Genomic DNA, 115,343 nt, shown 5'->3' on the forward strand with positions numbered 1-115,343 from the left:
AGGTTCACAGTGCCCGTGGATGAAGAAAAAAAGACAAAAGGGTCACTCTGAAAGGTTCACAGTGCCCGTGGACGAAGAAAAAATGCAAAAAGATCACTCTGGAATGTTCACAACCATCGTTTAATGAGTTAAGGATAAATGGATCCACATTAGAAAATGTGTTTGGTATGCAGATTTTCTAGATACTTCTCATTAGAATGTGGCATGGTTCTTGAAGGAAGAGACTAATCAGACTAGCTGCTTCAACGCCTGTCAGTAGGCTAAAGAAGTAAGTGAAATGAATACTACTGACTACACTCGTAGATGTATAAGTGCCAATATCTTTGCACACGGGTTCAACTCCCGTCATTTCCACTAAAACCAAAAAACATAGCTGGCACTTGAGTTTTTTGCAATAGCAAAATAACTTACCATTTTTCCGCAGTAGCTCAGTGGTAGAGTTATCGGCTGTTAACCGATCGGTCGTAGGTTCGAGTCCTACCAACGGAGTTATAGTCCAACAAGGACACTAGGAATCTGGTCAGGGCGGGAACGCAGCAGCCATAACTAGTGAAATTGTGTAGGCTATTACATAGGACAAAAAAAACGATAAACTCTTTCAAAATACCTTTCGCCATTTATTATCTAACACACTAGACACCATCCATAATTGTGAATGGTGTCTTCATTTTATACCACGAAAGAATGCATGAATCTTCTTCGTTCTAAGCGGTAACCCATCTGAAGTAGACGTATATAAATATCAAAAAAGCATGATAAAATAAATATAAAAAAACTGAGGAATTAGCCAGCCTCTGTTTTTTGTGCTAAATATCGTTCTAATTTTGGTAGGAATTATAATATTAATTCACTTGTTAATTAACATTGTTAACTTGCAATTAAGTAAAATTAATATTTCTATTAAATTTTCAAACTAAGGTTGGGTATAAATATTACTTAGCCCCAAGTCCGCCATCAATTCCCAATATATTTCCATTACAATAATCAGAAGATGCCGAAGCAAAGTAAATGACAGCTCCAGCTATATCATTATCTCCGCCTAATCTCCTTGAAGGAGTCTTAGTACCTTCCCCGCCCAATTTATTTGCAAGTGTACCTTCTACTTGCGGATCATTCATTCCAGTAGTCATGATTCCAGGTGCGATAGCATTCACAGTCAGTCCATGACGAGCCCACTTGACTGCAAGATCCTTCGTTAACGTGTTAACGGCACCTTTACTTGCTGCATATCCTACGGAGTCTACTACTTCTGGGTCCGTACCTCTAGTTGCAACTGTTGAAGAAACATTAATGATTTTTCCGTATTTGTTTTCAATCATATGTCTTCCAACAGCCTGACACATTAAGAATGTACCAGTCAAATTTGTATCGATCATAACTTGCCATTCTTTAATAGGCATCTCCGTCGCAGGGATTTCATAAGCTACTCCGCTAGCGTTGACTAAAATTTCGATCTTGCCAAATTGAGAAATCACTTTCTCTACAGCTTGTCCAACAGATTCAGGATCTGTTACATCCAATGCCAGGGCAAATGCTTGTCCGCCTAACGTTTCAATTTCTTTTACAACGTTCTCGCAAACTTCTAAACGACGTGAACCTACTACAACGTTAGCACCAGCTTCTGCAAGTGCAATTGCCATTTGACGGCCTAACCCGCTGCCGCCTCCAGTAACGATTGCTGTCTTTCCACTTAAATCAAAAAATTGGTTCAATGACATGCTGTTTTCCCCCTGTATTGGAAATATTCTAAGATTTTGAAATCTTGATAATATTCATTATACTCATGAATTATAATGAAATAAAATTAACGATTTTAATGTGTAAGTAAGTATTACTAATATTAAAAAAAGGGGTATCACCATACTCGACGCTAATTGGGTAGAACCAGAAGCTCCCCCATCTATGGTCCAAACCTACGTGTATTGATATAAACAGTCGATTAAGTAGGTCGGAGAAGGTTCGATGGTACATATGGTGGGGCAAGTTTTTCTTGTTAAAAGGTAAACTTCATCAACAGAACATCATTATAAAAGAGAGTGCGGATGCACTCTCTTTTATTTATAGGAAGAGTAAATGAATTATCCGGCACAGCAGTATTTAAAAAAGATAAGCTGCGTGGTTTTCTAGATGGGAACGATACTAAATATTTTCTTTTTGCTTTAAACCAAAGTAAGGGGAGGATTGCTCATTCAAAAAGAAAAATTAGAAGGCTCTGATGTTAAAGCATCTTTAGAGATATTTTCAGATATGACCTCTACCAAAATTAAACCTGTTTATTCCAACGGAAAGTTGACAATGTCCCTTAATTGTAATCTACATTCAGAGTAAAGCAGCATTCATAGACAGTTAGTTCTATTAATCACGAATGGTGTTTTTGGTACAAATGTCCTAGTTAAACTTCTATTCCTCGATACGAGTCCCTAGTACTATCTATCGATTTGATTCTATTAAAATCGTAAGAATTGATAGAATGGTTTTAATTTTCAGTCTTTTCCCCAAGGTTAAAATGTATTGCATTCATAACTTGATAATTTATTACAAAATTTCACCCATCCACCTTTGAAAATATGCTATTTTCCACAGGTTTTCGTGCTTTATTGACACGTACTTAAAATATTTTTTAGTTGAATGGGTCAATGGAATCACATGGAAATCCCCCAATTTACACTGTTCTAAGGAGTAGGTATAATGCGAATTGTAATAATTTTCAGACAGAAGGGAAGGGGATGTGATTTAGAAGAAATAATATTCTCGGGCAAGATGGCTCTAATGCCAAATTGAAAAATGTAGGAGCATTTTGTTGAAATCAAAATTGTTAAAGCGCACATTCTCAGTTCTATCGCTTTTTACGCTTATGCTTCAATAATTTCGTTACGATCTTTACAAATTCTTAGCAAGAAAGAGGGAGCCTATGAAAGAGAGAAAATATCGTTGGTATTGCAAAACATCGAAAACTTCAACTGCCATTGCTTTATCATTGGGTTTACTTTTCACCTCCGTCCAGTTTGGGATCAGACCTGTTTCGGGTGCAACTGGTAAATCAGCAGAACAAATCTTAGCATCGCTCACCCCAGAACAACAAGCGGCCTTAAACCAACTCGAGATGACAGAAAACTATGGCTTACAGGGATTTTCAGATGAAGATCTGAAATCAGACAAAGACATTTCTGTTATCGTACAATTTAAGTCTAAGCCAGGAAAAGTAGCTGTATTAGAGGCCGCTCTGAAAGGCAAAAAAGTAACCAAACAAGAAGCCAACGAACAGGTAGATCAAGAACATTCCACATTCCAAAGTGATCTGGAAAAAATCTTACCTGCTGCCACTTCTTCTTCAGAAGTCAAAAGTGCAGAACCTTCTTATAAAATCACCCGTTCCTACAAAACTTCTTATAACGGGGTGGCTCTTACCCTTGCTGCGAACCAAGTAGAGACGTTGATGAAATCGGAAGTGGTCCAATCCGTACACAAAAATATCACCTTTACGGTAGAGCCCCCTTCCATCGCACAGGAAGAATCTAATAACGCTTCGACGCAAGCGGCTAGTGTTCCCCTTGTAGGAGTAGACAAGCTTCATGCGGAAGGAATCACAGGGAAAGGCGTAAAAGTAGGGGTCATCGATACAGGGGTCGACTACAATCATCCTGATCTAAAAGATGCCTTCAAAGGTGGCTATGACTTTGTCGATAATGACAACGATCCGATGGAAACCACATACGCAGATTGGAAAAAGTCAGGTAGCTCGGAATTCAATAGCGGAATCTCCTACTACACGGAGCATGGGACTCACGTATCTGGAATCATCGTCGGTCAAGCTAAAAACGATAGTGAAGTCTCTGTCAAAGGAGTCGCTCCAGATGCTGACCTCTATGTGTACCGTGTCCTTGGACCATATGGTAGCGGTACTTCGGAAGCCGTAATGGCGGGGATCGACCGAGCCGTTGCCGATGGCATGGATGTCATTAACATGTCCTTGGGATCAGGAATTAACGATCCATACGAACCAACGAGTACAGCCGTGAACTATGCGGTATTAAGTGGTGTCACTGCCGTGGTGGCTGCGGGTAACACAGGACCTAACTCTTACACTCTCGGCTCTCCTGGAGCTGCTGCACTCGCTCTCACCGTTGGAGCCAGTGATGTATCCATTTCTCAATCGTCCATGAAAGGGGCGATCGGAACACTCAGTGGGCTGGAACTGCGTAACATGGCAAAATCCTTCACTGATAACCTATCTACTCTAGAAGGGAAAAGTTTAGATCTAGTAAACGTAGGTCTTGGTGGTGACGCGAATTACACGGGCAAAGATGTGAATGGCAAAATCGCTTTCGTTGCTCGAGGTACATATGCATTTGCAGATAAAGTGAAGTTTGCGAAACAACATGGCGCGGCGGCTGTCTTAATGTATAACAACGAACCTGGCCATATTCCTGCTTACTTGGGAGAAGATCAAAACTTTATTCCTACTTTCTCTCTTACTCAAGAGGATGGACTCAAGGTGAAGGAGCAACTAACTGCAGGAAATAAATCCTTCACATTTAGTAATTTAACTGTAACCAAAACACAAGGGGACACCCTAGCTGACTTCAGTTCTCGTGGACCAGCCAAAAGAACCTATGACATCAAGCCAGAAGTCACCGCTCCTGGAGTCAGTGTGTTGTCTTCTGTACCCGCTTACATCGGGAACCATGACGCACCAACCGATTACAAATATGCGTATGCTCGTCTCTCAGGTACTTCCATGGCAACGCCAAATGCGGCTGGTGTTGCAGCACTCTTATTACAAGTCAATCCAACGTTACAGCCTGAAGATGTAAAAACAATCATGATGAACACCGCTGATCCACTGAATGGTTCCTACAGTGTATTTGAAGTGGGAGCAGGACGCGTGGATCCTTATCAAGCCGTACATACGGGGATGAAGATTCAAGTACAGGATACGACCCTAGTTCCTAACGCTGATGTAATCACTACTATCAAAGAAAAAACAGGTGGCATTGCGTTTGGCACTCATTATGCAGGTGAAGATCTTAGCGTTACCAAAAAGTTGAAATTTCAAAACCTAACTGATAAAGTAAAGAATTTCAATTTGAACGTTCAGTTCCAAGCGGTGAAAGGTAGCCTAGATGCCGTAGCCAACCAGGTACAAGTGAAATTCCACCCAACCTTAACAGTGGATCCAGCTTCTACCGAAAGTCTACATGTTACCATCGAAGTACCTAAAGCTGCTGCTGAAGGAATTTACGAAGGTTACCTCTTAGTGACCAACCAAGAGGATCAAACCGAGCAATATCGGATTCCATTTAGTGTTCGTACAGCGGAAGACAACTTCAAAACACTGGATATCGGAGGTAGTAATATATTTAGACCAGCCTACTATCGCTATGATCACTATGGCGAATTTAATAGAAATTCTTTGGTATCTGCGCAAATGAACTTGAAAACACCGATGAAAACCATGGACATGATCTTAGTAGACCGGAAATCGGGGCAAGAGCTTGGTTTCGTTGGACGACACAATCTGGTTGGAAAAAACGTCGATACAAACTATTATCTAGTTATGTTTAATGGAAACTACTATCCGTTTACAGCCGATGGAATCTCTACAGAAACAGCACAAGCAAAACCGGGGCAATACCAACTGAAAACGATTACGACTACTGAGGCTGACAAAGTTCTTACCAAATCCTTCGATCTAATAGTAGATATTGATCTACCTACTTTTACAAGCTCATTGGATCAAGAGTCTCCGATCCTTGAGTACAATCCAGGTCAAACTACTTATCCATTTGAAGTGCAAATCTATGACAAAGAAATTGAAGCGGCAAAACAAGCAGGGATGGCAGTCGACCAATCCAAAAACTGGCTCAGGTGGTACTTCAACAGTCCAGTACCTAGATCTGTCCGTATGGACACAGCGGGAAAATGGAAAGAAGAAATACCGATGGATGAAAAAACTCCGGTCCTAAGCTTTAAGATGGATGGATTTGATGGAGCTGGGAACATAGGTGGAAGGAAAGCCTACTACTTTGTTAAAGAAGGTACTCCATTTGCTTATGGAACCAGTAAACAAAAATCGATCGCATTAGGGGAAACGATTACCACTACCCTCACACTGGACAATGTACAAAAATTAAAGTCAGCCACTTGGAATTTGTTAGACTATGACTATTATGGTCCTAAATTTGGCACTCAACTAGAAGTGGTTGAGGCAAAACCCAATGCAGCATTAAGTGAGTTTGGTGAAGGAACAGTAACCGTTACCTATACGAATGGAAAACCATCGATCAAACTAGATGTAGCGTCTACGAAAGAAGTTTCTGGCAAAATCCCTGCTGTAGACGTAACTATTAAGGTGAAAGATACTGCTTACACTACATTCGCAGGATTTAATGCAAAGGTTTCTTATGTGAATGAAGCGGGCACATCAACCAATCTCTTCTTTGCACCATTTTCTTGGAACGTCACCCCTACGTTCTCTGAAGCATTTGGCTACCTTACAGCAGAAGGTTTTAGAAAGTATGCATCTGGTCAAGTTATTGTCTGGAATAAAAAAGATTGGGTTCAAGCTGGGGCTAAAGTAATCTTTTCCGATGCTATGGGTAAAGTCTACGATGCAACTATAAATAGCAGATACGACCCAGAGTTCCTTGTGACTAAGCTTCCGTTAACCGATCAACTATTTACCAAAGAAGTACACCTACCCGGGCACTTTATTACGATACAAAAAAATCAAAAAGTTGGCTTCTTACGCAACGGTGTGTGGTATGGGCAATATATGTACATTGACAACAAAGAAGCAGTAGCAGGTGATGTAAACCAAGACCAAGTAATCGACATTTACGATGCACTGGCGATTCAAGAAGCTTGGGGCACAAATAAACGCGAAGCAGATATTAACTTTGATGGTATTGTTAATGCAACAGACATCGGATTTGTCAAAACCAACTACTTAAAAGTAAATCCAGATGTAGAAAACACGCCAAAACCTGCAGATAATGTGAAGAGTAAAAGATTAGATGATATTTTAAGAGAACTTGGAGTTACACCTTAATTCAAATTGCTTTGGGAGTCCTGATCAGATCAGGACTCTTTTTTTTATCATTTTAGCTCTTATTTGGACTGATAGCATGGTCCACAATAAATTCTGCCATAGGCTTCAAACGTTTCATTAGACTCTAAACGTTGACCGCAATCTGAACAAATCTCCCTATACACATTTGGGTCATATGTATAGGCAGAAATATAACGCATGAGCATTTCTTCTAATCCACGCTCCATACTGTTATGTCTGGCAATCATAAACGGAGTCGTATCTCCATTTTGTCGTTGGCGATCCATCCACCATCTTACTTGCTCATGAATGAATTGTGGCTCTGCACCTACATCCGACATCACTATATAGTCATATTTTTCAATATTCCCCCGGAAGTGGTCCTCAAGTAAATGAGAGTTCTAACGCGAACCATTTATTGGTACAGCTGCTTTCGACCCTTCATGATGCAAACGGAAAAGTAAATGTGGACCATTTTTATGATGATGTTGTGGAACTATCAGAATTTGAAAAGGAACAAATTAAAGCGTTAGGATTTGACGAAAAAAAATTGAAAAAATCATTAGGGTTAACCGATTTAACCGGAGGGGAAAACAACAATTTTCCTTATCCTGAGAGAATCAGTTCACGCCCAACCTTAGAAATAAACGGATTATGGGGCGGATTTCAGGGAGAAGGGACAAAAACGGTCATCCCGAACGAGGCACATGCCAAAATCACTTGCCGTCTCGTCCACAATCAAAACCCTAAAAAGATTCAGCAATTAATCAAAAAACATCTAGAAGAACAAGCGCCAAAAGGCTGTACCGTAAAAGTGTCTCTTCAAGATACGGGGAATCCATTCTTAACGCCGATCGACAGTCCGATGATACAAAAAGCGGCCGAGGCGTATGAAATCGTTTATGGGAAATCGCCTGTTTACAAAAGAGAAGGCGGTTCGATTCCGATTGTATCGGATTTCAACCAATCCCTACATGCTCCTGTTGTCTTAATGGGATTCGGTTTGCCAGATGAAAATCTTCATGCTCCAAACGAACACTTTAACTTGGAAAACTTTGATAAAGGGATCTTAACCATTTGTTCCTTTTTAGAACTTCTTAAGAAGTAAAGAAGTGCCTGACACCACCTTCAGCTACCTTATGCAGGTGGTGACAGGCACTTTTATTAGATTCAGGTGTTTGAATTTAAAGCTGAGTGTGTAGTATCGTATACACGAGGAGTGATAGAATGAACGCAACCATTCAATTATTAAGAAATCATCGCTCAGTTAGGGAATTCGACAGTGAAAAAGATGTGAGCGAAGCCCAGATACAAACGATTATTGAGGCGGCTTTGGCAGGCCCGAATTAGATTAATGGTCAGCAAGTGAGCGTGATCGAAGTCAGGGAGCCTGAAAGGAAATCCGCATTGGCGAAAGCGGCAGGCAACCAAAGGTGGATTGAGGAGGCTCCAGTATTTCTAGTGTTTTGCATGGATTTTTATCGGGCGAAACTGGCTGCTGAAAAAAATGGTACGGAGTTTAAAATTGTTGAGGACTTAGAAGCAATTATTATCGGTTCAACCGATGTAGGGATCGCTCTGGGAAGCGCAGTTATAGTGGCTGAATCGATGGGACTCGGAATCGTTCCAATCGGAGGAATACGGAGAAATCCCCAAACCTTTGTTGATCAATTGAATCTTCCGGAATATGTTTTCCCAATCTCAGGTCTGGTCGTCGGATATCCACGATCCGTTCCCGCTCAAAAACCAAGGCTGCCAATTAAGGCAACCCTTCTAAAAGAACATTATGATGCGAAAATTCAAAAGGAAATCATTGACCAATATGATCAAACGATATCATCCTATATGTCTGAACGGACGAACGGAAAAGATACCAGTAACTGGTCGAGTAAAGTGGCTCAATTTTATGATAACGGATTTGAACATTACGGAAAAAATTCCAGTCCTACAGTAAAAAGTCAGAAGTTCCGATATAAGTGAAAAAATGGATCTTATATATCTTAAATGCAATTTACTTTTATGGTGGATGCCTGACCCCCAGTGGAGTAAATCGTTCCTTCAATGGGGGTCAGGCACTTTTTTTGAATTCATAGAGCCAATCTTGACAGCCCATATTTTATTTACGAAATTTATCACAAAGTAGCTTAATTACCGTATGGCTGGTACTCGACTTCAACCTTATCTTTTTCTTGATAAGGGGCTAGCATAAAAGCTGCTTTAAAGACTGTATCACCCTTATTTATTAAATAGTGGACTTTCTTTGGTTCAACGTGAACAAAATCCCCTTGTTTACATTGGAAAATCTCATTGTCAATATGAATTTCTAGGTCGCCCTCTAAAATAAAGAAGTTTTCTTCCATAACGTTATGGTAATGGGCTGTAAAATCTTGACCCGGTTGTAACATAACGATACCAAAGTTCATTCTAGGTCCTTTCAAAAGATACTTAGGACCACTATCACCAAACCGGTAGTCTCTCTCATTCTCGTTAATAACAGTCATTTTGTTTGCCTCCTCTGTATATTTTATAAGCCTGGTGCGATCCACATATGGTCTGTCACTCCGAGATCGGCTAAATCTAATTGTACTTTGTATATGGCTACCCACTTTTTATATAATTCTTCATAAATGAAGTGATTTGATACGTTTGGTTCGAAGGTTTTTTCAAATTTCACCACTTGATTAATGGCTTCATTAAAACTATCATAAACGCCAGCTCCTACACCTGCACAAATAGCAGCACCAAGCGCTGTCGATTCCTTAACAACTGGAATTTTTACCTTCATATTCAGAACGTCAGCGACAATTTGGCACCATAAGTCACTTTTTGATGCTCCTCCTCCAAAAACAATGGATTCTGGCGACGTGTTAGTAATGTTGGAAACAGCTTCAATATTCCCCTTTGTTACATAAGCGGCATTTTCCATAATAGCTCGATAAAAGGTTGCTTTATTAAACGAACTAGTAAATTTAAAATCTACGAAACTTGGTGCCGCATGTTTCCATGAAAAGTAATTCATTTTATCGGAAAAAGTGCAGATCATTCCATTGCTGCCAGCCGGTACACTTTGGGCTCTTTGCTCCATTTGGGCATAAATGCTTTCTCCACTTTCTTTTTGAAGGAAGGCTTCCAGCTCACAAAACGTATCTCTGAACCATCTCATGATTAATCCAGGAAAGAAGGCGATCGCTTCATATTGCCAAGTATTTGGGAGTGCATGGCAATTCACTCTTACTTTACAATGATCATTGATTTCGACCTGGTTGGTTGTAAATTCATATTGCCAAAAACTACCGCCTAATACAGCCGCATCTCCTTCATTGATGACCCCCATACCAATGCAGCCTAATTGAGCATCGCCACCCCCTGCAACAACTAAAGTTTGCGTGCTTAATCCAGTAAGTGCAGAGAACTCATCGGTAACATGGCCAATTATGGATCCGCTTTCATTTACAATCGGAAGAATATCATTCCTCAGACCAACCTTCTCTGGAATACTTGAATCCCAAACTCTTTTCTTAATATCGAAAAGACCAGTCGTACAGCCATTAGAAGGTTCGACAGAAATCACATCAGTCATGCGATATGTAATCCAGTCGTTCAGCATCGTCACATATTTGACTTGGTTGTATGTTTCGGGGATATTATTTTTCACCCAAAGGATTCTAGGAATAGCCCCTAATGAAAAGGTCTGTCCTGAAACATGATGAATATCTGTTTCAATCTTATCGCTTATTTTGTAAAGGTTCGCGACTTCATCGTTTGATCTTGAATCCACGTTGGCACAGGCCCATAACTCCTTCCCGTTTTCATCGTATAGGACAATGGCTTCACGCATACTGGTGGTTGAAATAGATACAATGTTTTCTGGGTTAACCTTGCTCTTTGCAAGGATTTCTATAATTAGATTGATAATAATTTCAATGTTTTTATTGATATCAAAGTCCATGGAACCTGGATATCTTTTATCTTCATTATGGGTCCATTCTGATTGTGTAACATAGTGTTCATTGCCTAATGTGTCAAACAAAATGACTCTGACGCTGCCCGTTCCGGCATCAATCGCCATTAAGTACTTTTCCATGCTATCAATCTTCCTTTCTAGCATTATTAGGGATTAATGATCAGGTGCATTTCATTCAATTAGACTTTTTGCAACGACTTCATCTGTAATTAATACATCGATATATCCCCCTTTTAATGCACCGATAATAGCCTCTCTTTTTTCATTCCCTCCAGCCACTGCAACAACATGGTTAAGTGATTTTAATAAATGGATATCGGTACTAACCAGTTGTCTATGCAATGGAAGATCTAAGACATTGCCATCTCTATCATAAAATTGGCTTAATAAATCCCCCGCAGCCCCCATTGATTTGAAGATTTCCATTTCACTCGTGTTCAAATATCCTTCCTTCACGATGGTGGCCTGTTCATTTACTGCTCCAATGCCAATGATCGTGATCGTAGAGTAAGGGATCATTTCAAAGATTTTCTTGATTGGTCTTTCTTGAATCAATAATTTGGCGAGATGTTCTGTGGATGCTAATAAAGGGGCCGGCATAATGTAATGGTTGTAATTGGGATTTGTGTAATAATCGGATGACGAATCGATAACTGTCGGAATGTAGAATTTTACCCCGCCGGATAAAGAGACGAATGTGACTTTATACTTAGTTGAGATCGTTAAATGTCCTAAGGTTCTTGAAACGGCTTGCCCATAACCAACATTAATCATGGTGTCACTAGTAATTCTGTCTTCAATATATTGGGCGGCGGCTTTTGTAAGACTATCTAACGGATTTTCGATAGAGGCAGGAACAATATAAATATCTTGTAAATGATATTGCTGCTTGATTTTATTTTGCAGATCGATGTCAACAAATTTATCTAGGTTGATTTTAAATTGAATAATGTTGTTTGCTTTCGCAATATCTAGGTATTTAATCACTTTCATTCTGGATAGGTTTAAAGACTCTGCTATTTCATTTTGAGTCATTCCTTCAATGTAATATTTCCAGGCGATTTTTATGATAAGGCTATTTTCATATGTCATCTTCTTCACTCTCTACAGTTTATTTTTAATACAAAAATTTTATGTTAAAACAATTGTGTTACGTTTGCTTTGCCGTAAAACATAAGTAACAATAAATTTCTCTTTGATTGTCATTCCATAACCCTTATACATTGTAATAAGACTGTAATGAAAATTATGCCTAGTTCATATAATCTACGAGGGAATAACTAATAAGGTGTTTTGGGTTATTTTCACATTTGTAATCATTTAAAAAAAATATATAGTTTAGTAGCTAATAAAATGTTTGTTTGTAAATAAAAAGTATGAATCAGTAATAGACTGATAAAAAAGTAAGCGGTTGCATGGAAAGGTGCCCAGGTAGGGGGGATTATGGAAATGCCAAAGAACTTAGTGAAATTGGAAAATATCCGAAAGTCCTTTAACCGAAACACAGTTTTGGAAGGGATCTCATTAGAACTTAATGAGTCGGAGGTTATCTCTATTATTGGCGGTAATGGAGCAGGGAAGAGTACCTTAATGAAAATCCTCACTGGAATTTACAAAGCGGATGAAGGGATTATTGAAATAAATGGTGAAAAAGCAAATCATTTGAATCCTTTTGCAGCTCATGAAAGAGGCATTTATTTAGTGCCGCAGGAGCCGCTGTTATTTCCGAATATGACGGTTGAACAAAACCTAACGATTGGATTTAGTAAGGATAAAAGTGAAGTGAGGGAAGAGTCAGTCAAGCTCATTAATGAATTGGGCTGGACTATTGATTTGAATCGGTTCGCTGCTACATTAAGTATCGCTGAACAACAACAACTTGAGATTATTAAAGGACTCTTAAGAAAATCCAAAGTGTTAATTCTGGATGAACCAACATCTACATTAACGTTTTCAGAAACAAAGTCTTTATTCAAAGTGATTGAGCAGTTAAAGAATTCCGGAGTTGGTATCTTCTATATTACCCACCGTCTTGATGAAGTCTTTCAGATTTCCACGCATGCAGTCATCCTGCGGGACGGAAAAGTAACGCTAAAAGGCAAAATAAATGAGTTTACGAAAGAAATTTTGATTCAAGGGCTGCTCCCAGCAGGAAACGAAAATCATTACGAAGCTACGTTTGAAAGACGAAGATCCAATCATGAGGGAGAAGAACCAATCCTAAAAGTAGAAAAAATCGTTGGTGATGGATTTAAGCATATTAGTTTTGACGTTTATAAGGGGGAAGTTGTGGGACTTGCCGGACTTGTCGGGGCTGGCAGAACAGAGATCGCCGAGGCGATTTACGGAATAAATCCTATCCAGAGCGGAAAAGTCTATCTTGATGGAAAAGACATTACAAAGTTGTCCATCAATGAAACGGTGGACAGCGGGCTGGCTTATATACCTGAAGATCGATTTTTGAACGGTATTTTTTCTATCAGTTCGGTAAGAAATAATATCACCTCACAAATGATTAAACGGCACGGTTTTTTTACAAAGAAGAAGATAGAAGAACAAGTGGCCAATGAATATATCGATCGATTAAGAATTAAGGTAAATTCCCAGGAGGATGAAATCAAATCACTATCAGGCGGGAATCAACAGAAGGCAGTTATTGCAAGGGCTCTATCCATGAACCCTAAATTGATTATTATGGATGAACCAACAAGGGGAATTGATGCCGCAGCAAGGGGAGACATCTATTCCATCATCACAGAACTAAAAAACCAAGGATTTTCTATTCTGCTCATTTCCTCTGACCTAGAGGAAATCGAAAGAATCAGCGACCGGATCTATGCTGTCTATCAGGGCACGTGCAATGTTTGCCTAACGTTAGACGAAATTAATGCAGTCAATGTGATGAGGGCAGCTTTTGGAACATTTGAAGGAAGTGATAAAGTACATGGCTAGGGTTTCAAAAATAATCAAACAAGGGGAATTTAGAACTTTTCTATTTTTAATCCTTCTTTTTGTGGTTGTAGGTTTCATAAACACTGACTATTTATCTTTACAGAATATTGATAAATCCCTAAAAAGCAGCTTGGTTTATATTGTTCTTGCGGTAGGGATGACCTTTGTTCTATTGACGGGGAATTTAGATATTTCAGTAGGCGGAACGCTGGGCTTAAGTGCCGCTGTGTGCGGAACCATTCTAAGAGACGGGGGAAATATTTTTCTAGCTGTAATCGTTGCCATATTAATAGGAGCATGCATTGGAGTCATTAATGGTTTTGGAGTGATAAAATTAAAAATTTCTTCGTTTATTATGACGTTAGCCTTACTCTCCATTACGAGAGTAGTCCAAGTTATTTATACTGACGGAAAATGGGTAGAAAATATCCCTGCAAATGTTAAAGAACTTTCGAAAATAGACATCTTCGGAATTAATTTATTGTCTTTCATCGTTATTGTAGTGGTCATATTCGTTCAGGTGTATCTATCTAAGAGCAGCAAGGGAAGATATTACACCGCTATTGGTGACAATGTAGACGGAGCCATTTCATTAGGGATTCCTGTGAATAGATATATTGCTTATTCATTTGTCATTTCTGGTATCTGTGCTTCTTTAGCAGGCTTAATCTTTGTGAGTCAAATTGGCTTTGTCTCCACAAATGCAGGAGCAGGAATTGAGTTAACTGTCATCGCAGCATGCGTTCTAGGAGGGGTGTCATTGATAGGCGGAATCGGAACGGTTGTTGGGGCAGCTTTAGGAGCCATTATTTTAACGTCGATCAATTCTGCTCTTGTCTTTATGAAAGTACCAGCCTTTTGGAATGATACGATATCGGGTTCTCTCTTAATCATCATTGTCGTTATCGATGCCCTGCTTGCGTTTAATGCTAATAAAAAGGCAAAGAAAGTAAGATTAAATGCAAGAGTTCTACAAAAGGAGGCTTAGAAATGACATGTTAACTAAAATCCCGAAATGGAACCTTACTTTATTCCTCTTAATTGTTACTGAAATTATCGTGTTTGGGATGATAAATCCGAGATTCTGGAATGTCACCATTTTGTTAAATAGTTTTAACGATTTTATTCCCATTGCTATTATTGGCTTTTTTGTCACATTGGTCGTTATTACAGGGGGAATCGATATTTCTGGAGTGTCGATTATCGGGTTAACCTCTGTTGTTACGGGCCTTTTATCACAAGTGGTTGGTATAAATATCTGGGTTTCCATCATTTGTGCAGTTTTAATTGGTGGATTATGCGGCCTTCTCAATGGAGTCCTTATTGCTTATGGAAGAGTTCAAGCGATGGTTATTACCCTTGGCGGCATGCTTTTATACAGTGGGATTGCCATTGTGTTGGTGGGATTGTCTGATGTTAGTACTTATGAAGGGATTTCCGGATTTTCTGAAGGATTTAGCCAAATTGCCAATGGGAAGGTCATGGGAATCCCAAATGCTGTTATCTTATTTATTATTATGTTTTTAATCGCATATATCCTTCTGCACCGCACGAGGTATGGCAGATATATATACCTAACAGGAATTAATCAAAACACAGCCGAGTACTCAGGGATTAATACTAAAAAAATCATTGCGAGTACATACGTCCTGTCAGGGTTAAGTGCTGGTATTGCAGGGGTGGTATTAACTTCCTATTTAGGTAGTGCAAGATCTGATTATGGTGCTGAATATCTTATGCCCATTCTAACTGTCGTTGTATTGGGAGGTACAATCATTACAGGAGGTAAAGGGGGTGTCGTAGGGACAGCATTAGCCAGCATTATATTAGGATTTTTGCAGATAGGCTTGCAAATGGCTGGAGTTTCGACCCAGTATATCGGATTGGCTACGGGGGTTTTGCTTATTGTGTCTGTCGCATTCCTGGGAATAAATCCAGAGTTCAGATTTAACCTGAAAGGAATCTTAACACAAAAACAAAATATTGGAGGTTAACTTTCAATGAGTAAAATAAAGTCTATGAAACTATTGATTGTTGTGGCCATTGTGATGTTATTTGTTGCTGCGTGCGGATCCAATAATGGTGATTCTGGTGACGGGGGCAAAAAGAAAGATGATAAAGATATTCAGGTTGTTTTCATTCCAAAAATGACTGGGAATGCCTTCTTTGAATCTGGTAATGATGGTGCGCAGGAAATGGCCAAGAAAGTTGGCTTTAAAGTAAAATACGATGGTGCTCCAGAAGGTACGGTTGCTAATCAAGTGCAAATTATTAATAGTGCGGTAAATAGCGGTGCTGATGCGATTGCCATCTCTTCTGTCTCTTCAGACGGTTTAAATCAGGCATTGAAAAAGGCATTAGATGCTGGCGTTAAAGTTGTTACATGGGATTCGGATGTTGATCCTAAATATCGTTCTGTTTATGTAAACCAAGGCACACCAGAAATCTTAGGTAAAATGCTTGTCGATATGGCTGCACAGCAAATGGATAACCCCAATGATGCTAAAAAAGTTGGCTGGTTCTATTCAAGCCCAACCGTTCCAGACCAAAACTCATGGGTTAATTATGCAAACAAATACATTAAAGAAAAATATCCAAAATGGGAAGTTGTCACGACTCAATTTGGAGATGCAAATGAACAAAAATCATTACAAGTTGGCGGAAGTATTTTAGATTCTTATCCTAATATTGATGCCGTTCTTTGCCCAGACTCAACTGCTCTTCCAGCAATGGCCCAAGCAGCTGAAAATAAAGGGTTAAAAGCAGATGATGTCATTATTACAGGATTTGCTTCTCCAAATTCAATGAGACAATTTATTGAAAACGGTACCATTAACAACCATGGTTTATGGGATGTAAAAGATCAAGGCGCCCTTGCCGTATATGTCGCTTATTGGTTAGCGCAAGGAAAGGAACTAAAAGTGGGGGACTTTTTGGATGTTCCTGATATGGGTTCCGTTAAAGTAGAGCCGAACACCATCCAAGGCTACGATTATACAGCAGATAATTCAGGAATTATTGTGTTGCCTGAACGGATTGTATTTACGAAAGACAATACGAAAGACTACGATTTTTAAGAGTTTATCGTTTATTTCGTGGTTGTTAATTTAGGAATTAAGGAGAGAGATAGAGATGGCAGATATTATTGGTAACAAAAATGCAAAAGATTTTTCTGAAAGTGTTCCTTTCGCGAACAATGGGAATTACCATGTTAAAGGTGCGAACAATTATGATTGGGGGATGAAAGACCGCTTATCCAGAATCTTTAACCCTAACTCTGGTAAAACTGTCATGTTAGCGTTTGACCATGGTTATTTCATGGGTCCTACTTCGGGATTAGAAAGATTAGATTTGCTTATTCCTAGATTGGCAAATTATGCGGATTGTTTAATGGGGACTAGAGGGGCCATTCGAAGCAGTGTTCCGCCAACCTATAATAAGGCTATTGCATTAAGAGCTTCATCTGGATCGAGTGTTCTCCAAGATGACCTAAGCCATGAATCGATGGTGGTTGACATTGAAGATGCTATAAAGATGAATGCGAGTGCTATCGCGATTCAAACATTTATTGGGGCAGATGGACAAAAAGAAACAATTGAAGAGTTAAACCGAGCGGTTAACGTTGGCTCAAGGTACTCAATTCCAACAATGGGTGTAGTAGCTGTAGGTAAAAAAATGGAGCGAACCCATCAATTCTTCTTGTTAGCCACAAGAATGCTAGCTGAATTTGGTGCTCAAATTGTTAAAACCTATTACTGTGAGAATTTTGAAAAGGTTGCTGCAGCATGCCCAGTCCCATTAGTAGTGGCAGGAGGTAAGAAATTACCAGAAAAAAATGCCCTAACTCTAGCCTACAACTCTATTCAAGGAGGAGCAGCTGGTGTAGATATGGGAAGGAATATTTTCCAATCCCAAAACCCTGAAGAAATGATTCAAGCCGTGGGTAAGGTGGTACATGAAGGGTATACGGATATAGAGGCTTATGAGTTTTTCCAACATCTCACAAACTAATTTTATTACACAAATGTGTTCATAGTAAGCTTCTACTTTAGGGGGAATCGGGGTCAGACCCCCAACGTGCTTGACTCCATTTTCCTCGTTTTCACCAATTTTCTTGGTATTCATGTTTAGGCATAACATGCATATGAAGGTGGTGTAGTGTATCACCGTTAGCCTCATAAATTGATTTTATTCGGTTCAAAGGCATTGTCTAATGCTTTTACCCCTCCGTTTTATATCATTGAGCCTAGGAGCTAAGATTAGTAATAAGCGAGTTATTTCGCATCCAGTGCTACATACAAAATTTAATTGTCTTCCGGACAGCAGAAAGCATGAACAAACAATGTTCATGCTTTTTTATTAACATAAAAATGCTGGGAACATAAAATAAACAAAAGATTGCGAACTTTTTTCTCCAGTTTTATTCTCTAAAGTTGACTAGTTTTTTAAGTTTTTTCATACTTCATGCTTATTTACCGAAATATCCATGATATGTAACTTATAGGGGGGATTGAGATGAGTATTAAGGATAGCATTTTCGAAAAGGAAGGGCGGAAGTTTCCTGGGGCGACCTATTCAGAGGTAGTATTGGCACCTGCTTATGAGCATGCCAAGCAATCTTTACTAGAGCCGATGCTGGCAATCCATAAAGCTCACTTGATCATGCTGGTGGAACAAGGTTTGTTACAGGAGAGTGCGGCTTCCAAAATTCTGGCAGGTATTTGCGCGATTGACAAAGAGACAATTCTTCAATCCACATATGATGGGCAGTATGAGGACCTCTTTTTTCTTGTAGAAAGTCAAATTATGAATGTTGCCGGCGAAACGGGTGGGAGTTTGCACCTTGCTCGTAGCCGAAACGATATGGGTGTTGCCATTTACAGAATGGTTCTTCGGGAAAAGATTCTACTCGCCATCGAGGCGCTGCTTACCTTTCAAGAAACACTTTTGAAGGTGATTGACACCTATAAGGAAACCATTTTCCTTGGGCATACTCATACGCAGCAGGCCCAGCCTATGACGTTTTCTCATTATCTCTTAGGAATGTATGATGTCGTTGACCGTGACTTAAAAAGATTGAAGGCTGCCTATGATACATGCAATGCCAGTCCCCTCGGAGCGGCGGCCCTAACTACAACCGGTTTTCCGATTGACCGTAATAGAGTCGCAGAGCTATTAGGATTCCCGAAAATCATCAAGAGTGCCTATGATTCTATTGGCGGTGCCGATTATTTAGGGGAAATTGCAACAGCGATCCAATTAACCTTTATTAATCTCGGCCGGTTTTCACAAGATCTTCTTTTATGGTCAAGCCAGGAATTTTCAGCGATTCGTGTGGCAGACCCCTATGTTCAAACGAGTTCCATTATGCCGCAAAAAAGAAATCCTGTATCACTAGAGCATATTCGTGCATTAAGCTCAAGCGGTATTGGAAATGCCCAAACCGTACTTCAAATGTTACATAATACACCATACGGTGATATTAACGATACCGAGGATGACCTACAGCCGTATTTATGGAAGGGCTTACATCTTATTGATCAAGTCTTTCGGTTAACAAAAGTGGTGGTGGGAACAATTGAAGTAAATGAAGCACTGTTAAAAAGAAGGGCCCAAGAAAGTTTTGCGACGATAACGGAATTAGCAGACACACTGTTTAGGGAAGCAAACATCCCGTTCCGAACCTCTCATTCCATAGCCAGCCAGGTGGTGAAAATTGCCTTGGTAAGAGGATTGAATGCTACCCATGTCACATCTGTACTCGTTGATGAAGCGGCAAATGCAGTTATTGGATATCCATTGAATTTACCTGAGGAGATCATTCGCACATCAATGGACCCAGAACACTTTGTTAAAATTTGATCGCTTCCTGGCGGACCAGCACCGGAGGAAATGAAGCGGGCGATTGTGGAAAGAGAAGCAAGTCTACACCAACATATTTCTTTACTCCATACTGAGGGTAATCGAATTAAGGTTTGTATGGAAAAACTAGATCAACATACAAGCCATTGGGACAAAACGGATGAAGACACGATCAATACTGGACATTAACAGAAGCGATAATTAATGGCTAGAGACACTATGTGATGATTGGGCAGGATTAATAGTAATTGCGGATTTAAGGACGATTCTATTGGCTTTTCCCTAATATGAGATAGTAACAGGGCCTCTTGCATCATTTGCAAGAGGCCCTCATATTCAAACAGTTATTTTCCTTAGCGCTTTCACTCTACCTCATTAAATATATATTGATTCAAATAGGTATTGCGAAATTTGCCATTCGGATCATACTTCCTAAGCAGTTGCTGAAAGGCAGGCATCTTTTCATAAAGTGACTGTATTTTTGCAGGGGAAGTAGTAAACAATTTGCCCCAATGTGGCTTTGCTTGAAAAGGTTCAAGCTGAGCTTCGATGAGTGGCAGCACCTTCTGAACTTCCGCCCATCTATCTTGCCAAGTAAAGTGAATAGCAACGGAATCCTGCTTATAGGATGGACTTAACCAAAGCTCGTCCTGTGCAATGGTCCGTACTTCGCATATCAATAGATGTGGTGCGATTTGTTCACGGATTTCACTAATCGCATAAAGAGCGTCATAGGCATGCTTGCGGACCATAATATATTCACTTTGCAGCTCTTGACCTTTACTTGGAGTGAAATCCATTCGGAAGTGTGGCATCCGATCAAGCCAATCCCCTGGTACCCCTAGCTGTGCCGTACAATTCTCTGCTCCAACCCCCGGTACAGGATGGAGATTTTCTTTGGCCGCTTTTGCTCCATAAAATTCCTCTCCTAATGAGACAGTCTGATCATCCGTCAGTTTGCTCTTCAGCCATACCTGGTTAAACCTTTCATCCTGCCAATCGGTAAACAAACTAACGCTATAGGCACTAGAAAAAATGGGTTCAAAATGTTGATCTAATTGTGCTAACGGAAGGTTCTCGTAAACATCCTGCCTCATTTGATGACTTGGATGGACATCTAGTGTTAGCTTTGTGACTACACCTAATCCGCCTAACCCAACAACCGCGCCATGGAATTCATCTTCCGATTTTTCTTTTGAAAAAGTAACAATACTTCCATCCCAAGTAACAACTTCCATCGCACGTACCGCTGCAGCTAAATTTTGATTACCATTCCCTGAACCATGTGTTGCCGTTGCACAAGCCCCAGCAACCGAAATGTGCGGCAGGGAAGCAAGGTTATGTAAGGCATAGCCATGTTGCTGAAGCACAGAACAAAGGTCCCCAAACTTGATTCCTGCTTCCACGGTTACAGTTTCCTTTTCTCGATCAATCGATAATACCTTGTTAAGCTTCTTTAATGAAACCATATTCTCATTAGAATCTGCGATACTATTAAATGAGTGACGCGTTCCGATCACACGCAGCTTTTTTAACCTTGAAACCAATTGTTGAACTTCTTCAACAGAATCAGGTTCATGCCAATTACTCGTACTATATTGAAAATTACCTGCCCAATTTCTTTTCCTATCCATGAGTCCAACTCCATTTTTACTGTTTTACTTTTCTTAACTATATACATAAAAAGAGAGAATTTTCAAATATTTTAGCAAGACGGAGTACTTTCTCAAGGATACCGTGATTCAACCTGAACAGCTGGAAGGTACACCGCATAGAGAAAAATGAGAAAGGAGTGTTTGCTTCAACAGCTTACTTACTATTTAAATTAAGTTTTTATCTATTGGGGCTAGTGGGTTTAAAGCAATTAAAATATCCAACAGTAATTGACAAAAGTATATAATGCCCTTACAATTGAAAACGATTATCAATATCAATTGGAGGAAGTTAAATGTCTTACGTAATTAATGGTCGGAATATTTTATTAACATCGATTTTTATTTTTTTATTATCATCAGTATTACTTGGTTGTACAAATGCTAGTGATAAGGATACAACGTCAGAGAACGTAAATGATAATATGCTTACGATCGCTTGGGCGAGGGATGTGGGCGAAATGAATCCCCATGTGTATAATCCTTCACAATTATTTGCTCAGTCAATGGTATATGAACCGTTAGTAAGTTACGGAGCTGGGGGAGAGCTAAAACCGCATCTTGCAGAGTCATGGGAAATTTCTGAGGACGGAAAAATATATACATTTCATCTGCGAAAAGATGTGAAATTCTCAGATGGTACTAGCTTTAATGCAGAAATTGTGAAAAAGAATTTTGATACAATTCTGAACCACATGGAATTACATAGTTGGTTGGGTTTCCTTTCGAAAATTGAAAATATGGAAGTGATCGACGAAAATACGTTTAAAATGACATTAACCGAACCATATTATCCAACGATTCAGGAGCTAGCTGTTGTTCGTCCTGTTCGTTTCTTAGGTGAAGCTGGATTCCCTGATAATGGTGATACCTCAAAAGGAATTGTGAAACCAGTTGGTACAGGTCCATGGATTTTGGAAGAGTATAAAGCGGATGAATATGCGATTTTCAAACGGAACGAAAACTATTGGGGTGAGCTTCCAAAAGTAGAAAAAATTCAAGTGAAAGTCATTCCTGATGCAGAAACGAGAGTACTAGCGTTTGAAAAAGGTGAGTTAGATTTAATTTACGGAGAAGGTGTGATCAGTTTAGACGCTTTCAAACAATTAGAATCAACTGATAAATATGAAACTAGCATTTCTCAGCCGGTAGCGACAAGACAGCTTGTTATGAATACTAATAAAGAACAGCTTTCCGATCAACGTGTTCGCCAAGCGTTACATTATGGGTTTAATAAAGAGGCAATGGTGAAAGGAATCACTTCAGGACTAGAAGAAGCAGCAGATTTTATTTTACCGACAAACTTGCCTTATACTTCCGAAATTGATGTTACGAAGATTGGATATGATGTTGAGAAAGCAGAAGCGTTATTAGACGAAGCAGGATGGAAACTTCCTAAGGGGAAAACGGTTCGGGAAAAAAATGGACAGCCACTTGAAATGGAAATGATGTACGATTCAGCAGAATCTATTCAAAAAGCAATGGCAGAAACGCTGCAATCAGAATGGGCTGCCATTGGGGTGAAATTAAATATTGTTGGGGTAGAGCTTGCGGATCAAGTTCAAAGATTTAAAGATAATAAGTTTGATATTAATTTCTTTAGTAACTACGGTGCTCCTTATGATCCGCATACATTTATTAACATTGTGGCAAAAGAAGGATTTGGATTTAATGAAGCCATTTCAGCCTATCCAAACAAAGCGGAATTACTCCAACAAATCGCCCGGGTTCCTCAGACAACTGACGAGAATGAACGACAACAGCTGTACACATCTATATTAACATCACTGCAGGATCAAGGGGCAATTCTTCCTATCTCTTATATTAAGAAAACAGCGATCTATCAAAAAGATGTTACTAACTTCAATTTCTCTGCGAATCGTGACGAAAATCCATTCACAGGAATTACCATCAAGTAGTTAGCAGTAGGAGGCTATTATGGGCAATTATATTATTAAACGAATAATGTCCATTATCCCAGTATTCCTTTTGGCCGCACTTCTAACAACTGGAATGATTCACTTTTCACCGGTGGATCCGGCCGAGGCTTATTTAACAGCAGCACATATCGAACCGACCGATGAGATTTTGGCCCAGAAAAGACATGAGTTTGGTTTAGATCAACCATTCTATATTCAATATGTAAACTCTATTATGAAGATATGCCAACTTGATTTTGGCATATCTTATGTTTCGAATAAGCCCGTTTGGGACGAGGTAATCTACCGAATTCCAGCAACCCTCCAGCTTGCGCTCGGGAGTTTATTCATCGCGGTGCTTGTCAGTGTCCCTCTTGGCTTTCTGGCAGGAGTAAAGAAAAACAGGTTAATTGATCATTTCAGTCGCATGCTCTCCTTTTTCGGGGCTTCCATTCCTTCTTTTTGGCTGGGTTATCTATTGATTTTTTTCTTTTCTGTAAAACTTGATCTTTTCCCCGTTGAGGGTTTTGGAACATGGCAACATCTTGTATTGCCTTCGATTACGCTGGCACTTCCTTTAATTGCAATGTACACAAGATTGCTGCGTGCTAGCATTCTTGAAAATTTACAAGAGCCCTATGTGCTATTCGCAAGGACAAGGGGAATAAAAGAAAAAACCATTATGGCCAAGCATGTCTTAAGGATTGCCATTTCTCCGATGATTACTGGTCTGGGGATGAATCTTGGGAAATTGCTGACTGGAACAATTATCGTGGAAACCGTTTTTTCTTGGCCTGGGTTTGGCCGTTATTTTATAGAAGCAATTTTTAATCGTGACATCCCTATCATTCAATGCTATGTACTTATAGCGGCTAGTTTATTTATCTTTAGCAACCTATTGGTGGATTTGATTCAAATGTTTATTGACCCGCGCATATCCAGGAAAGAAGGGCAACAACGATGATAACCAGTGTACGCAGTATATTTTTAAATCAAAAAGTGATTCCGATATGTACCATTGTATTAGGGATTCTTTTTATCATCACGTTATTGGCTCCCTGGATTGCACCAAATGATCCGATTGCGGTCAATTTAGCTTATAAACTACAGCCTCCATCCTGGGAATTCCCATTTGGAACGGATCATTTAGGAAGATGTAACTTATCGCGCCTTTTATATGGGGGACGAATATCTTTAGGCTTTGCCATGCTCATTTTCATTTCATCTTTAACGATTGGTTTATTGATTGGAACCTTTTCTGGATATAAAGGCGGCTGGGTGGATCAGGTTTTAATGAGATTTTGTGATGGTGTGATGGCTTTTCCTAGTCTTATCCTTATCCTTGGATTGGTTGGTATTTTCGGTCCCGGACTTCAGCAGGTCATTCTAGCGCTGATGCTTGTGCAATGGGTTTATTACGCGAGAATGTTCCGAGGAATGGTTCTAAGTCTGAAGGAACAAAACTTTATTGCAGCGGCGAAAATAAGCGGCTCATCGCAATGGAAAATCATAAAAAATCATATTGTCCCAAATGTGCTCCCGCCACTAGTGGTTATGGGTACATTAGAAATGGGTTGGGCGATCATGGATATATCCGCCATGTCATTTCTTGGTTTAGGAGTACAACCGCCTACACCTGAATGGGGAGCGATGATTCACGAAGGAAAGTCATATATTCGGTCGAATCCAGAATTAATGCTTTATCCAGGTTTGATGATTATGCTTGTGATTGTGACCTTCAATTTATTGGGCGAAGCGTTATCCGAACGTTACGGTGTCAAACGTCAATCATAAAAAGGAATGAGAATGTTGGGTACAGAACAGTCGAATGTGCTACAAGTGAGAGATTTACATGTACAGGTCAAAACAAAAACTGGTACTGCAACGCTTGTTGAGGATATCAATTTTGAACTGAAGCGTGGGGAGGTACTGGGTCTTGTTGGGGAAAGTGGCTGCGGTAAAACCGTTACGAGTATGTCCATTCTTCAGCTTCTCAATCAGAAAACGACAACGATTGAAGGCAATATTGTATTACAAGGACGCGAATTGAACGGTTTAGGTGAGAAAGAAATGCGTGAGATCCGCGGCAAGGATATCGCCTTTATTATGCAAAATCCGATGAATGCTTTTACGCCTGTTTTTACGATTGGACATCAATTTATTGAAACCATTCGTTCGCATACACAATGGAATAAAAAACAAGCAACAGAGCTGGTCATTGAGGCGATGCAACATGTGAATTTACCAGATCCCGTTAAACTATTAAAACAGTATCCTTTTCAATTGAGTGGTGGTATGCTTCAACGGGTGATGATTGCTATTGCAGCATGTTTACATCCTGCAGTAATTATTGCCGACGAACCGACAACGGCACTTGATGTAAATAATCAAAAGAAAGTACTGTACCACTTAGATAAAATACGCTCTGATTATGGTTCAGCCATATTATTAATATCCCATGATCTTGGTGTCATTTCTGAAATGGCTGATGAAGTTGTAGTTATGCAGAATGGTCGAATAGTAGAAAAAGCGGGTGTATTCCAACTATTCGATGAGCCGCAGCATGAGTATACGAAAAAGCTTTTAAATGCACGCACAAGATTAAATTTAGATGAACCTGCCATCCATTTAGCTTGACTTAAGCCTATATAAGGGGTGAAAAAATGAGTTTATTACAATTAAATGAAGTAACCCATAGCTATGGATCTCGAACGTTTTTCAACTGGAAAGATCGTTCTAAAAAAATACTTTGCGGCATATCTCTATCTATTGAGGAAGGAACCTGTTTAGGTTTGCTTGGTACGAGCGGAGCTGGTAAAAGTACCTTAGGACGAGTGATTCTTGGTCTGGAACGACCGCAGTATGGACAGGTTCTCTTTCAAGGGCATGATATTTATACCCTAGATAAGCATAGTCGTCAAAAGATTCGTCGTGATCTTCAAGCTGTATTTCAGGACTCCTACTCATCGGTTAACCCTCGTATGACGGCCGAACGGATTATTGCAGAGCCGCTAGAAAATTATGAAAAGCTAACAATTGCTGAGCAAAAACGAACGGTTATTGAATTATTAGAAAGGGTAGGGCTAAGTGAAGAGGACTTAAAAAAATACCCTAATCAATTTAGCGGTGGGCAATTGCAAAGAATCAATATTGCAAGAGCCATCTCACTCAAGCCAAAGCTGATAGTCTTAGACGAGTCTGTCAGTAGTCTAGATATGGTGAATCAAACCCTTATTTTAGAATTACTAAAGGAGTTAAAAGCAGACTACGGGTTATCCTATCTCTTTATTACACATGATATTAAAGCTGCCTATACGATTAGTGATAGATTAGGTGTACTAGAAAAAGGAGAATTGGTTCAGCTTTATGATGAAAAAAAACAGTTTTTTACTTCAGAATATCCTGTAGTAACTGAGTTGAGAGATTCAATGCTGGCCGAACACCCACGTTTCCGTTCGGTTAGACGTGCTTAATTTAAACAGTATATACACTTTTCGAATGCCTCGATTTCATTTGCATAATCGGGGCTATTGTTCTATTTGAATGGATAGGAGGAGGAAATTCCTAATGAATCATCGTGCGTACCTCACTTTGGCGATTCCCCTAACGATCTCGACCATGACAACGCCCTTGTTAGGTGCTGTAGACACAGCCGTTGTGGGGCAGCTTCCTGATCCGGCCTATATTGGAGGAGTTGCAGTCGGGACGCTTATTTTTAATACTTTGTATTGGGTATTCGGTTTTTTACGGGTTAGCACATCTGCTTTTGCCGCACAAGCGAATGGGGCCAGCGATCAAGCACAAGGAATCCTTGCTTTATCGCGTCCATTTTTATTAGCTGTTGTGGTTGGGGTGTGTTTTATTCTCTTACAATGGCCGATTGAATATCTAGCTTTGATATTGTTTTCAAACGATTCTGATGTCAGTGGGTTTGCAGCTGAATATTTTCGAATTAGAATTTGGGGAGCACCGTTTACATTGCTGAACTATGTGATCCTAGGCTGGCTAATGGGGATGGCAAAGATTAAAGAATCTTTATGTTTACAGGTGTTAATGAATGTTTTGAATATGATCTTAGCCATTCTTTTTGTTCATGTCCTTTCTTTTGCGGTAAAAGGAGTCGCTGCTGCTGCATTGATTGCTGAAGTGACAGCTTTTATAGTAGGGCTGTTCATTGTGATGAAGGCATCACCGTTTGATTGGAGGTTACCATCGTTTCAAGAACTGATAGATACACAGTCTATGAAAAAGATGTTTAACGTTAACAAGGATTTGTTTATACGAACCATTTGTTTATTAGTCGTTTTTAATATGTTTACAGCAAAAGGTGATTCGTTTGGAACGGACTTTTTAGCAGCCAATGCTGTTCTATTTCAAATTCATTACATAATGGCTTATTTCTTCGAAGGGTTTGCCAATGCAACCAGTATTCTGGTCGGCAAAGCGGTAGGATCTAAGGACAAGGAATTATATAAACAAACACTTACTTTATCAAAGCAATGGTCGGTGATTACGGCTATTGTTATAGCTTGTATATATGGATTATTTCAAGAACAAATTATTGCGCTTTTTACCAATCTACCAAGTGTAATCGAACTTTCAACTACATATGGAAAATGGCTAATCCTTTACCCGTTTGCCGCGTGTTTTGGCCTTGTCATTTATGGAGTCTTCACAGGTGCAACTGAAATTGCTCCCGTTCGAAACTCTATGATTTACGCAATGATCTTATATATCGTTATACAAATTATGGCAACGCCTATCTGGCATAATCATGGCCTATGGCTGGCTTTCATTCTATACACGTTTGGGCGTTCTGGATTCTTGGTCATGTATACTCCTAAATTAAATAAGAGATTATTATCATAAAGAAAGGAATAAGAAAATTACAGCTTCTTCTGAAAAAAACTATAAAATCATGCGAAATTGCAAAAAAACGCCACCAAAAATCATTTTTGGTGGCGTTTTTTTACCGTTTCTCACTAAAAATGCCCTAAAAAATGAAAATTGGAAGTTCGCTTTACCTCGTAAATCTCGATATGGTAGAGGTGCTCAAAGACGGAGGCTTTTACATAAAGCCCTAGCTAAGGACAAGGTGATGAAAAGGTGTCATAAAAATTCACAACCTATTGAAATACATATGACCATTTCTTCATTTATTTCTATATCAAATATGAAGGGATTTTATTAGAAGAAAGGCAGTGGTTGAAGATGGCAAAGCATCGAATGATTCGTACAGATTTTTGGAAGAATCCAATGGTTTCAGAAGAGATGACCCCGGAGGATAAGTATTTTTACCTTTATCTGCTTACGAATCCAAATATGACTCAAATTGGTATCTATAAAATTACAAAAAAGCAAATGGGTTTTGATTTGGGCTATTCGATTGAGAGTGTGCATTCCTTAATGGAACGATTCATCCATCATCACAAAGAGATACGTTACAATCCTGTAACGAGAGAGCTGGCGATTAAAAACTGGGGGAAATACAACCTGCATAAAGGCGGGAAACCGGTCATGGATTGTATTTATTCTGAATTAAAAGATGTCGAGGATCTCTCGCTTATCCTTTATGTTTCGGAATCCATTGTTAAACAGGAAATTCTCAGCTTATTTGAATCCTTTTGTGGACAAGAAGAAAGGTTTAACAGCAATGATATGAGTGAAGAAGATGAAAATGATACATATATTGCTACTGAATGCGAAGAATTAAATGAACCGTTCATGCATCGTGATACGATTCGGGGGCAAAAAGAAAAAGAAAAAGAAAATAAAAAACAACAACAAGAAGCTCTCCAAACTAATCTAGATAAATATCCAGACATTGAGACCGCACTACAGATTAAACAAAAAGACATAAAAGAAATTGTTGAGTTTTGGGACAACAATGGATTTGGTTTTTCGAACGTGAATGCCAAGCAACAGTTATTATCCTGGTTAGATGATTCTAGCTTTTTACAGCCGAAAGATGTCATTTTAAAAGCGATGAATATTACGTGTGCCAATAACAAGCGAAGACTGAGCTATATGGTTGGGATTCTGAAAAACTGGGAAAATGAATCTTTACTAACCGTAGAAGAAATTGATTCGTATCATGAAAACCAAAAGTCCGTACCCAAGCATAGGCAATCAACCGAATCGTTTCCTACCGGAAGAGCTATTCCAAGTGGTTTTGAACTTGACCTTACGGCAGGTGAAGATTGATGAGTATTGCGGAAAAAGCGTTCATAGGAAGCTTGATGAAGGCGGAGTACTTACTCAAGGACACCGTGATCCAACCTGAACAGCTGGAGAGTACACGGCATAAAGAATTAATGCGCTCACTGAAACCCATATGCAAATTTTTGATGGGGCGGGACAAACCATTGCCGAAATGAGAGCGAAAACGCGAAAAATGATGAATCAATTTCCATACAAGAAACCGATCCTTTTTATCGATTACTTAACACTGATCCAATCAGGTCAATCTTACGGAGGGAATTCCCATTTACAAGTAACGGAAATATCCAAATCCCTTAAAGCGATGGCGAAGGAATTTGATTGCCCCGTCATTTGTTTGGCACAGTTAAATCGCTCGGTGGAATCAAGAGCCATTAAACGGCCGATGATGTCTGATATTCGGGAATCGGGCAGTGTTGAACAGGACGCCGATGTCATTTTGTTCTTATATCGTGAGTCGTATTATGACAAGGACATGGACAATCATTCCCTTGAAATCATTGTCTCGAAAAACCGAAATGGTCCCGTTGGAAGTATCGCTGTGAATTACAACAAGCATACAGGTAGGATTGAGGACCAGAAGGAATCGAGTCCTACCCTTGTATAACCTCTATTTAGCCGAAAAAAATCTTATTACGAGGTGTTATCACATGATTGTGAAAGATCTTTACATGGATTGTTTCTCTAGGATTCTTTGATTCCGGTGTATCTACTAATAAATAGCGGATTGTAATCATTGGAAGATAAAAGGGAGGAACGATAATGGCAGCATAATCAGATATTGGCAAAAGGTTTTTGGATTATTTATCGAGTTTCAAACGTAAAAACAACTATTTGCATGTTAGAACCACACAGCGGTTTATTGCTCGACTTGATGATATAAGTAGTAAATATATAAAACAAACGTTGGCAACCAAATAGCCTTGATCATATCCAAACAACATGGCAGAACGGCTAAAAGTAACTTAACCACTGCCAAAACCTGTTTATTATTCATAGTACAAAACCAATCGCATCAATATCAGTAGGAAAAGATATATTTAAAAAAGCAATTTGTTTATAATTTTGGGTAGTTTTACAAATGATATAAATGATATCCCTAGAGGATATCCGTTTCAAGTATCCTATGATGAGGTGATTTTGGATGAGCTACAAAGATCATTTAGATTCTCGCTCAGAGCGAATTTGCCACAATAACACGAGACCAAAGTTTGCCAGATCGCAGGTAAACGGAGAGACTCAATTGACGCAAAGTGCTATCATCTTAAGGAGCAATGCGAAGGCACACCGCTGGTAGGAGCCAGGCATTAGAAACGAATCGGAGCAGGAAATTTAGTGTACTGCACCACAATAAAGCCTTTTTTCGGTTTATGTAAATCGAGAAAAGGCTTTTCTTTTGTTACCTAATCAATTGTGTAAAAATGCAGTCTTTTTCCCATAGGCTGGAGTGGCTTTGTGTAGACGATGATTGCAACACGTGCATTAGAAGAAATTAAAAGGCTTTAGCATTATATTGATTTAGCACGATTCTATGAGTTTGACACGTTTAATCGCAAGGCTCTAACAATATTGGGTCGGGTGTCTTTAATTATGAACGTCGTTGTATCAAAGTGTTATAACTTAAGCGGTTTGGAATGATTTCTTCAACTAACGAAGCACGAAGTTGATACAAGTATTGAATTACCTTCTATATAAAAGATAAGAATCAGGTTTACCTTATTAAACTGACACAATTCTTACAATCCAGTCAGAAAACATTCACCAAATGGTAAGTGGTGACTATGTGCCTAGCTACAGCCGAGAAGGAGAACATATTTGCTTTCAAGGAACTTTGCGTATAGAGGATAGCGAGTATACAGATAAAACATTGCTGTATCCCCTTAGGAAAAGCGAAATGTTTGATTTACTGGAAACAGCGGGATTTTCAAATATTTTGGGATTTGGAAGTTTTAAAAATGACCTATTTATTGACAATGAATCACCCGCGTTGGTAATAACAGCACAAAAAGCATCTTACAATCAAAAAACAGAGAAAAGAAAAAATAACTTGGTTATTTGAGCTAGAACCTGTCCTGTTAAATTGATAGGGTAGAAGTCATTGATCCTTTTGTGAGTGGATATCCTTTAATGGTATCCACTTATTTTTTAAAATAGATCAAATGCTATACCCAATTCATACTGTAAATGTTAAACATAACCTTTGTTATTTAGCTTTTTGGGTAACTAAAACATGCATTAAAGGAAATATTTTATGAGTTCTTTGAATGGATATACTAATGGATGAAAAAACTATAGTCATTAAATTTAATCTGTGAAGTAGTAAAAGGAGACACACTGTATTATGCATAAATGGAAAAATCGGGAGGCTATCGAATGAGAAGGATAAATCCAGGCTCCATCATGTCTCACATTAAGTATGGGAATCTAAAAATACCAAAGAGTATTCAATGTGAGTGCCCGGGATGCAGAAATACAACTGAATTTATGCTTAATGCAAACTACCAGAGCAGTAAGAATGGCATGGTAATTGAGTGTAGTTGTCCATCATGTAAAAAATCAGCAGTTTTTATCATTATGACTAAGGAAGTTCTAGATGAACAAGGCGAATTTGCTGATACTTATATTTATGACCTTCAAGCTTCCAAACATCCGATTAATCAATTAGAAACTCTACCCAATATACCCAAGGACCTGATCAGGGCATACCGTTCAGCAATAAATGTTTATCAATCTAGAGAAAATTCAGCTACTGCCGTTATGTCAAAAAGAGTGATTGAAAGTATCCTAAAGCATTTTCTCGGTGAAAAAAGTAAGGCACAGCCATTGTCTCAACAGCTTGAAATCCTACCGAATCATGTTGAATTGGCAAAGCCTATTCAATCCCTTAGCAATTTATTGGTAACTGATAATTCCCTACATCGGATGCTTGAATTGGAAACTGAAATGGATTACGAGACGACCTCGTTATTAATGGACTTATTAGAAAGCTTAATTGAGTATCTTTTTGTCCTGCCGGGGAAAATCGAAGTCACCACTAATAAAATAGCAAAGAAATTCAATTAGCGGGCAATTTAATTCAAAAAATGGCATGCCAACCTGTTGTCAGTTTGCACGCCATTTTCTCTTCCCATTTATTTACTTTGCACCTCAAAATGGAACCCTATATTAAGCCATAGGCATGCTTTTAAATTTAGTAACATTCTTTACAAACTCTTCTTTACCGTCAATAAGCTTAAACACTCTAGCTTCATCAAAATGTACAATCTTACCCAACCGTAATTCACCATCTCTATAACTTTTAGCCAATGAATTAATTAAAGTCTTCTTAGTAGCTCCTTGGTGGTAGGACCTTCCAATAAACACACCTTTAAAATACTTGTAAACCATATAAGTATCAAACATTATTTCAGCCCCCAAATCTCAAAGTATTTACTCACTCTATATGAAGGGCTATTAAGCCCAGCCATTACATTTCATATTCAACAATTACAGGACCTGATTCTATTGATAAACATCTATAGCGGTAACACCAAAAGTATTTTCAACTGCGCTAAGATGAAATGGCCTTTGCCACATGAGGTATACTAACATGGTTTCTTGCAGGTGTCTGTGAATGTTTTGTGAACTTTTTTACAAGGATTCAAACAAACATTATCCTGCTCAATAAAACAACATGTTACTTTTAAAAATTAAAAAGTGAAGGAGTCAAACAAGAACAGATGGAGCAGGTTCATTCTCCAATCGGATTGGAAATGGGCGCAGTAACAACAGAAGAAATTGCCCCAGTATTATTGGGGAAATCATCAAAGTAAGCAAGGAAAAAAAGCCTATGAAAGTAAAACAAATAAATAAATAAATAAGCAGAATAGAAGAAGCTGGGAAACAGTTCCTTTTATATAACCTAAGAAGGATAAACGCATTCACACAAAAAAGGCTATAAAATCACCGAAATTGCAAAAAACACCTCCAAAAATCATTTTTGGTGGCGTTTTTTTATCGTTTCGCACTAATAATGCCCTCAAAAATGAAAATTGGAAGGTCGCTTCACCTCGTAAATCTCGATATGGTAGAGGTGCTGAAGACGTAGGCTTTTACATAAAGCCCTTGCTAAGGACAAGGTGATGAAAAGGTGTCATAAAAGATTCACATTTTATTGAAAAACATATGACCATTTGCATCATTTATTTCTATATCAAGTATGAAGGAATTCTATTAGGAGAAAGGCAGTGGTTGAAGATGGCAAAATATCGAATGGTACGTACTGATTTTTGGAAGAATCCGATTGTTTCAGAAGAGATGACCCCGGAGGATAAATATTTCTATCTTTATCTTCTTACGAATCCCCATACGACTCAAATTGGAATCTATAAGATTACCAAAAAACAAATGGCTTTTGATTTGGGCTATTCGATTGAGAGTGTTCATTCATTAATGGAAAGATTCATCGTGCATCACAAGGTGATTCGTTATAATCCTGAAACGAGAGAACTTGCGCTTAAAAACTGGGGGAAATATAACCTACATAAAGGCGGGAAACCGGTGATGGATTGTATTTTTTCCGAGTTAAAGGATGTAGAGGATCTCTCGCTGATTCAATATGTTTTGGAATCCATTCAAAAACAGGAAATTCGCAGCCTATTTGTATCTTTTTGTGAACGAGATGAGATGTTCAACTGTAATGATAATAGTGAAGAAGATGAAAATGATACATATATTGCTACTGAATGCGAAGAGTTAGACGATCCGTTCTTGCAACGTTATACGATACGGGGACAAAAAGAAAAAGAAAAGAAAAATAAAAAAGAAAATAAAAAACAACAACAAGAGGCTTTTAATCCAAATCTTGAGAAAAATCCAGACATAGTGAATCCATTACAGAGTAGTCAAAAAACAGATGATGTTAAAGAAATTGTTGAGTTTTGGGACAACAATGGATTTGGTTATACGAACGTGAATGCGAAAATGCAGCTTTTATCTTGGTTAGAGGATTCTAGCTTTTTACAGCAGAAAGATATGATTTTAAAAGCGATGAATATTGCGTGTGCCAATAACAAGCGAAGGCTAAGCTATGTGGTTGGGATTCTGAAAAACTGGGAAAATGAGTCTTTGCTCACTGTAGAAGAAATAGATTCCTATCATGAGAACCAAAAGCCTATACCAAAGCATAGGCCATCAACCGAATCGTTTCCTGCCGGAAGAGCTATTCCAGGTGGATTTAAACTCGACCTTACGGCAGGTGAAGATTGATGAGTATCGCTGAAAAAGCGTTTTTAGGAAGCTTGATGAAGGCGGAGTACTTACTCCAAGATACCGTCATTCAATCAGAACAGCTAGAAAGTACACGGCATAAAGAATTAATGCGAAGAATGGTGGAGTTAAACCGGGCGGGTAAGAATGTTGATTTGATCACATTAACCACCTTACCAGACCTCGATTCCTTAGGTGGAATGTCTTACCTATCGGAGCTGTTATCATACGCAGATCTGGAGAAATTCGACGGAATGGAGAAGCTCATTCTTGATCAATGGAAAGAACGGAAAAAGAGAAATATCTTGACGGTTGCAGCCCTGAATGATTGGGAGATTGCTAAAGTCATTGCCGAATTGGATAAAATTAACCAAATGAAAATGGAGGATCACACGTCCTTACAACAAGCATTGGTAGATATTTATGAGGCACCCTGGGAAGATCGAATAAGCCAGAAAAGTTCAACAACGGGAATCAAAAAGCTCGACGAAGTGACGGGAGGCTTTCAGGGAGGGGAAGTGACGATTTTAGCAGCAAGACCATCGATGGGAAAAACCGACGTGATGCTCCATTTTGCCAAAATGTCGGGTTGGGCAGGGTTTCTGCCACTCGTATTTTCCTTAGAAATGCCTGAAAAGCTGATAACTTCCCGATTAATGGCTTCGACTGGGGGTTTTAACCGTGCAAAAATGCGGGATCCAAAAAGAATGCTAACTGAAAATCAAAAGAATAAATGGTCGGATGTGATTGGTAATCTCACGGAAACCCATATGCAAATTTTTGATGGGGCGGGACAAACCATTGCCGAAATGAGAGCGAAAACGCGAAAAATGATCAATCAATTTCCATACAAGAAACCAATCCTTTTTATCGACTATTTAACATTGATCCATTCCAGTCAATTTTACGGAGGGAATTCCCATTTACAAGTAACGGAAATATCCAAATCCCTTAAAACGATGGCGAAGGATTTTGATTGCCCCGTCATTTGTTTGGCGCAGCTCAATCGATCGGTGGAATCAAGAGCCAATAAACGGCCGATGATGTCTGATATTCGGGAATCGGGCAGTGTGGAACAAGACGCCGATGTCATTTTGTTCTTATATCGTGAGTCGTATTATGACAAGGACACAGATAATCATTCCCTTGAAATCATCGTCTCGAAAAACAGAAATGGTCCAGTTGGAAGCATCGCTGTCAATTACAATGAGCACACAGGAAGGATTGAGGACCAGAAGGAATAGGGTCCTACCATTTTATAACCTATATTTAGCCGAAAAAAATATTATATCGAGGTGTGATCACATGATTGTGAAAGATCTTTACATGGATTGTTTCCGTTATGAAGAATCCTCATTGGCCCATTGCATCTACCATTTACTAGCAGAGCAGAAAATTTCTTTAGATGACGACATTTCTAAAATAGACTTAGAACAAGCAGACCATCATAAAGTAAAGGAATTGGTTCAAAATAATTTTTTAGGTTTTCATAAAGTTGGCATCTACTCACTGAAGATGAACCAGAAGGATTTTGTCTTTATCTTTGCAGCCAGCAAGCAAGAAGCAATCCAATTCTATACCAAAACATTTCATCAAAACCCATTGAACTGTCACGTTTATTCGCTAGATTACCAGCTCACTAGAGGAAATAATGTGATTTCGTTTCGGGACATGAGGAAGGAATTCATGAGTTTTCCAGCTATAGCGGGGTATTTTAAGAGGGGGAATGAAGATAAGAGAGTTGGAACAAACTCATATCTAGTTTAAACACTCCTTGGACTAAATTATCCTAGGGAAGGTGAATAAAGAAATGGTGTTACCCGACCATTAGTATCGGAAGAAAAATTTGAGTCCATTTTAGAGAAGTAAAATGCCTACGATTGGTTGTTAAATTAACATTTTTAGGCATATGGTTTTGTGTGAAGGTCATTAATAAACCTCAACGAAAAAACATAAGCCGACTAAAAACCAAGTATACATAAAAACAGCATGTGATCGAGCAAGAACTAGAGAATTCCTAAATATGTATAATTCTTGAATTTTGAACAATTAGTTAACAATAAAGGATATCTTTAAAAAATATAGATCTTATATTTAAACAATCAAATTATCTTAATAAAATTTAAATTTTATTAAAAAAACACTCGGAAAAAGTATTCAATATTCTCAGAGTTATATATTATACTTAAATAATTAAAGATTGTAAAGATTCTGCTAGAATTGAGAAATCCGTCAATAAATTGGGATAGAATTAAATTAATGGAACTCTAAAATAACAATTTACTTTTATGTGTCGAATTACCTATAATATTGTCGAGTGGGATTTTGTGGAACTTTCGAATAAAGGTTTTTAACATTAAATAGTGGAAACGGGGGTTACAAAATATGAACTCTATTTCAATTTGATGTTAAAAGACTAGTATAATAGGTGCGTAGAAAGGAGGTTTGGAAAATGTGAAACATAAGATAAAAACCCTCGGGCAGTAGTCCGGCAAGACAGTTCCCGAGGATTAATTCCGTTGGGTATACCAACTTTGTTAGTATACCCTTTTTCTGAAAAAAATCAATATTTAACCTTAGAAAGAGGGATTACATATGAAAATAAGAGAAGATTATTTGATTAATGAAAAGACAGTCTTGTTGACAGGAGAGTATGATTGTAATGGTAAACTTATAACTAGGGTGATAGATGGGGAAGAAACTTTTCTGGTAGATTTGACTCCATCGCAGGTAATTGATGCAAATTTATTACTAGTAGGCTCAAATCTACGTGGGTCATTACATAGTTCTAAAAATCTTCTGGGACAATTGTATATGTATCCACTTACCATTAATTCACCACTAGGTATTTATCTACTTCCAACAAAATCTATGAAAAAGAGAAATTGTGTCTGGTTTTCCCTTATACATATAAAAAATATACAATCTCTTGGAATTCGAAAAACAAAAGTGTTTACAAGCTACGGACATATAGTAGAGTTAGATATGAGGAAAAGTGCATTTATCAATAGGTTTCAAATAGCGAAGGATTTAAGAGAATTGATTATAAAGAACAGCAGTAGCCCTTTAATGTATTACTTTGAATCTAAAAAAGGGTTTTATATTAGTGAGGATTCTAGTACTAATAAATATACATTTATTAAATAAAATAATTTATTACCATTTGGAGGACTCATTTTGAAGTGTTATTTATTCAAACTGGAGAATCTGAGTAAAACGAATCAAGTTATTTTAGGATCAATATAACAAAGAAACCATTGTAAAATCGTTCCAGGAAGGTTGATTTTACAATGGTTTTACTAATTCACAGAGAGTAATACAATACCCCTGACCAATAGTTTAGGAAACTATCCGATATGTCATCGATATGTCAACGTATTGTCATTACGGGATTGAGGCGGTATTTATGACCGACAGTGTAACCGTACGTCCTACGGCTTTAAAAATATTAACCTACAATTACAATTTATCCGAATATTAGTAATGTTGTCAATAATTTTCTTAATAAGTATTAAATGGTAGACCATATTCGTTAAGTCACTTGGTGCGAAATTCTATATTCTTAACGTTGGTGATCAGATTATCCTGTATAGAAATTTGGGCCATTAGAATCACCAAAGCAAAAACTCTCCGCCTAATTAGGTATATAATTAAGGACCAATTACGTCACTTTAACGAGTGGCGTTTTTTTTATTGGCATAATTTCTTTGATCTCGGAATAGTATTTACGGAATGAAAAGACAACGAGAGGGGAACTTCATATGAGCGATTATAATACGGGGAATTCTGCTTCAGTTTACGATTACGATGGACGTGATTCATACGAATGTTACGACTGCCGTCAAAAACTAAGAGATGCCGAGACATATGAAGCAGGCGGTAGAATATATTGCGGTACTTGTTACCAAGGCAAATAATTTACGCCTAATCAGGCGTTTTTCTTTTGACTAACAAAGGAACATTTGTTTGTATTTTATATAGAGAGCAGGAGGAGTACCAGATGGCAATTCGAAAATCGCAATAAAATAGAGGAAAGCCAACATATTCATAGACAAACTTACGATCTAATCTAATTACTTAACTATCGGTGTGTTTCATTTAGTTTACGAAGAATACTTAGTCAGACATGTATAAATATAGTGTTTTGGTGCGTTCAAATTTCGAGCATTGATGTGCAGACTCAAATAGCTGATTTCCCGTTGAATTACTTATATAAATAGACGAGAAATTTACGTGGATACACAGGTTTTTTTTATTAAAATAGTTTTAATTTGTCGAAGGGATTTTATGGAAATGTTACTAGTGAATTGTTACTATTTAGGTAGGAAGAGGGTGGGACGCTCATGACACTAAAAAAGATAATTGGGCTACTATTGTTAAGTGGTTTGTTAATTTTATCGGTTACTCCAACTTATGCATCCGTTCACGTTAATGGCTATTTTAGAAAAGACGGAACGTATGTACAACCACATTATCGGAGCAATCCAGACGGGAATTTCAACAATAACTGGTCAACAAAAGGAAATATTAATCCTTATACCGGTCAGGAAGGAACAAAGACGGAACCAGATTATTCAAGTGGCAACAATTACGATGTGGAAGTTCCAGATTTTACAACAATCCCCGATACAAATAAGAAACTTGAAGAAGAATTAAGAAAACAAACGGAAGAGTTAAATAAACAACGGGAGGAATCTGACAAAGAGCTTGATAATCTATTAAAACAGCTTGATGACGTAGGTAAAGACTATACTCCTCCTAATTTTGAAACTAGTACAAATACAGATGCAGATACATACACAGATACAGACACTGACACACAAAATTTAACGAACAGTATTCAAACAGATAAGGAAGAGAAACTAGAAAATAAGAAAAATGTTTCTAAGGATCACAAAAAATCGTTCCATTCTAAACTATCATTGTGGGATAAGTTTATCAAATCTTTAAAAGGTCTATTTAGTTAACCCTGCTTATATAGAATAATTAAGTATAGAACGTCTAAGGTGAATAGGAGACGTTTTTCTTTTTGTTTACATATAGAACGTTTGTTCGTGTGTAATAAGAACGAAGTAGATGTTCGAAATGACGATAAGAGATCGCGGTAAAATTAAATGGAATGCAGCTTCCTTTATACCGCAAGTCTTCGAAATGCAGCGCGATATGTTTAAGGATCAAGAGCGCCAGCCAAAGACGTTACTTAGCGAATTCGATACTGAGGAGTTTGACATGCGCATAGCTTACGCGATGGAATATAACCTAGCGGTGAAGCTGACGGTTTGGACCGATGGATTTAAGGAGGAACTTAAGGGACGAGTACATAACGTTGACTCGATTACTCATCAACTACGAGTTGAAGTAAAGCCTGGCGAAATTGAGCGGATTGCATTCAATGATGTTATCGGAGTGTATGTAATAGATTAACTTAATAGGGTTGAGATTTGGGCTGCAAATACAAAAAAGAGCCTCAGTTGATTAGCCGAGGCAGTCTTAGTTAGAAGAAATTTGATAAAAAGGGTCCATATGACATATAAAAGTCAATAGTAATGTCACCATCTTCGGTTCTACCGTCAATTTTAAATATAAAATCGGACCGGAGTTGTTTTTTATATTGTTTATAATAACTAGAATTCAAAATGTCATCTTTGACGTTATGGAAATCGAAATCAACAAGAATATAAGGTCCTTCTTCATCGTTCATCAATTCGATGTACTTCGTTTCGTCTACTTTTTCTAAGCTTGATCGAAGTTTGTAACGTAAACTGAAGGTAGGTAAATAATCCTTTTTAACTGATGCTTTAATAGTAGTTTTAATATCTTGAGGTAGATAAACTGTGAAGAAACTCTTTATAACTTGATCTCTTATTAAGCTTCGCTTCCTGTTCCTTTCGTTTTCTTTTCTTAAGTAAAATTTTTCTATGTTTTTATAAACCATTTGGATCGCCTCCTATTAATTTTTATGCGATCCCCATCGTTTACATTCTAATAACTTCCTTCTAAAAGAGGTCATGATCGGTTAAGAACGAGATATCAAATTGAGGTAATCGTTAACTAGTTGAGGAAAAGCTTTCGATAGGAACGAATTTTAATTCTTCATTTTGCCTGGAAATAAAAACTGCAGCTTACGCTATGAGCTAAAACACCTATTCAATGTCAAATGTTCGAAACACACAAAAACACGAAAAACGAATTTAATACACCAAAACTTGCCAAATGGAAAAGCCAATTATATAATTCTCTTATAATTAAATAAGTTCTTTAAGTGCCGCGAGACAATAAATTAAAATAATCTACGGCTTAATAGGGAATTCGGTTAAAATCCGAATCTGTTTACGCAACTGTAAGTGCTGATGAATCTTTGCCACTGCGCAATCCATTGTATGGGAAGGTGTATGCCACTGTGCAAATCGCTGTGTGGGAAGGCTGGGGTAGGTAGACGCACAAGTCAGGAGACCTGCTTAAAACTTTGATTTTTAAAGTAAAAGCGAGGTGAGCGTAATATTTATGGGTTTTTTTACTAATTTTTTAGACGTTTCGTTCGTTAAAGGCGTAGGAACGATTATTGTTGCAAATATTATCTGGCATTTTATTACTCATTACAAACTAACAAAACGATAATGAATAAAGCCCTTAGCAAATTTGCTGGGGCTTTACGTATGTAGATCGCTAACCTTCACGTCATACTCATCGATATATTCTACAATTTTTAGCAATCGTTGGATTGCGTAATCCTTATCTGATAAATCGTCTGCAATCAGCTCGCCAGTAAGGTCGAGAAGCTGCACCTTAATACGTGCGATCGTTAATTTTGCCACTAATAGGTCGTTCACTTTACAGCCACCCCTAATTTCGTTTGATGTTAGTTCACCACACTTATAATTTACATTTTCGACAGTGAGTTTCGGACTATTAATCTATCCCCATTAATATTCTGAGCGTAATTTTTCGACTTATACCATCGAAAGCCATGGATTAAACCACATGCTTATCAGATATTTTCACTAAATACTAATGTAGGTCTTGTTCAATAATCATATATATATGTCGTTAATTTCAAATACGCAGCCATTGAGGTTGCGTATTTTTTTTCGTTATAAAAGTATTTGGAAAAACCAATTCACAGCTGCTCAGGGTTCAGATTATTCAACGGTTACAACTGTAATAAAAAAATTTTGTCTAAGTGCGTTACAAACCTCGAAATGGGCCGGACTGTCTATATGAGAACAGTTAAGGAGGTGATTTGAAAATGGTTACATCAGCAATAATAGATCAATGTGTTTACAGAGCGTGTTTCTAATTAACTTAGCAACCACTTTATAAACCTTTCCAGTCGCTTAAGAAATGTAGCAAATAACCAAATATATCTAATATGGAGGAATTACAAATGAACACATTTAACCAAGAAAAATTTACTAAAGAGGACTTAAAAGGATTAGAGAGTTTATGGTGTACGCTTGATTGTTACTGTGATCTAGAAGTGGAACGTGAAATGTATGAGAATTTAATTTGGAGTTTAGCTAGATGTAGTGATCTAGTAACTGCTCAAAACAAATTGGACCTTGTAAATTTCTTAATAGAATCATATGGAGAATTACATAATTATAAAAAAGAAATAATGATAGGTATTGATTTTATGGGGATTATAGAAGAGATCGACACTAAACTACTTGAGATAATAGTACCCATAATAAAAGAAAAATTACGTGGGCACCGTGACAGGAGCTAGAACTAGAGGGTAAAAAATCTAAATTTGGAATATAAGTTAACAAATGAATTTGCTAACGCAAAAATGGAGGAATTCAGTTGGAAGAACTTGATAGTATAATTCGGCGAATTGAGTCAATTAAGGATGAATTGAAAATAAACGAAACGGACGAGAAGAGTATTAATAACGCTATAGAAAATTGGGTAATTGAAAAGCTTCAAAATAAACTAAAGGAGAAAGGTTTAAGTCCAGATGAAAAATAAATATAAGCACAACGGAGATGGCACTACAACAATTTATGTTGAAAGTCTTGACCGATTACTAGAGGTTCGGATTAGTACAGAGGATATTAATATTCTAGAAAGTCGTGGTTATAACATTTGTGTTACATGGGACAAAACTAGCCGTACTTTTTATGTTAAGAGCAGAGGGAAGTATGTCCATCGTCTACTAATGGATCCACCTAAGGGAATGCAAGTCCACCATATAGATGGCAACGGATTAAATAATACCAGGCAAAATCTTGAGGTACTAACACTAAGTGAACATGCTCGTAAAAAACGCTCAAAAGAGCCAATTGTCGGTGATCCAAGCAAAGGTGTTCAAGTCCATATTTTGAGCAAAGCTGAGCCTAGTAAAAAACAGTCAGACAAACGACATTGGTTTCGACTAGAAGTTAATGGATTGCATTACGGTACATTTGATTGTGACATCAATTTAAGTTTACATGCGAATATTACAGATATGGTAGTAAATCGTAAGTTAAATGATGAACAGATTTATGCTCAGTTTTTAAGTAAGGGACATAATGAAGAACATGTTGGAGCCGTAATCAAGGAGGACGCAGATTTTTCCGCACGCCTGATCCTGGAAAACAAAAAGAACATAAAAAAATTATTAATCGTAGGGTTGTATCTTAGTAATCACAATAAATGAACAACGAACCGTCTTTTTTACCAAAATTACTAAAGTACAAGAATAGGAGAATTTAATATGGATAACATAGTGGGTCATACGAAATATAAAATGACAGAAAGCGGAATTGAATATTGGTTAAACAACGAAACAGGTGAAGTCAAGCAATTAGTTGATCCCAATAAATTCACAGTTACTTCCAACGAACAAAGAGAAGCGTATAAGAGAAAACTTAAACGTGATTATGCGATTATTAACGGGCGATCAAAAAATTGGGTTGCTTGTTACCATGATGCGATAAAATCATTATCTAGTAAATTGACGCTTGAAGAAATGGGAGCAGTATTTCTGCTGCTTCCGTATATGAACCTAAAACGAAAAGGTGAACTAACGATTCGAGGCTGCAGAATGAATGCTAATAGCATCTCGAAGGCTATTGGTAAAAGTGTTCCATAGACGAAAAGGTTACTACCCAAGCTAGTTGAAGCGGGCGTTCTGTACAAGGAAAGAGAAGGTAAGAGCTTCGTTTATGGCGTATCTTCCGAGTACCACACAATCGGTGTAGTAAACGATGGATATTTTACCAAGTTATATCAGCAGTTTACAACGAAACTCAAGGAGGAATATGATTTGACGATTCAGCTCGCAGGATTACTGTATGCAATTCTACCGTACTTTCATTATAAGACGTTCCTGCTGTGTACAAATCCAAATGAAGAGGACGACAAGGCTCTTGATCCAATGTCTGAAAGCGAACTAGCGGAATTACTAGGCATAGATCGATAAACCATCAATAGGTTGATGAATCAGTTATCTAAACGAGGTGTTGTTGCAAAAATCGGCTCTCATGGCGTTTCGATATACCGTGTTAATCCGGATTTAATGTACCGCATGAATAAAGAAACGGAATATACAGAAACGGTTCGGGCCGATTTCCAGGAAACCATGAAATTGTACCAAAAGGAAAAGGAATTACAAACACTAAAGGAAGCAAAATGAAAAAATGGCATTTGTGAAAATATGATACTCCAATGCCCAGTTTTTGTGCAAATATGATACATTAAAAAACACGGTAAATCCATTGAGACTGTGAGGCGCAGGGCTCTTTTTACGTGTGTTTAACTCTTATTCTTATAGATAACGTTTAACGTTTAGTATTCTAACAAATCAGGATAAGATTAAATAAAAGTAGTAACGTAATAACCTTCGCCTAACGGCTCGGTGATGCAACTAAAGCTTATAAGCTTCAGTAACATCTAAAAAATTATAAACGGTATATTTTATTAGAAGACTGCATAAGTAGGATTCAACTGAGCGTTAGTGAGGTTTATTACGTCATGACGATTAAACGATTATACGTTAACATAACCATACTAAAGTAAAAGTCGTTATTTTTACAAAATGAGGATAACCGATGAATACGCTAAAACAAAGGAGTTAACTGAGTTATTCGACGTTACCGTTAATGTAACTTTAAACGTCTATGTAACTGTCTAGGATATATGATTAACGTCTGAATAGCATTTAATTTCGTCAAATGGATTTATTATGTGGACGGATTAGATCCGTATTTCACTTGATGCAGCTTGACCGAAAATGGCGTTTCTTGAAACCTCGGGGTCTACGGATCAGCAGTTGCACAACCTAGATGTACCAAGCGTTTGGAAGGTATTTTTAATCGATTAGTAAAGTGAATTTGCTTGACAATATGACATTGAAGCCGTCACTTTTCGGAAAACTTCGAGGGGGATAATCATATATCCTTTGATACGTTAAATTGTTGTTACAAAGCCATTCAGCGTGCTAAAACGTTATTTTATTCCGAAATACGTGTGACATTCCAGTGTTAGGGAAATTAAAAAGACGATGTTCAACGTTATTCATCGCCCTAATCTACCGCTCAATTATTAGAAACGCTAGAATCATCTAAAGTTCTGAAAAGAAAAGAAGCAAATCCAAGTAATTCTAATGTCCGTTGGTAATCTTCATTCATCCCAGTGCTAAGTCTATGTGCCTTAGGATTACGAATTCCCATAACAGCTCCACTAAAAAGCCACATAAAACCCATTCTTTCGTCTGCGTCCTCACCAATTACAATCTTAGGATTTTTAGGTGAGAGTACCTGCTGTATTAGTTGGGTCCCATCTAAATCATAACGACCAGATTTTGCTTTAACTTGTTCAATCAATGCGATATAGGTATCCAGTAGTGCTTGACGATAATACCCATCTTTGAAAAGTTTTCCTGCAACATTTATTACCCGAGGATGTAATCCACTAAGAGCAAATTCACTTTCCGATTGACCATCATTATTAATTATACTTAATTTCGCTTTAATTTTTTGTGTCCGTTCTAGGATTTGAGTTCGAATAGCGGATAGAACCCCTATAACGGTAGTCGGTGTGAATAGAAACTGATGAACATTTACTTTTAAATGGTCTCTTAGTAATTTAAGAGCATGCTGGTCAACAATAGCTAGCGATTTGTCTTTATTAATCAAATTCTCAAGTTCAGGAAGGGGCTGTCTAAGTGGATACTGTGTAATAAAGTGTAAATCAGGATTATCAAATATAAGTGGACTACCATAAACGTCATAATACTGCCCTGCAATAAATCTGTATTTTGGAATTTCATCTTGTTCTTGGAAAACAGGATTAGAATCAAAATAGCCATTTAGTTCTAACTTAGCCCAACGTTCTGTGTCAAAATCTTCTGCTTCATGCGCAAGTAAAATTAATTGATTCATTAAATTTGTTACAGTATCAGATGAAATATTCAAGATAATATTTTTAATTAATGTTTGCGGATTACTATTCAAATACAGAACCCCATTTCTCTTATAATTTTTAATAATCATTATAAAGCTATTGTGGGTTTTTTGCTTTACAAACCAACTAAGACACAACTTCCAAGGATAAAAGCCGCCTATTACTATTTTATCTCTCTTACCTTATGTCCTTCTCATGCTTCTTTTTAGCACGGATCAACGTACTCTTTGATATACCGGTCATCGCTTCAACTTCTTTATAAGAATTTGTCTCAAGTAAATGTAAAGCGTGTTTTATCTGCTTTTTTTCGAACTTAGGTGGTCTACCTTCACGAAAGTCTTCACGTTGTTTAGCGATTGCCTTGCCTTCTTGCGTCCGTTCAACGATCATATCACGTTCAAACTCTACGAAACCGCTCATAATCGTTAGTATTAACCTTCCAGTAGGGGTGTCTTCGACTAATCCCATATTTAGGACATGTACTTTGACGCCTCTTTGGAATAGTGTTTTTACTGTATTGATTGCATCGACTGTAGAACGTGCGAAGCGATCTAATTTCGTTATTACAAGGGTGTCGCCTTGTGCTAGGCTCGCTAATACCTCTTTAAACTTCGGGCGGTCTGCCTTCGTACCTGTGAACTTTTCAGAATAGATAACTTCGCATCCTTCGTTCTTTAACGCATTGAGTTGTGCTTCCAGGTCCTGATTTATAGTACTTACCCTAGCATAGCCATATTTCATCGTTTTCCCTCCTTGGTTTATGAATCTAAGTTATGACACCGTTAGATACCTTGATAATACTGCCCCTGGAAATCGGTGTCAATACTTAAAAGTTATGACACTTCAAGGAGATATCGATGCATTAATACTGTCGTTTTAATAGTCTCTTTGGGTTAAGGGAGGAGGGCTATCCCATCACGAACAAAGGGGGCATTTCATATCGATGTTTGCCTGGTGTTATGCATACATAAACGCTTAATCTCGGAATCTAAGATGATCCGATCGCCCCCGTTTCTTTAAAAATAATGGTTCGGTATACAATTATTTTTTATTCTTTTTTCATCTGAAAGACATAACATTGTATGAGGTGTTAGCAGAACAGTAACTCGAGTTTTAAGTTACTAAAAAAGGAGGAAATCTTAATGTCCGTACTTTCCATCGTTCTTCAAAGTTTGCTGATCTTATACTATGTCTTTTCAGGATTCGCAAAGATCATAGGAGCCAAATATTGGGTCGGAATTTTCATGCATCTTAAACTACCTCAATGGTTTCGTGTCGTTACGGGCTTAGTCCAATTAGTCGGAGCTATAGCACTCATCATTGGCTACTGGTTTGTGGGGATGGTCGCATGGGCAGGCATCTGGCTAGGAATTACGATGCTACTGGCGTGCCTCGCGCATTTCAGGGTCAAAGATCCGATTAGCAAAACGGCACCGGCCTTCGTGTTTGCTGTGATAAACATTATTCTAATAATCATAAATGCAGGCGATATGCTACATCCCTTTTCATAAGAAAATATCATCTCGTTTGTGACGACCTTGCTGAATAAATACTTAAGAATCTAAATCGAAAGCAGTTGCTAACATTGAATAGACATGGAAAGATCGTTTCTTACTTATAGAGCGGTCTTTCTTTTTGGATAAAGGGGCTACCATATCACGAACAATGCCCTGATGCCATATCGAACTTTGCCTGTTGTAACGTACATATGGACATCAAATATCGAATCCTTGACGAGTTGGAAAGGAGAGGTGCGTTTTAATAAAATCAGTCGGCTGAATAGCCAAATCGATCAAAAAAATTTTTTTCGAAATCAGAAATATCGGGGGCTTTGTTAAACTCACGAAGCACGTTAGTGGAATAAGACATTATTTTTAAAACCACGAGCTATATGATATGAGTCTATATTTTTGAAGCTAAAAAGGACACAAGGATTTCCTCGTGCCTTTGCACTCCATTGTTTTTGAACTTCATTTCTATCTAGAGATATTCAGCCCTAGAATCGCGCAATCACTGTGGTGTGGTTTCTACTTTTTGTTTCTTTTTCTTCTTTCGATATAAAATGAAAGAAGGCACCGCACTCACTCCTACGGCAGTAGTGGCCCACCAATATTTTTGAAATGCAAGGTAGATGGTATAATCCAGCGGATTACCTGCACCGCCGTCCATATAGCCTGTATGGTATCCCTTTTTGTAATAGCCCAGCTGGCTGCTGTCGATTTTCTCTTCGTAATCATCGTAGGTGTAACCTTCCTGCGCCGCTTCGTATCCCTCGTCGTATCCCATTTCATAGATTAGTTTGTCCGAATACATATTCCAATCTTCTGTTTCACTCGTACTTGCTGGTTCAATCGCAACCGCTTCTTCTTCCTCTTCAGATGGAGCTTCCGCTCCGGCCCCGTCCCATCCTTCTTGATAGCCCTCTTCATAGGAGGCGGGGGCGTAATCCTCTGAGTTGCCGGAATCGAAGTCTACTCCATCCTGGTAATCAGCGTAGCCTTGATCATATCCTTCCTGTTTGCTCGTTTCATAGCAAACTTCCAACCCAGCGTCCTGCCCCTCTTTAATTCCTTTTTCAAATCCATCTCCGTAAGCCTGTGACCCCTCCCACCACCATTTGTAATCTTCCTTGCATTGAGACGTATAACTATACGCTACCTCGTAGCCCTTGGTGTAACCTTTAGTATAGTCGTCCGTTCCATTTGAATTTCCGTTGTGATAGTGATATTCTCCATACCTCAGCCCCCAGTCGTCGCAATTGGTCCGGCACGTATGACCGCCATTTGAGTCGGTATTCCCGGGATGCGCTAATACGAGATTAGTAGAATGTAGAAACAGAAAAATCATCAACACAAGCCAAACGCTTACCCTTTTCCCCATCTCATTTCCCTCCATCGAACCGACCGTTTTTTTCTCTCTGGCAGGTACATTATAGCACTATCTTCCTATTCATCGATGTTCCCCTAGTAATTTGTATATATAATAGCCACTCGTATGAATTGCTTTTTCGCATCTATAATTCTGGATATCTCCAAAATTCCGGAGACCCTAGTTATAGACTATGAATTTTCTCGATAAAGGAAGAAGGATTTTCTCTTACTGCTGTTTGAATCTTCTTTTTTGCCCTGCTACTGGGATGGTCAACACCAATAATTTTAGATCTTTACATAAGGGAATTAAGATTTTATAGGCGTCTGCAGACGCGGCCAACAAAACCCAATCATCAGATATCTCGTTTAATTGTTGTTTAAAATAATGACTGCTGAAGGCAATCGTCTGCATAGTAGGGGAATGCTTCGAACTTTTGTGGTTCAACAAACTCCATATCTGAAGTTAGAACCATATCTCGCAAATTACTTATCCTAGGTATCGGAATTACGTAAATATTGGTAAAATTAAACTAACAATAAAAGGATATTGCTATTTAATGCTAGGAAAGTAATAGCAGAAGGGGAAACAGTATGGGCTACTTTAAGGTTTATTTAACAAAACTCCTATTATTAAGACATAAGCCATTACTAAAAAAAGCACTAAAACGAATGCGCGGAATGGTCCGTGAAATAGAGAGGGAAATAAAGAGTATTCAAGAATCCATCACCTTAATACCGGATGCAAGAGGCGAAGAAATCAAAAAAAGATACAAGGACTCAATCCTAACAGCTCAACAAAAAAATATATTCGGTAATGCTGAGAAGGTGAAACAGAATGTATACCGATACCCGCTTGAATGGAGACCTAAGAGCATTGTTCAACTTGAATCGAAGTACCGTAAACGTTGTGCTGTATATTTAGAAAAGTTCGATTCGATTGAAGCTGAAATAATAGCTATCAATAAAAAGCTCGAGTTTTACTACAATGGAGTGGATGAATTCAATGCGTTGATGGAAAACCAAACTTATTACATATCTCATTCTTTGTTTAATCAAATCAAAGCGGAGAAATCCGTTATATATGCATTTTTTAGCTCCAACAATCCCAATATGGCCAATGTCGATTGGTTCTTAGAATACTTCTCTAAATTTGATCAAGAGTCGGTAAAGGAAATGAATAGAACCTTCGTCGATAAAGAGTTGAAGGAAATGAGTGAGTTTTTTGATGTTATTGATGGAAAATCCCTAGACGAGCAGCAGAGAAGAGCGGTCATTACCGACGAAGATGGAAATCTCATTGTGGCCGGTGCTGGTTCAGGGAAGACACTGACGATTTCCGGAAAGGTGAAATACCTCGTAGAAAAAAAGGGGGTAAAACCGGAACAAATTCTTCTTGTATCGTTTACAAGAAAAGCTGCAGAAGAGATGCGGGAAAGGATCAAGAACAGATTGAACATCGATGTGGATGTCAATACCTTTCACAGCTTAGGGATGAAAGTCATTGCAAAAGAAAAGAAAAAGATGCCCGGCGTGGAAGATAATGTTGCTCAAATCATAAAGGGTTATTTCAAAGATGAAATGTATGATGATCCAATGCAGTTAAAAAGAATGATTGAATACTTCGGCTATTATTTAAACATCCCGATTGATATTGAAGAGTTTGAGAATTTGGGGCAAGCCTTCCATTATCAGAAGAACTTGGATTTGCAAACCCTTCGAAGTAAATATGAAGAACAGGTGATGGCGGAAGAAATAGAAGGGAAATATGTACAAAACAAAGCCGAACAGTTAAAACACAAAAAGACCACATTAGCAGGGGAAACGGTAAAAAGTCTAGAAGAAGTGATGCTCGCGAACTTCTTATTCTTGAATGGCGTCGATTACGAGTATGAACAGGATTACCCGATCCAAACAGCTACCGAACAGTATCGGCAGTATAAACCGGATTTCTATTTGCCTGAATATGATATTTATATTGAACATTTTGGCGTGACGAAAGAGGGGACCCTTCCCTGGTTAAGTGAGTTCGAAGAAAGTAAGTACACGGATGGGATGGAGTGGAAAAGGCAAATCCACTCCGAAAATGGGACAGCGTTAATTGAAACCTATTCGTACTTAAATAAGGACGGTATGCTATTGGAAACCCTTCGGAAAAAGTTACTGGAAAAAGGCGTCATCTTCAAAGAGGTCGATTTCATTGATATCTTCAATCGAATCTACGATACCGAAAATTCCAATCACTTTGATGAATTTATCAAATTTATCTCATCTTTATTAAGTCTTTTTAAATCAAATGGGTACAAGTTTGAGATGTTTGACCAAATGATCAGACACTTGGATAGCAAGAACCTCTTTTTCTATAATCGCACAAAGATCTTCTTAGAAATTGCAAAGCCTGTGTACTTGTTTTACCAAGAACAGCTTTCAAAGAGAAATAAAATTGATTTCAATGATATGATCAACGAGGCCACCGATGCGATCAGAAGCGGAAAAGTCACGTTTCCATATAAGTACATCATTATAGATGAATACCAAGACGTTTCGGTCAGCCGCTTTAATCTCATAAAAGAAATCAGGGATATCACAGGGGCTAAGATATTGGCGGTAGGTGATGACTGGCAATCCATCTACCGTTTTGCAGGTTCCGATATCAACCTGTTTACCAACTTCCAAAGGTATTTTGAGCATAGTGAAATGTTAAAGATTGAAAATACCTATCGAAATTCTCAGGAACTGATTAATTATGCTGGGAACTTCATATTGAAGAACAACATACAAATAAAAAAGAATTTAAAGTCTGGTAAAAGGAATGAAGACCCGATAAAACTATACGGTTATGTTGGCCAAGAAGTGTACAGGACCTTAAAACACATCATTGATAAAATTATTAATAAATATGGGAAACAAGCTGAGATAATGCTACTAGGGCGAAATAACTTTGATATTAAGGTCATCGGGCAGGATCCTGACTTTAATATCGTTGAAACCAAGGATGGGGTGAATGTTAAATATAAGAAATACCCTAAATTAAATATGTTCTTTCTAACGGCCCATAAATCCAAAGGCCTTGAGGCGGAGAATGTCATTATAATTAACGCTTCAAACAGCAACACCGGATTTCCAAATCGAATGTCAGATGACCCAATTCTATCATTGGTTTTGACAGCTCCGGACGAATATTTATTTGCGGAAGAACGCCGCTTGTTCTATGTGGCGTTGACTAGAACGACAAACGATACTTACATTTTAGTTCCGGATATGAATATGTCGTCTTTCGTGAAAGAACTAAAAGATGATTTTGGGATTGATTATAAAATCCTAGAAGGCAATACCATCAAATCGAATAATCCAAGATGCCCTCGATGTGTGGAGGGGTATTTAATGTTACGGCCCAATAACAGCAATAAGGAACGATTTCTGGGATGCAGCAATTACCCGATGTGTAATCACACTATAAAAGATGTATCTGTGTTGGAGAACCCAATTAAATGCACTTCTTGTGGTGGTTATATGGTTCGAAGGAGGGGACCAAGAGGTGAGTTTTATGGTTGTTCGAATTTTAGAGATGGGTGTAGACATAAAAAAGATATAAATATAAGTGTGCCGACTTTTTAGGTTGGCGCGTTTTTATTTTTGCGAATTAAGATTGGAGATATTACAAAGGTCGATAATCGGAGGATAATAAAAGTAAAACCCTGACCCTATTTTTTATAAACCAGTGATTGACCCTGTCTTGTTTAAGTGATGGATGCATTGAAGAACCAGCAGCCTATCGATACAGCTTTTCTTTTTATGCTAACGGGCAACTTTAATTTAATTAATGATGATCGTCAAAAATGGCGGTCATTTTTTTATGATATATAGACAAAACGTTAGATTATGTAGTCAAACGTATAGTCGGAAGAGGAACGTATATGGATCAATAGTGTATTGGGGTTACCGTATCATGAACCAAGGGAGATATGTTGTAACGCTATGTGCTTGGTGATGGACGAAGATGGACGTGGAATCCGGAACCTTGACGAATTACAACCGCTGATTTTAATCGGTTCAGTTAGGGTATCACTATGACTAATAAAATCTAGCAAATTTATCGTGCTAAAAACCTTGAGAAAACCAGTTGTATCAAGGGTTCGAGGCGTATAGGTCTTAAGAGAAAGTATATAACGTAATAACCTTCGCCTAACGGCTCGGTGATGTAACCAAAGCTTATCAGCTTCAGTATCATCAAATAAATATAAACGTGTATATTATGTGAAGACTGCGCTAAGCAGGATTCAACTGAGCGTTAGCGAAGTTTATTACAACGTATATTGATGCAGAGCAAGTCAATTACGTATTATCTCTTTAGATTGATTGAACGTATATGTAAAGTCTCTGCGTCAAAATTAACGGTTTTGACCCAGAGTATAACAGAAATACACTACATTAATGAGCGTTAAGGCTCGAAACCTTGATAATTGCTATCTGTACAATGGAGATTTTTGCGCCTAGCTTTATTTCGGTATCAGTTAAATGATAACGAAAGAGGCAGCTACAAACCGCTACTAATACTGATTTTCGATAAGCGCAAAGACGTTACCGTAGAACTCTACTTTAATGGTAACTGACTATGTTGACACGGCACTATGCTAGGAACGTTTTTTTTTATTCCTCTTGCCGTATTTCTTTACAATCCGATGCTTCAGAAAGAGATGTATGTATAATAGATTATTAAAAGGAGGCTCATTATTGAATGCTCATTAATGGAAAGAAACGGTGGTGGCTACCCTATCATAAAAACAGGGCAGATTCATATAGTTATAATGCCTTGTGTAACGTTATTATGGACGTTAATTCTCGAAACTGTAAAGAGGAACCGGTGACTTTTATAGTACTCGGACACGTATGACCGTTTCTCCATATATTAAACACTAAAACCCATCTTGGTAGAAAATATTGTAAACTCTAATTGAATTACAATAGAAAATATGAGAAATTAAAAGTAACGATTAATTACAAAGTTCAGGAGGTAAATTCGTGAGGATCATTTCAAGAGTCACAGACCAAAGGATAAAAGCCGAAAACGTTTTTATTGAAACCACTGTTAAAGAATACTTAGAATTTGCACAAGAAATAATAAATAATAACCAATTGCAGAGAAAAAGAGTTAAGTCTTCTAACACCGTATATTCATTATTAAAAGAAGATTTAAGAGTTGGTTGTATTCTCCCTTCGATAGTTCTTGCTTTAGGTAATGGGATTAATACTGAAAGCCATTTTGTAGACATGACTGACAATGAGACATTAAAATATATAAACGACAATAAAACAAATTTTATTATTTTAGACGGTCTTCAACGTACATTTACAATGCTAGATGTTGAAAAGGAGATACAAAATGAAAACTACATAAATGAACAATTTTATAATAATAAAATAAGATTAGAAATATACCTGGGTATTAATAAATTTGGTATTCTCTACCGAATGCTAACACTAAATACGGGCCAAACACCAATGTCCATAAGGCATCAAATTGAGATGTTGTATAAAGAATATTTACCAGAACAGTTGGAAGGTATAGAACTCATAACAGAAGTAGATGATGAGGCGGTAAATAGGATAGGTGCATATAAATTTAAAGACGTGATAGAAGGTTTTAATTCATACCTTTCCAGAGACGAGCTTCCTATGGATAGATTCGATATATTAGATAATGTAAGAGGGTTAGAAAAGTTAGCCCAAGAAAATCAACAAGATGATATTTTTGTACAGTTTTTGGAAGTATATAATGAATTCATAAGAAAAGTAGATGAATTAACCGAAGGTCAAAGTATTGATGTTTTACAAGAGGACTTAGGATATGCCTTAGATATTGATGGGCAACCTTTTGGGAAATATGCATATAAGGTGTTTAATAAGTCGCAGGCTTTAACTGGTTTTGGTGCAGCAATAGGAAAATTAAAGGATTTTAAGATAATAAATAGTTTCAATGATATAAAGCATGAAATAGTAAGCATAACTTACAATGGAGAAAACGGAGAGTGGTTATTAGAGTTATTAGCAAAATTAGATTTAATAAGGAAAAATTCAAAAAAAATTGGTAATTCTCAGAGAGTTTATTTCCAATTTATTTTTAGAGAATTGTTTAATCGAGATAGTGATTCATTTTTGAACTTAACCTTAGCAGTTAATAACGGATATCATAAGTACAGAAGTCAAATGGAGTAAATCATGCTTACGGTAAAAAAAAATAATGAGCTATCTGTTAAATTTAATAAAGTTGAATTTGATGAAAGTAATTCCCAATATAAACTCTCTGGGGGTTCATCTGACAACCAAACTCAGATTAAGTTTGAGTACGTTTTACCAATACACAGAAGTGGTAATTCTTCTGCATATGAACTCTATATTTTCCATAAAAAGAATGCTGCTGAAAATGACATTTATCAAATTTATGAAAAAAGTATTGAAAAACGAATAGGATGGGTATTTCCAATACAAGCTTTAAATTCTATTGAACATAGCTATGCAGATAATCAATTTTTCTTAAACTACGCCTTTGTTGCATATGAAAAATTATTAAAAGGAGAATTTATAGGTGAAGCGGATATAAAGGAACCTCTTTTGGACCAATCTATAAGTTATTCACTCTATAATTTTTATGAAGATGACATAATATTATTTGTCATAAGTAAAGCTGCAATAGAAGAACTTGGTGGATTTAACTTTGCTGATTACATTCCTTGGTTATACAAATGTGGTTATTATTATTTACCAAAAATAGAAGAAAGATATGAAAAGTATGATGCAAGATTTAATGTAAAAAAAGTATCTAATGAAATTAAAGATGAAAAGTACATTCATTATCTATTTAAAGAAATATTAACGAAAGAACAACATCATATAGTAAAGTTCCATTTATTGTACCAAGTTATCGAGTTACTGATTGAAAAAATATTCCATAAAGAATTTAAGGAAATGATTCAAGGAGTTTCTTCAGGTGAAATGAGCTTTTTTAAATTGAAAGATGAAATTGGAACAATTGCAAAAGAAAAACAACGTATTCAAAAACTATTTGACAATTATATCAATGGCTCATTTCAAAGTAAAAACATTTTAGGTGACAAATGTAATGATCTTTTAAGGGTATTGAATAGAGAAGAAAGTTCAGCTTCTTACGAAGCATTGTATTCGGTAAGAAATATTTTGGTTCATGAAAATAGGAAAGTTATGAGTAAAGAATGTGTTGATATTATTTGTAGTATAAATGATAATTTCGAGGATGTAATCATTGATATACTGGTAGGTATAAATAATATTAATTAATTACTGCACTAACCGGTACCATGGTAAGAAAAAACGATCGTCAAAAAAGACGATCGTTTTCATTATCGTCACTAGCCTTAGTAAAATTAGGTAAATGTGAAACAAAGAGAGGCCACTGGATCACAAACGATGGGGGTATTTTATATCGAGACATGCCTAGTAGAACGCACAAATGGACGTCGAATCTCCGATTAAATTCAAGCAGAATTAACTACAATACTCCCTTAAAGTAATTTAGGTCAGTAATGATAAGCCGGTCTATTAGCCCCCGTTTTAATGAAATCAGTCGATTCCATAACCAAAATCGCTCCAATAATTATTTCAGTATCGGAATCCCAAGGGCTTAGCTTAAACGATTGAATGGTATACCTGTTTTCTTTTGATAAAATTCATAAAACTGTTCGGGCGTAAAATAGATTCGTCCGTATTATTGTGAAATTCTTCATGTATTTCTTTTGTCAAACATACACCGAGTCCAAAAGAGTTATGATATTCTAAAAAACTTTTTTCAATACCTAACAATTCTTCCAAAGTATATTTTCCAATCACTTTATGTACTACAATTCCTTGTTTTTCGACTATGTCTAACACCATACGATTAAAGGGATATACATGATGTACTTCAATATGTCCACCACGTTCTCCTGTAATAGTACAGGTGTAATTTGTGGCTTCTCTACTTTTTTGTCTCCATTCCTTCACACGGGAACGTAGGAAGTTTTTAAGCGGTGTTAATCCCGTCCATCCTGGATGATCTTCTCCTCGTCTTACTTGACATCCACATCGTTTGCCTTTCTGAAAGTTAGCTAAACTGATTTTACTTTTATTTCCGCAGGAACATTTGTATTCTAATGGCTCCATAGCGCCCTTATATTGAGTCGATAGCAACTCACAATTTTCTTATTCCATTATACAGGAATGGGGCAAGTCGGCCCTCAAAGTCTGGATTACAAACAGAATAGAACTCTTTATAATTCTAATCGTAATGGTATAGTCGTATATTTATTTGAAGTATTCAGGCGAAATAACTATATCTATCAAGGTGAGGTTTACCTGGCAGGAGAACCTTATCAAGAAACACAGCCTGATGTAAATGGTGATCCAAGACTTGTATGGGTCTTTCCTTTAAGAATGAAAGAGGGACAAAAAGAAGTTCTCATACCGTCAGAAGATATTAAATCAAAGGAATTAATACAAGAGAAAGAAGCAAATAAATTAGATGATGAAGAACTAAGGAGAAGGGCTTCGTTTGCACCCGGTAAGCCAGGAGTTAGGAATGTAACTTCTAATGGATATGATCGGAACGCTTATGTTTCTGAATACGCAAAAAGAAGAGCTAATGGCATCTGTCAGCTATGTGAACAACCGGCTCCTTTTTCAAGATAAAAAGGGGAAGCCATACTTGGAGACTCATCATATAGTTTGGTTATCTAAAGGTGGAGATGACACGATTGAGAATACAGTCGCGATTTGTCCTAATTGCCATCGGAAGATGCACGCGTTAAATCTTGCGGAAGATGTGAGGAAGCTTCAGGAAAAGAAGCTCGTTTAATATTTACACAAAGGAAGAGGATTGAGGTTATCGTTATTCATAGACGATCCTCTTTTTTTGTAATAAAAAACACCCCGAAGGATGCTTTTAAGTTGAAATTCTATAATTATGTCAGCAAGGTTTAGGCATTTAATATGCTTTTAATTTCATCAATAGATAAGTCATTATTATACCGTTCAGATACTTGCTGCCATACCGATAACATCCTTCTGTACTTTCCTATCCTAGGAGAATGCGTATTATAGTCAGGGTACTTTTCATCATTCCACAACTCTTTATACCTGTCCAAGTCATGTAATACAAACCTTGCATATACCATGTGATTTGTTTCATTATTACCATCAAAACCACGGAACTTTAAGCTGGTTTCATCTATATCCCCCTTATCTTCAAGATTACGATAGGAGAAATTTAGCGATCGGTACATTTGTAATATGTCCCATACCTCTTGACTTACTTCTTCAGAGACCTCATCATGTAGGCATTCAAATATTTCGCCGTAATTGTGCTTATAACCATTCACTAATATCTCTTTGTTTAATTCATAGGAGTGTTCTTCAGGATTTAACTTTTCAAGAATTGTAAACTGATTAATTAATATTAGTCTTTCAACTTTAGACAAATTCACTTGCTATCTCCCCTTTCACCTAACAATTCGACAAAAGGAGATATTTTCCTGCTATATCCAATAAAAAAAGCACCCAGGCGGATGCTTTAATATTTTTATTCCATTCCACGCTTAACTAGATGTTAACCTTTTGGTGGATACGGATCGTTGCCGTAGCTATCTTTAGCTCGAATCTTTCCATCACGGCCATGAATAACAACTTCACTACCTTGATTTTTTGCTATTGTTCTAGCTGCTTCCATTGCCTCTTTTTGAGTATCATGCCTAGATGTGGCTTTAGAATTACCAGCCCCTTGAACTTTCCAGCCACCATCATCATGCTTAGAAACGTGTTGATTTGCCAAATTTAATCCCTCCTCAAAGATAATTCATATCCATATATATAGTATCACGGAATGTTTGTTCCTACAATATATAGAATGGACAAGTTTGGAAATTTCTTAACTATTTTCATTAATCTTTGCAATTCTGATGTTCTAACCCATGTACCTAAAGTAATAGGATTTATTAGTAAACAAGGAGGGATATTATGAACCGCGCTTTTAGAGTAATTTTTGACAGTTCTTGTGATTTGGAATTTATCACTTTTAAAGAAAAAGATAGCGAGCAGTATTTAACGTTTTTTCAACCTATAAAACATTACGATCATTACTACTTACCTCCAACCACTTTAACAATCAAAGGAAAAGATTCGATTAAAAAGCTTTATAACGTTTTAATTTACTTAGATAGAAAATATGATTTTTCTCAAAGTTATGTACCAATAAAAGAAAGTGCTACAATGCCCATTACCCCTGATGGAGCAGATCATCCCATAGTCTACTTTACACACAGAAGGAGTACTTTTAAATTCGTCGAGAGTGACAATGTTATCAAAGGGGGAGGTTACAAACCTACAAAACAAATATCCGCCGATACAGATGTGATTAAGCGATTGTATAACCTCTTACAACATGTATATGGTATGCCCATTTCTATGAGGCCAAGAAATCGCGAAGATAATGTTGAAGAAGTCAAAAACGAAGAAGTTAAAAAATCAGGATGGGAAATCCTCAAATAATCCCCAAAAAAATATAACTCAAACTCCTCTAAAACGGGAGTTTTTTTATTTTATTCTATAACCACCCCTTACCTTAACACGGATACGTTTTACAGACAGTTATAAAGCAATGATTTGTCGAGCATTCGAGTAAATATATTCATAGCAGAACGTATTGATATGGCAGGAAGATGCCCGAGGTTTTTTGAAAATGGCCGAAAATGGAAGGTGACGTGTGCTGCACCGTTTTTCAGTTTTCGACCGTCTAGAATGTAAACACCGTCCCTACTTTCTGCATAGCCTTTTTCCTATAATGATTGTTATAAGAAATTAACTTATCGTTACAAGGCTCCATTTGTGGCTTCTATCTGGCAAGGCATCACTAATACAATTGCGTAGAATTATTGCGTGGAATTATAATTCTATGCTATATTATCATAAATAAAGTTGGAAAACGGTACATATTCACTTGATTATAGGCCGAAAAATATTGCGTAGAATTATATTAGGAGGAGTTAGGGTGATTGATAAGTTTATTTTGGAAGGGCTAAGAGGTAAGTCTGCCACAACTATTAAGACATATGCTCATTCATTAAAACAGTTTGAACAATGGTTAGACGGATCAGGAACCAACCTTAATGTGTATTCTAGGTCAGATGTCCAGCAGTACATTGACTATCTAATGAAGCGGAAGCAATCAACAGCAACAATCAATAAGGTTTGGAATGTAATAAAGAAGTTTAGTAAGTGGAACAACAAAGCAGATACGATTGAAGATGTAAGTGTTATCAAGCAGCAAGACATTAAGCATGCAGCACCAAATAGCCTTAGCCAGATAGAACGAAGGGGATTAACAAGGGAGGTAGACCGGACAGGAAACAAACGGGATATAGCAATCATCACTACCCTTCTTAATACCGGCCTTCGTGTTAGTGAACTTGTTAGCCTAGATGTATCTGACATTGAAATAAGCGCCCGTAAAGGCTTGTTAAAGGTAATTGGTAAAGGTAAAAAGGAACGATTTATTCCATTGAATACAGAGACTAGAAGAGCCTTGGAGAAGTACTTAGAAGAACGATCAAGCAATGATGAGGCAGCTTTGTTCATTAGCAACAGAGGCGAACGAATCAGTGTTAGAAGTGTGCAGCATTTAGTTAATAAGTTCGGCTTCAATGTGCATCAGTTAAGGCATACATTTATTACCGACCTAGTACGCTCAGGCAAGGACATCAGCCTTATTCAATCATTAAGCGGTCATAGTTCAGCAGATATGATACTAAGGTATTCGGCGCCTTCTGAAGACGATAAGCAAGCAGCAGTTGAAGACTTATATAAATAGTAGGAAATAGGAATCGGTCGAGCTGGCCGGTTCTTTTTTTGTACAGAAATATTCAATGCGAGCAAATTTGCGTACATTCAATACATCTTTCATTAGCGTATTCGATCTCCTTGAAAGTTAGGAGATTATATTTTGCTTTCCAATTTTGAGAAGCAAACTGGAAGTGGTTCGCGTAGGTCTTTAAGTTCCAAGTTGATCCGGAATTGAATGTTTCGTTTCTGGTAATTCCTCTTTTTATATTTTTTCCACATCGTTTTTTACCTATTAACAGACCGCGTCTAGTCGAGACCTCTCGATTCCTCCATTAACTTTCAATTATATATACCCTCTGCTTAGTCCTTACAAATTTTCTTTCTAGAAACGTAAAGAAGGCGCGCTTTTTATTACCTTTCTTTGTATTAATGTAATTGTGTGAAAGGCCACCAATCCCTTTCATACATGCTTGTTCTAGAGTCGATTTCCTTCTTAATACAGGCATTGAAGGGCCTATTTATCCTAAAAAATACTCTGGCTTCCTACACCTTCGATGTCTGTACTTTTTTTATCCCATTTTCTATATCAACAAATAGACGAATAATTCACTTCTGCATCTGTTTTTAGTCCTACTAGTATCAAACAAGAACAATGCTTTAAGCACGCTCCAATTTACTTCAAATTAACTCTATTTCGACTCGGAAATATTACTCGTTAACTCGGACGAGTAAATAACCAGCAAAAAGACATCAAATTACATCACTTCTTACATAATTACAAGTCAATTAAGACGATTAAAGAATCAGAAAGGAATGAATCAAATGAACAAACAAAAATACTACCTTCTTGATAAAAAATTGACATTCTCCACTTATGACTTATATGAAGCAGCCTCATTATTATTCATTCGTGAAGTTGAACTTGGACTTTTAAGTGTTGAGAAGAAAGACGGAGAGTATTTAGTCACGTATCGAGTTAACTTTCCTGAAGTAATGCAAACAAAAGTAGATCAGACGCGTGAAAAGTACAGCCAAAAGACTTTGATGGTCAATGTTCGTTATCTTCATTCAAAAATTACTTATTTGTTGCATTTACATCACAAGAAGATAAAAGAATTCAAATTGCACCAAGAAAGGGATGGAATGGAATGAAGAAGAAAAAGGACGTTCTAAAGGAAAGAGATCGGCCTGAAAGCCTTGTACCTCTTCAAGGAACGAAAGGCGTCGCTATGGATCTAGTTACCGGATACACTTACAGATACGAAAGCGAAATTGACATTGAACGGAAAAGGAAATTTGCAAGAATGGACAGTAACCGCAAGCAAAATAAATTCACAAATACGAACATGAAAGAGATCAATTACATTTGCCAGAGCTTAACGAACGCTCAATTAGGTTATCTAATGATTCTTCAATGTTATATCAATTACGATGGTAAGTTGGTCAAAAGTCAAAAGGATAATACTCCCTTTAAAACTTGTGATTTCTTGAGGGTATTAGGTTTGGTTGGAAAGGAATCAACATTCAAAGACTTCAGGAAAAAGGGTTTGGAAAAAGGAATTTTGATTTATGATGGCGAGGAAAAAACGTACTTCATTAATAAAAAGTACATTTTCAAAGGAGCGTTTAAAGGGATGAATGTTGTATCAATGGTAACAAAGGGAATTAAAGAGGGATTGGATGGGACTAAGCCTGAAGAGTTGGCGATGATATTCAAGTTACAACAATTTGTGAATTTTAAAACGATGGCATTAGTTAAGAATCCTAGCGAAGTTGATGTTGATGGGTTGGAATTTATGAAGGCTAAAGACTTATCAGAAGCTCTAGGAGTAACACCTTCTTACTTATCGCAAAAGATATATAGGTTGTCAGTTAATGAAGAGTATGTTGTTGCGAAAATCAAAGTAGGTAAAGAGCCGACTAGATTTATGCTAAATCCAAATATATTCTTTCGTGGTGATTATGCTCAAGTTCAGGAAGAAATCGCTGTTGATGTAGCTCCATTCTTTAAAATGAAGAAGAAAAAATAATCCGTTTAGTACATCATAGTCAAAAAAATGTTACTGACTCGTCCATTTAGGTATGAAAAGTATCACTTACACGTCCATTCCAAAAGTGGTCTCGTCCTTAGAGCTACAAGGAATTGAATGATTTTTAGAGTGGGGATTTATTCATATCATTATATAAGTACCAAAGGTAACACGTGTTAAAGGTTAATAAGTACCGGAAAGTTATTAATAATTTATTGAATGAATGGGAGACTCGCGATCTTCAAGTTGACCTACCCTCTGTAAGATTAACAGTAATTAAACTCTTATAAGACCTAGCGGCCAGCAACATAGCATCCCTAAGAACTTGGTCTGCATATATGAAGTAATTAAAGTTTTAAAAAATTGGAGGAATGAACAAATGACACATTTAAAAAAGAACGCTTATTATAACCGGAAAGACTTCACTAAACATATTTGTACAATTTGTCTTGGAAGATACTTTTATGACGGTAGCAAATCAATCTCGTTTTTAGAAATCGCCGAATACCTGAACGTTACTGCCGACAGTTTGAGAATGCGCAAAAAGGATGCAAAGGTTATGGCTATGTTAGAAGCTGAAGGGATCGCGGTTATAAAGGTTAAAGGTGTCAACCATTATCATTTAACAAATATTGAACTTTATACAGAGGTTGAAGAAGTGGAAGACGAGGAAGAAGTAAGCAACACTATTGTAATTTAACGTGTAAGCGCCTTTGCCAAAGATAATAAGGGTGAGCACTGTTGGAACAATTCAATCATTTCTTGCCCTTACCTTGGCTTATTCTTGGCTAAGGCTAAAAAGTGTTCATGAATATTGGGGTTTCCTAATACACCAAAGCACGTTAGACAAATTAAGAATTGATTTACCGCAATTAATTTAAAAGCTTGTAGAGGCGTTAAATAGCGAAAGGTTCGGTAGAAGTCTTACTTCCAAAACTATAGCATTTAGTTAAAACGAATCGGGAGGTTGATCGGAATGGATATGGAAATTTTCAAGGATATACTAGGATTCGAAGGTTATTATCAAATCAGTAATAAAGGAATTGTTAAAGGTATAGAAAGGACGACTATTAGATCAGATGGACATAAACAAACTTTTAAAGGGAAAATCTTAAAGCCTTCTGCGAATGAATTCGGATATGTTTGTATGTTTATCTAAAAACGGAAAGATAAAAATGATGAGAGTTCATCGCCTTGTCGCCTCCACTTTCATTCCTAACCCTGAAAATAAACCTGAAGTAAATCATAAAAACGGAGTGAAGTCAGATAACGAAGTATCAAATCTAGAATGGAACACTAGAATTGAGAACGTAAGACACTCCTACGAAACTGGCCTAAAAAAAGCATTAAAAGGTGAAGAAAATAATAATTCTAAACTAACTGAATCTGACGTTATGTATATTAGAAAGAATTATACACCTAGACATCCAAAATTTAATACAGTAGCTTTTTCAAAAAAATTCGGAGTTCATAATACTGTTATATCGTCCATAGTTACTTTCAAAACTTGGAGGCATGTACAAGGTCCAATCAAAATAAAACCAATGCAATTGAGTCTATTTGATTAGCATATTTATTTTCCATCAAACAAATGGATGTATCCTTATTAGATAATAAATGCCTTCCTAGCAATAAAGTTATTAATTAGCATCGTGATGACCATCAGAGGTATCAGTCGATGATTATATGTAATGCCGGCCATTAGTGGCTGGTGTTTTTTATATTAAGCCAAGTCTGTTCTCTGAGTATCTTGCCCCCATTCGCCCAATTTCTCGCTCCTTTGTTAAAGGAATCTTAATTCTAGCTTAAATATAAAAACACCTCAAACCCCTTGAGAATAAGGGAGCTATTAATATTTACTTATTTCGAAAATAATTTTTAGTTTTCCTTAATTTAGAGAGAAAAAATTACGAAGTTTTTGTATTAATGGAGTATGTAAGCACTAATAGATCGAAGGTGATAACGTGGCTGAAAGATTAGGTAAGAAAGAATTCATCGATCGAATAATAAGAAATGTTATCGGAGAATGGCATATCAATCAATCTTCTTTATCATTTAAAAAAATCGCCGATTTGATCCGATGCTCAGAGACAAATATATATGTACGTTCTCGTGATAGGGAAGTCATTGAGGCTTTAAATAGAAGCAATATTTACTTAAAAGAAATCAATAACCTCAAATCGTTTGTTTATAAAGCAGAAGATGATCGAGGATTCCAGGAGGAAAAAAATCATGCCTGAAAATTGGGATTGGTTAGACGGAGTCGAAGAATTAGAAAAAAATCATGTACTTGCAAGGAAAGAAGATGAAAACGAGGACTTAAACTGGCTAACAGCTGGAAATGAAACTAATCACAACTTCCTTGAAGGCATAGAAAAGTTAGAAACTGCAGAAGCAACTCCTTTAATGAAGAGCTTTGTTAGACAAGGTATTTTAGAAATCGTTAAGAAGAAGGCGGACGGTAAACAACTTTCGCAATCAGATTTAAGAATACTCAAAGATTTTCAAAAAACGTTCCCTGATATTAATATGAGCGAATTGGAGGAAGCTGCTAATGTCATTAAATAATTTTTTAGAAGTTGACTACACTCGATATGGTGACATATCAAGTTCAAGTAGTATTAGCAGTCAATTAACAGACAAGGTTATCGCAAAAGGAATGGTCAAATACTTACGTCGTTATTATCAATATGATGGAAGATGGACTGGCTGGAATGTTCGTACCCGACTAAATAACAGTGACTTTTTAAGAACAGCTGAATTATTGCCTAATCGTTTTTATGCAATATTTAAGGATACTCCGCGAACTGAACAATTCTTGAATTACTTTAATGAATTCAAGGTAAAAGCGAAATTAGAAGGCGGCTATTTGTCCCTTATTGATCTTGATCATCCAAAAAATAAAAAAAGATAATATTTTGTACTGAACTAACTCATGGTACTAAAATAAATAAGCTCTGACTGAGATATTAATCAGATTCATCTAAATTTGATATTATTTGCAAAGCTAGGATTATGCACTCTGCGATGAGTGCTTTTTTTATTTATTAATTACTAGATCACACTTGGAAAAAACTATAATGTAATATTTGTTTATAGTACAATTAGATTAGTTGAATTAAAAGGGGAATTATTAATGTCTACAACCGCAAACGTTGGATATGAAGAAAAGCTTTGGTTAATGGCTGATAAGTTAAGGGGAAGTATGGATTCCTCTGAATATAAGCATGTTGTACTAGGTCTATTGTTCTTGAAATATGTATCAGATGCATTCGAGGAAAAGCATAAGGAACTTTCCGAGGACGAATTGGCTGATCCTGAAGATAAAGATGAATATGAAGCAGAAAATATCTTCTGGGTTCCAAAGGAAGCTCGATGGAGTTACATAAAACAAAATGCAAAAAAGCCAGAAATTGGCCAAATTATTGATAATGCGATGATAACAATTGAAAAGGAAAACACTTCTTTGAGAGGTGTCTTACCTAAAGACTATGCTCGTCCATCGCTTGACAAAATACGACTTGGAGAAACAATCGATTTGTTCTCTTTTAAAGTAGGAGATAAAGAAAGTCGCTCTCAAGATGTATTAGGTCGTGTATATGAATATTTCTTAAGTAAGTTTGCAAGCGCAGAAGGTAAGAACGGTGGAGAGTTCTACACGCCATCTTCGGTTGTTAAATTGCTTGTAGAAATGATAGAACCGTACAAAGGAAGAATTTATGACCCTTGTTGTGGTTCAGGCGGTATGTTTGTTCAATCAGAAAAGTTCGTGGAAGAACATCAAGGAAATCTTGGTGATATTGCTGTTTATGGACAAGAATCAAATCCTACAACATGGAAATTGGCTAAGATGAATTTAGCTATTCGTGGTATTGATAGTGATCTTGGAAAGCATAATGGGGATACTTTCCACAATGATCTACATAAAGGGCTGAAAGCAGATTTTATATTAGCAAATCCTCCATTTAACGTAAGTGATTGGGGGGGCGACCGTTTAAAAGAAGATCCTCGATGGACCTATGGAATTCCACCTGTTGGAAATGCTAACTATGCATGGATTCAACACATGGTCTCGAAACTAGCACCAAGCGGAACAGCGGGCTTTGTATTGGCGAATGGATCAATGTCAACTAGTACTACAAGTGAATTAGAAATTAGGAAAAACCTTGTTGAAGTAGATATTGTTGAATGCATCGTTACTCTACCCGGTCAACTGTTTTATTCAACTCAAATACCGGTGTCGTTGTGGTTTGTGACTCGTAACAAAGCGGCAAAGGGACAAAGGAATAGACAGAATGAAATTCTATTTATAGATGCAAGAAAATTAGGGTTTATGGCAGACCGAACACATAAAGAATTAAGTGGTGAAGATATTAGGAATATTGCTGATACATTCCATGCTTGGCGTGGTACAAATGATAATTCCTATGATAATATATCCGGATTTTGTAAATCAGCCAAATTAGATGAAGTTAGAGAACACCAATACATATTAACCCCCGGTCGTTATGTAGGATTGGAAGAAGTTGAAGAAGATGATGAACCGTTTGAAGATAAAATGATACGTTTAACAGGAGAACTTGCGGAGCAATTCTCAAAGTCAAAAGTTTTGGAAGAGGAAATCCGTCAAATGATAAGGGGAATTGGTTATGAGTTTTAATAATTGGACTCAGACTACTTGGGGAGAAATAGCCGAATTAAAGTATGGAAAAGGTCTAAAAGGATATAAGGAAAATACTGAAGGGGTTCCAGTATATGGTACAAACGGTCACATAGGTTACACTAATAAACCCCTTGTAAATGGTCCAGGAATAATAATTGGCCGAAAAGGGGCATACAGAGGGGTACACTTCTCTAAGACAGATTTTTTTGTGATTGATACCGCGTACTATTTAAAACCTTTAAATGAAAACATAGACATAGAGTGGGCTTATTATGAATTACTTACAAAAGATATCAATTCATTGGATAGTGGGTCGGCCATTCCTTCAACTAAAAGAGAAGATTTTTATGCGTTGCCTGTAAAAGTACCTCCCTTATTGGTTCAAAAGAGAATAGCTAGAGTTTTAAGAACTTTAGATGATAAAAATAATTTAAATCAAAAAATCATAAAAAACCTAGAACAACTTATCCAAACAATATTCAAGCAGTGGTTTATAAATTTTGAATTTCCAAATGAGATCGGTGAGCCATATATATCTAATTGTGGAAAAATGATGGAAAGTGAATTAGGTTTGATTCCTTTGGGGTGGGAGGTTTTAGATTTAGATAAAATTACAGAGAATATTTCAAAAGGTACAACCCCAACCAGTAAGGATATAAAGGAAGCGAAAGATGTCAGTTCAATCAGATTCATTAAGGTAAAAGATATAGAGGATAGTGGATCTATAAAGTTAAATGGTTTAGAAATGATTCCTAATAGTATACATTTAAACAAATTAAAGCGGTCTATTCTAAGAGAAAATGATATTTTGTTTTCCATTGCTGGAACTATTGGCAGAGTAACTTATATAAATAAGCATCTTGATAATTCAAATATTAATCAAGCATTAGCGTTTATTAGATTACAGGAACCTGAAAAACATTTTAATTTGGTTTACTATTACTTGAAATCGGTATTAATACAACAAGATATAAAATCAAAAATTGTTCAAGGAGTACAAGCTAATGTTAGTTTGACAGTTATAAAAACGACTAAAATAGTAATGCCATCCCTGGAAATTTTGGAGAGGTTTAATAAGGTAGCATGTTCAATATTTAAAAAAATTGAAATCTTAAATGAACAAATTCACACATTAAGTAGTATAAGGGTTACATTGCTTCCAAAACTCCTTTCAGGAGAAATCGAGATCCCAATTGAAAGTGAGGAAGAGGTCCATGTTCAAATTTAATGAAGATGAGTTAGAAGAAGCGACTCTGGATTGGTTTCAGGAGTTAGGATATGAAGTTGCTTATGGACCTGATCTTTCTCCTGGTGGGGAATCTGTTGAACGTGAAGATTTTTCAACGGTAATCTTGGAGGGACGTCTTTCAGATGCCCTTTCCAGGATAAACAAAGGGGTTTCTTTCCAAGTTATTGAAGAAGCTGTTCGAAAAATAAAAATCCCTCAACATCCCAGTCTTTTTTTAAACAACAAGGCATTTCAGAGAATGTTGACGGATGGTGTAGATGTAGAGGTTCGAGAAAAAGATGGGCGAAATGCCACAAAGAAACTATGGTTATTTGATTTCAAAGAACCAGTAAAAAATGATTTTTTGGTAGTAAATCAATTTAGTATACAAGAAGGTTCAACTAACAAAAGACCGGATGTTGTCGTTTTCATTAATGGCCTCCCTTTAGTTGTATTTGAATTAAAAAGTTCAACTGATGAAAACGTAGGGATTTCACAGGCTTATAATCAATTACAAACATACAAAAATACAATTCCATCTCTATTCCAATACAATTCATTTATGGTAATAAGTGATGGCTTAAACGCGAGAGCAGGGACTTTAACTTCCGATGAAGAGCGGTTTATGATGTGGAGAACTGTTGATGGTAAATCAATTGCTTCAAACGCTATTCCACAATTAGAAGTCTTGATCAAGGGAATGTTCGAGCCTAAAATTCTAATTGATATTATCAGAAATTTCTTATTGTTCCAAGTTAACGGAGAGCGTGTCATTAAAATACTAGGTGCTTATCATCAATTCCATGCAGTTAATAAGGCCGTTGAAGAAGCCAAACGAGCATCTTCCGAAGATGGAGATCGTAAGATTGGGGTCATTTGGCATACTCAAGGATCAGGTAAGAGTTTATCAATGGTCTTCTATACAGGTAAGTTGGTTCAAGAATTGAATAACCCAACAATTGTTGTTCTAACGGACCGAAATGATTTAGATGAGCAATTACATACAACTTTTAGTCAGTCGAGTGATCTGTTACGCCAAACTCCAAGGCACGCGGAAGATAAAAAACATTTAAAAGAACTCTTATCTGTTGAATCAGGTGGAATCATTTTTACAACGATGCAAAAGTTCGGTCCAGATGATGGCGAAGAAACAATTGAAACACTTACCGATAGACGAAATGTAATTGTTATGGCAGATGAGGCTCATCGTTCACAATATGGATTTCAGGCACAAGTACAGAAGTCGAAAGATGAAGCTAATGTTAAATATGGTTATGCAAAATACTTACGTGATGCACTACCTAACGCTTCTTTCATTGGTTTTACTGGAACTCCTGTTGAAATGTCCGATAAGAATACTCCTGCAGTTTTTGGTAATTACATCGATATTTATGACATGACTCAAGCTGTTGAAGATGGTGCTACAGTAAAAATCTTCTATGAGAGTCGAATTATTAAATTGGATTTACCGGAAGATTTAAGCTTAGATGAGGAATATGAAGATATTACTGAAAATCAGGAGTTTGATGAACGCGAAAAATTAAAGTCGAAATGGTCCCGTTTAGAAGCACTTGCCGGTGCAAATGAACGAGTTCAACGACTTGCAAGGGATGTTGTAAATCATTTTGAAACCCGTCAGAATGCTCTATTTGGTAAAGGCTTGGTAGTAGTTATGTCCCGGCGGATTGCTATTGAGTTATATAAAGAAGTAATAAAGCTGCGACCTGAATGGCATAGTAACAACGACAAAGAGGGCGTTATAAAAATAGTTATGACTGGTTCCTCTAGTGATCCGGAAGATTGGCAACCGTTCATCGGAAATAAACGTAGACGTGAATTCTTGGCCAAACGTATGAAGGACAATAATGATCCACTTAAGCTTGTCATTGTTCGGGATATGTGGCTTACAGGGTTCGATGTCCCATCTATGCATACCATGTATGTAGATAAGCCGATGAAAAGCCATAATTTAATGCAAGCTATAGCGCGTGTAAATCGCGTTTTTAGGGACAAACCAGGCGGCCTAGTAGTTGACTATATTGGAATCGCAGATAGCCTAAAAGAGGCATTAAATCAATATACAGACAGTGATAAAGAGAATGCTGGTGTTGATACTTCTGTTGCCGTTGATATCTTGATTGAAAAGTATGAATTAATTCAAGAACTGCTATATGAACACGATTATAGTAAGTTTAAATCAGATAAGCCAACAGATCGAATGAAAGGTATTATCGAGACGGTTGATTTTATAATTGGTCTCGGAGAGGAACAAAAGAAACAATTCCTAAGACTTGTAACGGAATTAGGTAAAGCTTTCGCTTTATGTTCAACGGAAGCTGCTGCACAAGAGTTGAATGAAGAGGTAGGTTTCTTTAAAGCAGTGAAAGCTGGAATTATTAAGCTCCTTCCCGAAGAAAAGAAAAAGAAAACACTATCACAATTGGATGCTCAAATAAATCAACTAATATCCAAATCGATCATTTCAGAAGAGGTTGTAGATATATACGAATCGCTAGGTATTGAAAAACCTGATTTATCTATTCTGTCAGATAAATTCTTGGCTGAAGTTAAAGCATTACCTCAAAAAAACTTAGCGGTAGAATTATTGAATCGATTATTAAATGGTAAGGTAAAGCATATCCAACGAAGAAATCTCGTACAAGCGAAAAAGTTCTCTGACTTACTTGAAGGAGCTATCCAAAAGTATAATAAACGGACAATAGAGACTTCAAAAGTAATTGAGGAACTAATTGAACTTGCAAAAGAAGTTAATGAAGCTCATCAACGTGGAGAAGAAAGTGGTCTTTCACAAGATGAAATTGCTTTCTATGATGCATTATCATCCCATGAAACAGCTAAAGAAGTTATGGGTGATGATACACTTAAAGCAATTGCGCATGAGCTTACAAAGGCAATCAAGGCCAATATGAGTATTGACTGGAATCTTCGAACATCTGCAAGAGCCAAAATGAGGATTACGGTGAGGAGACTATTGAAGAAATATGGCTATCCACCTGATCTTCAAAAATTGGCGGTAGAAACAGTTGTAGAACAGGCTGAATTAATGGCGACTAATATAAGTTAATATAAATTACCATTATTTTGGGCCTGAAAATAAAATATATTTCACAAAAAAGGGGGTGCTTTTCTGGCACCCTTATATTTGACCTCATATATAATTTGGAATATCTTTCATTTCAGCCTTATATGAGAATATCCTTTTTGTGTATTTACATATCTGACAAACTGCCTTAAAAAAATCTTCCTTAAATCTTCTTCACCTTTTCCCACAAACTCATGAGTAAATTTTGTACGTTCCCACCTTGGCATTCAATACCCCTCCATTGATAAGATAATATGATTATGCCCTTTGAAGAGATAAATATTAAGGTTTTTATTAGCTTACCCTAACTTTAGCTTCCACTTGCGAAGCATCGCTCCTGCTAAAGTTTATGCTGATACTATTACAGATATGCGCAGGGCTATACTTAATAACCGTTCAGCGGATCAACAGAATACAAAAAATCCACTCCGGATGAAGGAGAGGAATTATAGGCAGACTTTGCCTTTGTATCTATGAATTAATCAATAAATATAAATCGGTAAAGTAGATGAATTTATTTTACTTAGGATTTTCCAAAATTGTTGTTTCCAAAGCCTTTGTAAGTTGAACCAAAACTTGAATCGCCAAAGCCTTTGTTAGTGAATCAAAACTTGAATTCTCAAAGCCTTTGTTCTCTGAATCAAAACTTGAATTCCCAAAGCCTTTGTCCTCTGAATCAAAACTTGAATTCCCAAAGCCTTTGTCCTCTGAATCAAAACTTGAATTCCCAAAGCCTATGTCCTCTGAATCAAAACTTGAATTCCCAAAGCCTATGTCCTCTGAATCAAAACTTGAATTCCCAAAGCCTTTGTCCTCTGAATCAAAACTTGAATTCCCAAAGCCTTTGTCCTCTGAATCAAAACTTGAATTCCCAAAGGAAGGAGGAACACTAGAACCTCCGAAGGAAGAACTTCCAAAATTAGGAGAAATATCATAATCCTCAAAATAAACTTCATTCCTTAATTTTCTAACAATTAGATACTTTCTGACATCCTCGTATTGAAGTAATTTTTTATATGATTTTTGATCGAGTTCCTTATAAAATAACCTTAAAGCAGCTCTTAATAAATTTACTTCTTTTACGGGATGCCCGTGTTCAAAGTTAAAGAGTTTACTTTCAGAAATTTGGAGGATACCGCTAACTTTTTTTCTTGGAAGCCCGTTTGCAAGTCTAACCTTTTTGTATATTTCCCCTGCTTTAATCCAATCTTCTTGATTGGCTTGAATAAATTCTTCCTTCGTTAACATTTTGTCGTTCATATTCATATCAGCCTCGTTTCTTTATTTGGTATCTTTAGAATAATCTATCGAGAAAAGGACTTCTATCGATTCTTTCGCTATTAGTAAGTGTTGTTTTAGATGTTTTTGGAAGTAGATCCTAGACCCTTGAGGCATTCATCTGGCAAAGGCTAACACAAGTTGCATATAACTACCTCATGCACACGAATGCCAAAAACACTCTAAGTTAATACAGAATTTGTTGACAGTGTGGACATTAAAAACTGATACAAGGCAAGGGTGTAAGTCATTAGGATAGATGTAGCCTTAGCCAAGATAAAAAGCATCAGATAACATCCTATATTAATAACTACTTAATAACTACTTGGCAGCTGCTTATTAATTACGGCTTAAAATTCACAATATCGTCAAGAGGCAAAATTCTATTTTTGTCGAACCTTATCAAACAAGGAGGAGTTTTGATGAAATATTTTGTTTTGTATGTAACATTTAATGATAATCTAATAAGCGAATTTTATTTAAAAGGAAAATCAATGAAACATATGGAGGAAAGAATTCAGCGTTATTCAAATGGTGCAATCTCAACAAGTAAGTGGACTATTATGACTTGTAATGCTGCTTCCAGTTTCCTTCGAGAAATTAATCCATCAGAGTATCCACATTTAACCAAACACGATTTTGCACAGATAAACGAAAACGAGAGTTATGATGTTTCTGATTTGGTATAGGGATTTTCCCTAAAAAGAAGGAAATATCACCTTTTGTCGAATTACATAAAGACGAAAGGAATGGTGAATATAATCATTAACACATATATAAGTATAAGAACTTACTTCTTGTAACGAATGAAACCATTCACCTGCTAGCCTTAAGGTCATTGGCCCAGGAGGCCCAGGTTTTGCACCAGGACCATTCATGGGACCTAGACACTAATAGGAAAACGGCTTTTACAGAGGCTTTTTAGCCCTTGTTTTTTATTTTTATTTCTACATAATATGCTTAACGAGGCTAGACTGTGTTTATCTGTAAAGGCATATACTTCCTCAGTGTTAGCAAGCAGATAGTTGATAAAGGGATTATCACACAAGATGATTTTAGAAATGAGCTAGTTGAATGTTTGAAAGGTACTAAGTTATTTTAAGCATCCTTTTGGGTGCTTTTTTATTAAGAAAAGACGGCACTACACGGACTTGTTACTGGAATTTATAATTTTCTCCCCTTGCGATTGAAAAGCCTTCTAACAGGTGAAAACTTATTATGCTGCTGACGAAGGTGTTCTTTGTCCATTTGAATGTATTTCCTCGTTGTTTGAATATCAGCGTGATCCAGAATCTTTTGTAAAGTGAAAATGTCTCCGCCGTTTAGAATGTAGTTCCTCGCAAATGTATGCCTGAACATATGAGGATGTAGTTTCTCAATCCCTAATTTACCTTTCAGACGGTTCAACCTTCTCCTGAACGCATCAGCAGTAAAATCTTCCCCATAAGAATTCATAAACAACTGGCAATCGTCTCCGAAATACTGTTGAGTCTCATCTAGTAGTTGCCTTAACCGTTTTGCTACCTCCCGACTAATCGGAACCTCCCGATACTTCCTGTTCTTCGCAATTTGAGATGGAACGAGAATAGTCAGCTCTTTGAAGTCAACCTGATCCCCAGCGAGCGAAAGAGCTTCATTAATTCTTAGTCCAGTATCCATTAATAGGAGAACCAAAGTTTTATCTCTCCATTGTGCAAAGAGCTTGTCCTCGTATGAAGCCAATATAGCATCAATTTCCTCATCCGTTAGTCCCTGAACCTCTTCGTGCGCATCGTCCTTTACAAGTGGGATATTGCTTGTAGGATTGGCCATGATGATTCCTTCCGTGAATAAGAATCGGAAAATAGTTCTCAAGTTCCTTAATCGAATATTGATTGTATAAACGGATAAGCCTTTCGTTGTTCCTTCACGTTGAGTATCACCTTGATAGGGGAGCCTTTCGGTTCTAAGGTAGTTTATATATTCCCTTATGGTCGTAGCGCTTATTTCGTCAGTGTATTGTTTTTCCTCGTTTAACCAATCTTTAAAATATCTAACAGTATCATAATAACCCTTAATTGTACTGGCCCGAATGCCTTCTGCTTCCTTTGCACGAATGAAAATTTCCACCGCTTCATCAATTGTATATCGGACATCGCGAGTCTTTCGGTCATTGTTAGACTGTCGGTCATTAGTGGCTTTAGGTCCTCGTTCAACTATAAATTTACGTCCCATCGTTTATAATTCCTCCTTTTGAGAGGCCTGTGGTGTCCTATATACACATTTATACAAGTCCTACAGTGCATAAAAAAACACTGATATTAGGTACCTCTTACCGGAAAGTTAAATCCGACAGAAATGCGATAATATCAGTGTTTATAAGGGTTTACGTCCCAGAGAGGATTCGAACCTCCGACCTACAGTTTAGGAAACTGTTGCTGCATATTACTTATAGTGAATATCCTGGAACTATTTTTTTAAAAAGACACCCGATAGACGATTATCGTCTACATCAGGTGTCTTTATTTTTTATTTTTATATTAGTAGATAAAAAAGGACTGATTAACGATGCCTAATGCCAACATTAGTGGACTGAGAATAAGACTTGCTCGCCAAAAAGCACAAATGGACCAAACAGAATTAGCTGCAGCACTCGAAATTGAATATGAGATAAAAATTACTCAATCCGATATTTCAGAAATAGAGCGCGGAGTAAGAGGAGTTCGCGACTTCGAGTTAGATTATATTTCCAGAATTCTAAATGTAAACCCTATATGGTTACTACGCGGTGAATAATCAGCATTCCAAGTTTAAACACAAAATTTGAGGTGGGATATGAGTGTTTTTGAATATAACAATGAAGATTATTGGAGAGCAATAATATTATATGGATTAAACCAGGCTACATATAAAATTGCATTAGGCCAATCATTAATACGTTTCTCTGAGCAAGGAAAAACTACAATTAGAATGAATGAACTAGCTGAAGACTTTTTTACCATGTATCTTAAGAGATTAATAAATGGCAAGCCCCAACTGGCTACTCCAAATAGGCAAACTGCAATGGAAAGAATAATTAATTTATACAATAACGGTCTTTTAAATCGTACTCAAGCTATAGAAAGAGTAGAAAGAGAAGCCTTTAATGATGTTATTGATAGATTTCATATCGTGGATAAATCAAATATACCAATAAAATTCTATGAAAAAACTAAACAAGGAATAATAATTTCAGATAACGTATTTGAGATATTCTCGAAAAACGAAAATGTAGAATTGGTAAATGAATTAAATTCACGGTGGGATCTTCTTGAAAGTGCTTTTGAAATAAAGAGGAATAATTCTCAGTTGGTTAACGACCTTAGAAATTTCTACCTTATAAATGGCTATGAAAGAACTGATATAACGAAAAATCGCTCTGTTCTAAATGGATATCAAAATAATGTTTGTTTTTATTGTGGGGAGATTATGAATGAGCATGATGTTCATGTCGATCATGTAATTCCTAGACAATTTATTAATAATGATGAAATATACAATTTAGTACTCTCTCATAGTTTCTGTAATCTTCACAAGAGTGACAATCTACCTGGTATTCATTATTTAGAAAAACTAATTGAACGAAATGAGTACTTAATAAAGAGTAATCACCCAATTAGCAGTAAAATAAAAATACAGCTTGGGAAGAGCCAATTAGATAGGAGAAAAAATATTTTAAAAATTTACACTGATGCGGAAACAGCATTATATCCTTGGGGAGGGATTAAAGGTTATAATCCAGCTACAGATCCTTTTTACAGAACATTTATACGAAATTTTATTATTAATTGATAGTTAGAAGCTATTCACTAAAATTATTTATTTGAACACTACCAAAAGGAATAAGGGTTTGTTCTTACATTTTGGGATATAATGTATATTGTTTTCATTCTTAAGTAATTTTAGTCCATGATCGGTTGAATTTATATTAAGCAAATAAATGAGAATAAAAATGTAAACAAAGTATAAAGGGAAGTATATTAATATTATGAATTATAAGTTTATTTAAAATAAATGGTGAAAAGGTGTTCATAATGGGTATTAAAAATTTTGGATTTGAGACCATTGAAACATATCTTCAAAAAGGGATCTATTTTATTCCTGATTATCAAAGAGAATATTCATGGCTAAAAGATGAACAGATAGATGATTTTTGGACTGATATTTTGAGTGCAATTGAAGAAAATCGTGATACGCATTTTTTTGGCCAAGTTGTAATTCATGATGATAAAACTGACAATAAAAAATATGTAATAGATGGTCAACAGAGAACAACAACTTCTGTGATATTCTTAGCAGTATTAAGAGATTTATTTGAAGAAGTTTATAACGAATCTAATTATTCAAGTGCACGTAATAAGTTTGAAGATATAAGGTTAAAATTCATTGGTAGATGGTCAGAAGATGAAGATGAATTAAGATTAACACTGGGTAGAGTTGATAAAGAGTATTTTAGAGAGAATATTCAAATCCATAAGCCCAAAAGCATTATAGATCCGGATGAACCCTCTCATAAAAGAATAAAAGAGGCATATAAGGAATTAGAATCAAGACTTAGAAAGTTAATCGAAAATGTTTCAGATAGTAAAGAAAAGTATAATACTCTAGTCCAATTCTACAATAAATTTATTAATGGTTTTCAACTAATGTATGTTGAAACGGATGAAATTAATGAAGCTTTTATAATATTTGAAACCTTAAATGCACGTGGGAAGGATCTAGAAACCTCAGATTTACTAAAAAATCACCTTTTCAGATCGTCTGGAAGTCTAATCGAGAAGGTAAAAGATGAATGGATGAAAACAGTAGAGAATATTGAAAGTATAGATATTACAAAGTTTTTAAGGCATTACTGGAATTCGCAATATCGATTTACTCGCGAAAAAGATTTATATAAGAAAATAAGAACTGAGGTTAATACTCCTCATAAGTCTGAAGAGTTTGTAAAAAACTTTAGAATAATGTCTGATGTTTATAAGAATTTAGTTAATCCATCTGAAGAGTTATACTTCTTAGATTCTCAAATCCAAAAGACCCTTCAGAATATGAAGACTCTAAGTGCCAGTTCATTCTATCCAATAATTCTTGCCATGGTCAATAGGAACTTCAGTGAAATTGACATCAAAATTACACTAAATGCATTAGAAAGTTTTATTGTGAGAAATGTTGTTGTGGCTGGTAGAGTTGCAAATAAATATGAAATCTTGTTTGCAAAAATTGCACACAAAATAACAGAAAAAGAATTAACAGAAATAGTCCAAATTTATGATCAACTTAAACCAGAGATGCTGAATGATGAAGAATTTGAAATGGTATTTAACACATTCGTTGTTAAATCAACTAAAGTCGCCAAATTTTTATTAAGGGAAATAAATGACTTCATTGAAAACGAGGTTCAGGTAGTAGCTGATAACAGAAGAATCCATTTAGAGCATATTATGCCTAAAAAAATCGGTGAATGGAATGTGGATAATGAAACTCATCAGAAATACCTTAATCGGTTAGGTAATTTAACATTATTAGGTCAAGAATTTAACACAAGTATTCAGAATAAGCCTTTCGATTTAAAAAAACAAATATATACCAGATCCAATATAAAGATTACTCAACCCCTTTGTGATTATAGAACATGGGATGAGAGTGCTATAGAGAATAGACAAAAAAATCTTTCTAAAATTGCCTTAAAACGGTGGGATTTTCCAGAAATTATCTAATTGATTGATTGGTAAAAAAGTAATATTAATATATGCAGTTAGTGTAATATTAGATTTTATTAAAATCAACAACTGTATAAAATGGGTAGCCACATCTGATCAAAAGCTGTGGCTTTTTATAATCACTTTTCACCAAATTTTTTGTTTCTTGCTATTGGTTATTGCTGATGGATGTGAATCAAGACGAAAACAGAACATTACGGAGAGGGAGGAAACAATTACATATCTTGGATCGCGGCTTGTTCCTACTACACAGTTTAATTGTGAAGTAGCCCAAGTTTCTCATTATTAGAAGTTTCCAATCTATTCCATGATTCGTTATAATATAAGTATTATTTCAATAATGGAGGTACCATAAATGCCAGTACACAACAAACTTGTCCGAGATCGAATCCCAGAAATAATTGAAAGTACTGGAAAACAGTATTCAACCAAAGTTTTAAATCATGAAGAATACATAAAAGAACTAAAAAGCAAAAGCCGTGAAGAACTTGACGAATACATAAATGCTGAAAACGATAAAGATGCGATTGAGGAGCTAGCTGATATATTGGAAATCATCCATGCCTTAGCAGAGTGTCATGGTGCTTCTATTGAAACAGTAGAAGCAGTTCGACAAAAAAAGGCAGAGAAGCGTGGGGGATTTAAGGAAAAAATCTATTTAATTGAGGTTGAGGATGAGTAATGTTCAACTGATCACCAAAGCCCTTGGCAATCATTTACTAGAATAGCTAGTTGGTCCAAACTGCATTTGTATTCTAGCTTCTTTTGTGATGAAGTCAGGTGTGGATTACTTAAGAGAAGCATTAAAAAAGGCGGCAGAAAATGGTGCCAAAATTAAGATCTGTACAGGTCATTATTTATACATTACTCAACCAAAGGCCTTGGAAGAAATAAAACACTTGAAGAAGAGTACAATAAGGCACTTGTTGTGATGGCGACTGGTTTAGGGAAAACTTACTTAGCTGGTTTCTTTGCACAAAATTTTAAAAAGATCCTTTTTAATTGCCTATCGTGAAGAAATTCTTTATCAGGCTAGAGATTCATTTAAGAAAATCATGCCTGAAAAAAAATTCGGAATCTATAATAGAAAGACAAAAGAAAGCCAGGCTAATGCCATTTTTGCTTCCATATATACATTAAGTCTACAAAGGCATTTGGAGACCTTTAAGCCAGATGAGTTTGATTTAATCATCATTGATGTGTTTCATCATGCTGCAGCGGATTCCTACCAAAGGGTTCTTGATTATTTTCGACCACGATTCTTGGAATTACTGCGACTCCTGATCGAAATGATAACAAAGATGTATATACGATTTGTGATGGGAATGTCGCTTTCCGCTTAGACTTCCTGGATGCGATTAATCGAAACTGGTTAGCACCCTTTCAATACTTTGGCGTATATGACGATACCGATTATAGTCAAATTACGTGGCTGGGTAACCGCTATGATGAAGAAGAATTACTTCAAGCCCAATTAAGAGAAGAGTTAGCTCATAAGGTACTTCGTGCCTGGGAGAATAAAAAACAGACGAGAACATTAGGATTTTGCTCTTCTATTAGGCAAGCAGACTTTTTATCCCATTATTTTAATCATCATGGTTATCGAACCGTTAGTCTTCATTCACAGCAAATGGATGTGAGCAGAAATAAAGTCATTTCTCAACTGACCAAAGGTGAAATTGATATTATTTTTACAGTAGATCTGTTTAATGAAGGAGTAGATATCCCCATCGTCGATACTCTTTTATTTGTCAGACCAACTGAATCTTTAACTGTTTTTACCCAACAAATAGGGCGCGGACTCCGTTTGCACCCTGGTAAAGAAACGTGTGTCATCATTGACTTAATCGGAAATTATCGAAATGCGGATATAAAGTTAAGTCTATATGATACACTTCCAAGTAAAGGAAAAACTAGAATCATTGAACCTACATTGCCAATTTACTGTGAATTAAATTTAGATGTAAATGTAATTAACCTTCTTCATGAAATGTCCCGGAAACGGCAGCCACGCAAAGAGAAGTTGTTCAATGATTACATGGATTTAAAAAGAGAGCTTGGAAGAAGGCCATCGTATTTGGAATTACATTTAAAGGGTGTATCTAATTCTCCTCAATACAGACAGGAATTTAGTTCGTACTTTGGATTTCTTAAATGGGCAGAGGAATTAACCGATGAGGAGATAGAAATATACAACCGGTATGTCGTTGAAGTGGAAAAAACGGGTATGGACAAAAGTTATAAAATGGTGCTCTTATTGGCAATGCTGGAGCGGGGAATATCGAATTGGCATCATCCTATTTCATCTATAGATGCAGCCCCTTTTTTACATCAGTTCCTGATGGAAAAAGAACATCGTAAAAGAATTGATTTTTCCGATAAAGGTGCCAAAAAATTATGGGATTATGATGAAAAAGGTGTTAGCAAATTGATTGCTACCATGCCTATGACAAAATGGAGTGGCAGTTCAAAAGGTTTAATTACTTATGATAATGATTTATTTACGCTAAATTTTGTTGTTGCCAAAGATGATGAAGCTATTCTATTCAACTGGACAAAAGAAATTTGTGAATACCGCCTTCATTATCACTTTGAGAGAAAGGCAAAAAATCTCCAGAACCTTTAATGGTGAAGGGGATTTTTTTATAATAATCGGATAATGCCCTCTATTATCTTTAGTTTTACTCCAATATATTTAATAGCCATTAATCATTTTTTGGTCAAACAAAGATCTTCTTTTATCTACTTTATTAATTGATTATTTATGTAGAATAGGATCTAATCCTAATTAACCATATTTTTGTAAAATTCAATTTATTTAAAAGCAAATAATACCATATTTATAAGTTAAAATATTGTAAATTGTTGGTGGTTATAATTCATATATTAGTATATATTTTATATTAGAAATACTGTTAACTTGCGGCACTTTCAATTCATGAATTATTAATGATATATAATAAAATGATTTTATTATATATAGGTCAAATGACTTATAATGATTTCTTGATTGTTAAACAATTAATAAATAGATAAATAGAGGAGAAAGCAATGAATCTTTCAAAAGGGCAACAATTATGGCAATTTTCGCCTATTCCCAATATCGAGGAATCGAATTTCAATAAATATTTGGAGAGATTTTACAATATGGGAACTTCAGGATTAACTCGAGAAAATGCACAAAACTCTTTAGACGGCAGGTTACTCGATAATAACGATCCTGTTATTTTAACGATAAAAACTGGAACTATCTCAAAAGATCATATTCCAGGTATTGAAGAAGTAAAAAATAGAATATCTTGCCTTCAAGGACGTAACAGTTATACAAAAGAAACGATTGAACATATGCGAAATAAAATGAATCAAGAAGAAGTGGCTTATATTTCATTCGAAGATTTTAATACCAGGGGGCTTAAGGGAGCAAGGAATGGCCAAAGTGAATCTAAAGAAGATACTTGGGCCATATATGCTTACAATAAAGGGGTTCACTCAGAAGAAGAGGATAAAGCTTTCGAAAATTCAAGAGGTGGTTCACATGGAGTGGGTAAAATCGCTTCGAACGCCGCTTCGGATCTTCATATCATGTACTTTGCAAATTGCGATGAAGAAGGAAACCAACATCTTGGAGGTACAGTACAGTTGTTAGAACATAAATACAATGATCAATCTTATCGATCGACTGGGTACTTTGCAGATTTACAAACTATTGAGGGAAGCAAAACAAAGTTCTATCCGTTTGAAAATACGTTTCATGAAGTTTTTCAGAAAAATTCGAGAGGTTTAAAAATCATTATTCCTTTCTTAAGAGAGCAATACAACGATGAAAAAGAAATTATTAAAAGTATTTGCGATAGTTTCTTCATTTCTATTCTTGAAAAGAAATTGGAAGTTATCGTCAATGATAAAAAAATAGATAGTAGAACCATTAAAGATTATGTTTCAAATAAAGATTACTATATTCAAGATATTGATGAAATGAAGCATGAATTTACACCACTTTATATCGATACTTATCTAAGCGTGGAACCTGTTCCTTTGAAAATATCAGATGGTGTAAATGATTATAATTTCAGCTTATATTTCCGGTACGACACAGCAATTCCAAAAGGAAGAGTAGCCATCGTAAGAACGATCGGCATGAAAATTGAAGATAAAAAAATTAAAAATAATGTCAATAAGCCCTTTAATGCTGTATTAGTAGCAGGCACCTACGAAGATGGCTATTTAAAATCTTTAGAAAATGAATCGCATACAGAGTTAGCATCTGAACATATAAAAGATCAGCGACTGCAAAAAAATGCGAAAAAGTTCATAAATAATTTATCTAGAGAAATATCAAAAATCATCGAAGAATCTATTAAAAAGAACAATCCTACAGATGGTTTAATGAATACGAAGGATATACTTTACGTAGTTGAAAATCAATTTAAAAAGGATCTCACACAGGCAATGGGAACAGTGAAGATTAGTAAGGATAAATCTATCGTAAAAGTAACTACAGATGCTCCTAAAAAGAAGAATAAAAATAAGAAGAAAACATCCGATAATCCAGTTAAACCTCGAAACCCTGTGAAGAGAGTTAAGCCGAAGGTTGAAATAGGTGGAACCAATGGAAATAAAGAAAAGTTAAATAAGTATAGTGCTCATCCAGATATCGTAGAAAGACTAATAGTTGGAGATAATGAGTTTGTTATATTTGACTTTACAGGCAGTAAAGAAATTAGTAAAGAAAAATTATGTAATATTTCTTTTTCGATTATTGATGGTATGGGGGTAGAGTATCCCGACGAATTTAAAATTAATGATAATTACAGTAGTGTCATCGACAGTACTAGTGGAAAACGATGCACAATTAAAAATAATTTAATTAAGGATATTGAAATAAAACAAGGTGTCGCTCAGCTACAACTAGAGTTAAAAAATAATTTCAATAGAGCATTAAAATTTGTTTACTATGTAGAGGTGTAAAATGATTTACAAAAAGGATGCAAATTTTCCATACCCATTATTAACAAACACATCTACTAGCTATGAAACTAGTAATTTTATTCTAGATGTGAATTTACATGAGAATTCGTATAATTATATTTTTGAAATAAATTACGAAATCGATTCAGCGTTTGTAAACAAATTAATTGAAAATGAACAAGCGCAGCTGGTCCTAGTCATTCAATCAAAAGATAATAAGTTTTTTTACCTAAAGCCAGAAGATAAAATTAAAGAAATACCAAAGTCACGAATATCTATTAGTAATCGGACTACCATTCAATTGCATCTACAATCAAAAGATGAAATCAATTTTAAAGATAACGATGATTTGAGTTTTTTTTACTCGCAATTTAAGGAAGATATCGTAGTACCTAAAAATTCAATTTTAGGCTTTTCAAATGTGGTCATATTTGAAGGAAGCAGTACAAAACCTTTAGATTTGTTTGAGAAAAAAGTTAACCCGGAGATTAAGTCCGATATTAAAATCGAACTTGGCAGTGAAACAATTATTATCCATTATAAAAATGAGCAACTACAATTTAACGATTCACCCATAAGTAATACCTTAAATAATCCATATATTTATATGGGACTTCAAAAAGCATTATACAGATTCATAGTAAACAATAGTGATGATGGTGAACAAGTAGATTTAGAACAAATTGATGCACCGACAGATAATCTTGATTTGAAGTTTTATAATTTAATGAAGAAAAAGATGGTTAATGAATTGAGTATTGAAAATATCGATGAGGTAATTTACTCCATTTCGGATAAAATCCTAGAGAAATATGCTGGTGCTGTTAGGGGGCTAAGTTCAAATGGAAATTAGGCTGCTAAAGAAGGGTTATAAAAATAATGAGCAGTTTTACCAAGATTTCTTAGAGGAACAGGTTAAAAATAAAGAAGAATACTTTTCTGATGAAGTTGCATTCATTAATGTGGCCCCTGATTTTCCAGTATATATTGCACAAGGGAACGAAAGTACAAAGAGTGAGTTATTTCATCAAGCTTTCGATGTTATTTCGGATTCTTATTTGCATACAAATCGTGATATCCATTTTGATGAGGTATTCTGGCACTCATTACTAGCAGTTTACAAGAGAGACTACTTGCTTGAGAAGTATCCTCAAATAAAAGATGGGATCAATCACTTCAATAATATAGTCCTTAAAGATTTCAATTGGGAAAATTATATTTATAAATGTGTTTTAGGTGCTCAATATATAAATGATGCCATTTCCGATTTAATTGAAAGAAAAAAATACTATTCTCTAATTATTGATAATCTAGATGTATTTAACTATATAATCAAATATGAAATTTTTAGAAATGATAAATTCTTGATTAACATTTTAGACATTATAGATGAACTAAAACTCACTAAAGTAATGAAATCTAAGATAACTGGCCGGGATGATTTGGGAAAAGACGAACGTGTTGGAAGAAGGGTCATTTTTGAATTTAACAAAAGTTATCCAATCATCCTGTCTCCAATGCTTGAAAAAGATGATTTAAGAGAATTGTTTTTACAATATCTAAATTATTATTATCAAGATACTATACAATTACAATTAATCGAGTAAAACTAAAAAAATCTTTTTTGTTAGCAGTAGATGGTATGTTCCTATATTTTCTGATGTTCAGTGCACCATTAAAATAAATTAGTGATGCACTTTTTTTATAGGTATGTGTTAAGCGATTAATTTTTTCTAAATGATGAAGGAACCTTCAGTAGTAAGCTCTTAATGACTAAATTGACCGATGAACAATTTGAGAATTTTAAGGGGATATTTTCTGACGTTGATGTGGACCAAGAAAAGAGCTACCTAGTTTCTTATTATAATGGTGATTCCAAATTTTGTTTGGTAATGTCTCTGAGTATTTTTATTTGTCCTTTGAGGAGTATGTCGAAAAATATGGATATGACTATGTATAGAGTAATATCTAAAATCCATTTTACAATTCATTAGAAATCAGTTAATGTTTGGGTGATCAAAGAGCGGAGGTGCGTTATGGAAGAACCTTTAAATAAAATTCTTTCAGAACTGCAATATTTAGATACTGGTCAAAAAGAATTAAAAAGATGCACATGTAATCTAGAAAAGGGCCATAAAGAGTTAATAAGCTGCATAGATAATGTTGAAAAAGGTCAGAAGGAGTTATTAAATCGGACAGAAAATTTAAATAAAGGACAGGAACTATTAATATCAGGACAACAAGAGATAAAAGATCTAATTGAACAGACTGCTTCACTCATGACTGAAAATTTCACAACCATCAGAAAAGACATAAAAGCGCTTTATTCGAAGAAATCGAAGAAGTAAAGTGAAATATGGAACAGAAATAAGGATAAATGATATAAGTCTGCTGGAAAAACATTCGTTTATATTTTAGAGCCAATCCTGAGAAACAATGAGCTCTCGTCGTTGGTAAAAAGCTTATGAGAGCGAAAGTAGGATCGTACGCTGCTAGAATAGAGAAATTTATGTAGAATCTGCTAAAGAGTGGTATGTTATTTTTCATCTTATTGAAGCGGAGGCGCATGTAAATAATATGGTCTTAAGTAGGTCAGCAATTTCCAGAAATTTGTGTCTTAGTAGAAGCATTAAAAATCAGAAACAATAGTTAAAGAAAGAGTCATTGTAGAAATGTCGGTTATTGATGACTTTGAAAACGGCAATGCAGCATGGAAAGTATATAAAAAACTCGATACCGGAAAATCAAAATCTTAAATTATATATTTTTCACCCAAATCATTTAAACAAAAATAATCCACTCTTGAGTTTAGACGCAGGTGGATTACTCATTTCTTAGTTGATCCCTTCGAGGGAACGTATATTGCTGGACCGGACATATTGTGGCATTTACGGTCTTTCTTAATTTATAGTAAGAATTTTATAAAAGCGCTGCAACAGCCCTTAGTTGCCCCACAATTTCTCCCCAATCTGCACCCAAGTCAAGAGTCTTCACACTAAAACGATTTCCGCCAATTGAATAATCATGATCAGGAGTGATATCTTCATCGGTTTTTGCATATAAAAGGGCTCCGCTGACATTTCCGCTCCCATTTCGATCCTTGTTTTTTACATAAGTAAATATCTGATACAAGTTAGCAGAAATAATCGATTTGCTATTGAACAAAGTGTTTGTCTGCATGGTCCGTCCATAATACTTAGCATCAATAATCAGTGTTTTAGCCCCATAGGTAAGTGTTATATCTGTTTTCATGGTCGGTAGAAAATCCGTGATATCATCGTCAACATTCCAGTCAATGTAGGAAGCACTGACAGAATAATGAGGGTATTCTTTTTTGAAATAACCAAGTAAGAATTTCTCATACAAGCGATGCATTAATTGGTCATCCAAAAGCTCTTTCATTTTATATTCACCCGTTTCAGTCGTCATTAAAAGACCTTTGATGACTAACTGGCAGATAGTAATGAGAAGTTTATAGGTAGAATTATTTCGGTGATAGACGAATGCACTCCAGTTGATAGCGAATGGATTAAGAGTTTCAATATTCCTAAAATACAAGTTCAGCTTTTGCAATCCCTTACGATTTGCTGCTCTAACATCGCCGGATTTAATAAGTAGTTCCATGGTTGTCTTTACTATTTGATTTAAAGGTGTATTTTCTGAAAATTGATCGTAATGGCAAACCATCCTCCGAGTCATCAACGTGTTTTGACGAACAGAGTTTGTTATATCTATTTTACCTCTCAAGTTACCGGTGGTTTCCGTGTAAACGAGATAATCTTTATGTAAACCTCGTTTCAATTGGTTTGAAACACCGCGTATTAGAATGGCTGCCATCAAATCATGGAGGTTTTCAAATTCTTCTGTTTGAATATTTTTGAAGCTGGCTTCGTTAAGTGATTGATAGGCGTAAGCCAACATATAATAAATATTTTTTACCTTAATCATGAATCGCACCACGCAGCCTGCTGCTCCAGTGCTCAATCTTGGATGGTTCGTCAAACCAGTATTCTTTAATCAAAGGGATCAATTCATATTCGATCACATCTGACAACCATACATCGTCAATGATTTCATTAGTGGATAAATAACTGTGTCCAATCTGAAAGCCACTTCCAAGGGAAGCGTCTTCGGAGACATCTTCATTTAGTTTTACAACCGTATCGATTAACCGGTCAAAATTTTTATTCGCAATATTTGCTTGATATTCTTTGAAACCATCACTGCTAAATGCCGGTTCAAATTCATAAAAGGCAAACCGGCGGCGAAGGGCATAATCAATCATCGCTAAACTGCGGTCAGCTGTGTTCATCATCCCAATTATATGAACATTGTCTGGCACGGAAAATTGTTCATCTGAATAAAGCAAGCGGACTTCCTTACCTCGTTTATCATGTTCGATTAGCATTAATAATTCCCCAAAAATCTTACTTAAGTTTCCTCGGTTGATTTCATCAATGATAAAAAAGTATGGCCGATCATCTGGCTCAGCTTCTTTACAGAACTCATAAAACGGGCCTTTAGACAAAGAAAAGCCTTTTTCGGTAGGGCGGTAGCCCATAATAAAATCTTCATAGCTGTAACTTTGATGAAATTGGATCATCATTACCCGACTGGTATCTTTTTCACCCATAATCGAGTATGCCAAGCGTTCTGCAGCAAAGGTCTTTCCAACACCGGGTGCACCTAACAAAATAAGATTCTTCTTTTTTAGAAGAAGATTATTAAGGGTGACATACTGATCTTCATTCATATACACTTCAGTTAAGAAGTTTTCTGCTGTATAGCTCTCATAGTGTACTGTATCAACTTCTGGAACTTCCGTATCAGACTCTGTAATAAACATATCTTCTAATTTCTTATAATAATCCGTATAGGGTGTAATATCCGTGAGAGTTTTTAAAACAATTTGTCCTTCGTGATCCCATTCACCTCGATGCGTCCAGCGTACAGTACGTATATGCTTGTATTCATTTCTTGAGTCATCAAAGATATAGTCAGACATGACTATACCTCGGCCAATTATTTTCTTAAGCCCCTTTTTCACGATAATCACGTCATCTATTTTTAGTTCATTCGCAAATTGCCATGTAAGGTGTCCTGCATTTATATAGGAATATTCTTCACCATAGAACTCTTTCATTTTGCTCTTCATCGATTCTTTTGAAGGGTATTGTTTTAAGTTCCTGAGTTTATCCCATCCAATTCCCATGATTCCTTTTTCATAGAATTCCTCCCACAAACGGGAACCTTCGCCTGGGGCATAGATCCAATACCGCTTTTTATCTTTTGGTCCTGCTGAAGTTGGGGCAGGAGCGGCAGGTACCTTTGTATAAGATCCTGTTATCATACTTTCAATTACTTCATTTTCTTCTTTACTGACACGAAAATTTGTTGCACCAGGATAGGTTAAAATCTCCATACGTTTTGTCCGTTCATCAGCAAGTAAAGTAGTTCTTTCTACAATAGAGTCGATAAGCTTTCTTTGTATATCAATATCTACACCTAAATAAGGCTCATTGTTTAAATCATCGGAACGGTTATACGGATCGTTTGGATCGGGTTGTTTAATCTCTGGATCACAAAGAATGGTACCAGAAGCTACAATGCCACCTCCAGGTCCTGATAGCCAGATGTACACTTTGTCTCCTTTTTTAATTTGTTTAGGATTTTGATTGACAGCCCAAGTAATCGTATCAAGGTCATGAACAGCACCAATAACATCATAATATTTAGGGTTTCCCTGAAAGACCCAGCAGGACGGTTCTTCTAATTCCTTTAGAAATCTAGAATACAAAACCAATCCATTCGAAAACGCTTTATTGCCAGCAGCTAGATCTACTTCATGAAAATTAGGTGCTGAAGTAATGTTTTTGTATACTTCTTCAAATTCAGCAATTGATGTAATATGGAATAAATCAGTTACATGTAAATCGTCAATGTTTAATTTAACTGTAGCATTTTTAAGTGAATTCGTATAAGCGGTAATGGTATTGGATTTATATGGTTCTCCGTTTGATTTTTTCTGTCGGCGCATCCAATTTTGAAAAGCCGTTTTTAAATATGTATTGCTTGCCGTTTTGCCACTCCAGTCTTTTGCTACATAAGGATGCCTTTCATCTAAAAAAGCCTTGAAATGCTTCATCGAATGCAAATATCCACTTGCACGCTCTTCAGCCCGATCAGATTGGTTTTGTGATTCAAGATAATCCCTGATCTTGTCTTTTGCTATGTTTAAAGATGTCTCATCTAAAAAGCTTGACCAAAAATCTATCCCTACAATGTTATTATAGGCGAAGAATGCATCAGAAAAGTGGACGGCAATGGTGTTATCACTCCAATCTGGATGATTCTCTGCTAAATAGGTACGGAACTCCTTCCGTAGGTTCTCTACTTCTTGTTTTAAAATTGTTTTTCCCAATTTATCCACCTGCATTTATTATAAATTTAAAAAAAGCTGCTATTCCCTGACTAGCTATAAGGAAGTTAAACAACTTTACCAAATTATCTCTTATAAAACAGCTTACTTTATTTTTGAGCCATACCGTTAGTATTGTCGGATAAAAAGAAACTTATAGTAGGGATTTCCCTGCTTTATTTTAAAAGGGTGTAGAATCCTTTCCGAAGAACAATTTATAGGTTACATTTAATTTATGAAACCATTATCTCCGAAAAACTTATTTCAGTTAGGAACCGGAGACAAAACTTCCGCTATTCTTATTAAAAACGATTATGGTTGGTTTGAAAGGATAAAGAGAGGCACCTATGTAATAACTGAGAAGGGTGGAGAAGAAAAAAATGGTTATCCTGATCTTTTGATTTTTTACTTAAATAGTTTAAGGAAGCAGGAAGGCAATTTCGACTAAAAGGAGGACACATTTCGATAACCACCGAATGTGTTCTCCTTTTTTATCTTCGATTAATTTATTTTTTTCTTAAGACACCTTTTTTAACAAGGTTAACTAGTATTCCTTTATTTTTAAATTTATTAAAAGCTATTAATTTATTTAAATCTTTCACTGTTAAAATTCCCGGGTCCGCTGCGAGTTCGAAATCCCTTGTCTTAGCAATCAAGGAGAGTGCAAATTCCACTTGTTTCGGCGTTAATGAATAATCTTCTTGGTCTGGTGTTCGAACATCAGAGCTCACTTTTTCATTGACCGATTGCTCAATGGTAGCAGCATGCTCTCGTAATCTGGCCTCTACTAATGCCTCGACTTCTTCTTGACTTATTGACTTAACCTCTTTTTGGACAGATTTTTGAGTCGTATATAGTAATTTATCTAAGAAACCTTTCAACATTATTGACACTTCACCTTCATTTTAATTCCCATAATTTTATCTGTAGGTAAATTATTCCTTCAATTCTATTATTAAAGCAATCAACAGAAAAAACAATACTTTTGGAGCATTTTGTTGCTACTTTTTGTAGAAAAAGCAGTGATAATAGGAGATTTATTGTAATTGTTTAGGTGAATATTCCTAATTGTAGTATAATGGAGAAAAATGCAAATTTTGGAGCGGTTATTATGGCGATTACTATTCCTGAAACAATTAGGGCTACTGCCACTACAGGTGAGCGGTTATTTTTCCGAACTTTAAAAACCTTCCTGCCAGATGATTATATAGTTTATTTTGAGCCGGAAATTCAAGGCAGGAAACCAGATTTTGTAATTATTGGTCCGGACCTTGGAATGGTTGTATTGGAAGTAAAGGATTATACCAGAAATACGCTTTTGCAAATTAATCATGATGAATGGCATATAGTGGCAGCAAATGGTGATCAAACCATTATCGCAAGCCCCATGAATCAAGCGAAGGACTATATGTTTAAGATCGCTGACGTCCTTAAAAGAGATAAGAATCTAATAGAAACAGATGGAAAATATAAATTGAAATTGAAGTTCCCTTATGGACACGGTGTCGTTTTCACGAGATTGTATACGAAGGACTTTATTAAAGATGGGCTATACACGGTTATTGAACCAAACCTTTGCTTAACTAGAGATGAAATCGATCCTGAAAAAGAGGGATTTTCGGAAGAAATCTTGATGGAAAAAATTATGAATATGTTTGTTATTCCATATCGTTTAAAGGAACCACTTTCGATCGGAGACATTAATGCTATTCGCTATCATTTATTTCCTGAGGTTCGCATTAGCGCCGAATTTAAAGCGCCTGTTCCTTACCAAGATCAGCTATTACTGTCACTTCATGATATTAAGACAATGGATCTTCATCAGGAGAATTTAGCGAAACAGATCGGTGATAAGAACCGTTTGATTCGTGGCGTGGCAGGAAGCGGGAAGACGATTATCTTGGCCAGTCGAGCGAAAATGTTGTCAAAACAGAATCCCGATTGGAAGATTCTTATCCTTTGTTATAATATCTCGTTGGCCAATGCGATCCAACAAATGATTAATCATATGCTGAATGAACCGGAGGATCTTTTTGATTTTGATCCAACTATGAAGGCTGTCCAAAATCAAAATATTATCGTTCGGAATTTTCATTCTTGGCTTAAGAATGATCTAAAAATAAGGGAGCAGCATCTTTCAGATATCATCGATAAAATCGAAAATAAAGAAACCATTTTACCATCCTATGATGCGATTTTGATTGATGAAGGGCAGGATTTTGATGCGGATTGGCTCCGTCTAGTCAGCTTGCTAATAAATACGGATACCCAGTCCCTTTTATTGGTGGAAGATCGAGCACAGACCATTTATAGGAGAAAGCGATCTTACCTGCAGGATACCGGCTTATCTTTTCAAGGACGCTCAAAAGTGTTGTCGATTAACTATCGAAATACTGCCCAAATTGTTAAGTTTGCTTGGGAATTTTACCGCGAGCATTCTATGTTTAAAAATAAGGTGGTAAATCGTAGTCTTGAAGGTGAAATTATAGCACCGCAGAGCACGAAACGGAAAGGGCCTGAGCCTGGTATCATTCGAGCAGCCAATTTCTTTGATGAAATGAGAATGGTTGCGAGACAAATGAAAAAGCTACATGAAGAGAGGAAAGTACCTCTAGAAGAAATGTTAATCCTTTATAGAGTGAAGCGTACACATAAATATCCGATTGTTGATATTATTAAACGTTCTCTAGGTGAAATGGGTTTGCCTAACTACTGGATTACCGAGAATGACGTATCAAAGCGGTCTTTTCAAAAAGAAGATGGCAAGATCAAAATAAGTACAATTGATAGTAGTAAGGGACTCGACTTTCAAGCCGTGTTTATTGTAAATGTTGATTCCATTCCATTTCCCCTTGAAGAGGTTAAAGAAAGAGAGGTCTCTTTATTCTATATTGGAATGACAAGGGCGAAGGAGTATCTTTGCTTGTCGTATTCCGGTGAATCCGAATTTACATACTACCTGGATCGGATTTTCCTAGAGAGAAACCAGAAGAAAAGTGGTTTAGTAGAGATTAAATAAGATAGGTGTTCATACTTGGATTTTGATAAAAAGAAACATCTGTTGGAAGAATGGATTAGCTTGTACAGAGATAAATTCAGAATCGAGTTTGCTGCCGAAGGACAAAAAATAAACAAGCAAAAAATTCAAGAGCTCATAAATAGACATTGCTCAAACTATCGTGTTTCCATTGAATCCATCTATTTATTATGTATGTTTTCTGATAATGAAACCATTCCTGTATATATAGGTAAAAGTGTGAATCCCTACACCAGATGGAAAAGCCATATTGGAAAATTACTTGAGGGAAAAGGATCCTATCTACGGTGGAAGTATCTTTTAATTCATGATGATGATATTGCCAAACATACATTAATTCTGTTAATCATCCCAGACCATGAGATCGTAACACCCCCAATTCCGAACTTTCCCAAGACGGTTGGATCGGTAGAGTATCAATTGGTAAGTCTGGTATCTGACGCCTACCCAGATACGCTACTAAATAAAGAAGGGAATCGAAGATAATGATCGACTTTCATTCATGGCTTTTTAATGTTCCAGGATATTATTTTGTTCCTTTATTTGAAGTAAACGAAGATTTTATGGTTAATACCAAGCTTCTTGGAAAAAAGGAAAAAAGGACATTGGTAAGGAATCAAGAAATGGAAAACGCAGTCATTAATCTAGTTGAAAGCAACATTGAACGTTCGGATTGGGAAGGACTGTTATACATCATGGGAAAAGGGGAAAAGGAATCGTTTGTTCCTCTTTATATAGGTAAGGCGGAGAAAAAGGGAGTCAAGCATCCGATTAGTGTAAATATAGCAAATATAAGAACTAACAAGGCGAAGTTTGCTCGATGGGGAGATAATGTTGCTTACCATATTGGTGATCTGAGTCATGCATTATTTGGGTTTGAATCCTATAAGAAGCCAGATAAGAAATATAAAGCATGGGCAAATGTTCTATTTTCGAAATATGATCCACCCATTCTGAAGGAACCTGTCTATCTGTATTTGCTTCCTTGGTATGAAGGAAACAAAGGTATATCAGGCTTGCATAGTTCACTTCCAGCCTTAGAAAAGGAATTAATTTCTTTAGCATCGGTTTTTTATAAAGACTCATTACTTAATGTGGATGGTGTGTAAGAATGTCTAAATACGCGTTGATTAGCTGCACAAAATTAAAACAAGATTACCCATGTTCTGCCAAAGAAATGTATTTAGAATCTCAATTATTCAAGAAAGCTGTTCAGTATATAAGCAAACAAAATTATGCTGACTGGTTCATATTATCCTCTAAGTATGGATTACTACATAAAGACACTTTAATCGAACCATATGATATTACGTTAAACAACATGAATGCTTCACAACTGAAAGAATGGTCAAAAGAGGTCTTTGAACAATTAATAAAATTAGAGGCACACAAATTCGACTTTTATGCTGGGAAAAAATATAGAGAATACCTTATCCCACTTTTAGAAAATAGAGGGATTCCATGTTATATCCCTCTTGAAGGTAAAGGAATAGGTGAGCAGCTAAAATTCTATAAGGATCAACATGTTTGATTCAATATATCTACAAAATCCAGGTTCAAGTGATTTTATCATTCATTCAATAATATGATATTTACATAGAATTAATTTATAGAGTATTAGGGAGCGTGGAGGAATTGAGAAAGGCTTACATAATAAATACGAATCGTACAAATAGGCCAAATGGAGAAACCGAGAGGGATATGTTGAAAAATGAAAAGTGTGCAGCCTATTTTTCTCCTTGGAAAGAGAAAATCGAACAAATTCAACCCAATGATTTAGTTTTTCTTTATAGAAATGGAAAAGGCATTATTGCAAGAGGAATCGCAACGGGAGTATTTGAAATAGCAGATTATCAGAATGATGAAGGTTTACATATAAACGAAGAGTATTATATGAATTTAAATCGATTTGAAAGCTTACGTAATCCAGTACCTTCTGCTGATATTAATGATATCGTTGGCACTCATGTAGTTCTAGCACAGACATTGGTGTCAATGAATTACGATCGTGGTTTGAAAATTTGGCAAGCTATTACAAAAAATTATTTATAAACTTTTGGTAGTTTTTTTAGTCTCGTGAAGGGAAAGATCCTAACATTTTCAGATAAGTTAATGATGTTTCACACAAATAGCCTGACCGCTATTAGTGTAGCGGGATATGGGCCTGCGATCTGAGCTAGTTTAAGAAAAGATTTTGGCGTACTACACAAGACTAGTGGCTGAAATACTTCAATATGCAAATGATGGTGTGTGAAATTAATGATTAAAAACAGGTGTCTTGATCAACCGCCACAAAATGTGGACAGAGAAGCATTAAGAAATAAGTGTTTAACGACTAACCTAAATTAAATTGGATATAGTAGAGAAGCGCTTTTTTAGGTTTCTAGAAAAAATCTTTATTAAAAAACAGAATGGGACAAACTAGATTTGAAAGGGTGAAGTTATGGAAAAGAATAAAAAAGTATCGGAGAAATTAAGTTATGAGTCAGATGGAAAAATGGGTAAAAACCATAATAAGGTAAAAGATAACAAAAAAGATCAGGCTGATGATTTCTTTAATACCACACAAAACAGTGAATAAAAAATAAAACCTACTTACAACCTGAGTAAGTAGGTTTTTACTAGATCTTACCAACAGATGAAAAAATGGATGAAAATACGAAAAGCAATCCGAATAGGACGATAATTTATGTATTTTGTGCGGGGATATAAAACTTGGACGATTGATTTATAAGCCATATTGCTCGTCCAACCCGCAATCAATTGTAGCTTTGAACGATAAATTGCTCATGAAATGGATGTAAGCCAGGTTCTGTTCCTCCGTACTCCAATCGGCAGCAAGCCTTGTACAGGAAGAAGTAGTCATATAACTATCGGCTAATGGCCGATCCATCCGTTAGGTTCATTTACCGCAGGATGATGCCCCTACCTTAATTTGGGTTGCTCGCTCGTGGGGTTTACCCGTTCCACCTTTTCCGTTTCCAGAAAAGCTCGTCACTGTGGCATTTTCAGGTTATTCTCAGCATATCCAAAAGGACTTAGCATGATTTCACCGCCGTCAGCCGAAACGGTTAATCGGCTGCCCACCTTTGCAGATGGCACGAACACTACAGGCATCTCAGCACTGTGCGAGCCTGGACTTTCCTCAGCTCCAATAAAGGAACCGCGACTACTCACCATTTCATGTTTTTGAATTCGTTCAGAAGCGACAACACATAATATACCAAGGATACATTGATAAATCCTTAGTAATTTAATTCCAATGTTTCCAATTATGTTTGGTATTCTCAGGGTAATTTCTCCAAAGGTCAATTTTATATTTAATTTAATACTTTCCACAGAAACAAAAAGTCGTCATACTATTTTATAAAATTGTACTAGGTAATTTTTTGAGATTTGTCCTTGGTATTATGAAGGGTAACTTTACACCATGATTCATCTTAAACTTGAGAGTTGAGGGAAAAATGATGCTTGTAATTGAAAATGATTGGTTAAAGGTAGGTATAGTAAGAAACGGTGCAGAAGTACGAGAAGTGAAGCATAAGAAAAATGGGATAGACTATATGTGGACAGGGGATAACGCATACTGGGGACGAGTCTCTCCGGTCTTATTTCCGATTGTTGGACGATTAAAAGGAGATCGGTATCAACTGGATGATCATACCTACAAGATGTCACAGCATGGCTTTTTGCGTGACGTTGTATTCGATGTAGAAGAGCAGACAGCAACAACCGTTTCTTTTGTGCTTGAGTCTGCTGGACGCTTCAGTCATGTTTATCCTTACGAATTTAAAGCGATAATTCGTTATTTACTCAAAGAGGACTCCCTAATGGTTCAGTGGGAAATAGTGAATGAAAACAAGGTAGAAATGTATTTTTCAATTGGTGCTCATCCTGCATTTAAGATTCCGCTTGTAGAAAATGAAACCATTGAGGACTACCGTTTAAACTTTACTCCTGCAGCAAATAAAAATGTAATGGAATATGAGCTAAAGGATTCTCTTATCCATGAGAGAGGAACTGCTAATGATATTTCAACGATTCAACTCAAGCACACTCTATTTGCACATGATGCTCTTGTCTACAGCAATATCGATCAAATTACACTGGAATCTAATAAATCAGGTCATGGAATAGAAGTATTGTTCGAAAAATTCCCGTTTGTTGGAATTTGGTCGAAATATATGGACACTACTGGCACTATAGCGCCATTTGTTTGCATAGAGCCTTGGTACGGTATTGCCGATACGTATAATACATCTGGGAACATGAAGGAGAAGATTGGAGTGAATAAGCTTGAAGCAGGAGAAACATTCCAAGCTGAATATAAAATGAAGTTTAAATAACAGTCGAAAGGAGATTGTCTATTTGTTCCTCATTCAAATGAAATGCATGTCCTGGTATGGAGAGAGACATTTATAAAATTCGTTTTATTCCACGATCACGCAAATACTTTCAATGGCGTTATAACCAAGACAATTTTCATGTGTATTGGTATTAAATCATAAAGTTAGGCTTCCATCCAATCCTATTTAGGTGAAAGCTCATAGACTACTTTGACTATAAATGAAAGGAGGATATGAATGAATGTATTACTACATTATTTTGCATCATCACAATCCTTGGTATAGACCAATAGTAGTTCCATTTATTCCTCCACCACCAGTCCCGCCTGCAGCTGTTACCTACCGGAATATGTTGAATGGATTATGGATCACAGTGTAATGGCAGAAGGAAAAAATCCCAAACTTCGCTGTATTTATAAGTAACGATTTAAATAGTCAGATGACTTTTTAATGCTAACCGAAGAAAAATGTATAAGAAAATATACTGTTATCAAAGCCAGGATTATTAACTAATCATCTATTTTTTGAACTAAGGCTGTATGAATCTTCCTTAGTCGAAAATGGATAAAACACATTAGGACAGCTCAAATATAAGTTAACTATAAAGTTCCAACGGTAAGACTAGGACTTTTGAACTACCAAAATTTACAGCTATCTTCCAAATTGAATCGATGATATATTTCTCTTGTAAGTTCTTATCGGAACTTCGCAATAAGGTTTTTACTACAGAGAAGTACTCAAGAGGCTGAAGAGGCGCCCCTGCTAAGGGTGTAGGTCGGGTAACCGGCGCGAGGGTTCAAATCCCTTCTTCTCTGCCATTTTATAATGGGAATGTCTTGGTATCGACAGGGATCGTTTGAGCTTATATGGCGAGTCGAGGGATTCGGCCTCGTTAAAACGATAAAAGCCTATAACTGGCAAACAAAACAACAACTTCGCTTTCGCTGCTTAATAACAGCCGTTAGCGGTTCCTCCCTCCATCGTCCATGTGGTGGGGTAAGGGACTCATTCCAAGTGGACTACGCCGAATTCCACCGTCTGAGGATGAAGGAAGAGAATAACCAGACTAGCTGCTTCAATGCCTGTCAGTAGGCTAAAGAAGTGAGCGAAAACTAATTTTACTGACTACACTCGTAGAAGTATAAGTGCCAAGATCTTTGCACACGGGTTCGACTCCCGTCATTTCCACTAAAAAAAAACAACTAATTTTTATACCGCAGTAGTAAAGTGGCAGTCCATTCGGCGTTTAACCGATCGGTCGTAGGTTCGAGTCCTATCTGCGGAGTCATAGTCCAACGAGGAACCTAGGAACGGGTCAGGGCGGGAACGCAGCAGCCATAACTAGTGAAATTGTGTGGGCTATTACATAGACCTGAAAGCTCAAAACGCTAAACTCCATTTTAATATGGAGTTTAGCGTTTTTTCTTCTTACTTTTTTTATGTCTTACATTGTTTAATAGCTTTTTAGTAGTATTTTATCTAAGTCACGGACTTTATCATAGGAATTTACTAATTTATCTGGTACCAAGGTTCTGCCATAATCCCAGGCATTGGATTCTATTTTAGCTAGAAGCTGCGTTTTTTCATCTTCCTCGAAATACTTTAAAATCCTTAAATCAAGTTTGTTGTTCTTAAAAACTAAATGATAACCGAGCTGATGATAGAGAATAAGTTTTACGCAGTCTTCATCTGTCTCTTTAATTTTAAAGTTAATATATTAATATTTGTATCTCTCATGGTTTTGGATGATAATCTTAAATGGTAAATGCCTCATTTTATTTCAACAAGATAAAACTATTAGAAAGGATGTGGAATAATGAATAAATTAACCATTTTAATTATTGGCCTTATAATTATTTCGATGACAGGCTGTAGTTCAAATAATTTTGAAATAAAGTTATTTACACCTAAATCATTTACACCAGATCAATCTACTCCCATTCAAATTAAGATTTTAGATCGAGAAGGTAAACCAGTAATAGGTGCGAAGGTTAGCGTAGATTTGGATATGCAAGGGATGAGTCATGCAGATATTTCAATGAAAATGCAGGAAACAGGGAATGGTGTGTATGTTGGACAAGCTAAATTTGAAATGGAAGGGGATTATTCTGCAGCCATTAAAATAGATTACAATGGAGAAAAATGGATGGGCGAAAAAAGATTCTCGATTGTTTACAATAATGCACAATAGTGTTAAAAACAGGATTTTCATTTTATACCTAGATGGGGGGACGGAGCAGAAGAACCGTCCCACTGCTTCATTTCACCTTGCTCGAAAATTGAAATCGTTTCCATGTAATTTAATTGTTTACGCTTGAGCAAGGCTCAGGTTTTAATAAAATTTATTATTATTTAGGGTATCGAAATAAATGCAACAAGGAAAAAATACTTGTTTTATAGGAAGGCGATGGACATTGATTAAACCTAGTGGAAAAAACGAATACAGCTTGCTATACTTCTAGATTACTTGGTCTGTTAGGACCTTTTACAATCGATACCTCGAAGGGAATTTACTCCCAGAAGAGCAGCTTCTCCCATTCGCAACAAAGAGCCTAGAGATGGAAGTGCGACGCAAGCAAAAGTAGAACCACAAGGGTTCAGTAGTATTCCATTTTCTTTTCTTAGCTACGAAGATGGCATGATGTTAGAAGAAAAATTTAAAGAATTGTCTTGCGATGATGATGGTGGCATTGTCATCGGACTAATGGCAACCTGTGATGATGGTGGCATTGTCATCGGACTAATGGCAACCTGTGATGATGGTGGCATTGTCATCGGACCAATGAGTGCAAATGAACCAGTTTCGATCGACTTTGCGATTCAAGGAGAAAAAATTGGTTCGGCTTTTGCAGAATCGAACCCAGGTCAACCAACAGACTTTACCTCTTGGGGAACAACAAGTGATTTATTATTAAAACCAGAGATCATGGCACCTGGTCATGCCATCATGTCGAGTGTTCGGACGAGTGATCCAAACCAACACAATGGCTACGAAAGCGAAGACAAACGTATTACTTTGACATCGAAAGATGCAAAATATGCCCGTTCGGATGACCGTTTCCGTCATTCGTGGAAGATTGAACAAACTTTATGGGCCTGTTTTTTCTAGGATAAATTTAATTATGTCAAAAGTCCTAAATCCTTATCTAGTTCTTTATAGGCATTTTAATTAATTTAATTTTTGTTAATACCATAAAATTCAATATATCTTGGTTTATTCCCCCCATTTTTAAAAAAATAACTTCCATAATAATACTCATTTCGACAAAATACCTCCTTTAACAACCTAAAATTCTATTAAAATATTGTTTGAATGACAATCTTTTTAATGGAGTTATTTATCCTTAAGCCTATTGAACTATACTTAAATCCCCCAATTTACTGTGTTCTATGATGTAGGTACACTTTTAATTGTATGTATTTACCCAGTAAGGTTCAGAGATACAGAGAAAAAACTTAAAAAAGGAGAGGCTCTAATGAATAAAAGTAAATTAAAAGCATTTAAAGTCATGACTACTGCAGCTGTAACATCGTTAATGCTTTCCTCATTCACAGCTCTTGCGGAAACAAATAACACTTCAACCGAGTCCCAACCTGTTGTGTACGAAGTAAATCAATCCAAGGTTGATCAAGTATTAAAGCAATTAACTCCCGAACAGCGAAGAGCGATTCAAGATTTGTCGCAAACGACCACATCAGGAATTCAGTTGTCCCCTGAGACAGACTTATCAAGTGAACAGGAGATTTCTGTGATTATTGAGTTTAAGAACAAGCCTGCCAAAACAGCAGTCTTAATGGAAAAAATGAATGGTAGAGTGCTGACAAAAGAGGATGCCGAGAAATTGGTCGAAGAAGACCATGCTGTATTTATGCATGACTTAGATGCTTTAAAGATTAAAGGAAAAATCACAACATCTTATAAGGAAGTTTATAATGGGGTTGCTTTGACTCTCCCTGCTAACGAAGTGAAGAACTTATTAAAATCTAAAACAGTAAAAAATGTTTGGGAAAACCAAGTGGTTCAATTAGATCTTCCTTCAGAATCTGCAGAACAAGGAACTGCTGGAACATCTGCGTATACAGGCAGCAATCCGAAGACCCTTATGGGCGTAGACAAGCTGCATAATGAAGGAATTACAGGTAAAGGAATCAAAATCGGGGTATTGGATACTGGAATCGACTATAACCACCCGGATTTGAAGGATGCTTTTAAGGGTGGGTACGATTTTGTGGATAAAGACAACGACCCGATGGAAACGACTTATGAAGATTGGCTAAAATCTGGTAAGCCTGAAAATACTGGTCGTCCTTATTCCACTGATCATGGAACACATGTGTCTGGGATTATTGCTGGGCAGCAGAAAAATAACGCGAAGTTTGCGACAAAGGGCGTAGCGCCGGATGCCGATTTATATGTATATCGCGTGCTGGGTCCTTATTCAACTGGATCGGAAGAGAATATTATTGCAGGAATTGAACAGTCCGTAAAAGATAAGATGGATGTCATCAATCTCTCTCTTGGAAATAGTTATAACAGTCCATTAGAACCATCTGCCGTTGCAATCAATAATGCGGTTTTATCAGGCGTCACCGCTGTTTTAGCTGCAGGGAATGCTGGGGCAAGCTTCTATACTGTCGGTTCGCCAGCCGCTTCTCCATTGGCCATCACAGTAGGATCGACAAACACAGAGATCGCTCTCCCTGGTTTTATCGGAACTTTCAAAACAGCCAACAAACAGTTAACAGCTGAAACTCGTTATTGCACAACGGGCTTTGGAAATGAATCCCGATTGCTTAAAGGTCAAACCATTGAAATGGTAGATGCAAATTCAGGAACAGAGGCTGATTACGCTAATATTTATGTCAAAGATAAACTCGTTCTTGTATCTACAGGAGATATAACACTAAGTCAAAAAGTGGCCATTGCAAAAGAAAAAGGGGCAAAAGCAATATTCCTCTATGATAAGTATGGATCCGGTTATATATCCGATAGACTTACAGAACTGCCAAATTTTATACCGACTCAGATCTTAACCGTAGAGCAAGGAAAAGCATTTAAAGATATGTTGAAATTAGGAACAGCTTCCTTTACGTTTGATGAAGTAAAAGAAAAGTATGCAGCTATCGATGATACTTTATCTTTCTTCAGTTCACGTGGACCAGCGCGAAGTACATACGATATCAAGCCAGAAGTTGTTGCTCCAGGCGGTACAATTATGTCCACTGTGTCAAGTTCTTACCGAGGAAAAGAGTATTTAGGGAATTACGAATACGCATACGATAAGTTTTCTGGAACTTCCATGGCGTCGCCGCACGTTGCAGGTATAGCAGCACTATTACTTCAAGCCGATCCCAAGCTTTCTCCAGGAGAAGTAAAAAGCACCTTAATGAATACCGCTGATGCGATCCAAAGCAAAGACAGCGTATATGAAGTTGGAGCAGGAAGGGTAGATGCATATGAAGCCGTTCATGCAGTCTCTTCCTTCGAAGTTGCTGACGAGACCGTCACACTATTTAAAAACGAAAAAGAAAAAACGATCAAGGAAATTACAGGTTCACTTAGCTTTGGAACGTTTTATGCGACTGAAAATGCGATAGATGAAAAGAAGGAAATTGATATCCATAATAGAAGTAGCCAAGATCAAACGTATGAAGTCAAAGTGAGCTATCAGGCAATAAAAGGATCCCTTGCAGCAGCTGAAAATGGCGTTGTATTGGAAACTCCTTCTTCCGTTTCGGTGAAAGCCGGAGGGAAAGAAACGGTTACTGCTCGGATTACGATTCCGACCAATGCAAAAATCGGCACCTACGAAGGATATGTCACATTTACCAATAAAGAAAACCAAGATGACAGCTATCAAATTCCATTTGCCATCCGAAAAGTGAAAGAAGGTGTCGAATTTGTCAATATGACAAACAACACTTTCACGACTCTCCAGGAGAATGGCACATCAAAAGGCAACCCATATCTGAACGTATCTTATCAATTGAATTCTCATATGAAAACGATTGATTTGTTCTTAACAGATGCAAAAACAGGAGAAGACATTGGATTTGTAGGGCAGTATGATGGTACTTGGATCAGCGAGAATAAACCTACATCCTTGTTTTTAAGTGGAAAGTATTTTCCATTTACAAATGAAAAAGAAAATCCGATTTCTTATGAATCAAAAATAGCTGAGCCAGGTTCATATAAAATGAAATTTGTCTTTACAAATGATCAAGGAAAAGAAACTATTATTGAAAAACCATTCGTGATTGATAATGAGATGCCGACCATCGAAACAGAAACTTCGGAAGGAATCGTCGAAGTGGACCCTGCTGCAACTACCATTCAAGTCAAGGGCAAGGTACAGGATAAACAAATTGATGATGCGGTTGCATTAGGATTGGTGGCTAAGCAAGGCAATAACCGTTTAAATTATCGCTTAAACAATTCTTATTATTTCCAGCAGTTCCCAATAGATGAGATGGGCAACTTTAATTACAGTACAAGCTTCCCAAGCTACCTGAAAGTGCTGCCTATCAGTTTTTACGGTTCAGACAGAGCGGGTGTCCCCTCAGTTCAGAAGGATTTCTATTTTGTCAAAAAAGGGACAAATTATATTACCACTATTGCTGATAAAAAAGAAGTGAAAACAGGCGATACAATCAGCTTTACTTCAAAAGCACACAATAGCACAAGCTGGAAAGAAGCAACATGGAACTATCAGTTCAACAAAGATTATTTGGCAGTAGACGCAATCGAAGTTTCCGAAGAGTTGAAAGGAAAGGTTTCATTGGTAACGACAGAAACAAGCAGTGGCATAACAGTCACCCTTAAGGCGCTTCAAGGTTCAATTGTAACACCGGAAACACTTCCTTTATTAAATGTGCAAGCCAGAGTGAAAGACGATAAGTATATTGATAACTATGTCGCAATGGCAGTTGTAAATGCTACTTATACAGCTGAGAACGGCACAAAAACAACAGCCGTTTCTGCCCATCCTTCTGTAAAAGTATGGCCGAAATATTCCCAATTGCGAGGGGATATGAATGGTGAAGCGATCTATTATAGAGATGGTTACGGAGCCCTTCTTACTACCTATGTAGATTATCTTGCATTGGGTGCGAAAGTATCAGTGATGGACGGGAATGGCAACTCGTATGAGGGGAGAGTAACAAAGGACGCCAAATTCTATGTTGACGGATTGCCTTCCGATCGTATACCTTTAACATTCAAGTTGGATATACCAGGCCACTTCACAGTAGAAAAAACGTTTACAATCGGCCGTGAAGGCAGTCTCGGTGAGCAGCAAATCCTTTCGTTCCTACCAGCTTTAGCGGGTGATGTCAATAAAGACAACTTGATTGATATTGATGACGCCGTTTACCTAAAAAATCATTGGAATACAAATGATCGCAAAGCTGACATCAATTTCGATGGTATCGTAGATATGAAGGATATGGAATATATCAAGAAAAATTATCTGCTTGAAAATCCGACAGTAAAGGCTGACAAAAATCCAAAAGAAAATGCAAATGGAAAAACGCTGGAGGAAATTATAAGTGAATTAAATTGATTTTAAAAGGAGTTCCTAAACTTTTTTCATCATAGTTACTCAAGTGAATTTTTTATCATTTGATATAAAGAAAGCGGACCTAAAGAAATAAAGGTAAGAATTAAGGAGTAATAGCTCTTAGGGGAGAAAACTATAGAAATCAAAAAAGTTGGGTGTCCCTAGACGGAGGGAGTGGTGATAGCAAATCTACGTTGGCTGCTGAGGTGGCTTCAGTTACCTCTCCTTAAATTTTTCTCAAATAAAACCATTCCTATGTTTTCCATCTATAAATACCTAATATGTATGAAAGGGAAGACAACCGGATGTATTTTGTCCGGTTGTCTATCTTTTAATAGGGAGTTATTTATTTAGAGCATTTTTTATTCTTTGATAATCCTCTTCATTAATTTCACCATTGACCAGTCACTTTTTGAGAAGTTCCATTGCACTGTCAGGTCCACTATAGCGGCAGGCGGCAATCAAGAGAAGGATGGTTCCAATCGGAACAGAATATCAAATATAAACAATAAAATATCAATTGCTAAAATTATTTTTTTCTAGTGAAATCCCAAAATTCCCCCAATATTAAGTGACAACATCTTTCCAATTTCTACAATTTTTTAAATCATATTACCTCTTTCTTCTATTCTATTAGATGAAACACAACATCAAAATTTTATTTTCTTGTAGAATCATGTTTAAAAATAGTAATAAAAATATACAGAATTTCCCCCAATTTACTAGAATTAGATCTAAAACTATAATGTGAATAGGTTGATATTTCTGAATATTAAATAATCAATAATTAAACTCCCAATTTACACTAGATTCGTTGAATAATTTTAATACCCCGTTGTAGAAAGAGAGATCAGTGTATTAAATGTGAAGTTAAGTCACCAGAACGAAACCTTCACGTTATTACAAATATATTAATTTACTACATAGTTAGGAAAAGGAGAGGACGTAAAAAGAATGGACAAGAACATGAAAAAGAAAACGCTGAAAAAAGCGACAGCCCTAGTGCTTGGGGCAGGCTTGTTAACTAGCAGCCTATCCGCTTTCTATCCATCTTCGCCAACTGTTGTGCATGCGACAACCAATACGACAGCGGTGCAGATACTATCCAAGCTGACGCCAGAGCAAAGGCAAGCCTTAGAAAAGCTATCCGCGAATGACCAGTCCGGTCTTTTTTTAGATCCAAAAGTCAATCTTGTTAGCGCAGAAAGCGTTTCCGTCATCGTACAATTCAAAAACATGCCAGAGCATACCGCCGTCCTTGAAGCCGCTTTAGAAGGAAGAATTTTATCCAGTAATCAAGCAAAAGAAAATGTAAACGATGACCACACGGCGTTTAAACAGGATTTAGGTTCTGTTTTTACGAAAGAATCAGATGGCACGTACAAAGTGATTCGCGAATACAAAAATGCGTTTAACGGGGTCGCATTAGAAGTGCCAGCGAACAAAATCGAGGAAATCATGAAATCGAGTGTCGTCCAAGCGATTTTCAGCAATTCCACCATTAAGGCAGAGCCTCCGAGTGCAGAAGACGCGACTCCTTCCTCTGACCCTCAAGGTCTAGGAATGGCAGCAGAATTAAACTTCCTCAATATCAACAAATTGCATAATGAAGGCTACACCGGCAAAGGGGTAAAAGTGGCCGTTCTTGATACCGGCGTGGACTACAACCACCCAGATATCAAAGCAGCATTTAAAGGCGGATATGATTTTATCGACAACGATAGTGACCCGATGGAAACTACGTATCAGGATTACTTGAATTATAAAAAAGCAAATCCGAGTACCTTGAAAGCAAGCGATTACGAAACAGAACATGGGACACACGTTTCCGGCACGATTGTCGGTCAAGGGAAAAACAATAGCCCATATGCCACCAATGGCATCGCGCCGGATGCCGAGTTATATGTGTACCGTGTGTTAGGTCCTGGCGGAAGCGGTTCCGATGAAACCGTCATGGCAGGGATTGAGCGGGCGGTCGCAGACGGCATGAACGTTATGAACTTATCACTTGGGGCGAACAACAATGACCCGCTCTATCCGACGAGCATAGCCATCAACAATGCAGTCCTAAGCGGGATAACCGCGGTCGTCGCGGCAGGAAATTCGGGAGACCGCATGTATACTTTGGGTTCCCCAGGAAGCGCGTCACTCGCCTTGACAGTAGGGGCAAGTGATGTTCCGCAGACGATTCCAACGATGAAAGGGCAGCTCGACAGCGTGAATGCAAATATGCGCGGGCTCGCAAAAGGGTGGAATAGCGACTTCTCCACGTTCCAAGGGCAAGCCTTGAATATCGTCAATATCCCTAATTACGGGGCAGCAAACGACTACCGGAACTTAGATGTAGCCGGGAAAGTGGTGTTGGTCCAGCGCGGCAACGGTCAAACCATCAACGATAAGATCCTTCAAGCGAAGCTAAAAGGCGCAGCTGCCATCCTCATTTGGAATAACAATCCAACCGAGGGGTATATGCCGTTCTATTTGGGCGAAGGAGTAGACTTTATCCCGTCTTTCAATTTGACGAATGCTGACGGGCTTGCCTTGCAGCAGAAAATCGTAGCCGGCAATTCGCAATTTTCCTTTACCGACTTAGGTTCCCTTACGACGCCAGGTGACAACTTAGCGTCATTCAGTTCCCGCGGTCCATCCCGGGTGACGTATGACATCAAGCCGGAAATTACCGCCCCAGGTGTGAATGTATTATCAACTGTTCCAGGATTCGTGCATAACCATGACAACCCGTCCGATTACACTACAGCGTATGAAAGGATGAGCGGGACCTCCATGGCAACGCCAAACGTAACAGGGATTGCCGCGCTTCTCTTGCAAGCGAAACCGGATCTAACGCCAGACGATGTAAAAGCCATTTTAATGAATACAGCTGATTCGTTAAGCAAGCCTTACAGCGTATTTGAACAAGGGGCAGGGAGAGTCAATCCTTATGAGGCGATTCACTCTTCCATTGAAATTAAAGTAAAAGATAAAGCACCAACCATCACTAATGGTAAAGAAAGAAAAATGAATGAAAATACAGGGGCCCTTAGCTTCGGTAACGTTGCTTTTAACGGGAAGAATATTAACGATGCTCGTGAAGTAACCATTGAAAACAAGGGAACGGAAGCGAAGATATTTGATGTCAAAGTAACCTTCCAATCAAGTGTAAGAGGGGCAAAAGATGCAGCACAAAATGGTGTTGAACTTAATACAGATTTGTCTGTAAAAGTACCAACGAACAGCCATGTCACTAGAAATGTAACACTTTCGATTCCAACCTCAGCTGAAAAAGGCATTTATGAAGGATATATTGTTTATACCAATCATGATGACCCATCGGAAACGTACCGTGTCCCATTTGGCGTACACTATGTGGAAGAGGGAATTCAAAGTTACGATTATGACTGGCATAGAACCACAACTGTAAGAAATCATTTAACCAATTTGATTTTTGACCCAACGATGCCTGGTCACTTCACCTTAAAGTCCCATATGAGATACTTGTACCAGATCATCACGGACGCCGACGGCAATGAAATCGGGGTAACCAGCGGGTATGATGGAATCGGAATCAATGAAGGAGTCGAGTATAATACGTCCTTTAATGGCTCTTATTATCCGTTCACCGGCGATGACGACAATCCAATTGACTTCCGCTTAAGATTGGCGCCGGAAGGTCATTACAAACTGAAAATGGTCGGGTATAATGACGAAGGAAACGCATTTACATCAACCACCACCGATATGGTTATCGATAACACCATGCCCGATGCATTCGATGTCCATTTAGACGGGGAAAAAGAAGGAAATCCATTTGTGGAGTATGAGCCGGGAACCAAGTCCATTCCCGTTACGGCATTCGTCCACGACAAAGAGATTGCTGACCAATCGAAAAATTTCCTATTTTATTCATATAACAGCTACTTCATGACTGGTTCTTATTCACTCGATCAAAACGGTCAATATAAAGGTACAGTGGCTCTGCCTACTAACGGTCAATTGCTCGATTTACAGTTTGAAGGCGTCGACCCAGCCGCCAACACCTTCGGTCGCAAATACTACTTTGTTGTTCCGAACAATTACACCTATGTATACGCGAAGCCGAATGTACCGATGCGTCAAAGCTATGTATTCACCCATATCGGGGACACGGTGACGTTTACGCTGACGGCAAACCATGTGAACAATCTGAAGCAAGCTGCCTACCGCTTTATGACGAGAAATAACGACACATTGATTAAGAAAATTGCCCTAAATCCAGCCGCACAGCAACTCGGCGCGACACTTTCGTACACTTCCACGCCACAGGCTGGAAATGCGACTTTAAACAATGTCAATGTAAGCTTTAACGGAATATCAGCTGACACGATCCCAATGGTCGATGTCACGATTCAAATCCCGAACATGACTGATTATAATGATTCATCCAGCATTACAAACAGTGTCACATCGACTTTTACAAGCGTGGACGGAAAGGTAACAAGACCATTTAGCTGGGTTCCTCCAACCGGTATCCTGCCGAATTTCTCAGCGGCTTACGGTTCTATCCACCCAGAAGTGTTCCAAGATGCGAATGGAAAGCTTAAATCCCAAGACTATACAAAAATTGGGGCGAAAGTAACTGTCGTCGACAGCCAAGGTAACACTTATGACGGGGTTCTAAACAAGTATGGTGGATTTAGTGTCAATGGATTGCCGATTACGCATGACCGTTTAACCTTAATCCAAGATATTCCTGGTCACTTCACCAGATATGATCAATTCGGTAAGGTCTACCGGACCCTGGATGGAATGGACTACGGAGACGGTAAGACGTTAAGCTATCCAAACGAAATCGGGGACGCAGCAGCAGGGGACGCAAACAAAGACAATGTTATTGACATCCAGGATGCACTAGCAGTTCAAGCAAGCTTTGGCGCTCACGCGGTCGATGCGAACTACAACCGCAATGCCGATATTAACGGGGACGGCGTGATCGACGCAAAAGATTTTGCCTATGTCGAAAAGAACTTCGGCATGCAGAACCCGACCATTGATAACTCACCAAAGCCTGTGAACCAAATGAAAGGAAAAACGCTTGCAGATATTAAGAAAGAATTAGGACTGTAAGAACCATGTGCCGGCGGCGATTTTTATGTGCGCTGCCGGCATTTTATGACTAAAAATAGGTCGTGAAAGCATGAAGAAAGTATGGAAATGGTTCTCCTACTTCCTTGCCGCAATGCTTGTCATCGCTTCTGGAACCGTCATTTATTTTCTCGCCCTATCCAAGGGGAATATTGAAAAGGTCCCGAGCCTATTTGGATACAAGCATAATATATTGTCTAATGCTAATGGGTTTTATTGGTGTTATGAGGAAGATTTACATAAACTTGATATGATTTTTTATTCTTTCTTAGTAAAGTGTTTTTTTGATATACATAAAAGTACCCTATAGGGCAGACCTTTTTTTAGTGTCTACTCTATAGGGTACAGTTTACATTGGGCGTTGCCTTTTATGTTTCTTGTAACGGATTAACAAGACTGTATTTAATATAATATAAATAACCAAATAACTTGAATACATTTTTCAGCAAAATTATTGAAAGTTTGATATTAAACGACAAATTTAGTTAATAAAAATGGTTATGAAATATGCGTTCTTTTGAATAACCATTTATTCAAGTTCCCCCAAATTTACAACATTCTTAACAGATACATAAGTAATTTTTGTTATGGAAAAAACGATTTAATCATAGGGTTCTGAGGTATTTTTAGAAGTTGAGAATAGAAGGTTTTTTGACTGAGAATTTGTGGAAAATACATAAATCGACACAAGGGTAAACCCTTACATATTGTAATTTAATGAGCTGCTCAAACTGCTGTGAAGCTTCTTTTTGCAAAGGTCAACTCTTTTTTAGATATAAATTTGAAGTTTATTTTCAAAAAGGTTTTATACTTTAAGCTTCAAAAATTAATAGCTTTTTATTGTATTAACCTTATTTTTACTTTTTTTATAGTACAAGAAAATTTAAATTTCAACAGAGTTAATAAAATTTCAGCAATAATTTTGAAAGCATAGGATCTTAAAAGACAGTTTTTTGTCAAAAACAAATGAAAAGTATCGTTTTTTTGTATAATAGTTTATTCGAAATTCCCCCAATTTACAAAATTATGAGTGATATTTATATTTATAATTACATAAGTAGTTTGTGGTAATAACGTAATGTTGTTAAAAAACTATTAAATTTTTATCATCCTTTCGTTTTTTATTTGCATTTACATATGTAATAAAGATACATGGAGGAGAAAATGGGGAAAAAAGGGAATAAAAGTAAGGCTGTAAAAAGCTTAGCTGTAGCTGCTTTATCTGCTAGTTTTATTTTAGGTTCTATTGGCCAAGTACCAAATGTTTCAAAAGCGGCAAGTTATTCCAAGACAGAGGATGTGCTCGCAAACTTAACATCCGAACAAAGGGAAGCGCTAAATCAACTTTCTACGAATGAAACAACAGGTCTCCAAATTTCTTCGGATATTGATTTAAATTCTACCAAACAAACAACTGTTATTGTTGAATTTGCCAATAAGCCTGCTAAAGTGGCCAAAATGATGGCAAGTGTAGAGGGTAAACAATTATCTGAGGAAGAAGCAACCAATTTGGTTCAAAAAGATCATGATACTTTTACCCAGGATCTGGGGCAAATTTTAACGGACGATCAAAATCAAGTGGTAGATCATAGGATTAACCATTCCTATAAAAATGCCTTTAATGGTGTTTCTATGGAATTGCCAGCAAATCAAATTAAGAATCTTTTAAAATCAAAGGCTGTCAAATCGGTTTGGAATAATGAAGCGTTTTCCATTGATCCGCCAGCACAAGATAATGATCAATTAAAAGCAGATGAAGCAAATGTTGCTAATTATATGCCGTATGATGGGCTTGATTCACTACATGTAGAAGGGTTAACTGGAAAAGGAATTAAAGTAGGGATTCTAGATACAGGTATGGATTACCATCATCCAGACTTAGCTGATGCCTATAAAGGTGGATATGATTTTGTTGATGATGATAATGATCCAATGGAAACGACTTATGCCAATTGGAAAAATTCAGGTAAACCTGAAATCAGTAATGGTAGCGCTTACTATACAGAACATGGAACACATGTAGCAGGTATTATTGGTGGGCGAGGTGTAGCGGATAGTGAATATAGTACACGAGGTGCTGCACCGGAAGCTGATTTATATTCCTATCGTGTCCTTGGTGCCTATGGTTCGGGTACGAGTGATGATATCATCGCTGGACTTGATCGCGCTGTAACAGACGGCATGGATGTTATAAATATGTCATTAGGTAATACTCTAAATGATCCACTTTACGCGACTTCCGTTGCAGTAAACAATGCCGTTTTAAGTGGTGTTACAACTGTAGTTGCAGCGGGGAATAGTGGAGATAAAAGCTATACACTAGGTTCACCTGGTGCTGCGGCATTAGCTCTTACTGTTGGAGCATCGTCTATTAGTCTGGATGTCTTCCAATATGCTGGTGTACAAAATGGTGTTAATTATTCATTAAGACAATTAGCAAGAAACTATAAAGACGATTTAACTCAATTAAAAGGACAAACGTACAAGCTTGTTGATGTGGGCCTTGGTAGACCAGCTGATTTTAATGGGAAGACTTTTGATAATAAAAGTATTGCACTCATTAAACGCGGATCCAATACATTAATTGATAAAATTAAAAATGCAAAAGCAAAAGGTGCCGTTGGGGTACTGATGTATAATGATGAAGTGAACAAAGCAGAAGGTGCGATTCAGTCATTTTTAGGTGAATCGATTGATGCGATGCCTGCATTTTCTGTATCAAACAATGAAGGAATTGCGATCTTAGCAGCTGTAAAGGCAGGTAAGGCAGATATTACTTTTGGTGATTTTACCAAGATCAAAACTCCTGGAGATGAATTAGCTGCTTTCAGTTCTAGAGGTCCTTCTCGTGTTAATTATGATATAAAACCGGAAGTAACCGCACCAGGTGTTGCCATCCTTTCGACGGTTCCATTTTATGTGAATGATAAAACCGTAGATGGATCAAAAACATCTGACTATAAATATGCATATGCACGTTTATCTGGTACTTCGATGGCTACACCATATGTAGCGGGGGTGTCTGCATTACTACTTCAATCGAATAAGAGTCTACAACCAGCGGATATTAAATCTATTTTAATGAATACAGCAGATAAGCTATCAAAAGATTACAGTGTATTCGATATCGGTAGCGGACGAGTTGATGCCTATGAAGCGATTCACTCGAATGTTGAGATCCAAGTAGATGATAGAACAACGAATATAAATCATCGAAATGACCAAACAAAAAGAGAATTAACGGGTGCAATGAGCTTTGGATCATATGGGTTTGATGACCAGGATATTTCAGATGGTAGAAACGTTATCTTAAAAAACCGTAGTGAAAAGGCAAAAACCTTTAATGTAAAAGTGAATTTCCAAACAGGATTAAGAGATTCACTAGATGCAGCATTAAATAATGTCACATTGGATGGACCGACTTCCGTAAATTTAGAAGGAAATAGTCAGCGAGTAATCAAATTTAATCTTTCTATTCCAAAAACTGCTCAAAAAGGAACCTATGAGGGATATATCACATTTACAAATAATGAAGATCCAACTGAAACTTACCAAATTCCATTTGGTGGTCGAGTAGTGTCCGAAGGAATTGATTCATTTTCGATTGATAATCCGATGTACTCGGGTGATACAGCTTGGCCAGATAATGCAATGCCTTACCTTGGATTTAGGTTTAAACTAAAGTCACATATGAAGACTGTAGATGTGGTATTACAAGATGCTACAACGGGTGAAGATCTTGGTTTATTAGGATCTTACAATGGGCATTTATTGCCTGAAAACCAACTATTAACTAATTCTAGCGGATTCGCTGGGTCTTACTACCCGTTTACAGGTGACGCGAAAAATCCGGTTAACAGTCAATTTGTCATTGCAAAGATGGGTCATTACAAATTAAAAATGGTTGGAACAAATAATGATGGGAAAACATTCACAAAAGTATCCGATTTCATTTATGAATTCGGTGCACCAACGATGACTTCTACCTTTGATTCGTTAGATCAAAAAGTTATTGAATATAATTTAAGTCAGCTTGATTCAAAAGGACAAATGTTATATGACTTTAATATTCATCTTAATGATCCTGAAACGGAAGAGGCAAAAAGATTTGGAATACCTGTTGATCAATCAAGCAATTCAGTTGTTTCCTTTTACAATGGACCATGGCCATACGATCCAATCTATACGGATAAAAACGGGGATTACAAGGATCAAATTCTAGTCAAAAAGCAAGCAACACCATTAAAAGTTCAGTTCTATGGAATGGATGCTGCGAGAAACTTTACCGCAGACGCTACGGCAATGCTACGGGTAGCTTTTGTTACTGATACTACCCCATATTATTATTTAAAAGCAAATAAACAAGCTATTTCGAATGGAGAAACAGTAAATTATTCAATCCGTTCGAACAATATTAAAAACTTAAAAACTGCAAAGATGACGATTCCAGTCATGAAGGACAATGGTGACTTAGCTACCATTAAAAATGTCGTTGTAAGTGATGCAGTGAAGGAATATGGTAATGCAGAAGTAACTGTGACAACCACATCAGATACTTTAAATACGTACTATACGATTACATTTAACTATTTAGGAACTAAGACTTTACCAGAAGATATGCAATTAGTAAATTTCGACTTGCAAACATCTAACATTTATTCGAAAGGTTCGCCGGTCAACTGGTATGATATGGAGATGAAAGGAACGACCATTGATCAATCAAATGTACAAACAAACAATGTTTATACGTATATGGAGACTTTTAAACTGAAACCAACCTTTTCAAGGTTATGGGGTTCATTACAATTTGAGGGCATGCTTAATCCTTTAACAGGCCAAAGGAATTCTGCAATAGACCACAGAACCATTGGCGCAAAAGTTACAGTCACGTC

General features: G+C 36.8%; 95 protein-coding genes, 4 tRNA genes, 5 other RNA genes, 4 pseudogenes and 1 riboswitch (1 of these 109 running past the window's edge). Of the genes and pseudogenes, 85 read left to right on the forward strand and 23 right to left on the reverse strand.

What is annotated here, in order from left to right; genetic code table 11:
• From ssrA (ACJ004_RS04140) to ffs (ACJ004_RS04150), 3 genes are all read left to right on the forward strand, one after another.
• Positions 1-357, forward strand: a transfer-messenger RNA (tmRNA) gene (gene ssrA / locus ACJ004_RS04140); the annotation flags it as partial.
• A 60-nt stretch (positions 358-417) separates the two neighbouring features.
• Positions 418-489 (forward strand) — tRNA-Asn (locus ACJ004_RS04145).
• Positions 489-574: signal recognition particle sRNA small type (gene ffs, locus ACJ004_RS04150), an RNA gene on the forward strand. The genes ACJ004_RS04145 and ffs (ACJ004_RS04150) overlap by 1 nt, the downstream gene beginning before the upstream one ends.
• Before the next feature lie 358 nt (positions 575-932).
• On the opposite strand, the gene ACJ004_RS04155 is transcribed toward ffs (ACJ004_RS04150), so the two are convergent.
• Complete coding sequence (locus tag ACJ004_RS04155) at positions 933-1,718, reverse strand: SDR family NAD(P)-dependent oxidoreductase (RefSeq protein ID WP_410891287.1); 786 nt, start codon at positions 1,716-1,718, stop codon at positions 933-935.
• A gap of 324 nt (positions 1,719-2,042) precedes the next feature.
• Here ACJ004_RS04155 and ACJ004_RS04160 point away from each other — a divergent pair, with 324 nt between their 5' ends.
• Together ACJ004_RS04160 and ACJ004_RS04165 are read left to right on the forward strand one after the other, a co-directional pair.
• On the forward strand, positions 2,043-2,216 hold the full coding sequence (locus ACJ004_RS04160) for a Ger(x)C family spore germination C-terminal domain-containing protein (RefSeq protein WP_410891289.1): 174 nt from the start codon (positions 2,043-2,045) through the stop codon (positions 2,214-2,216).
• A 695-nt stretch (positions 2,217-2,911) separates the two neighbouring features.
• On the forward strand, positions 2,912-7,051 hold the full coding sequence (locus ACJ004_RS04165; protein WP_410891291.1) for a S8 family serine peptidase: 4,140 nt from the start codon (positions 2,912-2,914) through the stop codon (positions 7,049-7,051).
• Between the two features lie 59 nt (positions 7,052-7,110).
• Here ACJ004_RS04165 and ACJ004_RS04170 read toward each other — a convergent pair whose 3' ends face one another.
• The gene (locus tag ACJ004_RS04170; RefSeq protein ID WP_410892112.1) at positions 7,111-7,392 is read right to left on the reverse strand and encodes an LIM domain-containing protein; all 282 of its coding nucleotides are present in this window, start codon (positions 7,390-7,392) and stop codon (positions 7,111-7,113) included.
• Between the two features lie 77 nt (positions 7,393-7,469).
• Here ACJ004_RS04170 and ACJ004_RS04175 point away from each other — a divergent pair, with 77 nt between their 5' ends.
• Both ACJ004_RS04175 and ACJ004_RS04180 read left to right on the forward strand, forming a co-directional pair.
• Positions 7,470-8,159, forward strand: a complete 690-nt coding sequence (locus ACJ004_RS04175; protein ID WP_410891293.1) for a M20/M25/M40 family metallo-hydrolase — start codon at positions 7,470-7,472, stop codon at positions 8,157-8,159.
• A 119-nt stretch (positions 8,160-8,278) separates the two neighbouring features.
• Positions 8,279-9,031, forward strand: a pseudogene (locus tag ACJ004_RS04180) (NADPH-dependent oxidoreductase).
• Positions 9,032-9,195: 164 nt separating this feature from the next.
• Here the strand turns inward: ACJ004_RS04180 and ACJ004_RS04185 are convergent.
• From ACJ004_RS04185 to ACJ004_RS04195, 3 genes are read right to left on the reverse strand one after another with little or no spacing between them, the layout of a single operon-like run.
• Positions 9,196-9,552 (reverse strand): cupin domain-containing protein, encoded by a 357-nt coding sequence (locus ACJ004_RS04185; protein WP_410891294.1) that lies wholly within the window; start codon positions 9,550-9,552, stop codon positions 9,196-9,198.
• A 23-nt stretch (positions 9,553-9,575) separates the two neighbouring features.
• Positions 9,576-11,135: an autoinducer-2 kinase gene (lsrK, locus tag ACJ004_RS04190; RefSeq protein ID WP_410891295.1), complete on the reverse strand. Its 1,560-nt coding sequence runs from the start codon at positions 11,133-11,135 to the stop codon at positions 9,576-9,578.
• Positions 11,136-11,186: 51 nt separating this feature from the next.
• Positions 11,187-12,107, reverse strand: coding sequence for a sugar-binding transcriptional regulator (locus tag ACJ004_RS04195; protein WP_410891296.1), 921 nt, complete (start codon positions 12,105-12,107; stop codon positions 11,187-11,189).
• 357 nt (positions 12,108-12,464) lie between these two features.
• On the opposite strand from ACJ004_RS04195, the gene ACJ004_RS04200 reads away from it, so the two are divergent.
• The 6 genes and pseudogenes from ACJ004_RS04200 (at position 12,465) to argH (ending at position 20,018) form a co-directional block, all read left to right on the forward strand.
• Positions 12,465-13,967 (forward strand): sugar ABC transporter ATP-binding protein, encoded by a 1,503-nt coding sequence (locus ACJ004_RS04200; RefSeq protein ID WP_410891298.1) that lies wholly within the window; start codon positions 12,465-12,467, stop codon positions 13,965-13,967.
• The gene (locus ACJ004_RS04205; protein WP_410891299.1) at positions 13,930-14,955 is read left to right on the forward strand and encodes an ABC transporter permease; all 1,026 of its coding nucleotides are present in this window, start codon (positions 13,930-13,932) and stop codon (positions 14,953-14,955) included. Before ACJ004_RS04200 ends, ACJ004_RS04205 begins: the two co-directional genes overlap by 38 nt.
• A gap of 7 nt (positions 14,956-14,962) precedes the next feature.
• Entirely contained in the window at positions 14,963-15,961 is a 999-nt protein-coding gene (locus tag ACJ004_RS04210; RefSeq protein ID WP_410891300.1) for an ABC transporter permease, read from the forward strand.
• A 6-nt stretch (positions 15,962-15,967) separates the two neighbouring features.
• Positions 15,968-17,044: an autoinducer 2 ABC transporter substrate-binding protein LsrB gene (lsrB, locus tag ACJ004_RS04215; RefSeq protein WP_410891302.1), complete on the forward strand. Its 1,077-nt coding sequence runs from the start codon at positions 15,968-15,970 to the stop codon at positions 17,042-17,044.
• A gap of 55 nt (positions 17,045-17,099) precedes the next feature.
• On the forward strand, positions 17,100-17,978 hold the full coding sequence (gene lsrF / locus ACJ004_RS04220) for a 3-hydroxy-5-phosphonooxypentane-2,4-dione thiolase (protein ID WP_410891303.1): 879 nt from the start codon (positions 17,100-17,102) through the stop codon (positions 17,976-17,978).
• Between the two features lie 504 nt (positions 17,979-18,482).
• Positions 18,483-20,018, forward strand: a pseudogene (argH, locus tag ACJ004_RS04225) (argininosuccinate lyase).
• 173 nt (positions 20,019-20,191) lie between these two features.
• Here the strand turns inward: argH and ACJ004_RS04230 are convergent.
• The gene (locus ACJ004_RS04230) at positions 20,192-21,463 is read right to left on the reverse strand and encodes an FAD-binding protein (RefSeq protein WP_410891304.1); all 1,272 of its coding nucleotides are present in this window, start codon (positions 21,461-21,463) and stop codon (positions 20,192-20,194) included.
• A gap of 314 nt (positions 21,464-21,777) precedes the next feature.
• On the opposite strand from ACJ004_RS04230, the gene nikA reads away from it, so the two are divergent.
• From nikA to ACJ004_RS04285, 11 genes are all read left to right on the forward strand, one after another.
• Positions 21,778-23,400, forward strand: coding sequence for a nickel ABC transporter substrate-binding protein (gene nikA, locus ACJ004_RS04235; protein ID WP_410891306.1), 1,623 nt, complete (start codon positions 21,778-21,780; stop codon positions 23,398-23,400).
• Between the two features lie 19 nt (positions 23,401-23,419).
• Complete coding sequence (gene nikB, locus ACJ004_RS04240) at positions 23,420-24,364, forward strand: nickel ABC transporter permease subunit NikB (protein WP_410891308.1); 945 nt, start codon at positions 23,420-23,422, stop codon at positions 24,362-24,364.
• Positions 24,361-25,194: a nickel ABC transporter permease subunit NikC gene (gene nikC / locus ACJ004_RS04245; RefSeq protein WP_410891310.1), complete on the forward strand. Its 834-nt coding sequence runs from the start codon at positions 24,361-24,363 to the stop codon at positions 25,192-25,194. Before nikB ends, nikC begins: the two co-directional genes overlap by 4 nt.
• Before the next feature lie 15 nt (positions 25,195-25,209).
• Complete coding sequence (gene nikD / locus ACJ004_RS04250; RefSeq protein ID WP_410891312.1) at positions 25,210-26,037, forward strand: nickel import ATP-binding protein NikD; 828 nt, start codon at positions 25,210-25,212, stop codon at positions 26,035-26,037.
• 26 nt (positions 26,038-26,063) lie between these two features.
• Positions 26,064-26,873 carry a nickel import ATP-binding protein NikE gene (gene nikE, locus ACJ004_RS04255; RefSeq protein ID WP_410891314.1) on the forward strand — a complete coding sequence of 270 codons (810 nt, stop codon included), beginning with the start codon at positions 26,064-26,066 and terminating at the stop codon, positions 26,871-26,873.
• 94 nt (positions 26,874-26,967) lie between these two features.
• Complete coding sequence (locus ACJ004_RS04260) at positions 26,968-28,269, forward strand: MATE family efflux transporter (RefSeq protein ID WP_410891316.1); 1,302 nt, start codon at positions 26,968-26,970, stop codon at positions 28,267-28,269.
• 342 nt (positions 28,270-28,611) lie between these two features.
• Positions 28,612-29,604: a DnaD domain protein gene (locus ACJ004_RS04265; protein ID WP_410891318.1), complete on the forward strand. Its 993-nt coding sequence runs from the start codon at positions 28,612-28,614 to the stop codon at positions 29,602-29,604.
• Positions 29,605-29,710: 106 nt separating this feature from the next.
• A complete protein-coding gene (locus ACJ004_RS04270; protein ID WP_410892114.1) occupies positions 29,711-30,226 on the forward strand; it encodes a DnaB-like helicase C-terminal domain-containing protein in 516 nt (171 codons plus the stop codon).
• A gap of 537 nt (positions 30,227-30,763) precedes the next feature.
• Positions 30,764-30,916, forward strand: coding sequence for a YpzG family protein (locus ACJ004_RS04275; protein WP_223587800.1), 153 nt, complete (start codon positions 30,764-30,766; stop codon positions 30,914-30,916).
• 468 nt (positions 30,917-31,384) lie between these two features.
• Positions 31,385-31,678 (forward strand): hypothetical protein, encoded by a 294-nt coding sequence (locus ACJ004_RS04280; RefSeq protein WP_410891319.1) that lies wholly within the window; start codon positions 31,385-31,387, stop codon positions 31,676-31,678.
• Positions 31,679-31,992: 314 nt separating this feature from the next.
• Positions 31,993-32,682 (forward strand): hypothetical protein, encoded by a 690-nt coding sequence (locus tag ACJ004_RS04285; RefSeq protein WP_410891320.1) that lies wholly within the window; start codon positions 31,993-31,995, stop codon positions 32,680-32,682.
• A gap of 102 nt (positions 32,683-32,784) precedes the next feature.
• On the opposite strand, the gene ACJ004_RS04290 is transcribed toward ACJ004_RS04285, so the two are convergent.
• Positions 32,785-33,021 carry a hypothetical protein gene (locus ACJ004_RS04290; RefSeq protein WP_410891321.1) on the reverse strand — a complete coding sequence of 79 codons (237 nt, stop codon included), beginning with the start codon at positions 33,019-33,021 and terminating at the stop codon, positions 32,785-32,787.
• A 299-nt stretch (positions 33,022-33,320) separates the two neighbouring features.
• On the opposite strand from ACJ004_RS04290, the pseudogene ACJ004_RS04295 reads away from it, so the two are divergent.
• From ACJ004_RS04295 to ACJ004_RS04330, 8 genes and pseudogenes are all read left to right on the forward strand, one after another.
• Positions 33,321-33,431 (forward strand): annotated as a pseudogene (locus ACJ004_RS04295) (hypothetical protein); the annotation flags it as partial.
• Positions 33,432-33,855: 424 nt separating this feature from the next.
• A complete protein-coding gene (locus ACJ004_RS04300) occupies positions 33,856-34,866 on the forward strand; it encodes a DnaD domain protein (RefSeq protein WP_410892115.1) in 1,011 nt (336 codons plus the stop codon).
• Positions 34,866-36,110, forward strand: a complete 1,245-nt coding sequence (locus tag ACJ004_RS04305) for a replicative DNA helicase (protein WP_410891322.1) — start codon at positions 34,866-34,868, stop codon at positions 36,108-36,110. The genes ACJ004_RS04300 and ACJ004_RS04305 overlap by 1 nt, the downstream gene beginning before the upstream one ends.
• Before the next feature lie 61 nt (positions 36,111-36,171).
• Complete coding sequence (locus ACJ004_RS04310; RefSeq protein ID WP_410891324.1) at positions 36,172-36,633, forward strand: hypothetical protein; 462 nt, start codon at positions 36,172-36,174, stop codon at positions 36,631-36,633.
• An 828-nt stretch (positions 36,634-37,461) separates the two neighbouring features.
• Positions 37,462-38,013 (forward strand): competence protein ComK, encoded by a 552-nt coding sequence (locus ACJ004_RS04315; protein WP_410891326.1) that lies wholly within the window; start codon positions 37,462-37,464, stop codon positions 38,011-38,013.
• 614 nt (positions 38,014-38,627) lie between these two features.
• Positions 38,628-38,783, forward strand: coding sequence for an LIM domain-containing protein (locus ACJ004_RS04320; RefSeq protein WP_283864021.1), 156 nt, complete (start codon positions 38,628-38,630; stop codon positions 38,781-38,783).
• 426 nt (positions 38,784-39,209) lie between these two features.
• Positions 39,210-39,833 (forward strand): mediator of RNA polymerase II transcription subunit 21, encoded by a 624-nt coding sequence (locus ACJ004_RS04325; RefSeq protein ID WP_410891327.1) that lies wholly within the window; start codon positions 39,210-39,212, stop codon positions 39,831-39,833.
• Between the two features lie 118 nt (positions 39,834-39,951).
• Positions 39,952-40,290 (forward strand): YolD-like family protein, encoded by a 339-nt coding sequence (locus tag ACJ004_RS04330; protein WP_410891329.1) that lies wholly within the window; start codon positions 39,952-39,954, stop codon positions 40,288-40,290.
• 70 nt (positions 40,291-40,360) lie between these two features.
• On the opposite strand, the gene ACJ004_RS04335 is transcribed toward ACJ004_RS04330, so the two are convergent.
• Both ACJ004_RS04335 and ACJ004_RS04340 read right to left on the reverse strand, forming a co-directional pair.
• The gene (locus ACJ004_RS04335) at positions 40,361-40,801 is read right to left on the reverse strand and encodes a hypothetical protein (RefSeq protein ID WP_410891330.1); all 441 of its coding nucleotides are present in this window, start codon (positions 40,799-40,801) and stop codon (positions 40,361-40,363) included.
• Positions 40,802-41,109: 308 nt separating this feature from the next.
• A riboswitch (cobalamin riboswitch) is annotated at positions 41,110-41,342 on the forward strand.
• A 174-nt stretch (positions 41,343-41,516) separates the two neighbouring features.
• Positions 41,517-41,696, reverse strand: coding sequence for a hypothetical protein (locus tag ACJ004_RS04340; protein ID WP_410891332.1), 180 nt, complete (start codon positions 41,694-41,696; stop codon positions 41,517-41,519).
• Positions 41,697-42,250: 554 nt separating this feature from the next.
• On the opposite strand from ACJ004_RS04340, the gene ACJ004_RS04345 reads away from it, so the two are divergent.
• The 6 genes from ACJ004_RS04345 (at position 42,251) to ACJ004_RS04370 (ending at position 44,485) form a co-directional block, all read left to right on the forward strand.
• On the forward strand, positions 42,251-42,592 hold the full coding sequence (locus tag ACJ004_RS04345) for a hypothetical protein (RefSeq protein WP_410891334.1): 342 nt from the start codon (positions 42,251-42,253) through the stop codon (positions 42,590-42,592).
• Positions 42,593-42,669: 77 nt separating this feature from the next.
• Positions 42,670-42,834 carry a hypothetical protein gene (locus ACJ004_RS04350; protein WP_410891336.1) on the forward strand — a complete coding sequence of 55 codons (165 nt, stop codon included), beginning with the start codon at positions 42,670-42,672 and terminating at the stop codon, positions 42,832-42,834.
• Positions 42,824-43,507, forward strand: a complete 684-nt coding sequence (locus tag ACJ004_RS04355) for an HNH endonuclease (RefSeq protein WP_410891337.1) — start codon at positions 42,824-42,826, stop codon at positions 43,505-43,507. The genes ACJ004_RS04350 and ACJ004_RS04355 overlap by 11 nt, the downstream gene beginning before the upstream one ends.
• A 57-nt stretch (positions 43,508-43,564) precedes the next feature.
• Positions 43,565-43,942 (forward strand): hypothetical protein, encoded by a 378-nt coding sequence (locus ACJ004_RS04360; RefSeq protein WP_410891339.1) that lies wholly within the window; start codon positions 43,565-43,567, stop codon positions 43,940-43,942.
• A gap of 174 nt (positions 43,943-44,116) precedes the next feature.
• Positions 44,117-44,272: a hypothetical protein gene (locus tag ACJ004_RS04365; RefSeq protein WP_410891341.1), complete on the forward strand. Its 156-nt coding sequence runs from the start codon at positions 44,117-44,119 to the stop codon at positions 44,270-44,272.
• Between the two features lie 15 nt (positions 44,273-44,287).
• Positions 44,288-44,485: a hypothetical protein gene (locus ACJ004_RS04370; protein WP_410891343.1), complete on the forward strand. Its 198-nt coding sequence runs from the start codon at positions 44,288-44,290 to the stop codon at positions 44,483-44,485.
• Positions 44,486-45,386: 901 nt separating this feature from the next.
• On the opposite strand, the gene ACJ004_RS04375 is transcribed toward ACJ004_RS04370, so the two are convergent.
• Positions 45,387-46,304, reverse strand: coding sequence for a TIGR02391 family protein (locus ACJ004_RS04375; protein WP_410891345.1), 918 nt, complete (start codon positions 46,302-46,304; stop codon positions 45,387-45,389).
• Between the two features lie 127 nt (positions 46,305-46,431).
• Positions 46,432-46,995, reverse strand: coding sequence for a recombinase family protein (locus ACJ004_RS04380; RefSeq protein ID WP_410891346.1), 564 nt, complete (start codon positions 46,993-46,995; stop codon positions 46,432-46,434).
• A 431-nt stretch (positions 46,996-47,426) separates the two neighbouring features.
• Between ACJ004_RS04380 and ACJ004_RS04385 the strand changes: the two genes are divergently transcribed.
• Positions 47,427-47,765: a DoxX family protein gene (locus ACJ004_RS04385; RefSeq protein ID WP_410891347.1), complete on the forward strand. Its 339-nt coding sequence runs from the start codon at positions 47,427-47,429 to the stop codon at positions 47,763-47,765.
• A 499-nt stretch (positions 47,766-48,264) separates the two neighbouring features.
• Here the strand turns inward: ACJ004_RS04385 and ACJ004_RS04390 are convergent, their stop codons facing one another.
• Positions 48,265-49,134 (reverse strand): YHYH domain-containing protein, encoded by an 870-nt coding sequence (locus tag ACJ004_RS04390; protein ID WP_410891349.1) that lies wholly within the window; start codon positions 49,132-49,134, stop codon positions 48,265-48,267.
• A gap of 216 nt (positions 49,135-49,350) precedes the next feature.
• Positions 49,351-49,569 (reverse strand): hypothetical protein, encoded by a 219-nt coding sequence (locus ACJ004_RS04395; protein ID WP_410891351.1) that lies wholly within the window; start codon positions 49,567-49,569, stop codon positions 49,351-49,353.
• Positions 49,570-49,715: 146 nt separating this feature from the next.
• Between ACJ004_RS04395 and ACJ004_RS04400 the strand changes: the two genes are divergently transcribed.
• The 3 genes from ACJ004_RS04400 to ACJ004_RS04410 all read left to right on the forward strand — a co-directional run bounded on the left by ACJ004_RS04400 (position 49,716) and on the right by ACJ004_RS04410 (position 56,435).
• Positions 49,716-52,739, forward strand: a complete 3,024-nt coding sequence (locus ACJ004_RS04400) for a UvrD-helicase domain-containing protein (RefSeq protein ID WP_410891353.1) — start codon at positions 49,716-49,718, stop codon at positions 52,737-52,739.
• Between the two features lie 1,404 nt (positions 52,740-54,143).
• Positions 54,144-55,337 (forward strand): hypothetical protein, encoded by a 1,194-nt coding sequence (locus ACJ004_RS04405; protein ID WP_410891354.1) that lies wholly within the window; start codon positions 54,144-54,146, stop codon positions 55,335-55,337.
• 3 nt (positions 55,338-55,340) lie between these two features.
• On the forward strand, positions 55,341-56,435 hold the full coding sequence (locus ACJ004_RS04410; protein ID WP_410891356.1) for a hypothetical protein: 1,095 nt from the start codon (positions 55,341-55,343) through the stop codon (positions 56,433-56,435).
• A gap of 348 nt (positions 56,436-56,783) precedes the next feature.
• Here the strand turns inward: ACJ004_RS04410 and ACJ004_RS04415 are convergent, their stop codons facing one another.
• Positions 56,784-57,296 carry a hypothetical protein gene (locus ACJ004_RS04415; protein ID WP_410891358.1) on the reverse strand — a complete coding sequence of 171 codons (513 nt, stop codon included), beginning with the start codon at positions 57,294-57,296 and terminating at the stop codon, positions 56,784-56,786.
• Positions 57,297-57,353: 57 nt separating this feature from the next.
• Between ACJ004_RS04415 and ACJ004_RS04420 the strand changes: the two genes are divergently transcribed.
• Both ACJ004_RS04420 and ACJ004_RS04425 read left to right on the forward strand, forming a co-directional pair.
• Positions 57,354-57,821 (forward strand): restriction endonuclease, encoded by a 468-nt coding sequence (locus ACJ004_RS04420; protein WP_410891360.1) that lies wholly within the window; start codon positions 57,354-57,356, stop codon positions 57,819-57,821.
• A 16-nt stretch (positions 57,822-57,837) separates the two neighbouring features.
• Positions 57,838-57,987: an HNH endonuclease gene (locus ACJ004_RS04425; protein ID WP_410891361.1), complete on the forward strand. Its 150-nt coding sequence runs from the start codon at positions 57,838-57,840 to the stop codon at positions 57,985-57,987.
• A gap of 121 nt (positions 57,988-58,108) precedes the next feature.
• Here ACJ004_RS04425 and ACJ004_RS04430 read toward each other — a convergent pair whose 3' ends face one another.
• Both ACJ004_RS04430 and ACJ004_RS04435 read right to left on the reverse strand, forming a co-directional pair.
• On the reverse strand, positions 58,109-58,615 hold the full coding sequence (locus ACJ004_RS04430; RefSeq protein WP_410891363.1) for a YfbU family protein: 507 nt from the start codon (positions 58,613-58,615) through the stop codon (positions 58,109-58,111).
• Between the two features lie 122 nt (positions 58,616-58,737).
• A complete protein-coding gene (locus ACJ004_RS04435) occupies positions 58,738-58,959 on the reverse strand; it encodes a DUF2188 domain-containing protein (protein ID WP_410891365.1) in 222 nt (73 codons plus the stop codon).
• Between the two features lie 185 nt (positions 58,960-59,144).
• Between ACJ004_RS04435 and ACJ004_RS04440 the strand changes: the two genes are divergently transcribed.
• The 13 genes from ACJ004_RS04440 (at position 59,145) to ACJ004_RS04500 (ending at position 71,971) form a co-directional block, all read left to right on the forward strand.
• Positions 59,145-59,675, forward strand: coding sequence for a hypothetical protein (locus tag ACJ004_RS04440; protein WP_410891366.1), 531 nt, complete (start codon positions 59,145-59,147; stop codon positions 59,673-59,675).
• Between the two features lie 499 nt (positions 59,676-60,174).
• Positions 60,175-60,993 carry a tyrosine-type recombinase/integrase gene (locus ACJ004_RS04445; protein WP_410891367.1) on the forward strand — a complete coding sequence of 273 codons (819 nt, stop codon included), beginning with the start codon at positions 60,175-60,177 and terminating at the stop codon, positions 60,991-60,993.
• A 794-nt stretch (positions 60,994-61,787) separates the two neighbouring features.
• Entirely contained in the window at positions 61,788-62,117 is a 330-nt protein-coding gene (locus ACJ004_RS04450; protein ID WP_410891368.1) for a hypothetical protein, read from the forward strand.
• On the forward strand, positions 62,114-62,995 hold the full coding sequence (locus ACJ004_RS04455; protein ID WP_410891369.1) for a hypothetical protein: 882 nt from the start codon (positions 62,114-62,116) through the stop codon (positions 62,993-62,995). Before ACJ004_RS04450 ends, ACJ004_RS04455 begins: the two co-directional genes overlap by 4 nt.
• Before the next feature lie 379 nt (positions 62,996-63,374).
• Entirely contained in the window at positions 63,375-63,695 is a 321-nt protein-coding gene (locus ACJ004_RS04460; protein WP_410891371.1) for a hypothetical protein, read from the forward strand.
• A 276-nt stretch (positions 63,696-63,971) separates the two neighbouring features.
• Entirely contained in the window at positions 63,972-64,154 is a 183-nt protein-coding gene (locus ACJ004_RS04465) for an NUMOD4 domain-containing protein (protein ID WP_410891372.1), read from the forward strand.
• Positions 64,123-64,563 carry an HNH endonuclease gene (locus ACJ004_RS04470; RefSeq protein ID WP_410891373.1) on the forward strand — a complete coding sequence of 147 codons (441 nt, stop codon included), beginning with the start codon at positions 64,123-64,125 and terminating at the stop codon, positions 64,561-64,563. The genes ACJ004_RS04465 and ACJ004_RS04470 overlap by 32 nt, the downstream gene beginning before the upstream one ends.
• Positions 64,564-64,959: 396 nt before the next feature.
• Positions 64,960-65,235, forward strand: coding sequence for a hypothetical protein (locus tag ACJ004_RS04475; protein WP_410891375.1), 276 nt, complete (start codon positions 64,960-64,962; stop codon positions 65,233-65,235).
• A complete protein-coding gene (locus ACJ004_RS04480; RefSeq protein ID WP_410891377.1) occupies positions 65,228-65,563 on the forward strand; it encodes a hypothetical protein in 336 nt (111 codons plus the stop codon). Before ACJ004_RS04475 ends, ACJ004_RS04480 begins: the two co-directional genes overlap by 8 nt.
• Positions 65,550-65,909, forward strand: a complete 360-nt coding sequence (locus ACJ004_RS04485) for a hypothetical protein (protein WP_410891378.1) — start codon at positions 65,550-65,552, stop codon at positions 65,907-65,909. The genes ACJ004_RS04480 and ACJ004_RS04485 overlap by 14 nt, the downstream gene beginning before the upstream one ends.
• A gap of 222 nt (positions 65,910-66,131) precedes the next feature.
• Complete coding sequence (locus tag ACJ004_RS04490) at positions 66,132-67,655, forward strand: class I SAM-dependent DNA methyltransferase (RefSeq protein WP_410891379.1); 1,524 nt, start codon at positions 66,132-66,134, stop codon at positions 67,653-67,655.
• Entirely contained in the window at positions 67,645-68,886 is a 1,242-nt protein-coding gene (locus tag ACJ004_RS04495) for a restriction endonuclease subunit S (RefSeq protein ID WP_410891381.1), read from the forward strand. Before ACJ004_RS04490 ends, ACJ004_RS04495 begins: the two co-directional genes overlap by 11 nt.
• Positions 68,873-71,971 (forward strand): type I restriction endonuclease subunit R, encoded by a 3,099-nt coding sequence (locus ACJ004_RS04500; protein ID WP_410891382.1) that lies wholly within the window; start codon positions 68,873-68,875, stop codon positions 71,969-71,971. The genes ACJ004_RS04495 and ACJ004_RS04500 overlap by 14 nt, the downstream gene beginning before the upstream one ends.
• Positions 71,972-72,508: 537 nt before the next feature.
• On the opposite strand, the gene ACJ004_RS04505 is transcribed toward ACJ004_RS04500, so the two are convergent.
• On the reverse strand, positions 72,509-73,255 hold the full coding sequence (locus ACJ004_RS04505) for a hypothetical protein (RefSeq protein WP_410891383.1): 747 nt from the start codon (positions 73,253-73,255) through the stop codon (positions 72,509-72,511).
• 434 nt (positions 73,256-73,689) lie between these two features.
• Between ACJ004_RS04505 and ACJ004_RS04510 the strand changes: the two genes are divergently transcribed.
• Positions 73,690-73,956 (forward strand): hypothetical protein, encoded by a 267-nt coding sequence (locus tag ACJ004_RS04510; protein WP_410891384.1) that lies wholly within the window; start codon positions 73,690-73,692, stop codon positions 73,954-73,956.
• Positions 73,957-74,431: 475 nt separating this feature from the next.
• Here ACJ004_RS04510 and ACJ004_RS04515 read toward each other — a convergent pair whose 3' ends face one another.
• Together ACJ004_RS04515 and ACJ004_RS04520 are read right to left on the reverse strand one after the other, a co-directional pair.
• The gene (locus ACJ004_RS04515; protein WP_410891386.1) at positions 74,432-75,481 is read right to left on the reverse strand and encodes a tyrosine-type recombinase/integrase; all 1,050 of its coding nucleotides are present in this window, start codon (positions 75,479-75,481) and stop codon (positions 74,432-74,434) included.
• A gap of 154 nt (positions 75,482-75,635) precedes the next feature.
• Positions 75,636-75,716 (reverse strand) — tRNA-OTHER (locus tag ACJ004_RS04520).
• A gap of 98 nt (positions 75,717-75,814) precedes the next feature.
• On the opposite strand from ACJ004_RS04520, the gene ACJ004_RS04525 reads away from it, so the two are divergent.
• From ACJ004_RS04525 to ACJ004_RS04565, 9 genes and pseudogenes are all read left to right on the forward strand, one after another.
• The gene (locus tag ACJ004_RS04525; RefSeq protein ID WP_410891388.1) at positions 75,815-76,042 is read left to right on the forward strand and encodes a helix-turn-helix domain-containing protein; all 228 of its coding nucleotides are present in this window, start codon (positions 75,815-75,817) and stop codon (positions 76,040-76,042) included.
• A 39-nt stretch (positions 76,043-76,081) separates the two neighbouring features.
• A complete protein-coding gene (locus ACJ004_RS04530) occupies positions 76,082-77,077 on the forward strand; it encodes an HNH endonuclease domain-containing protein (RefSeq protein WP_410891389.1) in 996 nt (331 codons plus the stop codon).
• A gap of 242 nt (positions 77,078-77,319) precedes the next feature.
• On the forward strand, positions 77,320-78,999 hold the full coding sequence (locus ACJ004_RS04535; protein ID WP_410891391.1) for a DUF262 domain-containing protein: 1,680 nt from the start codon (positions 77,320-77,322) through the stop codon (positions 78,997-78,999).
• A gap of 358 nt (positions 79,000-79,357) precedes the next feature.
• Positions 79,358-79,684, forward strand: coding sequence for a phosphoribosyl-ATP pyrophosphohydrolase (locus tag ACJ004_RS04540; protein WP_410891392.1), 327 nt, complete (start codon positions 79,358-79,360; stop codon positions 79,682-79,684).
• 216 nt (positions 79,685-79,900) lie between these two features.
• Positions 79,901-81,628: pseudogene (locus ACJ004_RS04545) on the forward strand (DEAD/DEAH box helicase); the annotation flags it as partial.
• A gap of 425 nt (positions 81,629-82,053) precedes the next feature.
• Positions 82,054-83,970: a hypothetical protein gene (locus ACJ004_RS04550; RefSeq protein WP_410891393.1), complete on the forward strand. Its 1,917-nt coding sequence runs from the start codon at positions 82,054-82,056 to the stop codon at positions 83,968-83,970.
• Between the two features lies 1 nt (position 83,971).
• Positions 83,972-84,823 carry a hypothetical protein gene (locus ACJ004_RS04555; protein WP_410891395.1) on the forward strand — a complete coding sequence of 284 codons (852 nt, stop codon included), beginning with the start codon at positions 83,972-83,974 and terminating at the stop codon, positions 84,821-84,823.
• Positions 84,813-85,577, forward strand: coding sequence for a hypothetical protein (locus ACJ004_RS04560; RefSeq protein WP_410891396.1), 765 nt, complete (start codon positions 84,813-84,815; stop codon positions 85,575-85,577). Before ACJ004_RS04555 ends, ACJ004_RS04560 begins: the two co-directional genes overlap by 11 nt.
• Positions 85,578-86,006: 429 nt before the next feature.
• Positions 86,007-86,318, forward strand: a complete 312-nt coding sequence (locus ACJ004_RS04565) for a hypothetical protein (protein WP_410891398.1) — start codon at positions 86,007-86,009, stop codon at positions 86,316-86,318.
• Positions 86,319-86,889: 571 nt separating this feature from the next.
• On the opposite strand, the gene mcrC is transcribed toward ACJ004_RS04565, so the two are convergent.
• Entirely contained in the window at positions 86,890-87,918 is a 1,029-nt protein-coding gene (mcrC, locus tag ACJ004_RS04570) for a 5-methylcytosine-specific restriction endonuclease system specificity protein McrC (protein WP_410891399.1), read from the reverse strand.
• On the reverse strand, positions 87,911-90,406 hold the full coding sequence (locus ACJ004_RS04575; RefSeq protein ID WP_410891401.1) for an AAA family ATPase: 2,496 nt from the start codon (positions 90,404-90,406) through the stop codon (positions 87,911-87,913). The genes mcrC and ACJ004_RS04575 overlap by 8 nt, the downstream gene beginning before the upstream one ends.
• A gap of 217 nt (positions 90,407-90,623) precedes the next feature.
• On the opposite strand from ACJ004_RS04575, the gene ACJ004_RS04580 reads away from it, so the two are divergent.
• Positions 90,624-90,836, forward strand: a complete 213-nt coding sequence (locus ACJ004_RS04580; protein ID WP_410891402.1) for a DUF2161 family putative PD-(D/E)XK-type phosphodiesterase — start codon at positions 90,624-90,626, stop codon at positions 90,834-90,836.
• A gap of 58 nt (positions 90,837-90,894) precedes the next feature.
• On the opposite strand, the gene ACJ004_RS04585 is transcribed toward ACJ004_RS04580, so the two are convergent.
• The gene (locus tag ACJ004_RS04585; RefSeq protein ID WP_410891404.1) at positions 90,895-91,272 is read right to left on the reverse strand and encodes an ABC transporter ATP-binding protein; all 378 of its coding nucleotides are present in this window, start codon (positions 91,270-91,272) and stop codon (positions 90,895-90,897) included.
• 227 nt (positions 91,273-91,499) lie between these two features.
• Here ACJ004_RS04585 and ACJ004_RS04590 point away from each other — a divergent pair, with 227 nt between their 5' ends.
• From ACJ004_RS04590 to ACJ004_RS04615, 6 genes are all read left to right on the forward strand, one after another.
• Positions 91,500-93,407, forward strand: a complete 1,908-nt coding sequence (locus tag ACJ004_RS04590; RefSeq protein ID WP_410892117.1) for a 3'-5' exonuclease — start codon at positions 91,500-91,502, stop codon at positions 93,405-93,407.
• Positions 93,408-93,422: 15 nt separating this feature from the next.
• Entirely contained in the window at positions 93,423-93,911 is a 489-nt protein-coding gene (locus ACJ004_RS04595) for a GIY-YIG nuclease family protein (protein ID WP_410891405.1), read from the forward strand.
• A complete protein-coding gene (locus ACJ004_RS04600) occupies positions 93,911-94,534 on the forward strand; it encodes a hypothetical protein (protein ID WP_410891406.1) in 624 nt (207 codons plus the stop codon). The genes ACJ004_RS04595 and ACJ004_RS04600 overlap by 1 nt, the downstream gene beginning before the upstream one ends.
• 2 nt (positions 94,535-94,536) lie before the next feature.
• Positions 94,537-94,956 carry a DUF6884 domain-containing protein gene (locus ACJ004_RS04605; protein WP_410891408.1) on the forward strand — a complete coding sequence of 140 codons (420 nt, stop codon included), beginning with the start codon at positions 94,537-94,539 and terminating at the stop codon, positions 94,954-94,956.
• Positions 94,957-95,126: 170 nt separating this feature from the next.
• A complete protein-coding gene (locus tag ACJ004_RS04610; RefSeq protein ID WP_410892119.1) occupies positions 95,127-95,477 on the forward strand; it encodes a hypothetical protein in 351 nt (116 codons plus the stop codon).
• 391 nt (positions 95,478-95,868) lie between these two features.
• Positions 95,869-96,006, forward strand: coding sequence for a hypothetical protein (locus tag ACJ004_RS04615; protein WP_166262672.1), 138 nt, complete (start codon positions 95,869-95,871; stop codon positions 96,004-96,006).
• Positions 96,007-96,221: 215 nt separating this feature from the next.
• Here the strand turns inward: ACJ004_RS04615 and rnpB are convergent.
• An RNA gene (gene rnpB / locus ACJ004_RS04620) (RNase P RNA component class B) lies at positions 96,222-96,606 on the reverse strand.
• Positions 96,607-96,892: 286 nt separating this feature from the next.
• On the opposite strand from rnpB, the gene ACJ004_RS04625 reads away from it, so the two are divergent.
• From ACJ004_RS04625 to ACJ004_RS04675, 11 genes are all read left to right on the forward strand, one after another.
• Positions 96,893-97,771 carry an aldose 1-epimerase family protein gene (locus tag ACJ004_RS04625; protein ID WP_410891410.1) on the forward strand — a complete coding sequence of 293 codons (879 nt, stop codon included), beginning with the start codon at positions 96,893-96,895 and terminating at the stop codon, positions 97,769-97,771.
• Between the two features lie 241 nt (positions 97,772-98,012).
• Complete coding sequence (locus ACJ004_RS04630; RefSeq protein ID WP_410891411.1) at positions 98,013-98,150, forward strand: hypothetical protein; 138 nt, start codon at positions 98,013-98,015, stop codon at positions 98,148-98,150.
• A gap of 348 nt (positions 98,151-98,498) precedes the next feature.
• Positions 98,499-98,589, forward strand: a tRNA-Ser gene (locus tag ACJ004_RS04635).
• A 9-nt stretch (positions 98,590-98,598) separates the two neighbouring features.
• Positions 98,599-98,962, forward strand: a transfer-messenger RNA (tmRNA) gene (gene ssrA / locus ACJ004_RS04640).
• A gap of 22 nt (positions 98,963-98,984) precedes the next feature.
• Positions 98,985-99,056 (forward strand) — tRNA-Lys (locus ACJ004_RS04645).
• Positions 99,056-99,140: signal recognition particle sRNA small type (gene ffs / locus ACJ004_RS04650), an RNA gene on the forward strand. Before ACJ004_RS04645 ends, ffs (ACJ004_RS04650) begins: the two co-directional genes overlap by 1 nt.
• Positions 99,141-99,587: 447 nt before the next feature.
• Entirely contained in the window at positions 99,588-99,962 is a 375-nt protein-coding gene (locus ACJ004_RS04655) for a FixH family protein (RefSeq protein WP_410891412.1), read from the forward strand.
• A gap of 450 nt (positions 99,963-100,412) precedes the next feature.
• Positions 100,413-100,880 carry a hypothetical protein gene (locus ACJ004_RS04660; RefSeq protein WP_410891413.1) on the forward strand — a complete coding sequence of 156 codons (468 nt, stop codon included), beginning with the start codon at positions 100,413-100,415 and terminating at the stop codon, positions 100,878-100,880.
• Between the two features lie 367 nt (positions 100,881-101,247).
• On the forward strand, positions 101,248-105,333 hold the full coding sequence (locus ACJ004_RS04665; protein WP_410891414.1) for a S8 family serine peptidase: 4,086 nt from the start codon (positions 101,248-101,250) through the stop codon (positions 105,331-105,333).
• Between the two features lie 963 nt (positions 105,334-106,296).
• Positions 106,297-110,433, forward strand: a complete 4,137-nt coding sequence (locus ACJ004_RS04670) for a S8 family serine peptidase (RefSeq protein ID WP_410891415.1) — start codon at positions 106,297-106,299, stop codon at positions 110,431-110,433.
• A 1,182-nt stretch (positions 110,434-111,615) separates the two neighbouring features.
• Positions 111,616-115,343 carry the 5' portion of a S8 family serine peptidase gene (locus ACJ004_RS04675; protein WP_410891416.1) on the forward strand. 451 nt of this gene lie beyond the right edge of the window, so only the first 3,728 of its 4,179 coding nucleotides appear in the window; its start codon is at positions 111,616-111,618; the stop codon falls past the right edge of the window.

Source organism: Neobacillus sp. 204, from assembly GCF_046562815.1.
GTDB lineage: Bacteria > Bacillota > Bacilli > Bacillales > Cytobacillaceae > Neobacillus.

Coding starts and splice junctions, on each gene's coding strand:
- ACJ004_RS04565 (WP_410891398.1), top strand. CDS start 86,007: ATGGAAGAACCTTTAAATAAAATTCTTTCAGAACTGCAATATTTAGAT.
- lsrK (WP_410891295.1), bottom strand. CDS start 11,135: ATGGAAAAGTACTTAATGGCGATTGATGCCGGAACGGGCAGCGTCAGA.
- ACJ004_RS04400 (WP_410891353.1), top strand. CDS start 49,716: ATGGGCTACTTTAAGGTTTATTTAACAAAACTCCTATTATTAAGACAT.
- ACJ004_RS04380 (WP_410891346.1), bottom strand. CDS start 46,995: ATGAAATATGGCTATGCTAGGGTAAGTACTATAAATCAGGACCTGGAA.
- ACJ004_RS04195 (WP_410891296.1), bottom strand. CDS start 12,107: ATGACATATGAAAATAGCCTTATCATAAAAATCGCCTGGAAATATTAC.
- mcrC (WP_410891399.1), bottom strand. CDS start 87,918: ATGATTAAGGTAAAAAATATTTATTATATGTTGGCTTACGCCTATCAA.
- ACJ004_RS04415 (WP_410891358.1), bottom strand. CDS start 57,296: ATGGAGCCATTAGAATACAAATGTTCCTGCGGAAATAAAAGTAAAATC.
- nikB (WP_410891308.1), top strand. CDS start 23,420: ATGGGCAATTATATTATTAAACGAATAATGTCCATTATCCCAGTATTC.
- ACJ004_RS04310 (WP_410891324.1), top strand. CDS start 36,172: ATGATTGTGAAAGATCTTTACATGGATTGTTTCCGTTATGAAGAATCC.
- ACJ004_RS04580 (WP_410891402.1), top strand. CDS start 90,624: ATGAAACCATTATCTCCGAAAAACTTATTTCAGTTAGGAACCGGAGAC.
- ACJ004_RS04345 (WP_410891334.1), top strand. CDS start 42,251: ATGAACACATTTAACCAAGAAAAATTTACTAAAGAGGACTTAAAAGGA.
- ACJ004_RS04655 (WP_410891412.1), top strand. CDS start 99,588: ATGAATAAATTAACCATTTTAATTATTGGCCTTATAATTATTTCGATG.
- ACJ004_RS04540 (WP_410891392.1), top strand. CDS start 79,358: ATGCCAGTACACAACAAACTTGTCCGAGATCGAATCCCAGAAATAATT.
- ACJ004_RS04330 (WP_410891329.1), top strand. CDS start 39,952: ATGACGATAAGAGATCGCGGTAAAATTAAATGGAATGCAGCTTCCTTT.
- nikE (WP_410891314.1), top strand. CDS start 26,064: ATGAGTTTATTACAATTAAATGAAGTAACCCATAGCTATGGATCTCGA.
- nikA (WP_410891306.1), top strand. CDS start 21,778: ATGTCTTACGTAATTAATGGTCGGAATATTTTATTAACATCGATTTTT.
- ACJ004_RS04280 (WP_410891319.1), top strand. CDS start 31,385: ATGGTAAGTGGTGACTATGTGCCTAGCTACAGCCGAGAAGGAGAACAT.
- ACJ004_RS04290 (WP_410891321.1), bottom strand. CDS start 33,021: ATGTTTGATACTTATATGGTTTACAAGTATTTTAAAGGTGTGTTTATT.
- ACJ004_RS04670 (WP_410891415.1), top strand. CDS start 106,297: ATGAAAAAGAAAACGCTGAAAAAAGCGACAGCCCTAGTGCTTGGGGCA.
- ACJ004_RS04285 (WP_410891320.1), top strand. CDS start 31,993: ATGAGAAGGATAAATCCAGGCTCCATCATGTCTCACATTAAGTATGGG.
- ACJ004_RS04530 (WP_410891389.1), top strand. CDS start 76,082: ATGAGTGTTTTTGAATATAACAATGAAGATTATTGGAGAGCAATAATA.
- ACJ004_RS04535 (WP_410891391.1), top strand. CDS start 77,320: ATGGGTATTAAAAATTTTGGATTTGAGACCATTGAAACATATCTTCAA.
- ACJ004_RS04485 (WP_410891378.1), top strand. CDS start 65,550: ATGTCATTAAATAATTTTTTAGAAGTTGACTACACTCGATATGGTGAC.
- ACJ004_RS04335 (WP_410891330.1), bottom strand. CDS start 40,801: ATGGTTTATAAAAACATAGAAAAATTTTACTTAAGAAAAGAAAACGAA.
- ACJ004_RS04615 (WP_166262672.1), top strand. CDS start 95,869: ATGGAAAAGAATAAAAAAGTATCGGAGAAATTAAGTTATGAGTCAGAT.
- ACJ004_RS04560 (WP_410891396.1), top strand. CDS start 84,813: ATGGAAATTAGGCTGCTAAAGAAGGGTTATAAAAATAATGAGCAGTTT.
- ACJ004_RS04265 (WP_410891318.1), top strand. CDS start 28,612: ATGGCAAAGCATCGAATGATTCGTACAGATTTTTGGAAGAATCCAATG.
- ACJ004_RS04420 (WP_410891360.1), top strand. CDS start 57,354: ATGGGGCAAGTCGGCCCTCAAAGTCTGGATTACAAACAGAATAGAACT.
- lsrF (WP_410891303.1), top strand. CDS start 17,100: ATGGCAGATATTATTGGTAACAAAAATGCAAAAGATTTTTCTGAAAGT.
- ACJ004_RS04440 (WP_410891366.1), top strand. CDS start 59,145: ATGAACCGCGCTTTTAGAGTAATTTTTGACAGTTCTTGTGATTTGGAA.
- ACJ004_RS04625 (WP_410891410.1), top strand. CDS start 96,893: ATGCTTGTAATTGAAAATGATTGGTTAAAGGTAGGTATAGTAAGAAAC.
- ACJ004_RS04590 (WP_410892117.1), top strand. CDS start 91,500: ATGGCGATTACTATTCCTGAAACAATTAGGGCTACTGCCACTACAGGT.
- ACJ004_RS04325 (WP_410891327.1), top strand. CDS start 39,210: ATGACACTAAAAAAGATAATTGGGCTACTATTGTTAAGTGGTTTGTTA.
- ACJ004_RS04210 (WP_410891300.1), top strand. CDS start 14,963: ATGTTAACTAAAATCCCGAAATGGAACCTTACTTTATTCCTCTTAATT.
- ACJ004_RS04460 (WP_410891371.1), top strand. CDS start 63,375: ATGACACATTTAAAAAAGAACGCTTATTATAACCGGAAAGACTTCACT.
- ACJ004_RS04320 (WP_283864021.1), top strand. CDS start 38,628: ATGAGCGATTATAATACGGGGAATTCTGCTTCAGTTTACGATTACGAT.
- ACJ004_RS04585 (WP_410891404.1), bottom strand. CDS start 91,272: ATGTTGAAAGGTTTCTTAGATAAATTACTATATACGACTCAAAAATCT.
- ACJ004_RS04470 (WP_410891373.1), top strand. CDS start 64,123: ATGAATTCGGATATGTTTGTATGTTTATCTAAAAACGGAAAGATAAAA.
- ACJ004_RS04515 (WP_410891386.1), bottom strand. CDS start 75,481: ATGGGACGTAAATTTATAGTTGAACGAGGACCTAAAGCCACTAATGAC.
- ACJ004_RS04185 (WP_410891294.1), bottom strand. CDS start 9,552: ATGACTGTTATTAACGAGAATGAGAGAGACTACCGGTTTGGTGATAGT.
- ACJ004_RS04550 (WP_410891393.1), top strand. CDS start 82,054: ATGAATCTTTCAAAAGGGCAACAATTATGGCAATTTTCGCCTATTCCC.
- ACJ004_RS04480 (WP_410891377.1), top strand. CDS start 65,228: ATGCCTGAAAATTGGGATTGGTTAGACGGAGTCGAAGAATTAGAAAAA.
- nikC (WP_410891310.1), top strand. CDS start 24,361: ATGATAACCAGTGTACGCAGTATATTTTTAAATCAAAAAGTGATTCCG.
- ACJ004_RS04495 (WP_410891381.1), top strand. CDS start 67,645: ATGAGTTTTAATAATTGGACTCAGACTACTTGGGGAGAAATAGCCGAA.
- ACJ004_RS04165 (WP_410891291.1), top strand. CDS start 2,912: ATGAAAGAGAGAAAATATCGTTGGTATTGCAAAACATCGAAAACTTCA.
- ACJ004_RS04170 (WP_410892112.1), bottom strand. CDS start 7,392: ATGTCGGATGTAGGTGCAGAGCCACAATTCATTCATGAGCAAGTAAGA.
- ACJ004_RS04410 (WP_410891356.1), top strand. CDS start 55,341: ATGCTTACGGTAAAAAAAAATAATGAGCTATCTGTTAAATTTAATAAA.
- ACJ004_RS04630 (WP_410891411.1), top strand. CDS start 98,013: ATGTATTACTACATTATTTTGCATCATCACAATCCTTGGTATAGACCA.
- ACJ004_RS04660 (WP_410891413.1), top strand. CDS start 100,413: ATGTTAGAAGAAAAATTTAAAGAATTGTCTTGCGATGATGATGGTGGC.
- lsrB (WP_410891302.1), top strand. CDS start 15,968: ATGAGTAAAATAAAGTCTATGAAACTATTGATTGTTGTGGCCATTGTG.
- ACJ004_RS04200 (WP_410891298.1), top strand. CDS start 12,465: ATGCCAAAGAACTTAGTGAAATTGGAAAATATCCGAAAGTCCTTTAAC.
- ACJ004_RS04230 (WP_410891304.1), bottom strand. CDS start 21,463: ATGGATAGGAAAAGAAATTGGGCAGGTAATTTTCAATATAGTACGAGT.
- ACJ004_RS04525 (WP_410891388.1), top strand. CDS start 75,815: ATGCCTAATGCCAACATTAGTGGACTGAGAATAAGACTTGCTCGCCAA.
- ACJ004_RS04360 (WP_410891339.1), top strand. CDS start 43,565: ATGGATAACATAGTGGGTCATACGAAATATAAAATGACAGAAAGCGGA.
- ACJ004_RS04505 (WP_410891383.1), bottom strand. CDS start 73,255: ATGAATATGAACGACAAAATGTTAACGAAGGAAGAATTTATTCAAGCC.
- ACJ004_RS04370 (WP_410891343.1), top strand. CDS start 44,288: ATGAATCAGTTATCTAAACGAGGTGTTGTTGCAAAAATCGGCTCTCAT.
- ACJ004_RS04455 (WP_410891369.1), top strand. CDS start 62,114: ATGAAGAAGAAAAAGGACGTTCTAAAGGAAAGAGATCGGCCTGAAAGC.
- ACJ004_RS04300 (WP_410892115.1), top strand. CDS start 33,856: ATGGCAAAATATCGAATGGTACGTACTGATTTTTGGAAGAATCCGATT.
- ACJ004_RS04600 (WP_410891406.1), top strand. CDS start 93,911: ATGATCGACTTTCATTCATGGCTTTTTAATGTTCCAGGATATTATTTT.
- ACJ004_RS04450 (WP_410891368.1), top strand. CDS start 61,788: ATGAACAAACAAAAATACTACCTTCTTGATAAAAAATTGACATTCTCC.
- ACJ004_RS04490 (WP_410891379.1), top strand. CDS start 66,132: ATGTCTACAACCGCAAACGTTGGATATGAAGAAAAGCTTTGGTTAATG.
- ACJ004_RS04610 (WP_410892119.1), top strand. CDS start 95,127: ATGTTGAAAAATGAAAAGTGTGCAGCCTATTTTTCTCCTTGGAAAGAG.
- ACJ004_RS04315 (WP_410891326.1), top strand. CDS start 37,462: ATGAAAATAAGAGAAGATTATTTGATTAATGAAAAGACAGTCTTGTTG.
- ACJ004_RS04605 (WP_410891408.1), top strand. CDS start 94,537: ATGTCTAAATACGCGTTGATTAGCTGCACAAAATTAAAACAAGATTAC.
- ACJ004_RS04305 (WP_410891322.1), top strand. CDS start 34,866: ATGAGTATCGCTGAAAAAGCGTTTTTAGGAAGCTTGATGAAGGCGGAG.
- ACJ004_RS04555 (WP_410891395.1), top strand. CDS start 83,972: ATGATTTACAAAAAGGATGCAAATTTTCCATACCCATTATTAACAAAC.
- ACJ004_RS04160 (WP_410891289.1), top strand. CDS start 2,043: ATGCACTCTCTTTTATTTATAGGAAGAGTAAATGAATTATCCGGCACA.
- ACJ004_RS04500 (WP_410891382.1), top strand. CDS start 68,873: ATGTTCAAATTTAATGAAGATGAGTTAGAAGAAGCGACTCTGGATTGG.
- ACJ004_RS04390 (WP_410891349.1), bottom strand. CDS start 49,134: ATGGGGAAAAGGGTAAGCGTTTGGCTTGTGTTGATGATTTTTCTGTTT.
- ACJ004_RS04155 (WP_410891287.1), bottom strand. CDS start 1,718: ATGTCATTGAACCAATTTTTTGATTTAAGTGGAAAGACAGCAATCGTT.
- ACJ004_RS04510 (WP_410891384.1), top strand. CDS start 73,690: ATGAAATATTTTGTTTTGTATGTAACATTTAATGATAATCTAATAAGC.
- ACJ004_RS04575 (WP_410891401.1), bottom strand. CDS start 90,406: ATGCAGGTGGATAAATTGGGAAAAACAATTTTAAAACAAGAAGTAGAG.
- ACJ004_RS04260 (WP_410891316.1), top strand. CDS start 26,968: ATGAATCATCGTGCGTACCTCACTTTGGCGATTCCCCTAACGATCTCG.
- ACJ004_RS04465 (WP_410891372.1), top strand. CDS start 63,972: ATGGATATGGAAATTTTCAAGGATATACTAGGATTCGAAGGTTATTAT.
- ACJ004_RS04275 (WP_223587800.1), top strand. CDS start 30,764: ATGAGCTACAAAGATCATTTAGATTCTCGCTCAGAGCGAATTTGCCAC.
- ACJ004_RS04665 (WP_410891414.1), top strand. CDS start 101,248: ATGAATAAAAGTAAATTAAAAGCATTTAAAGTCATGACTACTGCAGCT.
- ACJ004_RS04355 (WP_410891337.1), top strand. CDS start 42,824: ATGAAAAATAAATATAAGCACAACGGAGATGGCACTACAACAATTTAT.